We start from the raw sequence: 114560 nt of genomic DNA, 5'->3' as shown, positions 1-114560 counted from the left end.
GCTTGTGAGCCGCGTTGGTGTCGAGCTTGCCCTTGCCCTCGTCACTCCACTTGGCTTGAACGAGCCAAACCTCTTGTGTGCCCTCCGTGACTGCCACACCGTCAATGCCTTGATCATCTTCGCCGTCGATGACAGAGGCGCCAGCAGTCTTGTGATCGCAGCCGGTCACTTCGCGTACGGCGGCCGCCGTTAACGCGCGGGAGAGGAAACGCTGTTCGTAGCCCTGCTGGTCGTACCCTTTGAGGTCTTCGTCGTAAATAAGTCCCGTGTACTGCTGCAGGAGCGCAGTGCGGATCTGGTGGATATGGATAGGAGCCGTTGCGGCTCTGCGTTCTGTCTCTTCCAACTTCGCCCCCAGTGCCATGCGCTGCGTCGCCTGACACAGCCTAGCGTTGATCTTTCGTGACTGTCTGTCGAGGGATCGGAAAGGCGATGAACTGGTCGATCAAGCGACGCGGCACAGCCCGACCGTCTATGTTCATCAGACTGGGGCAACTTCAGTCAGGCCCGGCCGCGGTCCGGCGCCGGGTGATGCCGGACCGCGGACACCCTCAGAACTCATCCAGCCCCTCCTCCCGGCGGATCATCCGCCAGGCCGCGCGGCGCGCACTGCGGTCGAGGTTGGACTTGAAGTCCCGGTCCGTCCCGAAGTACCGCTTGCCGAGCGTGTCGATCGTGGAGACATGGTCCATCATGTTCTCCTCGAACTTCTTGTCGAAGACGACGCCGAAGTTCTCCTCGTCGTTGACGAGGGCGGCGGCCCGGACCTTCGGGTCCTTCTTCGTGGCGTTGAAGGCCGGGAGGACGTCCTCCTCGGTGAACTCCGTGCCGAACTTCGCGTTGAACTTCTCGATCAGATCGGACAGCAGCGACTTCTCGGCGTCCTTGCCGCCGCCGACCCCGTCGCCGAACCCCTTGAGTTCGGCCGGGCCCTCGGACACGAGGGACTTGTCGTGCTCGCCGGTCTTCTCGACGCGCAGGTGGCTGAGGTCGACCTCGCCTATGTCGACGCCGCCGTCCGCGAGGCGGGGCAGCCGGTTGAGCAGGTAACGCCCGTACAGGTACAACCGCTCCAGGTCGGCGTCCTGGTAGGGGACGATCTGCGCCAGGAAGCCGTACTTGCGGACGTAGTCGTTGAGGTTCGCCCGGAACTCCTCGGCGGCCTCTACGTCGTCCTCCTCCTCGCTCTCCAGGAGGGCGCTGAAGCGGGTGCCGGCGGGGGAGAGGAGCCGGTACAGCTCGGCATGCAGCTTCTCCCACTTGGCCTGGGAGCCACCGGCCTTCTCCTGCGCCTCCAGGTACGCGGCGACGAACGCGTCCATGTCCTGCTCCGAGATGATCGGCGCGGACATGACGCGGCTCTGGGCCGTGTAGAGGAGGTTCGGGTCGGAGGGCAGGGTGTGCGCCTCCTCGAAGTACGGGCGGAAGGCGTCCTGGATGTCTTCGGCGTCGTTGACGAAGTCCAGGACGGCCAGGTCGGCCTGCGACTTGCGGTCGGCCGTGCGGTTAAGGCGCGAGAGTGTCTGCACGGCGGCGATGCCGGTCAGCGTCTTGTTGACGTACATCGTCGTGAGGAGCGGCTGGTCGAAGCCGGTCTGGTACTTCTCGGCGACGACGAGGATCCGGTATTCCTGCTGCCCCTTGCCGCCGGCCTTCGCGGCCTTGTCGTCGGCGCGGGTGTAGCCGAACGCCTTGGGCAGCGCGCTCTCCGACAGGCCGCCGTTCTCCTTGCTCTCGGTGGTCTCCTCGCCGTCGATGGTGAGGGAGCCGGAGAAGGCGACCAGGACGCCGAGGTCCGGGTACTTGGTGCCGTACTCGCGGTCGGCGATGTAGCTGCGGATGGCGCGGGCCATCTGCACGGCGGAGTGGCGGGACGCCGTGACCACCATGGCCTTGGCACGTCCGCCGAGCCGGCTGCGGGTGTGGGCGAGGAAGTGCTCGACGATCACCGTGGCGTGCTGGGACACGGTGTGCTCGTGCATGAGGGCGAACCGGGCGAGGTGGCTGTTCGCCTTGGAGGGGTCGACCTCCTTCTCGTCGCGGTTGAGGTTCGCAAGCTTCCAGTAGGTGTTGTAGGTGACGTAGTTGCGCAGGGGGTCGAGGATGAAGCCCTCTTCGATGGCCTGGCGCATGGAGTAGGTGTGGAAGGGGCGATAGACGGTCTTGCCGCTCTCCACGCCTTCCGTGCCGAAGAGTTCGAGGGTCTTGGACTTGGGGGTGGCCGTGAAGGCGAAGTAGGAGAGGTTGGCGGCCTGGGAGCGCTCGACCGCCTTCGCCTTCAGCTTGTCGTCGAGGGTGACCGTGGTCGCGCCCTCGTCGTCCGAGTCGGCGTCCAGGCCGAGGTCGCGCAGGGCCGACTTCACGGCGGTGGCCGCGTCGCCGGACTGGGAGGAGTGCGCCTCGTCGACGATGATCGCGAAGCGGGTGCCCTTGATCTCGGTCGGGTTGTCCTTGATGTAGTTCAGCAGCGCCGGGAACGAGTGCAGGGTGACCGTGACGATCTTGCCGGTGTCCCGGGAGAGGGCGCGGGCGAGCTGTTCGCTCTTCGCTCCGTGCTTCTCGTCGATCTTCACGACCAGGCCGTCGGTCTGCGAGAAGCTGCCCACCGTCGCTGAGAGTTGGGCGTCCAGGGCGCGGCGGTCGGTGATGACGATGACCTTGTCGAAGACGGGCTCACCCGGCTTGATACGGCCGTCGGCGAGGGCGTCGGGCCGCAGGACGGCGGGGTCGCGGCGGGCGTGCAGGTCGCTGAGGCGATGGGCCAGCCAGCCGATGGTGTTCGACTTGCCGGAACCGGCCGAGGCCATGATCAGGTAGTTCTGGCCGGCTCCGTGGACGGACGCGTGCGCGGTGAGCTTGCGGACCACGTCCCACTGGTGGAAGCGGGGGAAGATCGTCGACTTGGTGGTGCCGCCGCCGGGCGTCTTGTGCTTCTGCTGGTGCACGAAACGCTGGAGGAGGTCGAGCCAGTTGTCCCGCTGCCAGACCTCTTCCCAGAGGTAGGAGGTGGCGTACTTGCCGTGGGCGGCCGGCGCCGGGTTGCCGGCCCCGCCGGGCTGGCCGGGACCGTTCGAGCCGGTGTTGAACGGCAAAAACCGGGTGCTCTTGCCGCGCAGTTGCGTGGTGACGAAGACCAGGTCGGGGTCGACGGCGAAGTTGGCGATGACGCGGCGCGTGAAGATCAGCTCGGTCGGGTCGCGGTCGGTCCGGTACTGCTCCTTGGCCTGCTCGACGCCCTGGCCGGTGAGTGGGTTCTTCAGCTCGGCGGTGGCGACGGGGATGCCGTTGAGGAACAGGGTCAGGTCGAGGCGGTGGCCCCAGTCGGTCTGCTTGGTGGCGTAGGGGAGTTCGCGTACGACGGTGAGGCGGTTGGCCCGGTAGCCGTCGAGGACGGAGGGGGTGGAGATGAGGTTGGGCTTGAAGTAGGCGACGCGGAGCCGGACTCCGCGGTCCTTCACGCCGTTGCGGAGGACGTGGAGCAGCCCGTCGTCGGCGATGGCCCGGTCGAGGCGCTGCGCGAAACCGCGCTGCGCCTCGTTGGGGTTGCCACCGTAGACGGTGAGGAGTTCATCCCACTCGTCGGGCTGGGTGGCGCCGATGAAGGTGAACAACTCGTTGGTGTCGAGCCCGAGGTCGGCCTGGTAATCCTCCGGGTTCGCCTCCCGCCAGCCGCGCTGGCAGAGGGCGGCGACGATGGCAGAACCGAAGGACGACTCGTCGTGCACGGGGCTCATACGGAGACTCCTTCGGTTTCGTCACGTCCGCTGGCGGTGGTGACGTCGAACTGGCCGGTCACGGCGGCGGTGATGAGGGCTTGGCGCCGTTCGTTGAGCAGTGAAACCTGCCGTTCAATCAGAGCGCGCATCTCGTCCAGAGCCAAACGCTGGCGGTCGATGCGTCGGACCACATCCTTCTGCGCGTCGAGAGCCGCAGCCGGAACCGGCCACGCTTTGATTTCCTCAAAACGAATATTAGCCATGGACTGAGAAGCGCCGTTCGAGGAAGCAGAGCACAAGCCGCGAATTCTGCTTCCTCGTGCAACCATCGCCACGAACTCTGGTGTAATGCCTGCGTCGAGACGCACTCGAAAGATCTTGTCGGAGAGGAGGAGCTTCCCTCGGGTCTGGGGCACGACAGCTGTCGAACCGACTAGCTGAGGCGTGTTTGCTCGGGTGATAAGGAGGTCTCCTGTGCGGACCTCATGCCTGACGTCGGGCTCCACGTCTGAAGGGAGGCGTTTGTTGGCATCCGGGAAGAAGCGACCTGGACGGAGACAGCTGACTTTAAGTACGCCCCACTCGTCAGGCCCTGCGGGGAGCGCTTCAGCTTGTGGGCTCGTTCCCTGGTCAACGCCGCGAAGGAACCGTCGGAAAGGTACTGTCCCCCATTGGTCAACGAGTTCATCGACCGCTGAGTCGAGTTGGGCCCCTTCCCGTTCTTCGAGCTTCTCCAGTGTGCGGCCCTGCAAGTGGATCAGTCGGTCGATGCGGGGAGTCTCAACATCGAGAAAGTCAGCGATGCGTCGCTGCTCCTCCTCCGCAGGGAAGGCCCAACGGGATGCGAAGAATGCTTGCGTGTCGAGGTTCTGGATGCCGGTAGTCTGCTTGATCGCGGCCTGGGTTAGTCCTTGCCCATATGCCGCAGCGAACACGTAGGTCAGGAATCTGGAGTCGACGTCGGCAGACGGCTTGATGCGTGCACAGAAGTTGGAGCTGACTACTGCGTCAGTGTCAGTGACCAGGACAGCCATACCTACGGGCTGCTTTTCGCCGCCACCAGACTTCTCGAGAACAAGGTCACCAGGACGCAGAAGGTGCTGACGGAGCGACGAGGGCTCTACATAGCGCAATGGGGCGTTGGAGAGGTCCGCGCGACGTGCCACGCGATCAAAGTCTGTGGCACGGATGCAGCGAACGTTGTTGCCATCCTCAACTGGGTCACCGCCCCAGGTGCCGTTGGCTGAAGAGGAAATGAGATCTTTGAGACGCCCACGAGTCCAGTGAGCGGGTGCTGAGCTAAGCCACTGATCTGCGCGGGTCATTCCGTCACCTCCCCCAAAAGCCCCTGAATCTCCGCCTCCAGCGCCTTCAACTCCGCGTCGATCTCCGCCAACGGTCGAGGCGGCTCGTACACGTAGAAGTGCCGAGTGAACGGAATCTCGTACCCGATCTTCGTCTTGCTGTGGTCGATCCACGCGTCCGGCACGTGCGGGTGGACCTCCCGCTTCAGGTACTCCTCGACGTCCTCGCCCAGCGGCACGTTCTCGTAGTCCCGAAGCTCCGAGTCCGGCTCAGGCTGACCCTTGACGGTCTGCACCTCGCCCTCCGGATCCCGCACCCCGACGACCTCACGCAGCGCCTTGTTGAACGGCGCCCCCGTGGGCCACGTCCCGCCGGCCTGTACCACCGCGTCCTTCAACGCGAGCCAGGCTTCCTGCTTCGTACCCCACCGCGCGCCCATCAGGGACTTGAAGGCGTCCGCCAGCGCCGCAGCCTGCGGGAGCTTTTGGATGACCTTGGACGCCCCCAGCGCCGCCAGCGTCTCCTCCGTCACCTCGAACCACAGCTTCAGCGGGCGTTCCACCGTGATCCGCTGGTAGCCGAAGTCCTCGTTCCAGAAGACCTTCACCTTGCCGTGCAGCGGGTGCTCCGCGTCCCCAGCCACCGCCAGGGCCTCGCCGTACAGCTTGACCACCTCGGCGATGTGCTCCTTGCCCAGCGCCTTGCGCTTGTCGCCCAGCGACTTGCGCATCTTCTGCCACTGGCCCCGCGCGTCCAGCAGCACGACCTTGCCCTTGTGGTCCGGGCTCTTGCGGTTGGTCAGGATCCAGAAGTACGTCGAGATGCCGGTGTTGTAGAAGAGCTGGTCCGGGAGGGCGACGATGCCCTCCAGCCAGTCGTTCTCCAGAATCCAGCGACGGATCTCCGACTCGCCCGAGCCGGCCGCGCCGGTGAAGAGGGGCGAGCCGTTGAAGACGATCGCCAGGCGCGAGCCGCCCCCGCCGTCCACGTCGACCGGCTTCATCTTCGAGATCATGTGCTGGAGGAACAGCAGCGAACCGTCGTTGATGCGGGGCAGGCCCGCGCCGAAGCGGCCGGCGTCGCCGAGCTGCTTGTGCTCGGCCTCGACCTCGTCCTTGACCTTCTTCCACTCCACGCCGAACGGGGGGTTGGCCAGCATGTAGTCGAAGGTCTTGCGCGCGTGGCCGTCGTCGGAGAAGGAGTTGCCGAAGGCGATGTTCTCCGGGTCCTGGCCCTTGATCATGAGGTCGGACCGGCAGATCGCCCACGACTCGGGGTTCAGCTCCTGCCCGTACACCTCCACCGTGGCGTCGGGGTTGAGCTCCGTGATCAGGTCGTCCATCGCGGAGAGCATGCCGCCCGTGCCGCAGGCCGGGTCGAGGACCGTGCGGACCGCGCCCGGAAGCTGGAGCGCGTCGCCGTCCGGGGCGACCAGCAGCCGCACCATGAGCTGGATGACCTCACGCGGCGTGAAGTGCTCACCGGCCGTCTCGTTGGACTGCTCGGAGAAGCGGCGGATCAACTCCTCGAAGATGTAGCCCATGTTGTGGTTGGGCACGATCTCGGGACGCAGGTCCAGGTCGGTGAACTGGCCGATGACCTTGTAGAGCAGCCCCGCGCTGTCCAGCCGCTTGATCTGCTGGGCAAACTCGAAGCGGTCCAGCACACCTCGGGCGTTGTCGGAGAACGCCCCCACGTACACCGCGAGGTTCTTCGCCGCGTTCTGCGGGTCCGCGGCGATCTTCTTCAGAGTGAGCGTGGACGTGTTGTAGAAGGCGTGGCCGGAGGCCTTGCGGAGGAACTTGTCCGCGAGGATGTCCTGGCCCTCGAACTTCGTCACGGTCTCCGCGACCTTTTCGCGGGTCGGCTGCAGTACGCATTCCAGTCGCCGCAGGACCGTGAACGGCAGGATGACCTTGCCGTAGTCGGACTGCTTGTAGTCCCCCCGCAGGAGGTCGGCGACGGACCACGCGTGGTTCGCCAACTCCGTGTGCTTGCTGCTGTTCAAGACTTCTTCCCGTTTCCCTTCCGGGGCCGGTACGGATGACTGTGAGCGCGGCGGGAGGAGGTTCCTCATCCGTCCGCTTCAAGAGTGGGGGTAGCTCCGGAGCCTAGGTCGGCTCCGGCACCAGCTGCCCGCCCGTGAGCCCCCCGCTCACGAGCCGGGCCGTCTCCTCGGCCAAGTCCTGTGCGCGCCGCGCCTGTTCACGCAGCGCCTCGACACGGCGGAAGGCCTCGCCGTACCGTCGCTGCTCCGCCAGCGGCAGCAGCGGTACGCGCAGCCGCCCCGGGCTGAGGTGGAGTGACGAGCTGCCGGTCGAGGCACCTGCCAGGTTGGCCTCCGAGCTGAGGAAACCGAGGAGGAACCAGGGGTCCAGCCGTGCCGGATCCGGCCGGAACAGGTGGACGCCGACCCCCAGCAAGGCACCGGACTCCGCCTCGCCCGCAACCCGGGCCGCGGGGCCGGTGCCGCCGACCAGGTTGCGGACCAGGACGTCGCCCACGGCGATCTCGGGCATCTGCTCAGCCTGCACGTCCAGGGCCTGCCCCGTCGGCCCGGTCCCGCGGGCGATGTCGCCGCCCGTCAGCACAGGCGGGCGTTCCCCGCCGTCGGCGCCCGCTTCCGCGTCCTCCGTCTCGGCGGCCATCGCCCGCGGCGAGACCGGGACCGCACGCAGCACCTTCAGCGCCCCGCCCCGGGCCAGGTCCGACACCGTGGCAGTGCGCCACGCGCGGGCCGAAGCCCCTGCCGCTTCCCACGGCGCCGTGCCGGCCAGCTCGGCCACCGTCCGCACGGCCGCCGCCAGTCCTTCGCGCGTCGCCGCCGTCTCGCGGGCCAGTTCCTGCGGGTCGATGTCCGCCTGCGAGGAGCGCACCTGCCGGGCCGGGGTCACGTCGACCACCTCGTCGAGCAGGTCGACCACGCTCACCGCCCGCGCCACACCGGCCTGCGCCTCGAACCCGTCCGGGTCCTCGGCGTATGCCGTCCACGCGGAGAGGATCTGCTCGGTCACCCGCGCCCAGTCCACCGAACCCGAACGGGTTCCGCCGCGCCCCGGCACCGACGGCTCGCCCACCGTGTCGACGAAGAGCACCGTCTGGTACGCCGGCCGGGTCGGCTCCGGTCGCTGCAGCACCCACACTTGCAGGCCGATGTGGAGCGGGATCGCCGCCCCAGGCGGCAGGGCCGCCACCGCCCGCAGCGCGCCGCTGCGGATCAGCTCGGCGCGGATACGGCGGCCGGAGGAGCGGGACGCCGTGGCCGGGGGGAGGAGCAGCACGGCGTGGCCGCCCGGTTCGAGGTGGGCCAGCGCGTGCTGGACCCAGGCCAGTTCGGACTCGGCGCGGGGCGGGAAACCGTACGCCCAGCGCGAGTCGTAGGCCAGTTCGTCGTGACCCCAGTCCCGGTCGCCGTAGGGCGGGTTGCTCAGCACGGCGTCGACGGTGAGGTCCGGGAAGGCGTCGGCGCGCAGGCTGTCGCCTGTGCGCACGGTGACGTCCGCGCCGTCCCCGGCCGTCAGGGTCAGACCGACCGCGGTGCGCCGGGCCTGGACGGGGAGGCTGTCCTGCCCGTACAGCTCGCGGGCGCCGCGTGCGGCGGCTGCCGTCAGCAAGGTGCCGCTGCCGCAGGCGGGGTCGAGGACGCGGGTCGGGGACCCCGGGATCAGGCGGGCGAGGAGGCCGGCGAGCGGGGCCGGGGTGCGGTAGGCGCCGCTGGCGGCGCTATCCTCCAGCTCCCGCTCCGCCAGTACGGCCAGCGCCGTCTGTGCGCTCTCGTCGCGGACGCAGAGCAGCAGGGCGCGCAGCACTGTGGTGTCGGCGGCGGTGAACTCGACGGGTTCCGTGTCCGGCACCACGTCCGAGACCCCGGCCGCCGCGTCGTTGGCCTGCTTCACCAGGTCGGCGTCGGGCAGCGCGAGCAGACCGGTGAGGTCGTCGGCGGGGCGACGGGCCGCCGCCAGGACCAGCAGGAGCAGGTCGGGCGTGCCGGCGCCGGCCCGCTCGCGGAGGCGCAGGGTGGTGCGCAGCTCCCCGCTGGGCGTGGCCGCCGTGTGCTGTCCGCGGGAGGCGAGCCAGGCGCGGACTTCCTCCAGGTCGTACAGGGGGCTGCTGTCCGTGCCGCCCGAGGGCGCGGGAAAGTCCACGTGCCGGCGGCGCCAGTTGCTGACGGTGGCCCGCGTGACGCCCGCGATGCGGGAGATCTCGGCGGCTGTCACCTGGGCGGATGGTGCGGGTGGCTGCGGCATGGATGCGGTCCTGGCTCCGATGGTCGGCGTGGTCACACCCTACAGCACGCGTCAACTCCCGCAAGCTGATGGACAACGCTTTCACGTGCATGCTTACATGTAGTCGCTTCCGTCGCTGAGCGACACTCACGACGTGGAGCGTCACTTTCGTTGCCACAGCCATGTCCTTGAGCGTTCAGCCCCTCATCCGGCCCGCCTGTCGGCGGGATACAGGGGACGTGCGGCGCCTCGGGGCAGGCCGAGGTCGATCGACCACCACCCAGGGGGGGACCCATGCGCCCGACCGTGCCGCGCGGCATCCCGGCAGGACTCCCGCTCACCGTCATGCCGGTCCGGCCGGACGCGGTCATCGGCACCAGGTCCCTCGCGACGCCGGTACGTCTCGTGCCGTCACCGCGTCAGGCGGAGGAGTCGCGCACCCTCAAGACCATGTCCGGGCAGGACCGGCGTCAGGTCGAGCCGCGCGCACGACCGTACGGCGGACGCTGAAGTTCCAGAGCGGCCGGACGGCGTGAAGGACTGCGCCGGCCGCGTCGCGGGCGCACTCCTCGACCCGAACGGCGAGTTGAGCCGGACGTTCGGGGCGTGCGGAGCTGAACGGGCCTGCGGCACGGGCCTTTTGACGCCGCGACTTCCCCAGCCGACGCCCGTCTCCGGACGGGCCCCACCAGCAGGGCGCGACCCGCGGCTCGCCACCCGCGTACCCGTGCCGTCCAGGCTGTGACCCCGCGTCCGCCCCCGGTTGGCCCCCCCGGTCCGGACCCGGCGCGGCGGTTCCGCTTCCGTCCGCATGCGCGCCCTCTCCTTCCGCCACCCGTCAGTCCCTTCCGTTCACCTCCCTATAAGGAGCGACCTCATGAACTACCCGAACATCTCCGGCACGCCGTCCTCTGCCTCCCCTTCGTCTCCGCACGCCGGGAGGAAGCCGTCGTGGCACGGAGCGCGGCTCACCCCCGCTGTCTCGCGTCTCGCGCTGATCGCGGCGCCCCTGGCCCGCCCGCGCAGGACCGTCCTCGCCGTGGCCGCGGCAGTCGTGGGCTGCTCCCTGTCCGCCTGCTCCAGCACCGGCGGCAACCAGGCCGACATCGAACCGCCGGCGGCCACCGTGAGCGCCTCGCAGGACACCCGGAGCGCCGGGGACGCGCAGACCGCCCAGGACGACTCCGACAGTGACACCTTCACCGTCGCGCTGGACAAGACCGCCAAGTGGAACAACGGCGTCAAGGCGCGGCTCAGCGGCTTCAGCCGGGGCACCTCCGGCGAGTACGCCAGCCCGTCCGGCAAGGCCTACCTGGCCTTCTCCGTCACCATGCAGAACGGCTCCAAGTCCTCGATCGACCTGAGCATGGTCAGCCTGTCCTGCCCGGACGGCGCCGAGGAGGTCTTCGACACGGACGCCGGCTTCGCCGGCACACCGGACACGCACCTGCTGCCGGGCAAGTCGCAGAGCTGGAAGGCGGCCTGCGTGTTCCCCAAGACGGCCAGGAACGCCCAGATCGAAATCATGCCGACCGACACGTCCGGGTCCGGCTGGTACCGCACGGCCATCTTCACCGGCCAGGTGCAGTAGCCCCGACCGCGTACGGAGCCCCGCCAGTTGCGCTCGTCGTCGGCCACACGGCGGCGGCTCACGCCTCCGCCGTCATCGGGTGCAGACCGGAACCGTGTCCACGGGCCGGCCGTACCCGCGCCCGATCGCACACCCTGTGCGGCCCCCTTCACCACCACCCGCGACCTGGAAGGCCACCGTGACGATCACCGAGCACACCGAGCTGATCCGTCGCTTCGCCGACGACTTCACCGGCCTTCAGGAGGCCGTCCTCGCACGAATGAACGGGATCTGCGCTCCGGAGACCGCCGCGGCCCTGGAACACGTTTCGCTCGCCGGCCCCATCACCGTCGCTCTCGCCCACGCCGACGTCCTCGCCCGCGGAGAGGTCCGGCGCGCGGAACTCTTGGCTCAGCTCGCCGAGCGGCTGCGCCGGCTGCGAGCACACGCACGCAGGGTGCGACGGGCCCGGTCGCAGGCGGAGGCCGTGTACAAGGAGCAGCGTGCCCGCCGCCTCGCCGGCCGCTCCCAGCCGGTGGACATGCTGGAGCTGAGAGTGGCGCGCAGGGCGTCCCCCGCGGCCTTCGCCGAGGCCTTGCGGCAGGAACTCCGCGACAGGGGGGTGCCGGACGGCACACCGCAGGCGCCGGAGAGCGACCTCGCCCAGTGGGCCTGGGACCGGAGAACGGCAGGCGACGAACTGCCGGCAGCGGTACGTGAACTGCGGGACTGCGACGACGACGCCTTCGTCCGGGCGCTCCTGCGCGATGCTTGGGAAGAGGAGAACCCGTACCTCGCGCACGAGGCGATGGCCGAACGGTGGAGCCGCCACGCCCGTGCGGCGCTGGCCTGGGGCCGCTACGCGATCGGTCAGGCCGAACGGGAGGTACTCGCCTGCGTTCCCTCCGCGCGGCGCACCCGGCTTGACGCTCTGGACGCCGCCTACCAGGACGCCGCGGTTCTCGCCGCCCGTGCCCGCGAGGCCCTGCTCCGGACCACGGAGCTCCACGAGCGGATGCGAGCCTGCGTGACCACGGGGCCTTTCGCGGACCTCGTCGCGCAGTGCCGCGCCGCGGCCCTGGCGCGCTTCGCCGACACCGAGCCCGAGTTGTGGCACCGGGTGCGGGAGCTGGTTGCGCGACACCAGGCGGATTGCCGCGAACGGGCCGACGGCTGCCCGCACTGCCACCGCGCTCTCGCGGCCCTCCTGCCCGACGCCCACTCTGCCGACACGGCAGAGAACGGCGACGGTGAACATCAGACGGACTCAGTTCCGGCCGACGTGGACCGCTACGCCCTGCTCGCCGACCTCCCCGACACAGCCGTCGTGGCCGTCGCCGACGCTGCCGTCGGCGACGACTCCGCACTGTGCGGCTACGGCTGGGCCGCCGAGGACGGGACCACCGGATACGGCGACTCCCTGGCGTCGAGCAGCGGCGAAGCCGAAGTCCTCGGCATCTGCGCTGCCGCCCTCAGCCTCCTCGAGCACCACGAGGACGCGGCCGTGGTCCTGCTGTGCGACAGCGCGCAGGCAGTCGACGTGGTCGACTCGGCCCTGCGCTCCGCGGACCCGGCCCTCGCCCACCGAACCCTCCTCTTCCCGGAGAGCCGGCACCTGATGGGCCGTCTGCTGCGCCACCGCCACCGCGTGCAGGTCCGCTGGCTGAAGGGCCACATCGGACACGACCTCAACGAAACCGCCGACGCCTTTGCCCGCCTCGCCCTCCGCCGCGCCACCGGCCGCATCACCCCCTCCGCCGCCCGGAAGGAGGAGGCACGGATCCTCCGCTCGCTCGGCTCGGGTGCCGGCCCCCTCTTGGTCGCTGCCTGAGTCCATGGTCCGGGGCGGCAGCTGAAGGCGTCGCCTCCAGACGGGAGCGGAGAGACCGGACGGCAGTCGCCGGGGCCACCGAAAGGGGTGGGCTTCGAGCGGCACAGTGGTGCGCCCTGCCTCCCTCCGGTCGCACCGCCCCGACAGCAAGCACAGCCGGGCACACGAGGGCGTGCGTTGCGGTTTGCTGCGACTCCGTTGTGCAACCTCACCCCTCCTTGTTATCGTCACATCGACATTAATAGGGAGGGGTGAGGACGGCATGGCTGTCCCGGACATACTCAGCAGCTTGGTCGCGCCGCTGAACCATCAGTTGTTCCATCTGGGTCAGGACGCGGTCACCTGGTCCGAGCTGCTCGGCTTCGCCACCGGTGCGGTGTGCGTCTGGCTGTGCGTACGGGCGAGTGTGTGGAACTTCCCCGTGGGGATCGCCAACAACCTGTTCTTTCTGGTGCTGTTCTGGAGCGCCCGGCTGTACGCGGATGCCTCGCTCCAAGTGGTCTACCTGGTCCTCGCCGCGTACGGCTGGCTGATCTGGCTGCGCGGGGGCGAACGGCGCTCCCGCCGGCGGATGGGGCACGCCTCCCGGTCCAGCCTGTACGTCCTGCTGGCCCTGCTGGTGCCCGTCACCTGGGGGCTGACCGTGCTGCTGACCCGCGCGCACGACTCCGCCCCGTTCTGGGACGCCCTGACCACTGCACTCTCGCTGGCCGCGCAGTGGCTGCTCAACGCCAAGCAGATCCAGAACTGGTACTTCTGGATCGCCGCCGACCTCGTCTACATCCCGCTGTACTTCGCCAAGGGACTCGACCTCACCGGCATCGTCTACGTGCTCTTCCTGGCGATGTGCCTGGTCGGATGGCGTTCCTGGCGCCGTGAGTCGGCGGCCGCCCGGCCCCCGGCCGCGGCGCCGGACCGGACGGTGGCCGCGTGAGCGCCCGTTTCGTCCACGGGCTGGTGATCGGCAAGTTCTACCCGCCGCACTCCGGCCACCACTTCCTGATCCGCTCCGCCGCCGACGCGTGCGACGCCGTCACGGTCGTCGTGATGGCGGCCGGCCAGGAGTCGATCCCGCTGGCGGAGCGCGTCGCCTGGATACGTGAGCACTGGGCCGACGACCCGCACGTCGCGGTCGTGGGCGTCGTGGACGATCTGCCGGTCGACTACGACAGCGAGGTGGCCTGGGAGGGGCATGTTGCCCTGATGCGCGAGGCCCTCGCCCTGGGCCCGCACGCACCCGCCGTGGACGCGGTGTTCAGCTCCGAGCCCTACGGCACCGAACTCGCCCGCCGCTTCGACGCGGCCCCCGTGCTGCTGGACCTCGACCGGGGCACCTTCGCCGTCTCCGGTACGAAGGTCCGCGCGGACCCCGTCGCCCACTGGGCGGAGATCGAGCCACCGGTCCGGGCCTGGCTGGCCCGCCGGGTCGTCGTGGTCGGCGCCGAGTCGACCGGCACCACCACCCTCACCCGCGACCTCGCCACCGCTCTGCGTGCCCGAGGCGGCCCGCACGCGCTCACCCGCTGGGTGCCCGAGTACGGCCGCGAGCTGACCGTCGCCAAGCTTGCCCGCGCCCGCGCTCTGGCGGCCCCCGACGCACCGCCGCCGACCGTGGGCGACCTCGACTGGGACGACGCCGACTTCGAACTCGTCGCCCGCCGTCAGAACCGTACCGAGCAGCAGGCCGCCCGTACCGGTGGGCCGGTGCTCGTGTGCGACACCGATGCCCTGGCCACCACCATCTGGCAGGAGCGCTACCGCGGCCGCACCACCGCCGCGGTCCGGGACCTCGCGCAGTCGATGCCCCCGCGCGCCCTCTACCTGCTCACCTCCGACAAGGACGTCCCCTTCGACGACGACGGCCTGCGCGACGGCGAGCACCTGCGCGGCTGGATGACCGACCGCTTCCGCGAGACCCTCACCACCTCCGGCGTCCCCTGGCATGAACTCCACGGCGACCGCCATACCCGCCTCGCCGCCGCCCTCACAGCGGTGGACCGCCTGCTCGCCGACGGCTGGCACCTGGCGGACCCTCTCGGCTGACCGGTGCGCCCGCTCAGGCGGGCGGCCAGACCGTCACGTCCACCATCAGGAAACCCACTTCGGGCGACGCGGTCGACTTGACCTGGACCACCAGGAGGGCGATGTTGCCCGCGCGGTCCCTGGCGCAGATCTCGCTTCCCGTCGCCACGGCCGCCAGGGGCAGGTGGTGGCTGGTGGCATGCCGGAGTTCGAACTCGCACGAGTCGTAGGTGGCGCCCGGTTCGACGAAGCGCGGGAGGAGCACACTGCTGCGGCTCTCCAGCGAGCACTTCTGTGCGCGGCAGGTGAAGCGGATGTCCCCCTTGCGGTCTTTCCGGACGTCCTGGTCGCCGAGGTTCAGGGAGTTCGTCGCGTCCAGGTACTGAAGGGGCTCGGCGATGGGCAGCGGTGTCGCGGGGGCGGTGGGGGAGGGACGGGACGAGGCTTCGACCGCGTCACCGAGGGAGCCGGAGCCGCCGGCGCCCGCCCCCGTTCCGGCATCGGTAGTCGGCCGCTGTGAGCCCCGCGCCGTGGAACCGTGCGACCCCGCCGAGCCGAGCGCCGTCCACGCCAGGCCCCCCAGCAGCGCCAGGGACATGACGGCCGCGAGGGCGCCCGCGATCAGTGCCGCGCGCGTCCGGCGGGACATCGGCTCGGCCGGCGGGGGCGCGTAGGGCCAGTGCACGGAGGTGGGCGGGAGCATCCGGGTCGACGGGGCGGGGGGTGCCGGAACCGTCAGCTCCGACCCCCTGATCTCCCGCCAGACGGACGATCCTGCGCCACCCTCGGGGGCGGGGCCCATGCGTTCCCCGCACCACTGGACGATGTCCGCCAAAGTGGCCCGGTCCTTCGGGTCGGCGGCCAGGCAGCGGGCGAACAGCGGGCGCAACTCCTCCGGGAGCAAGGACAGATCGGGCGCGGAGTGAACGATCCGGTACAGCACGGCGGGCAACGAGCCGTCGCCGTAGAGCGGTTCGCCCAGGAGCGCGAAGGCCGCCGTCTGGCCGAGGGCGAAGACGTCCGTCGCCGGGGTGATCTCGCCACCGGACGCCTGTTCGGGGGCCATGAACACGGGCGTGCCCATGGCGGCGCCGGTGGCGGTGAACGACGTGGCGTCGGCGGCCAGGGAGATGCCGAAGTCGATGACGCGGGGGCCGTCGGTGGCCAGCAGCACGTTCGACGGCTTCAGATCCCGGTGCACGATGCCGGCATCGTGGATCGCCTGGAGCGCCTCGGCCACGCCCGCCATCAGCCACAGGACGGCCGGGACCGGCAGCGGCCCGCGTTCGGCGACGGCGTCCGCCAGGGAGGGGCCCGGCACGTACAGCGTGGCGAGCCAGGGCGGTTCGGCCTCCGGGTCGGCGTCGATCAACTCCGCGGTGTACGCGCCCCGGACGCGGCGGGCCGCCGCGATCTCCCGGCGGAACCGGCGCCGGAAGGCGGGGTCGTCGGCCAGCTCCGACCGTACGACCTTGATCGCCACCGGCCGGCCGCCCTGCGTGTGCGACAGATAGACCCGTCCCATCCCGCCCGCCCCGAGCCTGGCGGCCAGCCGGTAGCCCCCCACCGCGACCGGATCGTCCGCCTGAAGCGACCGGAACGCCTCACTGGACGTGTTCATCGACTCTCCCCCTGCTTCGGCCGGCCCGCTCAGCGGTAGTCCTCGGGATGCGACTGCATCCAGGTGTTGACCTTGTCGCGGGTGTCCAGCAGAAGCTTCTGGTGGCGCTTGAGGTCGGGGAACGACGGGTCGGCACCGACGGTCTCGCGGAGCTTGTCCGTCCAGGTCAGGGGGGCGGCGAAGTGGCCCTGGCCCTTGGGGCTCACCTTCATGGAGTCATGGAGGTCGGTCAGGTTGCTCAGGACGCGGTTCAGGAAGTACTCGCAGTTGCCTTCGGTGGTGCAGCCGTCGTTGTAGGTGGCCTGGAGGACGGCGAAGGCGTCGCGGACCTCGGGCGGAGCCACGGACGGAGATGCCGGAGCAGCCGGTGCCGATGAAGCTGGTGCCGAAGTCCGGGCCGGCGCGGCCGACTTGCCCGAGTCATTCGCCGGCGAACACCCCGTCAGCAGCGCGGCGATCAGCAGCAGTGGTCCCACACTGCGGGCGGTGAGCATCGTGACATCCCCCTGAAACGTGTTCCGGTGCAGAACAGTTGACGGGTGATCCTCTCAGAACGCGAGACCCGCTCACTTACCCGTGCCGAATCCCTTGACGCACCCCCCTCCGGAGGATTAACTCACGTCCTAAATTAAGCCCTGAGGAGCCGACGCGGTTTTCGGGGTTTCTCTCTCCCGGAAAGGGACCGCTGGAGCCATGCGCAGCATCCGAGCCGCGGCCACAGGCGCCGTCGTCATGTCTCTCGCCCTCGCGGCCACGGCGTGCGGAGGAGGTACGGACAGCGGGGACGGGGCCGGTGGCTCGTCCAAGACGCTGACCTACTGGGCCTCCAACCAGGGCGCCAGCGTCGCCGTGGACAAGCAGGTACTCCAGCCCGAGCTGGACAAGTTCGAGCAGCAGACCGGCATCAAGGTCAAGGTGGAGGTCGTGCCCTGGTCCGACCTGCTCAACCGCATCCTCACCGCCACCACCTCGGGCCAGGGCCCGGACGTGCTGAACATCGGCAACACCTGGAGCGCCTCCCTCCAGGCGACCGGCGCGCTGCTGCCCTGGGACGCCAAGAACTTCGCCAAGATCGGCGGACGGGACCGCTTCGTCGACCCCGCGCTCGGCTCCACCGGCGCGGAGGGCAAGGACCCGGCCGCCGTACCGCTGTACTCGATGTCGTACGCCCTCTACTACAACAAGCAGATCTTCGCCGACGCCGGCATAGACGGGCCCCCGGCCACCTGGGACGAACTCGTCGCGGACGGCGCCAAGATCAGGGCCAAGGGCAAGTCCGTGCTCGGCGCCGAGGGTTCGAACCTCTCCGAGAACATCCACCACGTCTTCGTCTTCGCCAAGCAGCACGACGCCGACTTCTTCTCCGCCGACGGCAAGCCCGACTTCACCAACCCCAAGGTGGTCGACGCCGTCAAGCAGTACGTCGACCTCATGGCCAAGGACAAGGCCATCCCGCCGGGCAACGCCGAGTACGCGCAGAACCAGTCCGTCAGCGACTTCGCCAAGGGCAAGCAGGCCATGCTGCTCTGGCAGTCCGCCGCCGCCAACCTCAAGTCCCAGGGCATGAAGGACGACGCCTACGGTGTCGCCCCCGTACCCGTCCAGAAGGGCACCCCCGGGCCCGGCGCCCAGGTCAACTCGATGGCCGCGGGCATCAACATCGCCGTCTTCAAGGACAGCCACAACCTCGACGGCGCCACCGAGTTCGTGAAGTTCATGACCAGCGACGCCGAGCAGAAGATCCTCAACAAGGCGTACAGCTCCATCCCGCCGGTCAAGGCCGCGCAAGGAGACCCCGCCTTCGACGGGCCGTCCACCGCCGTGCTGAAGGACACCCTCGCCAAGAGCGCCGCCGCGCTGCCGCAGGTCGCCACCGAGTCGCAGTTCGAGACCGCCGTCGGTACCGCCGTCAAGGACCTGTTCGCCGACGCCGCCGCCGGGCGCGCGGTCACCACCGCCTCCGTCAAGGCCAAGCTGGAGAAGGCCCAGCAGCAGATGCCGGCGGTCTGACGTCCATGACCTCCACCGTTCTCAAGGAACCGGTGCGCGAGGACACCCCCGGTGCGGCGCGCGGCCCGCGCCGCACCGGGCGGTCCCGCCGTACCGCGCTCCCGTACCTGCTCCTGCTGCCCGCCCTGGTCTTCGAACTCCTCGTCCATCTGGTCCCGATGGTCATCGGCACCTTGATGAGCTTTCGGGCGATCACCCGCTTCACCCTGCGCGACTGGAACAACGCCCCCTGGACCGGCCTGCGCAACTACCGCGTGGCCGTGGACTTCGACGCCCCGGCCGGCGAGGCGCTGCTGCGCTCGTTCGCCGTCACCGTCGGCTTCACCCTGCTCTCCGTCGCCCTGTGCTGGGCGCTCGGCACCGCCGCCGCCATCTTCATGCAGGACACCTTCCGGGGCCGGGGCATCCTGCGCGCCCTGTTCCTGGTGCCGTACGCGCTGCCCGTCTACGCGGCCGTCATCACCTGGGTGTTCATGTTCCAGCACGACAACGGCCTGGTGAACCACGTCCTGCACGACCAGCTCCACCTCACCGACAAGCCGTCCTTCTGGCTCATCGGCGACAACAGCTTCTACGCCCTGCTCACCGTCTCGGTCTGGAAGGGCTGGCCGTTCGCCTTCCTCATCGTGATGGCCGGCCTCCAGAACATCCCGCGCGAACTCTACGAAGCGGCCGCCCTGGACGGCGCCGGGATGTGGCAGCAGATCCGCCGCATCACCCTGCCGTCCCTGCGCCCGGTCAACCAGGTGCTGGTCCTGGTGCTGTTCCTGTGGACGTTCAACGACTTCAACACGCCCTACGTCCTGTTCGGCCGGGCGGCACCCGAGGCCGCCGACCTCATCTCCGTGCACATCTACCAAACGACCTTCCTCACCTGGGACTTCGGCACCGGCTCCGCCATGTCCGTCCTGCTGCTGCTCTTCCTGCTGGCCGTGACCGGCGGATACCTGCTGTTCACCTCGCGCGGAAGGAGGGCCGGAAATGGCTGACTCGCCCATGGCGCCGCCGCGTTCGTTCCTGTGGTCCCGCCGGATCTTCCTCACCCTGCTCACCGGCTTCGTGCTGCTGCCCGTCTACGTGATGGTCTCCAGCTCGCTCAAGCCGCTCGCCGACGTCACCGACAAGTTCCGCTGGCTGCCCAGTGAGTTGACGATCCGGCCGTACATCGACATCTGGTCCACCGTGCCGCTCGCCCGGTACTTCGTGAACTCGCTGATCGTCGCGGGCTCGGCCACCGTCTGCTCGGTCGTCATCGCCGTCTTCGCGGCCTACGCGGTCAGCCGGTACGACTTCCGGGGCAAGCGGGTCTTCACGGTCACCGTGCTGTCCACCCAGATGTTCCCGGGCATCCTCTTCCTGCTCCCGCTGTTCCTGATCTACATCAACATCGGCAACGCCACCGGGATCGCCCTGTTCGGCTCGCGCGGCGGGCTGATCCTGACGTACCTGACCTTCTCGCTGCCGTTCTCCATCTGGATGCTGATCGGGTACTTCGACTCGGTGCCGCGCGACCTCGACGAGGCGGCGCTGGTGGACGGCTGCGGCCCGCTCGGCGCACTGTTCCGGGTGGTCGTGCCCGCAGCGGTGCCCGGCATCGTGGCCGTCGCCGTCTACGCCTTCATGACCGCGTGGGGAGAAGTGCTCTTCGCGTCCGTGATGACCACCGACACCACCCGCACCCTCGCCGTCGGACTCCAGGGCTACTCAACCCTCTACGACGTCTACTGGAACCAGATCATGGCCGCCTCGCTCGTGGTGAGCGTCCCCGTGGTCGCCGGGTTCCTGCTGCTCCAGCGCTATCTCGTCACGGGACTGACGGCGGGCGCCGTCAAGTGACCGACTTCCCGCACCTCGAAGGGACTTCCATGTCCGAGCCCATCGACCTCGCCGCCCTTCCGACCGACTTCCGCTGGGGCACGGCCACTTCGGCGTACCAGATCGAGGGCGCCGTCGCCGAGGACGGCCGCTCACCGTCGATCTGGGACACCTTCTCGCACACCCCCGGCAAGATCGACGGCGACGACAACGGCGACACCGCCTGCGACCACTACCACCGCTGGCGCGACGACCTCGGTCTGATGCGCCAACTGGGCGTCGACACCTACCGGTTGTCCGTCGCCTGGCCGCGCGTGATGCCCGGCGGCGACGGCCCGGTCAACGCCAAGGGGCTGGCCTTCTACGACGAGCTGACCGACGCCCTGCTGGAGGCGGGCATCACCCCCTCCGTCACCCTCTACCACTGGGACCTGCCGCAGGTGCTCCAGGACCGGGGCGGCTGGCCGGAGCGGGACACCGCCGAGCACTTCGCCGCGTACGCCTCGGCCGTCGCCGAACGCCTCGGCGACCGCGTCACCCACTGGGCCACTCTCAACGAGCCCCTCTGCTCCGCCTGGATCGGCCACCTCGAAGGCAAGATGGCCCCCGGCTGGACCGACCTCACCGCTGCCGTCCGCGCCTCCTACCACCTGCTCCTCGGCCACGGCCTCGCCACCCAGGCGGTCCGCGCCGCCGCGCCCGACGCCGAGATCGGCGTCGTCAACAACCTCTCCACCGTGTACGCCGCCACCGACAGCCCCGACGACGTGGCCGCCGCGCGCCGCCAGGACGGGCACGTCAACCGCTGGTGGCTCGACCCGGTGCACGGCCGCGGCTTCCCCGCCGACATGGTCGAGGTCTACGGCGTGGAGCTCCCGGAGAAGCCGGGCGACTTGGAGACCATCGCCACCCCGCTGGACTGGCTGGGCCTGAACTACTACATGCCGGCCCACGTCGCCGACGACCCCAACGGGCCTGCTCCGTACACCCGTTCCGTGCGCCGGGAGGGCGTCCCGCGTACCGGTATGGACTGGGAGATCGACGCGAGCGGCATCGAGACCCTGCTACTGCGCCTCACCGAGGAGTACGGCGCCCGCAGGATCTACGTCACCGAGAACGGCTCGTCCTTCCCCGACCTGGTCGGCCCGGACGGCACCGTCGACGACCCCGAGCGCCGGGCCTACCTCGAGAGCCACCTCGCCGCCTGCGCCTCCGCCGCCGCCAAGGGCGCCCCGCTCGCCGGCTACTTCGCCTGGTCCCTGATGGACAACTTCGAGTGGGCGTACGGCTACGACAAGCGCTTCGGCCTCTTCCACGTGGACTACGCCACGCAGGCCCGCACGATCAAGGCCAGCGGGCGCCGGTACGCGGAGATCATCGACACCCACCGCAAGCTCGGGCGCCGCGCGGCCTGAGCCCCCCGGGGCGGGCGCGTCAGGCGTGCCCGCCCCCCACCTTCCATGTGACATGCACCAGGCACCGAACTGTCCAGGCCCCGCACCGCCGACAGATCCTCCCGAGGAGAGCCGCATGCCGTCACGCACCCCCCGCACCCTGCTCACCGCACTCGCCGCCGTCGCCCTGCTCACCGGGACCACGGCCCTGACCGCCCCCGCCACCGCCGCACCGGCCGCCGCGGCCGCCACCTGGGACACCGACCGCGCCGCCACCGCCTACGCCGGCAACCCCGCCGCCGTCACCGCCTCGGGCAGCGAGAACGCGGGCACCGCCGCCGCGCTCGCCTTCGACGGCAACGGCACCACCCGCTGGTCCAGCAACTTCGCCGACGACGCCTGGATTCGCGTCGACCTCGGCAGCACGATCCGCGTCGACCGCGTGGTCCTCGACTGGGAGGCCGCGTACGGCAAGAGATACGTGCTGGAGGTCTCCCGCAACGGCACCGACTGGACGCCGTTCTACACCGAGACCGCGGGCACCGGCGGCTCCGTCACCGCGCACACCTACCCGCAGGAGGTGACCGGCCGCTACGTCCGGATGCGCGGCCTAGAACGCGCCACGCCGTACGGGTACTCGCTGTACTCCTTCAAGGTCTACGGGGGTGAACCCGCGGCCGCCTCCACCACCCGCACCAACCTCGCCCTCAACCACCCGGCGTACTCCAACCTCTATCAGCACGCGGGGAATTCACCTGCCTTCGTCACCGACGGCGGATGGCCCGCGAACCTCAAGGGCGACAGCACCCGCTGGTCCAGCGACTGGAACGCCGACCGCTGGGTCTCCGTCGACCTCGGCGCCGGCTCCACCATCTCCTCCGTCGACCTCTACTGGGAGTCGGCCTACGCCGTCGACTACCTGCTCCAGGTCTCCGACGACAACCGCACCTGGCGCACCGTGTACCAGCCGTCCGCCGCCGAGGTCTCGGCCCGCCGCGCCAACGTCCAGGCGCCCGGCGACGCGGCCGGACTGCACGACACGGTCACCCTGCCGTCCCCGGCCACCGGCCGCTACGTCCGCATGCTCGGCAAGGAGCGCCGCTCCTTCTACAACCCGGCGCCCTACACCGCGCAATTCGGCTACTCCCTCTACGAGTTCCAGGTCTGGGGCACCGGCGGCAGCGCCTCGGCCGCGTACCCGGCACTGCCCGCCGAGCAACAAGGCACCTACCAGACCACGTTCTTCGACGACTTCACCAGCGCCGCCCTGGACCGCTCCAAGTGGCGCGTGGTGCGCACCGGCACCGAGATGGGGTCGGTCAACGGCGAGTCCCAGGCCTACGTCGACTCCGCCGACAACATCCGTACCGAAAACGGGGAGTTGATTCTCCGGGCGAAGTACTGCAAGGGCTGCGCCAAGGCGGGTGGCGGCACCTACGACTTCACCTCCGGCCGCATCGACACCAACACCAAGTTCGACTTCAGCTACGGCAAGGTCAGCGCCCGGATGAAGCTGCCGGTCGGCGACGGCTTCTGGCCCGCGTTCTGGCTGCTCGGCAGCAACGTGGACGACCCCTCCGTCTCCTGGCCCGCCTCCGGCGAGACCGACATCATGGAGAACATCGGCTACGGCGACTGGACCAGCTCCGCGCTGCACGGCCCCGGTTACTCGGCGGACGGCAACATCGGCGCCCGCCAGACCTACCCGAACGGCGGCCGCGCCGACCAGTGGCACACCTACGCCGTGGAGTGGACGCCGACCGCGATGCGGTTCTACGTCGACGACCGCCTCGTCCAGGAGACCACCCGCAACAAGCTCGAATCGACGCGCGGGCAATGGGTGTTCGACCACAACCAGTACGTCATCCTGAACCTGGCCCTGGGCGGCGCCTACCCGGCCGGCTGGAACCAGGTCACCTCGCCGTACTGGGGGCTGCCGCAGTCCAGCGTGGACCGGATCGCCGCCGGGGGAGTGCAGGCGGAGGTGGACTGGGTGCGCGTGGAACAGAAGCGGTAACCGCGCGGCGGATACCCTTGCGGCGCAGGCCAGTCACGTGTTCTCGCGCCGGAGGAGCGTCCCGTGCAGATCGACACCAGCAAGCCCCATCCCGCCCGCGTCTACGACTGGCTGCTGGGCGGGAAGGACAACTACCCGGTCGACCAGCAGGTGGGCGAGACGCTGCCCGAGCAGTCCCGGCGCAGCGCCGCCCGCAACCGGGAGTTCATGCACCGCGCCTCCGCATGGCTGGCGGCGCGGGGCATCGACCAGTTCCTCGACATCGGCACCGGCATCCCCACGGAGCCGAACCTGCACCAGATCGTCCAGGCGATCCGCCCGGAGTCCCGCGTCGTCTACGTCGACAACGACCCGATCGTGCTGCGGCACGCGGAGGCGCTGCTGGTCAGCACCCCGGAGGGCGCGACCGACTACATCCACGCCGACGTACGCCGTCCCGAGGCGATCCTCGCCCACGCCCGCGAACGCCTGGACTTCGACCGCCCCATAGCTCTCTCCCTCATCGCCCTCATGCACTTCCTCCCCGACACCGAAAACCCCTACGCCCTCACCCGCACCCTCCTCGACGCCCTCCCCTCCGGCAGCTACCTGGTCCTCTCCCACGGCACGGCCGACCAGCATCCGGACCTCAAGCAACAGGTGGAGGACGCCTACAAGAAGGGCACGATCCCCCTCCGTATGCGCACTCGGGCGGAGGTGGAACCCTTTTTCACGGGCCTCGAACTGGTCGATCCCGGCCTGGTGTTCGCGACGGAGTGGTACCAGGAGGAGCCTGCGCCGGTGCAGGAGCGGAGCGGGTTCTATGTGGGGGTCGCGCGGGTGCCTTGAGTCGACGGTCGCGCCGCGCGAACGGCCACGGCACGGTCTTCTAAGGCCCGGTCACCGGCGACACCCCGGGGCGGGCCTTGAGCAGCTTTTCTGGAACGGGCTCGGCTGCCCATTCCAAAAGAGCAGGGAGCGCGCGCGTTGCGTCTCCCGCCGGAAGCGCGCCGGGTCTGGCGTGCGCAGCCGCTGGACCTCGGCACGCGGGACCAGCCCATCACGCACTCCGTCGATGATCACTCGATGGTATTCGAACCCCTTGATGAATATCGTCCGCCACCGACAAACGCAGCAGCCTGGCGGCAGACGGGTTTCCCGGGGCCCTCCCCGCATGGATCCAGGTATGTGCGTTCCGCGTCCGACCGGCTTGCTGATGCTCACGGACGATGGAATACGACCAGTCGGCCGTAGTCCGTGTAACCCACGCCTGCGAGCTCGGGATGGGCGGGCAGTCTGGTGCGCAGGATGCCCAGGGTGTCGGGCCACACGGACACGGGTTCTCCGGGGCGGGACAGCACACGGTCCCAGTCGTGTTCGGCGGTCACCCCGGCGCGGTCGATGACGAATCCGAGGCAGTCGTCCGAATCCTGGTCGAGGGTGCGGACGAGGGCGGCGACAGCTTCCTCGCGGTCGTGGGCGGGAATGTCAGCGATGCGGAACGTGAGTTTCTGAGTGTCATCGTCGAGACGCCGTACGGCCACGGCGAGAGACTCGTCGTTGCCCATCCAGCACTGAAACTCGACGTTGCGATACTCGCCTTCGGCCAGTGCGGAGACCAACGAGCCAATGCCGCCCACCAACGGCTGCCTCCTGCCCTGCGCTGTTTCACGGAAACCGAAGAGGTTGTCCGTGAGCGGATGGATCACGGCGAGGCCGGAAGACGCGAGACGATCGATCAGGGTCTGCGCGGAGGCGTGGGTGAAAGCAGGGTGGTACCAGATGAAGACGCCCTGCTCAGCTGCTGTGTCCGCCGCAGCGGCGGCCTGGGCGTTCTCGCCGAAGTGCTCCTCGAAGATCGCCAGCGCTCGATCGTGGGGCACCTCAGGACTGACGTATCCATGCGCCCGGATGTGATTCAGGAACTCGGGCAGCAGTGCGACGTGGTGACGACGCACGTAGTACGCGAGCTCGATGGGCCACATCCAAGTGCCGTCGGTGATCAGTGAGCCCGCACCTGTGATCCACACGTCGTCCCCGATGACGTCGCGTTCGGCGCCCATGGCCGTGAAGATCTCGTGGCCTGCGTCGAGATAAGCGAGAACGCGGTCCTCGTCCCATTCACCAGCCGCCCTCGCCGAGTTCCGGAGAGAGGGAGCCGGGGCCGACTTGTCGCCGATGCCGCCGAGTTCGCGGTAGAACCCTGCCTGCTTGATCATCATCTCTCCAGTCGTACCCTGCACCTAGTGCCGGACCATCGGCAGATAGGTGCGCCAGTAACCATTGTTGCCGATCACCGGGGTCTGATTGAGTCCGCGCTCGGCCGACGTACCGACCTTGTTCGTCGGGGCGGTCACAGGGACGCCGAGCTCATTGGCCACAGTCTGAGCGAGGGGAACCTCAGGGGGCCGAGCATCAGCGCCGGAGTGGCAGGAGACAAGGCGTATCGGCTGGCCCGGGCGGTAGTGCGGGTTGTTGGTGATCGCGTCGACGATGTGGTTCGGATGGACCTCGAAGTCGGTGAGGTTCTTGCCGGAAGCGTTCAGGCGGCCGGTGATGAAGACTCCCTTGTCCGTGCCGTGCACGACCACGTCATGCACTCCCGGCAGGCGTCGGACTCGTTCCAGGTTGTTCAGGGTGGCCCTGTCGTAGCCGACCGTGGTGGTGCTCCGGCCGAAGTAGACCGGGTCACCCGAGACGAGTGTGTAGTCGCCGGGCTTGGCCGGGGGGATACCGACCGTCGAGTCCTCGCTCTGGAGGAGTCTCCAGGTGCGGCTTTTGCCCATCTGGTCCATGGCGGCGGTGTTCAGGCGCAGCGAGCCGCCGAAGACCTCCTCGAAACCACCGGCCTCGGCGGTGACCCGGGCCGCGCTGCCCGCCCCGCCGAACATGCCGCCGAACAGCATCCCGTCCCTGGCCGAGTGACTGGCCTCATCAAGGCTGAAGCCTTTGCTCTCGCCGGTGGCCGTCGCCACCGGCTGGGCGACGGCCAGGTCCACCGTCACGGATTCGACACCACCGATCGCGGCCGTGGCCAGAGTCGTGCCTGCGATCGCGGCGACCTCAGCGGAGAGCGTGACGCCGAGCGTCCCCGCCAGTTCGACGACGGCCGCGGTCGCCGCTGCCGCGGCGGCCTCGGAGATCCCGACCGTGAAGATCGCCAGGGCGGTACCCGCGATGATCGTCGCACCGACGATCTCCAGCTCGTGTTCCAGGTGCTTGACCGCCCCATGAACGGCATCCGCGTACTTGTCCAGCGCGCGGGCCATGTCACGGGCGGCGTCGCTCATGTCCTTGAGCCAGCCATTGCCATTGAAGTAGTAGCGGCGCCAGAACGGGTCGTCGAAAGCGGAGATTGCCACGCCCTTGTTGTTCTCGATGATGCCGCGTGCCGATCTGTTCGCGGCGACCATGACATCTTCGACGTCGTCAGCGAAATCGCGCCATGCCTTGGCCGCGGCACGCAGCCCGTCCTCGTCGGCATCAGGCCACCACATACCGGTGAGGTCCTGGACGATCTCCTTGGCCTTGTCGCCGGCACTCACTTGGACCGGCCCGTCCCGTCGCTCTCTGCGGGGGTTCTGAGCCTGCTGAACATCGAACGGATGAGTTCCTCGTTGTCGATGTGGCCGTCCGCCATGTCGACCATCGCCTCACGGATGCTTGCCAGTCCCTGGGACAGAATGGCCGCCGCGTGCTCGATCTGTTTGACGTGCGGACCGTACGCCTTGTGGAACGCACGGCCCTGTTCGTCGGTCCCCCACGGTGAACCGGCAGCAGACAGCGCGGTCTGGAGTTTGGTCAGCGCCTTGGCGAGGTCGGTGCTGTGCGTGTGGAAATGCGGAGCCGTCGCCTTCAGATCAGCGATCTTGATGTCGAGTATCTTGCCGCGGCCGCCACCGCTGTTGCCGTCCATGGTGTCCAGTCCCCTCCGCATGTTCACCAGTTCGAAGAGGCTATGCGTAGCGCGGAGTTGGCAACTGAAAACAGAATCGAACAGACGGCAAAGATCCATTCAAGGTGGTGCGTCCATCGTGTGGCGCACCGCTGGGTGCGCTGCCACTGCTGCAGCCGGATCGGGACTGGGTGGATGCGTTGACGCTTCGGGGGCTGGCGGTCATCGCGATGTCGCCGGCCGACCCGGCGCGACCCGGTCGGCGACGCCGGCCGCGGGCCGCTCTCCAGGAGACGTGGACGGCGCTTCCTGTCCCACCCCTGGTGGTAGGTCGGACCAAGCCGCGGGTCTGCGCTCGGGCCGCAACTCACCTGTCCGCTCCGCGCCTATGGCGCGTAGCGCATCTCGGTATCAGGCTCGATGGCAGCGATCCCGGAGTTCGGAGATGACGGCCTTCTCACGCGAGTGCACCCCAGAGTGTGGCTCGGCGCTGACGCTGACCTCCGCTGCGTGGGCGGAGTTCCTCGCCAGGCTGTGAGCCGCCTCCTCCGCAAGTGGAGCGATGTCCGGCGGCCGACTCGCACGAAGGTGGAGTCGGCGGCCGAGTTGTGGATCAGGCCGTGTCGTCTTCCGGCGGGGTCCAGCGACCGGCGGCGATCTCGTCGTCCAGACGCTTCTGGAAGTGGGCGTGTGCGGCACGCATTTCGGCGTCGCGGTCGGCCTTGTAGAAGGGGACGGCGTAGCCCGCCGGAGGCGGGATGGTCTCCGGGTTTCCAGGTGGGCGAGGAGGTCGACGTAGTCCTGTTTGTTCTGGCCGTGACCTTAGGTGTTGAAGTCACCCGCGATTTTACGGCCGTTCGCCCAGCGGATCAGCCGCATAGGGGTCGGCCCCCCGAACGCCGCGATGCGCGGACCCCAGATCCTCTTGAGTACCTCGATCTCCTGCGCGACTCGCAACCGCGACTCGCAGTCCACCACCGATGACTTGATCACCTTGACGGCAGTCGGCTCCTGCCCTGACCTGTGCGGGAACGCCGCGCGCGTGCCAGTGCGTGGATGCGAGTGGCCGTCGAGGCGGCCGCTCACGCAAAACGCTCGATCGGGAACTCCGACCGAGCGCTGCACAGTCTGCTCATGGCTTGATCTCTTCGTGCTTCTGTCGCGGTGAGGGCGTCTTCCGTCCCCGGCAAGCTCTCAGCGCACCGCCAGCTCGAGCTCCAGCAACGTCGGCTGGGCGGGCGCCGTCTCCTGCGGTCGTGCCTCCGGCGGGACCGCCGTAGCCCGCCCGTGCCCCCACAGCCACATCACGTCCCGCCCGAACGACCACACCAGGGACCCCAGCGCCAGGAGGACAACGGAGAGTTCCGCCGGGTGCGGCAGTAGGGAGGAGCCGGCTATCAGGAGGGCTATGCCCTGGAGGGCGGCGACGGTCTTGCGGGCGAAGGACGGGGGGAGGGGGGCGTTCAGCCAGGGGGCGAAGCGGGCCGCCGCCACGAAGGCGTAGCGCATGCCGCCGATCAGGAGGACCCAGGGGCCGAGCCGGGTGGACACGTACACGCTCAGGACCAGGATGAGGAACGCGTCCACCTCCATGTCGAAGCGGGCGCCCAGCGCGCTGGAGGTGCCGGTGCGGCGGGCGACCTTGCCGTCGACGCCGTCCAGGAGGAGGGCGACGGCCGTCAGGCCGACCAGGAGGGTGACCGGCGGGGCGCTCTGGAAGGAGTCCGCGACCAGCGCGGTGACCCCGCCCACCAGGGTGGCCCGGCCGAGGGTGACCCGGTTCGCCGGGCCGAAGGAGCGCAGCGCGGAGCGGTGCAGGGCGCGCGAGAGCACCGCCCAGGTGGCGAACGCGAAGGCGAGCCCCGACAGCCAGCCGGCCACCCCCAAGCCGATGGCCGTGCCGAGCAGGGCGAGCAGCAGGATCTGTACGCCCGCTCCCACGGCCGTCTCCTGCTGAAGCCTCGCGTCATACGTATTGTTCAGGGCCACCGCGCATCCTCCGGCCGAGTGACAGAGTCGATCAAGGCCGCGTACTGTGCGCGGCCTGTGCCCTTCTCGGTACGTGAGCAAGTTCCCGATCGTTCAGGAGGATGCCGATGAACCCCGCCGCCCGCGCGTTCTGGCTCAGCTCGCCCGGCCACGGTGAGCTGCGCGACGTCACCCTCCCGGAGCCCGGCGAGGACGAGGTCCTGGTGCGCGCCCTGTACTCCGGGGTCAGCCGCGGCACCGAGACCCTGGTGTTCCGCGGCGGTGTTCCCAGGAGCCAACACGACGTGATGCGGGCGCCGTTCCAGGAGGGCGACTTCCCGGCCCCGGTGAAGTACGGCTATCTGAGCGTCGGCGTGGTCGAGCGGGGCCCCGATGCGCTGATCGGCCGAACGGTCTTCTGCCTCTACCCCCACCAGAGCCGTTACGTCGTTCCGGTGAGCGCCGTGACCGTCGTACCCGACCGGGTGCCCGCCGCGCGGGCCGTGCTCGCCGGGACCGTGGAGACCGCCGTGAACGCCCTGTGGGACGCGGCCCCGCAGATCGGGGACCGGATCAGCGTGGTCGGCGGCGGCATGGTCGGCTGCTCGGTCGCCGCACTGCTCGCCCGCTACCCCGGCATCCGGCTCCAGCTCGTCGACGCCGACCCGGCCCGCGCCGAGACCGCCAAGGCCCTCGGCGTCGACTTCGCCACCCCTGCCGAGGCCACCGGCGAGCGCGACCTCGTCATCCACGCCAGCGCCACCGAACAGGGCCTCACCCGCGCCCTGGAGCTCCTCGCCCCCGAGGGCACCGTCGTGGAGCTGAGCTGGTACGGCGACCGGCGCGTCACCCTGCCGCTGGGCGAAGCCTTCCACTCCCGCCGGCTCACCCTCCGCGCCAGCCAGGTCGGCACCGTCTCCCCGGCCGCCCGCCCCGGCCGGGGCTACGCCGAGCGGATGGCCCTCGCCCTGGACCTGCTCGCCGACCCGGCGCTGGACGCGCTCATCACCGGAGAGAGTGCCTTCGGTGAACTCCCGGAGCTGATGCCCCGCCTGACGAGCGGCGAGATCCCCGCGCTGTGCCACCGCATCCGGTATCCCGACCCGGCCTGACCTGAGAAAAGAGTGAGAGAGGGCTGAACACGGGGAACTGAAGAGCCGTACTACTCGGCAACCCCCGGACGGGAACCTCCGGGGCACCAGACGCGCCGCACCTGGAGGGTCGTCCGTTGTTCAGCATCACCGTCCGCGATCACATCATGATCGCCCACAGCTTCCGCGGCGACGTGTTCGGACCCGCGCAGCGCCTGCACGGCGCCACGTTCCTGGTGGACGCCACCTTCCGCCGTGAGCAGTTGGACGAGGACAACATCGTGGTCGACATCGGCCTCGCCACCCGCGAACTCGGTGCCATCACCGCCGAGTTGAACTACCGCAACCTGGACGACGACCCCGAGTTCGCCGGGGTCAACACCTCCACCGAGTTCCTGGCCAAGGTCGTCGCCGACCGGCTCGCCGAGCGCATCGCCAAGGGCGCGCTCGGTGAGGGCGCGAAGGGCCTGTCCGCGCTCTCGGTGACCCTGCACGAGTCCCACATCGCCTGGGCGAGTTACGAGCGTGGCCTGTGAGCGACCTGACCGTGGACCGGGCCCGTCTCGCCTACGTGCCCGCACAGCCCCTCGCCACCGAGAACTTCGGGATCATCCCCATGTCGCTGCGCACCGTGCACTTCGTGATGCCGGGCGGCGTCGACGACCCGGCCGCGCCCAGCGGCGGCAACGCCTACGACCGCCGGGTCTGCCTCGACCTGCCCGGCTTCGGCTGGCAGGTCGTCCGGCACGCCGCCCCCGGCGCCTGGCCGGACCCCGACGCCGACGCCCGCGAGTCGCTGGCCCGCACCCTCGCCCAGATGCCCGACGACACGGTGGTCCTGCTGGACGGCCTGGTCGCCTGCGGAGTGCCCGAGATCGTCGTCCCCGAGGCCGAGCGGCTCCGGATCGCCGTCCTCGTCCACCTGCCGCTCGGTGACGAGACCGGGCTGGACCCGGCCGTCGCCGCCGACCTGGACGCCCGTGAACGCGCCGTGCTGCGCGCGGTGCCCGCCACCATCGCCACCAGCGACTGGGCCGTACGCCGACTGGTCTCGCACCACGGCCTCGCCCCCGACCGGGTCCATCTCGCCGCCCCCGGCGCCGACATCGCGCCGCTGGCGCCCGGCACCGACGGCATCTCCCACCTGGTGTGCGTCGCCGCCGTCACCCCGCGCAAGGGCCAGCACCGCCTGGTCGAGGCCCTCGCGGCCGTACGGGACCTGCCCTGGACCTGCTCGCTGGTCGGCGGCCTCGGCACCGACCCCGAGTACGTGGCCACGCTGCGGGCCCAGATCGAACGGTACGGCCTGGCCGACCGGCTGCACCTGACCGGCCCCCGCACCGGCGCCGACCTCGACGCCAGCTACGCCGCCGCCGACCTCATGGTGCTCACCTCCTACGCCGAGACCTACGGCATGGCGGTCACCGAGGCCCTCGCCCGCGGCATCCCGGTCATCGCCACCGACGTGGGCGGCCTGCCCGAGGCGGTCGGCCGCGCCCCCGACGGCGGGGTGCCCGGCATCCTCGTCCCGCCGGAGGACCCCGCCGCCATCGCCGCCGAACTGCGCGGCTGGTTCGGCGAACCCGACGTGCGCCGCCGTCTGAAGGCCGCCGCGCGCGGCCGGCGCAGCGCGCTCGGCGGCTGGGCCGCCACCGCCCGCAGCCTCGCCGGGGTCCTCGGCAGGCTCCCCGGCGCCCCCAGGAGGGCCGCATGACCGACGCCACCACCGACGAGGAGCACCGGGTGAACGACGGCACCGAGCCCACCGACACCTCCGACGTCATCGCCGGGGCCGGCCCCGTCGGCCGCCCCGGCGAGCGGGCCACCGTACGGCTGCGCGAGGGGGAGGCCGAGGACGCGCCCCGGTACGCGCCCGAGTGGCTCCAGCTCCGGGAACCGGCCGACGCGGACGCGCGGGCGCTGGGCCTGCTGGAGCCGCTGGGCAAGCGGTTGGCCGAACTCCCGCCGAAGGAGGGCGGGTTGGTCATCCACGACCTGGGCTGCGGCACCGGGTCGATGGGCCGCTGGCTGGCGGCCCGGCTGGACGGCGCCCAGCACTGGGTGCTGCACGACCGGGACCCGTACCTGCTGCACTTCGCGGCCGTCGCCTCCCCGCGCGTCGCCGCCGACGGCAGCCGGGTCACCGTCGAGACCCGGCGCGGCGACGTCGCCCGGCTCACCCCGGAAGCGCTGTCCGGCGCCTCGCTGGTGACGGCGTCCGCGCTGCTGGACGTGCTCACCCGGCCCGAGGTCGAGACGCTGGCCGCCGCCTGCGCGGGCGTCGGCAGCCCCGCCCTACTCACCCTGTCCGTCGCCGGACGCGTCGAGTTCGCGTCCCCCGACCCGCTGGACACCGACCTGGCCGAGGCGTTCAACGCCCACCAGCGCCGGGGCGGCCTGCTCGGCCCGGACGCGGCCACGGTGGCCGGTGAGGCGTTCGCCGAACACGGCGCGTCGGTGCGGGTGCACCCGAGCCCCTGGCGGCTCGGCCCGGAGCACGCGGCGCTCACCGCGCAGTGGCTGCGGGGCTGGGTCGGCGCGGCCGTCGAGGAGCGGCCGGCCCTGCGGACGCGCGCCGAGGACTACCTGCGCGACCGGCTGGCCGCGTGCGAGGCGGGCGAGCTGGAGGTCGTGGTGCACCACAGCGACCTGCTGGCCCTGCCCCGGCCGGTGGAGGCGTGATGAACGGGCGGACGGGCGAGGCCGGACCGGTGACCGTGGAGGCCCGCGACACCGGCCCACGGGAGCCGTCGGAGCCCGCCCGGCCGCCCGGCACACCTGAGGAAAACGTCACTGCTCGGCGCGCGCTGCGCACCCACGTCGGCACGGTCGTCGGCGTCGCCATCCTCGGTGTGCTGCTGTGGCGGCTCGGCACCGGGCCGCTGGTCGACGGGCTGCGCCGGATCGACACGGCCACCGTGCTCGCGGCGCTCGGGATCGGCGCGATCACCACCGTGTTCAGCGCCTGGCGCTGGCAGTTGACGGCACGCGGCCTCGGCATCCGGCTGCCGCTTGGGCCCGCCGTCGCCGACTACTACCGGGCGCTGTTCCTCAACGCGGCGCTCCCCGGCGGCGTCCTCGGTGACGTGCACCGGGCGGTACGGCACGGGCAGAGCGCGGGGGACATCCGGCGCGCCGTCAAGGCGGTCGTGCTGGAGCGGGTCGCCGGGCAACTGGCGCTCGCCGTCTGCGGTGCCGCGCTGCTGCTGACCCTGCCGTCCCCGGTCCGCGACGACCTGCGGACCGTCGCGGTGCCGGTGGCGCTCGCCGGGGCGGGCGCGCTCGCGGTCGTCCTCGCCGTCCGCATGAACCGGGCACCCGGCCGGCGTACCGGCTCGATGCGGGGGAGCGGGCTGCTGCGTGAGGCACGGCAGGGACTGCTGTCGCGGGAGAGCGGGCCGGGGGTCGCGCTGTCCTCGACGGTCGTCCTCGCCGGGCACCTCGGCATGTTCGTCGTCGCCGCCCGGATCGCCGGCAGCGGGGCGTCCGTCGCGGTGCTGCTGCCGCTCGCGGTGCTCGCCCTGGCCGCCATGGGCCTGCCGCTCAACGTGGGCGGCTTCGGCCCCCGCGAGGGCGTCACCGCCTGGGCGTTCGCCGCCGCCGGACTCGGCGCGAGCAGCGGCGTCGCCGTCGCCGTGGTGTACGGCGTGCTCAGCTTCGTCGCCGCCCTGCCCGGCGCCGTCGTCCTCCTCGCCCGCTGGGCCGGCGCCCTGCGTGGCTACCCGCGCGGCGTGGTGGGCGCCTCGGGCGAGGTCAGCAGCCGGAAGTACGGCTCGAAGTTCTCCACCAGCCCGGTTAGCAGGCCCTTCCCCTTTTCCACCGAGGCCAGGGACGGGCGCCCGATGACGCCCGACTCGGTATAGGCGGACATCCCCGTGGTGAGCAGAAGACGACGGTCGTCGGCGGTGAAATCGGCCGACTCATGGCCAGGGCGGAGGAATTCGGGATGAGCGTGCAGCAGGATGGACGCCTCGATCTCCCCGGCGTGCATGTCGGTGAGCAGCGAGGTCTCCACACCCGCCCGCTGCCGCGCCTCCTCCCAGTCCTCGGCCGCCGGGTACAGAGCCATCCGCTCGCCCCGCGCCGACGCCTCCTGCACGACGTTCCCCAACACGTAGTTACCGCCATGCCCGTTGACCACCACGAGCGACTCCACGCCCGAGCGGCGCAGCGAGTCCGCGATGTCACGTACGACCGCATGCAGGGTAACGGAGGAGATACTGACCGTCCCCGGCCAGGCCGCGTGTTCGTGCGAGCACGCGAGGGTCACCGGGGGGAGGAGGTGCACCGGGTACGCGGCGGCGATCTCCCGCGCCACGGCGCAGGCCACCAGCGTGTCCGTCGCCAACGGGAGGTAGGGACCGTGCTGTTCGAAGCTCCCCACGGGAAGGACGGCGACCTGACGTGACACACCCGCCCCCCGCGCCCGTACGTCCTCGGTGGTGTCCGCGGGCATCACCCCGTAGGCCGCCGGTCGCGCGCCCGAACCACTCATGTTCCCCACGGCCTTTCGTCTCTGCTTAGGAATCAGATCATGACAGAAAACATCGGCGCCTTCGGCGGGAAGACCCCGCGTCGTTCGGGCACGGAACGCGTCGTGAACACCCCCCTGCCCACCGCGTACGGGCAGTTCCAGGCGATCGGCTACCTGGACCACGACCGGGGCGACGAGCAGGTCGCCCTGGTGCACGGTGACATCGGGACCGAGAACGTGCTGGTGCGGCTGCACTCGGAGTGCCTGACCGGTGACGCCTTCGGTTCCCAGCACTGCGAGTGCGGCGAGCAGTTGGCGGCCGCCATGCGCGCGGTGGTCGCCGAGGGCAGCGGTGTCGTCCTGTACTTGAGGGGCCACGAGGGCCGCGGCATCGGTCTGCTGGCCAAGCTGCGGGCGATGGCGCTCCAGGCGGAGGGCCTGGACACGGTCGAGGCCAACCTCGCCCTCGGCCTGCCGGTGGACGCCCGTGACTACCGGGTGGCGGCGGAGATGCTGCACGACCTGAAGGTGCGCTCGGTCCGGCTGATGTCCAACAACCCGCGCAAGCGGGAGGCGTTGACCAAGCACGGCATCGAGGTCGCCGAGCAGGTGCCGCTGCTGATCGAGCCGAGCGAGAACAACATCACGTATCTGCGCACCAAGCGCGAACGCCTGGATCACCACCTGCCCCACCTGGACGTGGTGGCCCACGGCTCCTGAAGCCCCGCCTTCCCCATGCGAGAAGTCCGGCCGGACGCCCCGGCCGGACTTCTCGTTTCAGCGGAACTCCCGCAGCGGGCAAAGTGGTTCAGCGGTGCTCGACCGCCGGTGGCACCGGCCAGCCCAGCGGCTCCAGCACCGCCCGCGTCCGCTCGTCGCGCAGCTCGGCCAGCCGGTCGTAGGCGGCCACGCCGGTGCCGTACGCCTCCTCCACCTCGTCCAGCACCTCGCCCATCCGGGCCGGGTCCGGTGCGCCCGTCTCGAAGGACATCTGCGAGCCGACGTGCGTCACCAGGTGCCGCATCCCCTCCGGGCCGCCCCCGAGCAGCCCGCTCTCGAACGGGCCGACGGTGGCCCAGCGCAGGCCCAGGGAGGCCCGGACCAGGTCGTCCAGGTCCGTCACGTCGATCACGCCCTCCTGGACCAGGTGGATCGCCTGGTCGTCGAAGACCTTCTGGAGCCGGTTGCCGACGTAGCCGGGGATCTCCTTCTTCAGCCGGATCGGCAGCTTGCCCAGGCCCCGGTAGACCTCCATCGCCCGCTCGACCGTCCGGGCCGAGGTCTCCGGGCCGGGGACCACCTCCACCAGGGGCATCAGCTCGGGCGGGTTGAAGGGGTGGCCGATCACGATCCGGCTAGCCGCCGGGTTGCCCGCGGCGATCAGGGAGGGCAGCAGGGAGGACGAGGAGGAGGCGAGCACCACGTCGTCGCGGGTGTGCTCGGCCAGCGTGGCGAACACCGTTTCCTTGACCGGCATCCGCTCCGGCCCGGCCTCCTGCACGAAGTCCGCGCCGGAGGCGGCCCCCGCCAGGTCGTCGGTCGCGGTCACCGGCAGCCCGGCGAGATCCCGCCGCACGATCTCCGGCAGGTCGGGGCGCGGGTCGCTCAGGCGCACCTCCCAGCCGGCCGCCCCGAACAGCCGCGCCCAGGACAGGCCGATCACTCCGGCACCGACGATCGTCACGACAGCCACACGGCATCACTCCAGTCAGGCGGGGGCGGGCACTACCCCAGTCATGCCCGGTTCTCCCACGAGACCGGCGCCCGCTCACCCCTCCGGCGCAACGACCGCCTCGTGCACCAGGCGGCGCAGGTCGGGGAAGATCTTCAGGGTGCGGGGGCGTACCTGGGTCATGAACTGCACGGTCAGGTCCAGCGCCGGGGCCACCCAGAAGGCGGTGGTCGCCACGCCGGTCCAGCCGAAAGTGCCGGGCGCGGAGGGGGCCAGGGTGCGGGCGGGGTCGGTGACGACGGAGACGTTGAAGCCGAAGCCCAGGCCGTCGTTGGCGCGCTCCTGGTGGGCGGGGGCGCCGAACTCGCGCAGGACGGCGTCGCCGGGGAGCTGGTTGCGGGTCATCAGGGCGAGCGTGGCGGGGGAGAGCAGCCGGACGCCGTCGAGTTCGCCGCCCCGGCGCAGCAGCTCCATGAAGCGGTGGTAGTCGCCCGCGCTGGAGACCAGTCCGCCGCTTCCCGACAGGAACCGGGGCCGCCCGCGCACCGGCAGCCCCGGTACGGGGGTGATGCCGCCGTCCTCGGTCTCGCCGTACAACTCGGCCAGCCGTGGCTCCTGTTCGGGGGTGAGATGGAAGCCGGTGTCGGTCATGCCGAGGGGGCCGAGGATGCGCTCGGCGAAGAACGCGTCCAGCGGGCGGCCCGAGACGACCTCGATGAGGCGGCCCAGCACATTGGTGGCGACCGAGTAGTTCCACTGGGTGCCCGGTTCGAACTGGAGGGGCAGGGACGCGTACAACGCGATGGTCTCGGCGAGGTCCGCGCCCGAGGGCACGGAGGACTCCAGCCCGGCCGCGCGGTAGAGGGCGTCCACCGGGTGGTCGTAGTAGAAGGCGAAGGTCAGGCCCGCGGTGTGGGTGAGCAGATGCCGGACGCGGATCGGTCCGGCTGCCGGGCGGGTGCGTACGTCGTCCGCCGAACCACTCACGTAGACACGGGGGTCGGCGAACTCGGGGAGGTGCCGGTCGATCGGGTCGTCGAGGGAGAGCAGGCCCTCCTCGACCAGCATCAGCACCGCGACCGCCGTCACCGGCTTGGTCATGGAGTAGATCCGCCACAGGGTGTCGGCCTCCACCGGTAGCCCGGCCGCGAGGTCACGGTGGCCGTAGGTGGTCAGATGGGCGACCCGGCCGCCACGGGCCACCGACACCAGGAAGCCGGGCAGCCGGCCCTCGTCCACCAGCCCGGCGACGTGCTGGTCGAGGCGGTCCAGCGCATTCGCGTCCAGACCCACGTCCTGCGGGGCGACTTCCTGTCGAAGCTGTGCCATGGCTCTCCTCCGGTCCTGCCGGACCCCTGTGCTGCCGGGCCGGCCTCAACGCTCATCGTGGCGCATGATCACCGTCAGGTACCCCGTCCGCGGCCGATCTTGTGAGCGACACGACTCGGCGTCCGGGCACCAACGCGGCGAGCGGCAGGGCCATGACCGCGACGGTGGCCGGCACGAGCAGCGCGGCACGCGCCCCCGCATGGGTGGCCGCTACCACCGTGCCACATGACCAGCACCACGGCCGGCCGCATCGAGCGCCAGCGTGAACCGACGGCTCACGTACGGTTCTCCGGACCCAGGTGCGCGGTGAGACACGCCTCCAGCAGCGGGCCGAACTCCTGCTCGCCGGTGGCCAGTTGCAGATTTCCCCAGCGCCAGAGCTGGGCCAGACCGTGGAGGTTGGCCCACAGGGCGCCCGTCACCCGGCGGGCGTCGAGGGCCGGGCGGGCCCGGCCGACCCGCTCCACCAGCAGCCCGAAGAGGGGCAGGCTGGTGTCCCGCAGCCCCAGATGGCCGCTCTCCAGCACATCGTGACGGAACATCAGCTCATACATGCCGGGGTTCTGCAGTGCGAACCGCAGATAGGTGCGCGCCAGGGCCGCAACTTGCTCGCGTGGGTCCTCGTCCGCCGCGTCCAGGCTCGCCCGCGCCCGGGCGCCGAGGTCGGTGAAGCCGCGCCGGGCGATGGCGGAGAGCAGTTCCAGGTGGGTGGGGAAGTAGCGGCGCGGTGCCCCGTGGGAGACCCCGGTGCGGCGGGCGATCTCGCGCAGCGTGAGCGCCTGGGCGCCCTCGGCGGCCACCAGCGCCACTCCGGCGTCCACCAGGCGGTCCCGGAGACCGGTGTCGGATGCAGTCATGGACAGTGTCTACCAACGGCGAGTAGACACTGTCTACCGGTCGTCCGGGAATGCCGGCCGAACCCTCGCCCGTTGACGTGGATATGACTCAGGACACGACGCAGGACGCACTGCTGGCGCTGCTCTCCGAGGGGCACGGCGGGGTGCTCGTCACGCTCAAGCGCGACGGCCGCCCCCAGATGTCCAACGTCGCCCACGCCTATGACCCGGACGAGCGGATCGTCCGGATCTCGGTCACCGACGACCGCGCCAAGACCCGCAACCTGCGCCGGGACTCCCGCGCCTCGTACTACGTCACCAGCGACGACCGCTGGGCGTACACCGTCGCCGAGGGCACGGCCGAGCTGAGCCCGGTGGCCGCCGACCCGCACGACGAGACGGTGGAGGAGCTGGTGCGGCTCTACCGCGAGGTGCTGGGCGAGCACGACGACTGGGACGACTACCGCGCGTCCATGGTCCGTGACAAGCGCCTGGTGGTCCGGCTGCACGTGGACCGGGCGTACGGCGTCCCGAAGCGCTAGGGAGCATCTCGTCGATCACGCCGGGCTCGCGACGCGCTGATCCGGCCTGACCGACGAGGCACCCCCTAGCGCGTGAGGTAGGCCAGCACCATGTCGGCGAGCATCGCGCGGTAGTGCTCGCGGCGGGCGGGGGCGGCCAGGTCGCGGTCGAAGAGGGCGCCGAAGGTGTGGCGGCCGGCGACCCGGTAGAAGCAGAACGCGCTGATCATCGCGTGCAGGTCGACCGCGTCCACGTCGGCCTTGAACACCCCCTGCTCCCGCCCGGCGTCCAGCACGCGGCGGAGCGCGCCCAGGCCGGGGGAGTCGATGCGGCCGAACCGGCGGGCGGCGGCGAGGTGTTCGCCGCCGTGGATGTTCTCGATGCCGACCAGACGGACCAGGTCCGGGTGGCGCTCGTGGTGGTCGAAGGTGACCTCGGCCAGGCGGCGGACGGCGGCGGCCGGGTCCAGATGCTCCAGGTCCAGCAGCTCCTCGACCTCGTGCAGTGAGCCGTAGGCCCGCTCCAGCACGGCCGCGAAGAGCTGCTTCTTGCCGCCGAAGTAGTAGTAGATCATCCGCTTGGTGGTGCGGGTGCGGGCCGCTATCTCCTCCACGCGGGCGCCGTCGTACCCGGCGCGGGCGAATTCGCGGGTCGCCGCGTCGAGGATGTCGGACCGGGTGCGGGCGGCGTCCGGTAACCGCCTGTCGGGGTGTACCGGTTCGTCGACGCTGGTCATCGCGTTCCTTACGGCCGTCGGGCGGGGCTTGTACCGGTCTGTCGGCGATTGTAGAAGCCCGGCTCGCCGGACATGCGAACGGCCCGGAGCAACCTTCAGGTCTCTCCGGGCCGTCAGGCGCCTCAGGGCAGCCGGTTCCACTCCGCGATCACGGGGCGGCCGTGCTCGGTGGAGAGGCGGCTCACCGTGCCGGTGGCCAACTGGAACAGCCGTCCCTCGCCGGGCGGCAGGCCCAGCCTGCGGGCCGTCAGCACCCGCAGCACATGACCGTGCGCGACGAGCAGCACATCACTGCTGTCCGCCTCCAGCGCCTTCTCCACGCGGGCCAGCACCCGGTCGACGCGCGCCCCGATCTGCTCGGGCGACTCGCCGGGATGCCCCTCGGGGCCGGGCACCGCCCCGTCGGTCCACAGGTCCCATTCGGGCCGGGTGCGGTGGATGTCGACGGTGGTGATGCCCTCGTAGCCGCCGTAGTCCCACTCGCGCAGGTCCGGCTCCGGCTCGGCGCCGGTCACGCCCGCCAGTTCGGCGGTGCGCCGGGCCCGGCCGAGGGGGCTGGTCAGGGTGAGTGCGAAGGTCCGGCCGGCGAGGAGCGGGGTCAGCGAACGCGCCTGCTCCTCGCCGTGCTCGGTGAGGGGCAGGTCGGTCCAGCTCGTGTGCTGACCCGACCTGCTCCACTCCGTCTCGCCGTGGCGGACCAGCATGAGGTCCCCCACGGCGGGTCAGCCCTTCTTCTCGACGGCGTGGCCACCGAACTGGTTGCGCAGCGCGGCGATCATCTTCATCTGCGGCGAGTCGTCCTGACGGGAGGCGAAGCGCGCGAACAGCGAGGCGGTGATCGCGGGCAGCGGCACCGCGTTGTCGATGGCGGCCTCGACGGTCCAGCGGCCCTCGCCGGAGTCCTCGGCGTAACCGCGCAGCTCGTCCAGGTGCTCGTCCTCGTCGAGGGCGTTGACCGCGAGGTCGAGCAGCCAGGAGCGGATGACCGTGCCCTCCTGCCAGGAGCGGAAGATCTCGCGGACGTTGTCCACGGAGTTCGCCTTCTCCAGCAGCTCCCAGCCCTCGGCGTACGCCTGCATCATGGCGTACTCGATGCCGTTGTGGACCATCTTGGAGAAGTGCCCGGCGCCGACGCGGCCCGCGTGGACGTAGCCGTACGGGCCGTCGGGCTTGAGGGCGTTGAAGATGGGCTGGAGGCGGTCGACGTTGTCCTTGTCGCCGCCGACCATCAGGGCGTAGCCGTTCTCCAGGCCCCAGACACCGCCGGAGACGCCCGCGTCCACGAAGCCGATGCCCTTGACGCCCAGCTCGGCGGCGTGCTTCTCGTCGTCCGTCCAGCGGGAGTTGCCGCCGTCGACCACGATGTCGCCGGGGGAGAGCAGGTCCTTCAGCTCGTCCACGACCACCTGGGTGGCGGTGCCGGCCGGGACCATGACCCAGATGGTGCGCGGCGCGTCGAGCTTCTCGACCAGTTCGGCGAGGTCCTTGGCGTCGGTCAGTTCCGGGTTGCGGTCGTAGCCGATGACCTGGTGGCCCGCGCGGCGGATGCGCTCGCGCATGTTGCCGCCCATCTTGCCGAGGCCGATGAGTCCGAGCTGCATGTCAGTTCACTTCCTTGAGGGAGCGGTAGGCGGCGACGAGGGCCGTGGTGGAGGGGTCGAGACCGGGCACGTTGGCGCCTTCGGTGAGGGCGGGTTCGATGCGCTTGGCGAGGACCTTGCCCAGCTCGACGCCCCACTGGTCGAAGGAGTCGATGTTCCAGACCGCGCCCTGCACGAACACCTTGTGCTCGTACAGGGCGATGAGCTGGCCGAGCACGGAGGGGGTGAGCTCCGGGGCCAGGATCGTGGTGGTGGGGTGGTTGCCGCGGAAGGTGCGGTGAGCCACCTGCGCCTCGGCGACGCCCTCCTCGCGGACCTCTTCCTCGGTCTTGCCGAAGGCGAGGGCCTGGGTCTGGGCGAAGAAGTTGGCCATCAACAGGTCGTGCTGGGCCTTGAGCTCATCGCTCAGCTCGTCCACGGGACGCGCGAACCCGATGAAGTCCGCCGGGATCAGCTTCGTGCCCTGGTGGATCAACTGGTAGTACGCATGCTGCCCGTTGGTACCAGGCGTGCCCCACACCACCGGCCCGGTCTGCCACTCCACCGGAGTGCCGTCGCGCTGTACGGACTTGCCGTTGGACTCCATGTCCAACTGCTGGAGGTAGGCGGTGAACTTCGACAGGTAGTGGCTGTACGGCAGCACCGCGTGCGACTGCGCGTCGAAGAAGTTCCCGTACCAGATCCCCAGCAGACCCAGCAGCAGCGGCGCGTTCTCCTCCGCCGGGGCGGTACGGAAGTGCTCGTCGACGGTGTGGAAACCGTCCAGCAGCTCCCGGAACCGGTCCGGACCGATCGCGATCATCAGCGACAGGCCGATCGCGGAGTCGAAGGAGTAGCGGCCCCCGACCCAGTCCCAGAACTCGAACATGTTGTCGGCGTCGATGCCGAACCCGGTGACCTTCTCCGCGTTCGTCGACAGGGCCACGAAGTGCTTGGCCACGGCCTTGTCGTCACCGAGCGCGTCCAGCAGCCAGGTGCGGGCCGAGGTGGCGTTGGTGATCGTCTCGATCGTCGTGAACGTCTTCGACGCCACGATGAACAGCGTCTCCGCCGGGTCCAGATCGCGGATCGCCTCGTGGAGGTCGGCGCCGTCCACGTTCGACACGAACCGGACGGTGAGGTCGCGGTCGGTGAAGGGGCGAAGGGCCTCGAACGCCATCGCCGGACCCAGGTCGGAGCCGCCGATGCCGATGTTGACGATGTTCTTGATCCGCTTGCCGGTGTGACCCGTCCACTCACCCGAGCGGACCCGGTCGGCGAACCCGGCCATCTTGTCCAGCACCGCGTGCACGGCCGGGACGACATTCTCGCCGTCGACCTCGATCACCGCGTCCCGGGGAGCGCGCAGCGCGGTGTGCAGCACCGCACGGTCCTCGGTCGTGTTGATCCGGTCGCCACGGAACATCGCGTCCCGCTGCCCGAACACGTCGGTGGCGACGGCGAGTTCCTGGAGCAGGGCCAGGGTCTCGTCGGAGACCTGGTGCTTGCTGTAGTCGATGTGCAGGTCGCCCACCCGGACGACGTAGCGCTCGGCCCGGCCGGGGTCGGCGGCGAACAGCTCGCGCAGGTGCGGCTGACCGCCGGCGCGGTGGTCGGCCAGGGCCGTCCACTCGGGGCGCCGGGTGAGCTTGGGGGTGTCTGACGATGCGTCGGACATCAGGCGTTCTCCTTGGGTGCCTCGCCGGTCAGGGCGATGGCGTACATCTCGTCCGCGTCGAGGCGGCGCAGCTCCTCGGCGATCAGCTCCGAGGTCGGGCGGACCTTCAGGGCCAGGGTGCGCGAGGGCTGGCCCGGCAGGGTCAGCGTGGCGAGGGGGCCCTCCGGGCGGTCGATGACGATGTCGCCCTCGTCGGTGCCGAGCCGCACGGCGGTGACCACCGGGCCCTCGGAGACCACACGGTCCACCTTGACGTGCAGACGGGCCTCCAGCCAGCGTGCGAGCAGCTCGGCGCTGGGGTTGTCCGCCTCCGCCTCCACGGCGGCCGAGGTCACCTTCACCCGCGCCTGGTCCAGCGCGGCCGCGAGCATCGAGCGCCACGGGGTGAGCCGGGTCCAGGCCAGGTCGGTGTCGCCGGGGGCGTAGGTGCGGGCACGGGTCTCCAGGACCTCCTGCGGCCGGTCGACCGCGTAGAGGTCGGTGATCCGGCGCTGGGCGAGCGCGCCCAGGGAGTCCTTCGAGGGGGCCTCCGGCGCGTCCACCGGCCACCAGACGACCACGGGGGCGTCGGGCAGCAGCAGCGGCAGCACCACGGAACCCGCGTGGTCGGACACCTCGCCGTAGGTGCGCAGGACGACCGTCTCACCGGCGCCGGCCTCGGAGCCGACCCGGACCTCGGCGTCGAGCCGAGAGCTGGTCCGGTCGCGCAGGTTGCGCCGGTGGCGCTTGATGACGACCAGGGTGCGCGAGGGGTGCTCGTGCGAGGCTTCCTCGGCCGCCTTGATGGCGTCGTAGGCGTTCTCCTCGTCCGTGACGATGACCATCGTCAGGACCATGCCCACGGCCGGGGTGCCGATGGCGCGGCGGCCCTCCACCAACGCCTTGTTGATCTTGCTTGCCGTGGTGTCGGTCAGGTCGATCTTCATGGCCTGCGCCAGCTCCGTCCGTCTCGTGCGAGCATCTCGTCCGCTTCCTCGGGTCCCCAGCTTCCGGACGCGTACTGCGCCGGCGTGCCGTGCTCGTTCCAGTAGCGCTCGATCGGGTCGAGGATCTTCCAGGACTCTTCCACTTCCTGGGTGCGCGGGAACAGGTTGGCGTCGCCGAGCAGCACATCGAGGATGAGCCGCTCGTACGCTTCGGGGCTGGACTCGGTGAAGGACTCGCCGTAGGCGAAGTCCATCGACACGTCCCGGATCTCCATCGAGGTGCCGGGCACCTTGGAGCCGAAGCGGACGGTCATGCCCTCGTCCGGCTGGACGCGGATGACGATCGCGTTCTGGCCCAGCTCCTCCGTGGCGGTGGAGTCGAACGGAGAGTGCGGAGCGCGCTTGAACACGACCGCGATCTCGGTGACGCGACGGCCCAGCCGCTTGCCGGTGCGCAGGTAGAACGGGACGCCCGCCCAGCGGCGGTTGTCGATCTCCAGCTTCAGGGCCGCGTAGGTGTCGGTCTTCGACTTCGGGTCGATGCCCTCCTCTTCGAGGTAGCCGACGACCTTCTCGCCGCCCTGCCAGCCGGCGGCGTACTGGCCGCGCACCGTGTGCTCGCCCAGGTCGTCCGGGAGGCGGACCGACTTCAGGACCTTCAGCTTCTCGGTGAGCAGCGAGTCCGCGTCGAACGCGATCGGCTCCTCCATGGCGGTGAGCGCCATGAGCTGGAGCAGGTGGTTCTGGATCACGTCACGGGCGGCGCCGATGCCGTCGTAGTAGCCCGCGCGGCCGCCGATGCCGATGTCCTCGGCCATCGTGATCTGCACGTGGTCCACGTAGGAGCGGTTCCAGATGGGCTCGTACATCTGGTTGGCGAAGCGGAGCGCCATGATGTTCTGGACGGTCTCCTTGCCCAGGTAGTGGTCGATCCGGAACACCTGGTCCGGCTCGAACACCTCGTGCACGACCTTGTTCAGCTCGTGCGCGCTCTCCAGGTCGTGGCCGAACGGCTTCTCGATGACCGCACGGCGCCAGGAGCCCTCGGGGGCGTCCGCCAGCCCGTGCTTCTTGAGCTGCCGGACGACCTTCGGGAAGAACTTCGGCGGCACCGAGAGGTAGTACGCGAAGTTGCCGCCGGTGCCCCGGGAGGCGTCCAGCTCGTCGACCGCCTGCTTGAGCTGGTCGAAGGCGGTGTCGTCGTCGAAGTCGCCGGGGATGAAGCGCATGCCCTCGGCGAGCTGCTGCCAGACCTCCTCGCGGAACGGCGTACGCGCGTGCTCCTTGACCGCGTCGTGCACGACCTGCGCGAAGTCCTGGTCCTCCCAGTCGCGGCGGGCGAAGCCCACCAGGGAGAAGCCCGGCGGCAGCAGACCGCGGTTGGCCAGGTCGTAGACGGCCGGCATCAGCTTCTTGCGCGACAGGTCACCTGTGACGCCGAAGATGACCAGGCCGGACGGGCCCGCGATACGGGGCAGCCGACGGTCCTGGGGGTCGCGCAGCGGGTTCTCCCACTCGGCGGCCGGCGTGACCGGGACCTGGACCTGGATGTCCTCGGCCTCGCGGACCGCGGCGGGCTTCGCCTTGGTCCGCGTCCTGCGCGCCTTGGGCTCGGCCTCGGCGGCCGGCTTCGGGTCCGCCTTCGGCTCGGCCTCGGCGGCGGCCGCCGCCTTGGGCTCGCCTGACTTGCTCGTCATTACGCGTCCACTCCCTTGCTCTTCAGGGACTCGGTCACGGCGCCCAGCAGCTCCAGCCAGGCCGCCTCGAACTTGGCGACGGCCTCGTCCTCGAGCTGCTGGACGACCTCGTCGTAGGAGATGCCCAGCTTCTCCACGGCGGCGAGGTCGGTGCGGGCCTGCTCGTAGCGGCCGGTCACCGTGTCACCGGTGATGTCACCGTGGTCGGCGGTGGCCTTGAGCGTGCCCTCGGGCATGGTGTTGACGGTGCCGGGGGCGACCAGCTCGTCCACGTACAGGGTGTCCTTGTACGCCGGGTCCTTCACACCGGTGGAGGCCCACAGCGGGCGCTGCTTGTTGGCGCCGCTGCCGGTGAGCGCCTGCCAGCGGGCGGAGGCGAAGACATCCTCGTACGCCTCGTAGGCCAGACGGGCGTTGGCGAGGGCGGCGCGGCCCTTCAGGCCGAGGGCCTCGTCGGTGCCGAGGGCGGTCAGGCGCTTGTCGATCTCGGAGTCCACGCGGGACACGAAGAAGGACGCCACCGAGTGGATCCGGGAGAGGTCCAGGCCGCGCTCCTTGGCCTTCTCCAGGCCCGCCAGGTAGGCGTCCATGACGGCGCGGTAGCGCTCCAGGGAGAAGATCAGGGTCACGTTGACGCTGATGCCCAGGCCGATGACCTCGGTGATCGCCGGGAGGCCCGCCTCGGTGGCCGGGATCTTGATCATCACGTTGGGGCGGTCGACCAGCCAGAAGAGCTGCTTGGCCTCGGCGACCGTGGCGACGGTGTTGTGGGCCAGACGGGGGTCGACCTCGATGGAGACCCGGCCGTCCCGGCCCTGGGTGGCGTCGTACACCCCGCGCAGCACGTCGGCCGCGTCGCGCACGTCGGCGGTCGTCATCATGCGCACGGCCTCGTCGACCGTGACACCGCGTACCGCGAGGTCGGTGAGCTGCTCCTCGTAGCCCTCGCCGGAGCCGATGGCGGCCTGGAAGATCGAGGGGTTGGTGGTGACGCCGACGACGCCGCCGTCCGTGACGAGGGCGGCCAGGTCCCCCGAGGTGATCCGCTTGCGCGACAGGTCGTCCAGCCACACCGACACGCCCTCGTCGGCGAGACGCTTGAGGGCTCCGGGGGTGCTGATTGCTTCAGTCACAGTGCTCATCTTTCTTCGTCGCGTAATTCTGTGTCGCGGGGGATCAGGCGCGCGCGGCGGCCAGCGAGGCGCGGGCGGCGGCGGCGACGTTCTCGGGGGTGAAGCCGTACTCGGCGAACAGGGCGTTCGCGTCGGCGGAGGCGCCGAAGTGCTCCAGGGAGACGATGCGGCCCGCGTCACCCACATAGCGGTACCAGGTCAGGCCGATGCCCGCCTCGACGGCGACGCGCGCCTTCACGGCGGCCGGCAGGACGCTCTCCCGGTAGGCGGCCGGCTGCTGGTCGAACCACTCCACGCACGGCATGGACACCACGCGCGTACCGGTGCCCTCGGCCTCAAGGGCGTCACGGGCGGCCATGGCGAGCTGGACCTCGGAGCCGGTCGCCATGATGATCACCTCCGGGACCTCGGTCGAGGAGTCGGCGAGGACGTAGCCGCCCTTGGCCGCGTCCTCGTTCGGAGCGTACGTCGGTACGCCCTGGCGGGTGAGGGCGAGGCCGTGCGGGGCCGGGTCGGTGGCGTGCCTCTTCAGGATCTCGGCCCAGGCGATGGCGGTCTCGTTGGCGTCCGCCGGGCGGACCACGTTCAGGCCCGGGATCGCGCGCAGCGAGGCCAGGTGCTCGACCGGCTGGTGGGTCGGGCCGTCCTCGCCGAGGCCGATGGAGTCGTGGGTCCACACATAGGTGACCGGGAGCTGCATCAGGGCCGACATACGGACGGCGTTGCGCATGTAGTCGGAGAACACCAGGAAGGTGCCGCCGTAGATGCGGGTGTTGCCGTGCAGCGCGATGCCGTTCATCTCCGCGGCCATGGAGAACTCACGGATACCGAAGTGGACGGTACGGCCGTACGGGTTCGCCTCGGGCAGCGGGTTGCCCTTCGGCAGGAAGGAGCTGGTCTTGTCGATCGTGGTGTTGTTGGAGCCGGCGAGGTCGGCCGAGCCGCCCCACAGCTCCGGCAGCACCGGGCCGAGCGCCTGGAGGATCTTGCCGGAGGCCGCGCGGGTGGCGACGGACTTGCCCTCCTCGAACGCCGGGAGCGCGTCCTGCCAGCCCTCGGGCAGCTCGCCCTTGGAGACGCGGTCGAACAGCTCGGCGCGCTCGGGCTGGGCGGTGCGCCACTCGGCGATCTTCTTGTCCCAGGCGGCGTGCGCCTCGGCACCCCGGTCCAGGGCGCGGCGGGCGTGGCGCAGGACCTCGTCGGAGACCTCGAAGGTCTGCTCCGGGTCGAAGCCGAGGACGCGCTTGGTGGCCGCGATCTCCTCGTCGCCCAGGGCGGAGCCGTGGGACGCCTCGGTGTTCTGCGCGGTCGGCGCGGGCCAGGCGATGATCGTGCGCATGGCGATGATGGAGGGGCGGCCGGTCTCGGCCTTGGCGGCCTCCAGCGCGGCGTGCAGCGCGGGGACGTCCACGTCGCCGTCGGCGGTGGGCTCGATGCGCTGGGTGTGCCAGCCGTACGCCTCGTACCGCCCCAGGACGTCCTCGGAGAAGGCGGTCTCGGTGTCGCCCTCGATGGAGATGTGGTTGTCGTCGTAGAGGAAGACGAGGTTGCCGAGCTTCTGGTGGCCGGCGAGCGAGGACGCCTCGGCGGAGACGCCCTCCTCCAGGTCGCCGTCGGAGACGATCGCCCAGATGGTGTGGTCGAAGGGGGAGGTGCCCTCGGGGGCCTCCGGGTCGAAGAGACCGCGCTCGAAGCGGGCGGCCATCGCCATGCCCACCGCGTTGGCGGCACCCTGGCCGAGCGGTCCGGTGGTGGTCTCCACACCGGCGGTGTGCCCGTACTCGGGGTGGCCGGGGGTCTTGGAGCCCTGGGTGCGGAACGCCTTGAGGTCGTCCAGCTCCAGCTCGTACCCGGCGAGGAAGAGCTGGGTGTAGAGGGTCAGCGAGGTGTGACCGGGAGAGAGCACGAAGCGGTCACGGCCGGTCCACTCCGGGTCGGCCGGGTCGTGCCTCATCACCTTCTGAAAGATCGTGTACGCGGCAGGCGCGAGGCTCATCGCGGTGCCGGGGTGGCCGTTGCCGACCTTCTGCACCGCGTCGGCCGCGAGAAGCCGGGCCGTGTCGACGGCGCGGCGGTCGAGATCGGTCCACTCGAAGCTCTCGGGTGTCTGCGTGCTCATCTTCAAGAAGTCCTCTTCAGAAGCAGGGATGCTGACCAAACGCGTTCAAACTTAAAAGTCTGACTTTTTCGCGGAAAGGTCGGGGTGTGTCAGCCTGTGGTGAATCTGGGACACCGATCGCTTGATAGGAACGGCAAATCGAACATGGCGGACAGATCGCCTCAAGGTGTGGGTCGCGGCACGGACGGTGACGGGATCAGGACCTTCCCCTTCCCGACCGAGCTGGCCGTCGGCGGTGTCGGCATGCAGGTCGGCCCCATGGGTGAGGACCGCACCTGGCATGCGGATGCCCCGCTGGACCGGGTCCACCGCATCGACTTCCACGTCGTGATGCTGTTCACCGAGGGACCGGTCCGGCACATGATCGACTTCGCCGAGTACGAGGCCGGCGCGGGTGACGTGCTCTGGATCCGCCCCGGCCAGGTGCACCGCTTCTCCCGCACCAGCCGGTACCGGGGCACCGTCCTGACCATGCAGCCCGGCTTCCTGCCCCGCTCCACCGTCGAGGCGACCGGCCTGTACCGCTACGACCTGCCGCCGCTGCTGCACCCCGGCCCGGCGCAGCTCACCGCGCTGCGGAACTCCCTCGCCCAGCTCGGCCGCGAGTACGAGGACACCGCGACCCTGCCGATCAGCCTGCACACGGCCGTCCTGCGGCACAGCCTCACCGCGTTCCTGCTCCGCCTCGCCCACCTCGCGGCCAGCTCAGCCGAGGCCGACCGGAGCCAGGCGGACACCACCTTCACCCTGTTCCGGGACGCGGTGGAGCGCGGTTTCCACTCCAACCACAGCGTCAACGCCTATGCGGACGCGCTCGGTTACTCCCGCCGCACCCTCGTCCGCGCGGTCCGCGCCGCCACCGGCCAGACTCCCAAGGGCTTCATCGACAAGCGCGTCATCCTGGAGGCCAAGCGTCTCCTCGCCCACACCGACATGCCCATCGGCCGGGTCGGCGCGGCGATCGGCTTCCCGGACGCGGCCAACTTCTCCAAGTTCTTCCATCTGCACACGGGAGTCACGCCGGTGGGGTTCCGGGCGGAGCTGAGCTGACATCTCGTCTGCCGGGGTGACGAGGGGTGAGATCCCCGTCAAGACGTCCTACGAGGACGAGCGGGTCGCCGGGGACCGCGATGTCACGCCGTGGCTGACGAAGAGTGGGTGCGCGTCGGCGACGGGGACACAAGGACAAGGCCGTCGGGTGCCGCAGCCCGGACGTCGGCGGCTCCGCCCACGCGGGGAACGGGCGGCTGATCCACTGCCGGAGCGACGGCAGCCGGAACCGCTGGAACTACTGACGGTCGGCGGCGCCGGACCGGATGACCCCGGCGCCGCCCGCTTCGGTCAGTGCGCGAAGCTGAACCAGTTCACGTTCACGAAGTCGGCCGGCTGGCCGCTGCTGAAGGTGAGATAGACGTCGTGGGTGCCGGTGACCCCGCTGATGTTGGCCGGGATGGTCTGCCAGTTCTGCCAGCCGCCGGTGCCGGACAGGGCGAAGCTGCCGATGGGGGCGTTGGACCGGCTGTCGAGCCGTACCTCGACCAGCCCGCCCACCCCGGACGCCGCCCCGCTGGCCACCCGGGCCTTGAGCTGAGTGGCGGGCGAGGAGCCGAAGTTGACGCCCTTGTACTGCGCCCAGTCACCGTTGGAGACGTAGCTGAGGTTCTGGCCGCCGCCGGAGTCCGTGGTGGTCTCGGTGTTCACCCCGGACTGGCTGTCGAAGGACTCGGCCTGGATGGTGCCGTAGGCGTCCCGGTTGCCGGTGGGCGGGAGAGTGGTGCCGCCGCCGCTGCCGGACTGGAGCACCTGGACGTAGTCCACGCTCATCGGGTGGCCCGGGTCGGTGTCGGCGTAGGGGCCGCCGCCGAAGGCGCCCGGGAAGCCGCCGCCCATCGCCACGTTGAGGATGAGGAAGTAGCCGTGCTTCGTGGCGTTGTTCCAGGTCGTCGCGTCGAACTGGTTCGCCCGCACGGTGTGCAGGTTGACCCCGTCGACGTAGAAGCGGATCTCCTCGACGGAGGTCGAGCGGTCCCACTCCATCGCGTAGGTGTGGAACGCGGACTGGCAGGTGCTGCCGGGGCAGGCCGTGGAGTTGCCGACCCCCGTGGTCTCGTTGCACGGGCCGCCCGGGTTGGTGCCGCAGTGGAACGTCGACCAGACGGTGTTCAGGCCCTGGACGTTCTCCATGATGTCCAGCTCGCCGACGCCCGGCCAGTTCTGGTAGTTGCCCCGGTACGGTGCCCCCAGCGCCCAGAACGCCGGCCAGTAGCCCTTGGCCGCCGCGCCCGTGACGTTCGGCATCTGGATGCGGGCCTGCACCCGCAGTTTGCCGCCCGCCGGGGGCTGGAAGTCGGTCCGGTTGGTCTCGATACGGCCCGAGGTCCAGCGGCCCGAGGAGTCGCGGCGCGGGGTGATCTGCAGGTTGCCGTTGCCGTCGAGCGCGACGTTGCTGGTGCTGTTGGTCATCGTCTCGACTTCGCCGGTGCCCCAGTTGGCGGCGCCGCCCGGATACGAAGTGCCGATGTCGTACTGCCAGTTGGCGGTGTTGACGCCGGAGCCCGCCGAGCCGTTGAAGTCGTCCAGGAACACCTGGGTCCAGCCGGACGGCGGCGCCGGGGCCGACGCGTCGGCGGGCGCGACACCGGCCACCGCGGCCGCGGCCGCGAGCCCGAGTGTGCCGAGGGCGGCGACCAGCGCCCGCCGGACGGAACGCCGGCGTCTGCCGCCGGCCGGGGAGGTACCGGAGGTTTCACTCATGGGGGTGCCTTCCGGGGTACGGGGTGGAGTGCGGGGGCCCTGAGGGGCTCTTGAGAGCGCTCTCAGGGTGCGCACAATGTGCTCCCCACTCCTGCGGCCGTCAAGGGTTGAAGCAGGCAAAGTCCGTACCAGGGGCGGGAGTTCACTGCCTGAAGGCGGGCTTACCGGTGCAGATCGCTTGCTCGGCAGGCCGCGCGGTCCCGACTTCCCCTCGGCCCCGCGTGCCATGATCGGACCAGGCGTGCCGAAAGGGTGAGACATGAGGCTGACGATTCTGGGCGGCGGCGGGTTCCGGGTGCCGCTCGTGTACGGCGCGCTGCTGGCTGACCGGGGCGAGGGGCGGGTGACCGAGGTCGTCCTGCACGATGTGGACGCCGGGCGGCTGGACGCGGTGACGCGGGTGCTGGCCGAGCAGGCGGACGGGGTGCCGGACGCGCCCGTCGTGCGGGCGACCACCGAGCTGGACGACGCGCTGCGCGGGGCCGACTTCGTGTTCTCCGCGATCCGGGTCGGGGGGCTGCGGGGGCGGGCCGAGGACGAGCGGGTGGCGCTGGCCGAGGGGGTGCTCGGGCAGGAGACGGTGGGCGCGGGGGGTATCGCGTACGGGCTGCGGACCGTGCCCGTCGCCGTCGACATCGCCCGGCGGGTGGCCCGGCTCGCGCCCGACGCCTGGGTCATCAACTTCACCAACCCGGCCGGCCTGGTCACCGAGGCCATGTCCCGGTACCTCGGCGACCGGGTCATCGGCATCTGCGACTCCCCCGTCGGCCTCGGCCGCCGCGTCGCCCGCGCCCTCGGCGCCGACCCGCGCGAGGCGTTCGTCGACTACGTCGGCCTCAACCACCTCGGCTGGGTACGCGGCCTGCGCATCGCCGGACGCGACGAACTGCCGCGTCTGCTGTCCGACGTGGACCGGCTCGGCTCCTTCGAGGAGGGACGGCTGTTCGGCCCCGAGTGGCTGCGCTCCCTCGGCGCGATCCCCAACGAGTACCTGCACTACTACTACTTCAACCGCGAGACCGTACGCGCCTACCAGGAGGCCGAGCAGACCCGCGGCGCCTTCCTGCGCGACCAGCAGTCCCGGTTCTACACCGACGCGCTGCGCCCCGGCGGGTCCGCGCTGCGGGCCTGGGAGGACACCCGGGCCGAGCGTGAGGCGACGTACATGGCGGAGAACCGGGAGAGCGCCGGGGCCGGGGAGCGTGAGGAGGAGGACCTGTCGGGCGGCTACGAGCAAGTGGCGCTCGCGCTGATGCGGGCCATCGCCCGAGACGAGCGCACCACCCTGATCCTCAACGTCCGCAACCGCTCCACGCTCGCCGCGCTGGACGCGGACGCGGTGATCGAGGTGCCCTGCCTGGTCGGCGCGGACGGCGCGCACCCGCTGGCCACGGACCCCCTGCCCGCCCACGCGACCGGCCTGGTCTGTGCGGTCAAGGCGGTCGAGCGGGAGGTGCTGGCCGCCGCCGGGTCGGGATCGCGGGAGACGGCTGTGAAGGCGTTCGCGCTGCATCCGCTGGTCGACTCGGTCAACGTGGCCCGGCGGCTGGTCGACGGTTACACCGCCGCCCACCCGGAGCTGGCGTATCTGAAGTGAACACGGGTGGGGGGCCGCTCCGCCGAGCGGCCCCCCACGCGGGTCGTGCGAGGCTCAGCCGGTGAAGCCGGCCGTGATCGAGGTGAACTGCCAGTTGCTCTGGCTGATACCGGAGCAGTTGCTCACCACGCCCCCGCCGGGGCAGGGCCGGTCCCGGTTGACCGCCCAGTAGGCGAGCCGGGCGATGTGGTGCGAGTTGGACCAGTCACGGATCTTCGTCCAGATCTCCGGCGTGGTGTTCTCCTGCTGGTCGGAGAGGCCGTTCATCCCGGAGATGCCGATGTGGGAGTACGCGGTGGCGTCGTCCCAGCCGAAGGTCGACTTCAGCTTGGCCTTCAGACCCTCGGCCGCGTTCACCGTGTTGCCGTACATGTCCGAGCCGCCGCCGAAGTCGAACGGCATGATCGTGAACACGTCGATGTCGGCGCCGATCGACTTGGCCTGCTCGATGAGCCGGTTGCCGTAGTAGGTCGGGCCGGTGGTCGTGGTGCCGAAGGTGACGATGGTCTTCAGACCCGGGTTGTTCGCCTTGACCGTCTTCAGCGCGGTGAGGATCTTCGCCTGCACGGCCTCGTTCTCGAACTCGTCCGTGTTCTCGATGTCCATGTCGATCGATTTCAGCGAGTAGGCGTCGATCACCTTCTGGATCGCGCCCGCCAGCGCGCTCGCCGAGGAGCAGTTGGCGCCGAGCTTGCTGCCCTGCCAGCCGCCGAACGACGGCACGATGTCACCGCCCGCCGAGCGGATCTGGTTGATCGCGGTCTGGTCCACTCCGCCGGTCAGCGGCCGGCTGCCGTCCCAGGAGGGGTTGCAGCCGCCGGAGTCCAGCACGAACGCCATGGTGAACCACTTCACCCCGGTCGCGTTCATCACCGTCGCCGGATTCGGCGGGTCGCCCCAGCCCTCGTACAGGTACGGCGCGGCCTGCTTGAAGGTGGTGCCGCCGCCCGAGCCCGCGTTCGTCGTCACCGAGACCGAGTTGGAGGCGCCGGAGGTGTTCCCGGCCGCGTCCCGCGCCTTCACCGTGAAGGTGTACGCGGTGCTCGGCGAGAGCCCGCTGACCGTGGCCGTCGTCCCGGAGACGCTGAGCACCTGGTTGGAGCCGCTGTAGATGTCGTACGCGGTGACGCCCACGTTGTCGGTGGCCGCGTTCCACTTCAGCGAGACGCTCGAGGAGGTCTTGCCGGTCGAGGTGAGGCCGCTCGGCGTACTGGGTGCCTGGGTGTCACCACCGCCCCCGCCACCCGGCCCGTCCAGGCTGATGTCGTCGGCCTGGTAGGAGCCCTGCGCGTACCAGCCGTGCACGTACACGGTCGCGCTGGTCTGCGAGGCGCCGGTGGTGAAGGAGACGCTGAGCTGGCTGTACGCGGAGGGGGAGGAGGTCCAGGTGGAGGCGCCGCCGTCCACCCCGAGGTAGACGTACGAGCCGCGGACCCAGCCGGTGAGGGTGTACGCGGTGTTCGGCTTCACGGCGACGGTCTGCGCGCACTGCGCGGTGTCGCTCGAACTCACCGCGCCCTGGAGCGCCTTGGAGCCGCCGTGCACGGGGGAGGAGACGACCGAGCCGAGGTTGCCGGAACAGGTCCACGGGGACAGGCCGCCGGACTCGAAGCCGGGGTTGGTGAGCACGTTGGCCGCCTCGGCGGTGCCCGGCAGGGCGACGGCCCCGCCGAGTGCCAGGGCGGCGGTGCCGAGCAGGGCGAGAAGCCGGCGTCTGGGACGCCCGAGAAGGTGTCGCACGCGATCTCCCTGATGGTATGGGGGCGTTCGGGAGTGCACCGGGGTGCGGGAAGTGCGGAACGAGCCTGCGGAGAGTGCGCCCCCCAAAGTGGTATGGACCAATCCAGCTGTCAAGGGACAGCACGGGATTGGTCCATACCGGGATGGTGACGGGGTGCTACAGCGGCAGCGCGGCTCCTGCCGCGGCCGAAGCGGCGAGCGGTGCCGCGGGCGCGGGCAGGCACACCTCTGCCTCCTCGGGCTCCTGCTCGGTGAGGGTCGACGGGCCCAGCGGGCGCGGCCCGGAGACCACCGCGTAGTCCTGGCCCAGGAACGGCGGCTCGACCGTGCCGGGGTCCTCACCCAACGCCAACTGCACGGCGGCCCACGGGGCGTTGACCCCGCACAGCGAGAGCTGGTGCAGGCCGCCGGCGGCACGGGTGTTGACGTCGAGCAGCACCGGCCGGTCGCCCAGCATGCGGAACTGGATGTTGGACAGGTAGTGCAGCCCGAAGCCCTCCGCGATCAGCCGGGCCGGGGCGAGCCAGCGCTCGTCCAGGGTGAAGCCGCGACGCCGGCCGTTCTTGGTGCGGCCCACCATCAGCCGGACCCGGTTGTCCGGGCCGGTCAGGCAGTCCACCGACACCTCCGGCTGCTCCAGCCTCGGCATCACCAGCAGGTCCACCGGCTCCTCGGCCTCCCGCAGCGCCGACACGGCCAGGTCGAGCTGCACGTACGGGCTGGGGAAGCCGCTCAGGTGCGCCAGCGAGAAGGGCGAGCGGGTGATCATCCGGAAGCCGACCCCGCCCGCCCCGGAGGCGGGCTTGAAGCACGCCCGGTGCCCGGCCGCCTCCAACTCCTCTACGGCCGAGACGAGTTCGTCCGCCGTGCGGACCCGGAACCACGGCGGCACCGGCACGCCCACCGAACGGACCACCTCGTACGCGGTCACCTTGTCCTCGAACACCGCCACCGCCTCCGGCGTCGGCGCCAGCAGGGCCGTACCCGCCGCGGCGAAGTCGGCGCGGTGCGCCACGATCGCCGCCTGGTGCAGCCGGGGCACGAAGACATCGATGCCACGCCGGGCGCACTGGTCGAGCGCGTACTCGACGTACCCGGCGGGGGACAGTCCCTCCGGCTCCAGCGCGGCGGTGTCGGCGGCGGCCAGTACCGGGGAGTCCGGGTCAGCGTGCGTCGCGTGGATCTCCACGGCGCGGTCGCTCGGGTTTCTCCGGAGCTGATCCATGAAGAACACGTTCTCCGCGTACGTGCGGTTGAGCCATACGCGTACGCGAGAGACCATGCGGGCCGCCTTTCGGGGGTTTTCGGGCAGGACTCAGCGGTCCGCGCCCGGACAGGAGGAAGGAAGGGTCACCAAACCGCCCTAAGAAAAGGGGTGTTGGGCAGCGAGTGATGGGGCGATCATACGGCCTGCGCGGAGTGGTTCGTGCAACGCGCGTGTTACGGATTCACCGGGCGCGTCGGCCCCGGAAGAGGGCCGCTCTTGCCCGTGCCCCGGCGATGTGCTGTCGTGGTGCCGCGCCGCACTGTCGTGGGAGGTCGGGTACCCGGTGATCGAGGAGCTGCTGCCGGACACGGTGGTCGCCGTGGAGTCGTACGGCGTCCCCGACGACGACCCGGACACCGCGCTCTTCCCCGAGGAACGGGCACTCGTGGACCGCGCGGTCGCCAAGCGGCGCCTGGAATTCACCTCGGCCCGGGTCTGTGCCCGGCGTGCGATGGAGAAGCTCGGCCGGGCGCCGGCCCCCGTGCCGACCGGCGAGCGCGGCGCACCCGTCTGGCCGGACGGGCTGCTCGGCAGCATGACGCACTGCGACGGCTACCGGTGTGCGGCCCTGGCCCGCGCGGGTGACCTCGCCTCGCTCGGCATCGACGCCGAGACGCACGAACCGCTGCCCGAGGGCGTCCTCGACTCCGTCTCCCTGCCCGCCGAACGGGACCGGCAGCGGACGCTGGCCGCCGCCCGCCCCGGTGTGCACTTCGACCGGCTGCTGTTCAGCGCCAAGGAGTCCGTGTACAAGGCGTGGTTCCCGCTGACCCGCGCCTGGCTGGACTTCTCCGAGGCCGACATCGAACTGGTCCCCACGCACGACGACCGGGGCACCTTCCGCGCCCGGCTCCTCGTGCCGGGCCCCCTGGTGGACGGTGCCCGTCTGACCCGCTTCGACGGCCACTGGATCACCGGCGACGGACTGGTCCTGACGGCGGTGACCGTACCTGCCCCCTGATCCGGGGCTATGGGCACCAGGCGCGCAGCAGCTCGAAGAACTCGTCCTCGTTCCCCGCCAGCCCGGCACCCGCCAGCGCCCGTTCGGCCTCCGCCAGCACGGCCGGCGGCACCATGGCCGGAGCCGCGTCCGGCGGCCCGTCCAGCGTGGCCCGCACGGTGTGCAGCAGCCGGAGGTACGCCTGGACGGCGGTGCGCTCACGGTCGGTCAGTACGGCGGTCGGCATCGGTCGGCTCCCCGGTCGGCGGCACGGTTCACGCACGCTGGCGCCGCGCACCGCCCCTCGCGGCACGCAGGGTTCCAGCTTGCCGCCCACCACTGACAACGCGTCGGCTGCGGCCCGCCCGGGGTCGCCCGTACGGCTCAGGGGTGCCGTCGGGATCGGCCGGCCGAGCCTCAGCCCTGCGGCCCCGGATACCCCAGCGACGTACCGATCCGCCCGGCCACGTCGTCCCGGCGGACCGGGCCGCTCAGCGACGAACCCCGCATCCGGGTACGGCACTTGCTGGCCAGCAGCAGGCCGAAGGTCTCCGCTTCCCGCTCCTCGTCCTGGTCGAACCGGGTGCGCGCGGCGACCCGCTGCACGGCCGCCCGCAGCGCGTCCCGGTCGGTGTCGTCCGTCAGCAGCCGGGTGGCCACGCCGATCCCGAGACCGTCGATCCGGTGGGCGGCGTGGTCGGTCTGCATGTGCCACAGCTCGTGGCCGAGGATCACCAACTGGTGGTCGGGCGCGGTGCGTTCCTCCACCACGACCAGATCGCGGTCGCTCATGTCCAGCCACAGCCCGCTGGCCGTGCCGGGCGGGAAGACCGACGTACGGAAGTGCACCGGGCGACCGCGCCTGCGGCTCATCGCCGAGCACAGTGAGCGGTACAGCTCCTCGGGCGGCACCGGCGCGGGCCGCCGGTCCAACTGCCCGACCAGTTCGGCGCACAGCCGCCGCATGCCCTTGGCGATGCTCGGGGACCCCATGCCGTTCACGACTCCGGCTGCCGGACGCTCTCCAGCAGCATGTCCAGCCACTCCGCGACCTTGTCGCGGTGCTGATCGGTGGGGAGCTGGGCGGCCCGCCAGGCGATCCCGCGCACCCCGTGGTCCTGGAGCAGCCGCTCCAGCGGGTCCTGCGCCGTCCCGGAGGCGGCCCGCTCCCGGTCCGCCAGCTTCTGGAGCAGCTCCTGCTCGATGTGCTGGAGGACGCCCGCGAGCGCCTCGGGGTCCTCCGCCGTGAGGAACCCGGCGTGCACGTGGAAGAACCGCTGGAGCGCGTCGCAGTGCTCCATCGTGGGGCGCCGGTCGCCGTTGATCAGGGCGCCGGCCTGCTGCCGGGACATGCCCGCGCCGTCCGCGATCTCCTGCTGGGTGTATCTGCGCCCGCCGGGCTTGAGCCGGGTGCGGCGCAGCAGGTCAAGGCGTTGCAGGAAGCGGGCCTGCACGTCCGGTTCACCGGCCGGGCGGCCGGTGAGCAGCGCCTTGACCACCGGTTCCGGGACCCCGCTGCCGACCGAGAGCCGGGCGGTGTCGAAGACCTCGGGGTGCGGGACGCCGAGCCGGTCGGCGAGCGCGGTGACGCGGGCGACGACGGCCGGAAGCTGAGCGGTCGCCGTGGCGCCCGGATTCTCGTAGCCATCCGTCACCGACAGAACTCCTACGTCTCTCAAGGGCCGCGCGAGATCGGGCGCGCTTGTCACCCCCGGCCGCCGTGAACATCCCGGAGAGTAGCCCGTGGTTCGAACTCGCATCCAGGTCTCGCCACAACTGTGGCGAATTTCAGCCGTCAACAGGCATGAAATGCCACGATAGTTGACACGGCTCTCGTCGGAGCAGCAGGATCGCAGCGCCGCGAGCAGGCGGCCGAGGCAAGAGGGGTGACCACCCGATGGCACATCAGGCGGGCGGGCGGCGGCCGGTATCCCGGTCCGTCCCCGAGAGCTGTGAGGCGCGGGAGTATCTGGACGACTACGCCGCCGTGGTGGAGGCCGCCCCGTTCCCCTCGCTCGTCGTGGACCACCGCTGGAACGTCATTCTGGCCAACGACGCCTTCGCCGCCCTCTTCGGGGAGGTCCGGCACCACCCCACCGCTATGCCCGGCGACAACTTCCTGCGCTTCGTCCTCTTCCACCCCGACGCGGGCCGGGTGCTCGGCGAGCACGAGCCGGGCTGGTGCCTGCCGATGCTGGCCCAGCTCAAGGCCGCGATGGAGGGGTACGGCCACGACCACGAACTCCAGGCGATACGCCGGGACGTGGCCCACGACCCGATCATGGAGGCCGCCTACCGGCAGGGGTTGCCTTACTGGATACACGCGGTCGGCGAGAGCGCGGCCCGGTTCGACGGCGCCGTGCGTCTGCTGCACCACCCGGACCCGCGCCGGGGCACCGCCGAGTGCCGGGTCGTGGACGAGACCCCGCCCTTCCTGCGCGACCTGGGCCACCGGCGCCTGACGATGATCCCCCGGCAGCCGTCCGCCTCCGGCCGGCGCGCCCACCTGATGGTCGTCCCCACCCCATAGACCCGACCCGGCCCCGTCGGTGTTCAGGTCATCGACGGCGCCGGGTCATCCGCACCCGCGACCTTGTTACGCAAGCTGTTTGCGTAACTTGCGCTACCCTTGCGCGCATGACGCGACGACTTGCGGAAGTGGCGAAGAAGGTCGGGGTCAGCGAGGCCACGGTCAGCCGGGTGCTCAACGGCAAGCCCGGAGTCTCCGACGCCACCCGGCAGTCGGTCCTCACCGCCCTGGACGTACTGGGCTACGAGCGCCCCACCCAGTTGCGCGGGGAGCGGGCCCGGCTGGTCGGCCTCGTCCTGCCGGAACTCCAGAACCCGATCTTCCCGGCGTTCGCCGAGGTCATCGGCGGTGCGCTCGCCCAGCTCGGGCTGACCCCGGTGCTGTGCACCCAGACCAAGGGCGGCGTCTCGGAGGCCGACTACGTCGAACTCCTCCTCCAGCAGCAGGTCTCCGGCGTCGTCTTCGCCGGCGGCCTGTACGCGCAGGCCGACGCCCCGCACGACCACTACCGCCGCCTCGCGGACCGCAGCATCCCGGTCGTGCTGGTCAACGCGGCCATAGAGCACCTCGGCTTCCCCGCCGTCTCCTGCGACGACACGGTCGCCGTCGAGCAGGCGTGGCGCCACCTCGCCTCCCTCGGCCACGAGCGCATCGGCCTGGTCCTCGGCCCCGGCGACCACGTGCCCTCCGCCCGCAAGCTCGCCGCCGCCCGGGCCCTCGCGGACGGCCTGCCGGACGCCCATGTGGCCCGTGCCATCTTCTCCATCGAGGGCGGCCACGCCGCCGCCTCCCGGCTCATCGACCGGGGCGTCACCGGCATCATCTGCGCCAGCGACCCCCTCGCCCTCGGCGCGGTAAGGGCCGCCCGGCGCAAGGGACTCGACGTGCCGGGCCAGATCTCCGTGGTCGGCTACGACGACTCGGCGTTCATGAACTGCACCGAGCCCCCGCTCACCACCGTCCGCCAGCCCATCGAGGCCATGGGCCGGGCCGCCGTGGAACTGCTGAACGCGCAGATCGGCGGCACCGCCGTCCCCGCCGAGGAGCTGCTGTTCGAGCCCGAGCTGGTGGTCCGGGGCTCCACCGCGCAAGCGCCGCGCGACTGAGCGCGCCGGGGAACCGGTCGGCTGTCAAATAATTACAGATTCTGCGCGACATCTTGCGGCCCGGTGTCGTCGGTGCTTGAGTGTGCGGCGCCCACCGCTCCTGCCTTGAGGGGTCCACCGATGAGAAGCACCGGGTTCCGCCGCACCGTCGCCGCGATCGGCGTCTGTTCCTCCCTCGCCCTCACCGCAGCAGCCTGCGGCTCGGACGACGACAGCTCGGCGGGCGGCAAGACCCGCATCACCGTCAACTGCGAGCCGCCCAAGAGCGCCAAGGTCGACCGCCGGTTCTTCGCAGAGGACATCGCCTCCTTCGAGAAGACCCACCCGGACATCGATGTGGTCGCCCACGACGCCTTCCCCTGCCAGGACCCCAAGACCTTCGACGCCAAGCTCGCCGGCGGCCAGATGGAGGACGTGTTCTACACCTACTTCACCGATGCCCGGCATGTGGTCGACATCCACCAGGCCGCCGACCTCACCCCGTACGTCAAGGAACTCAGGAGCTACGACAGCATCCAGAAGCAGCTCCGGGACATCTACACCGTCGACGGCAAGGTCTACGGCATCCCGCGCACCGGCTACTCCATGGGGCTGATCTACAACCGCGCCCTCTTCAAGAAGGCCGGCCTCGACCCCGACAAGCCCCCGGCCACCTGGGACGAGGTCCGTGCCGCCGCCAAGAAGATCGCCGGACTCGGCAACGGCACCGTCGGATACGCCGACTACAGCGCCCAGAACCAGGGCGGCTGGCACTTCACCGCCGAGCTGTACTCCCAGGGCGGTGACGTCGTCAGCGCCGACGGCAAGAAGGCCACCGTGGACACCCCCGAGGGCCACGCCGTGCTGGAGAACCTGCACGACATGCGCTGGGCGGACGACTCCATGGGCAGCAAGCAGCTCCTCGTCATCAACGACGCCCAGCAGATGATGGGTTCGGGCAAGCTCGGCATGTACCTCTCGGCGCCGGACAACATCCCGATCCTGGTGAAGGAGAAGGGCGGCTCGTACAAGGACCTCGCGCTCGCCCCCATGCCCGGTGGCAAGGGCACGCTCATCGGCGGCGACGGCTACATGTTCAACAAGAAGGCCAGCCCCGCCCAGATCCGCGCCGGCCTCAAGTGGCTCGACCACATGTTCCTCACCCCCGGAGGCGGCTTCCTCGGCGACTACGCCCGCGCCAAGAAGAACGACGCCCCGGTCGGCCTGCCCGAGCCGCGCCTGTTCACCGGCGCCGCCGACGCCAAGGACCAGCAGGTCAAGAAGGCCAACGCCAATGTCCCGGTGGAGAACTACCAGTCGTTCCTGGACGGCAACCAGAGTCTGGACATGAAGATCGAGCCGCCGCACGCCCAGCAGATCTACTCGGTGCTCGACGGGGTCGTCTCCGCCGTCCTCACCAAGAAGGACGCGGACGCCGACCAGCTCCTCAAGGAGGCCAACGGCAAGATCGACAGCATCCTGGCGCGGGGCTGACCGCCATGACCAAGACGGCCGAGCGGCTCCCCGCGGCCGCCGCCCCCCTGGCCCCGCCCCCGTCCCCGGCGGGCGGCGGCCGGGGCCGCCGGGCCTTCACCGACCAGGTCCGCGCCTACGGCTTCCTCCTCGGCGGCCTGATCTGCTTCGCCCTGTTCTCCTGGTACCCGGCCATCCGCGCCGTCGTCATCGCCTTCCAGCGCTACACCCCCGGCTCCGCGCCCGAGTGGGTCGGCACCGCCAACTTCCGCCGGGTCCTGCACGATCCGGAGTTCGGCGCGGCCTGGCGCAACACCCTCACCTTCACGGTGCTCGCCCTCCTCGTCGGCTTCGCCGTCCCCTTCGTGCTCGCCCTGGTGCTCAACGAACTCCGGCACGCGAAGGCGTTCTTCCGGGTCGTGGTCTACCTCCCGGTGATGATCCCGCCGGTGGTCAGCGCCCTGCTGTGGAAGTGGTTCTACGACCCCGGTGCCGGCCTCGCCAACGAGACGCTGCGCGCCCTGCACCTGCCCACCTCGAACTGGTCCAACGGCACCGACACCGCGCTGATCTCCCTGGTGATCGTGGCGACCTGGGCCAACCTCGGCGGCACCGTCCTCATCTACCTCGCCGCCCTCCAGTCCATCCCCGGCGAGCTGTACGAGGCCGCCGAACTCGACGGAGCCAACCTGCTCCAGCGCATCCGGCACGTCACGATCCCGCAGACCCGGTTCGTGATCCTGATGCTGATGCTCCTCCAGATCATCGCCACCATGCAGGTGTTCACCGAGCCTTTCGTGATCACCGGGGGCGGCCCGGAGAGCGCGACCGTGACCGTGCTCTACCTGATCTACAAGTACGCCTTCCTCTACAACGACTTCGGCGGGGCATGCGCCCTCAGCGTCATGCTGCTGGTGCTGCTCGGCGCCTTCTCCGCCCTCTACCTCCGGCTCACCGGCAGCGAGGGGGACGCATGAGCACCCGTACCGAGGGGGACGCATGAGCACCCGTACCCTCATCTCCCCGGCCACCCTCGCCCGTCCGCGCGGAAAGGCCCTGTACTGGACGGTGTTCGGGGCCGTCGTCGTCCTCTTCGCGCTCGCCTTCCTGTTCCCGGTGTACTGGATGGCGTCCGGCGCGATGAAGTCCCCCGACGAGATCGCCCGCACCCCACCCACCCTCGTCCCCGAGCACTGGCACCTGGACGGCTACACCGACGCCTGGGACCTGATGCAGCTCCCGCAGCACCTGTGGAACACGGTGGTGCAGGCGGCCGGTGCCTGGGTGTTCCAGCTCGTGTTCTGCACGGCCGCCGCCTACGCCCTGTCCAAGCTGAAGCCCGCCTTCGGCAACGTGGTCCTCGGCGGCATCCTCGCCACCCTGATGGTCCCGGCGCAGGCCCTCGTCGTACCGAAGTACCTGACCGCGGCCGACCTGCCGCTGATCCACACCAGCCTGCTCAACGACCCGCTCGGCATCTGGCTGCCGGCCGTCGCCAACGCCTTCAACCTGTACCTGCTCAAGCGGTTCTTCGACCAGTTGCCCCGCGATGTGCTGGAGGCCGCCGAGATCGACGGCGCGGGGAAGCTGCGCACCCTGTGGTCGGTGGTGCTGCCCATGTCCCGGCCGGTGCTCGGCGTGGTCTCCATCTTCGCGCTGGTCGCCGTCTGGCAGGACTTCCTCTGGCCGCTGATGGTCTTCTCCGACACCGACAAGCAGCCGATCAGTGTGGCCCTCGTCCAGTTGTCGCAGAACATCCAGCTCACCGTGCTCGTTGCGGCCATGGTGATCGCCAGCATCCCCATGGTGGCGCTCTTCCTCGTGTTCCAGCGGCACATCATCGCCGGGATCAGCGCGGGCAGCACCAAGGGCTGACCCGGCCCCCTCGACAGACTCGACAGAAAGGGCACGCACCGTGGCACAGCCCACCCATGCCCGCAGGCAGGCCGACTGGTGGCGCTCGGCCGTCATCTACCAGGTGTACGTGCGCAGCTTCGCCGACGGCGACGGCGACGGCACCGGAGACCTCGCCGGCGTCCGCGCCCGGCTGCCCTACCTCGCCGAACTCGGCGTGGACGCCCTGTGGTTCAACCCCTGGTACCTGTCCCCGATGAAGGACGGCGGCTACGACGTCGCCGACTACCGCACCGTCGACCCCGCCTTCGGCACCCTCGCGGAGGCCGAGAAGCTCATCGCCGAGGCACGTGAGCTGGGCATCCGCACCATCGTCGACATCGTGCCCAACCACGTCTCCGACCAGCACCCCTGGTTCCGGGCCGCGCTCGCCGCCGGGCCCGGCAGCCCCGAGCGCGAACTGTTCCACTTCCGCCCCGGACGCGGGGCGCACGGTGAACTCCCGCCCAACGACTGGCCGTCGCAGTTCGTCGGCTCCACCGAACCGGTGTGGACCCGGCTGCCGGACGGCGACTGGTACCTGCACCTGTTCACTCCCGAGCAGCCCGACCTCAACTGGGCCCACCCGGCCGTCCGGCGCGAGCACGAGGACATCCTGCGCTTCTGGTTCGAGCGCGGTGTCGCGGGCGTCCGAATCGACTCCGCCGCCCTGCTCGCCAAGGACCCCGATCTGCCCGACCTCGCCGGGGCCCCCGACCCGCACCCCTTCGTCGACCGCGACGAACTCCACGTGATCTACCGCGCCTGGCGCGCGGTCGCCGACGAGTACGACGGGGTGTTCGTCGGCGAGGTCTGGCTCCCCGACGCCGAGCGCTTCGCCCGCTACCTGCGCCCCGACGAACTGCACACCGCCTTCAACTTCGCTTTTCTGTCCTGCCCTTGGGACGCGGACCGGTTGCGCGCCGCCATCGACTCCACGCTCGCCGAGCACGCACCCGTGGGCGCCCCCGCCACCTGGGTGCTGTGCAACCACGACATCACCCGCACCGTCACCCGCTACGGCCGCGCCGACACCGGCTTCGACTTCGCCGCCAAGGCGTTCGGCACCCCCACCGACCTCGCGCTCGGCACCCGCCGCGCCCGTGCCGCCGCCCTGCTCTCCCTCGCCCTGCCCGGCTCGGTCTACCTGTACCAGGGGGAGGAGCTTGGCCTGCCCGAGGCGGACATCCCGGTGGACCGGATCGAGGACCCGATGCACCACCGCTCGGGCGGCGCCGACCCCGGCCGCGACGGCTGCCGGGTCCCGCTGCCCTGGACCGCCGACGCCCCCTGGGCCGGGTTCGGCTCGCGCGAGGAGCCCTGGCTGCCGCAGCCGGCGGGCTGGGCGGCGTACGCGGTCGACCGGCAGGAGCGCGATCCGCACTCCATGCTCACCCTGTACCGCGAGGCCCTCGCCGCCCGTCCCGCGTTCGGCGACGGCCCGCTGAGCTGGCTCCCCGCCCCCGAAGGCGCCCTCGCCTTCGCGCGCGCCGACGGCGCCGTGTGCGTGGTGAACCTCGCCGCCGCACCCGCCGACCTGCCTGCGCACTCCGAACTCCTGCTCAGCAGCGGCCCCTTGGACGAGGCGGGCCGACTGCCGCAGGACACGGCGGTCTGGCTGCGCGCCTGAGCCGCCCCACCCCCGCACCACCTGCTATCCCCGGCACCCCCACCCTGAAGGGATCAGCACATGAACAGCAGCACAGCCAGACACGTGAGGTGCCTGCCCGCCGTAGGGGCCGTCGTCGCCCTCGCCGCGGGCATGACGGTCGCCCTCGCACCGGCCGCCCAGGCCGCCGCGGGCGCCACCCTCCCCTTCACCTCCGTCGAGGCCGAGTCCGCCACCACCACCGGCACCAAGATCGGCCCCGACCACACCCAGGGCAGCCTCGCCTCCGAGGCGTCCGGACGGCAGGCCGTACGCCTCAACTCCGGGCAGCGCGTGGAGTTCACCGTGCCGCGCGCGGCCAACGCCGTGAACGTCGCCTACAGCGTCCCGGACGGCCAGTCCGGCTCGCTCGCCGTCTACGTCAACGGGACCCGGATCGCCAAGACGCTCCCGGTGACCTCCAAATACAGCTATGTCGACACCAGTTGGATCGCCGGCGCGAAGACCCACCACTTCTTCGACAACGTCCGCCTCCTGCTCGGCCAGAACGTCCAGGCGGGCGACAAGGTCGCCTTCGAGTCCACCGGCACCCAAGTCACGGTCGACGTGGCCGACTTCGAGCAGGCCGCGGCCGCCGCAACCCAGCCCGCCGGTTCGGTGTCCGTGGTCTCCAAGGGCGCCGACCCCAGCGGCGGTGGCGACTCCACCCAGGCGTTCCGCGACGCCATCGCGGCCGCGCAGGGCGGCACGGTGTGGATTCCGCCGGGCGACTACCGGATCACGTCCTCGCTCGGTGGCGTGCAGAACGTGACGCTGCGCGGCGCCGGGCACTGGTACTCGGTCGTGCACACCTCCCGCTTCATCGACCAGTCCAGCTCCTCCGGCAACGTCCACCTGCGGGACTTCGCGGTCGTCGGCGAGGTCACCGAGCGCGTCGACTCCAGCCCGGACAACTTCGTCAACGGCTCGCTCGGCCCGGGCTCCTCGGTCTCCGGCATGTGGGTCCAGCACATGAAGGTCGGCCTGTGGCTGACCGGCAACAACGACAACCTGGTCGTGGAGAACAACCGCATCCTCGACACCACCGCCGACGGCCTCAACCTCAACGGCAACGCCCGCGGGGTCCGCGTCAGCAACAACTTCCTGCGCAACCAGGGCGACGACTCCCTCGCCATGTGGTCCCTGAACGCGCCCGACTCCAACTCGAGCTTCGAGAGCAACACCATCTCGCAGCCCAACCTGGCCAACGGCATCGCCATCTACGGCGGCACCGACATCTCGGTGAAGAACAACCTGGTCTCCGACACCAACGCCCTCGGCAGCGGCATCGCCATCTCCAACCAGAAGTTCCTCGACCCCTTCTCCCCGCTGGCCGGCACCATCACGGTCGCCGGGAACACTCTGGTCCGGGCGGGCGCCCTCAACCCCAACTGGAACCACCCGATGGGCGCGCTGCGTGTCGACTCCTACGACAGCGCCATCAACGCCACGGTCGACATCACCGACACCACGATCACCGACAGCCCGTACAGCGCCTTCGAGTTCGTGTCCGGCGGCGGCCAGGGCTACCCGGTGCGCAACGTCAACGTGACCGGCGCGACGGTGAAGAACACCGGGACCGTGGTCGTCCAGGCCGAGGCGCAGGGCGCGGCCACCTTCAGGAACGTCACCGCCACCCAGGTGGGCGTCGCCGGGATCTACAACTGCCCCTACCCGGCGAACTCCGGCGCCTTCGCGCTCACCGACGGCGGCGGCAACTCCGGCTGGAACAGCACCTGGTCGGACTGTTCGACCTGGCCCCAGCCCGGCCAGGGCAACCCCGAACCGGACCCGGGCCGCAACCTGGTCAAGGGCCGCCCGGCCACCGCGACCGGCTCCCAGGACGTCTACACCCCCGGCAAGGCGGCCGACGGCGACGCCAACACCTACTGGGAGTCGGCCAACAACGCCTTCCCGCAGTCCTGGACGTCCGACCTGGGTTCCGCCTACCCGGTCCGCCGCCTCGTCCTCAAGCTGCCCCCGTCCTCGGCGTGGGGTGCCCGCACCCAGACCATCGCCGTACAGGGCAGCACCGACGGCTTGAACTGGACCACCGTGTCCGCCGCCAAGGACTACCGCTTCGACCCGGCGACCGGCAACACCGTCACCGTCTCCCTCCCGAGCGGCACCAGCCTCCGCCACCTCCGCCTGACCGTCACCGGCAACACCGGCTGGCCGGCGGCCCAGTTCAGCGAGGTGGAGGCGTACCAGACCCCCTGACGAAAACTCCCGCACCGGCCCGCTCCTCGACCGGGGGAGCGGGTTCCGGTGTGCCGGGTCCGCGCCCTCCTCGCCGAAGAGCCCGAGCGGAATATCCGGTTCCCGGAACAGAATGGTCAGGTACGGTTCAAGCCACGGTAGGGTGCCCCGGTGACCACGCAATCGAACATTTCTTCAGGCTCGTACCCCGGCGCGGACGGTACGGACCCGACGCCCGGCGGGACCCTGTTCACCGAGCCCGTGCTCGTGGTGAACCAGAAGGCCAAGCTCATCGAGCTGACCAACGAGTACAAGGTCATGGACCAGAACGGCCGTGACCTCGGTGCCGTGGTCGAGGTCGGCCAGGGCGTGCTCCGCAAGATCCTGCGCTTCGTCTCGAGCTGGGACCAGTTCCTCACGCACCGGCTGGAGATCCGGGACCCCCAGGGGCAGCCGCAGTTGCTGCTCACCCGCCCGGCGAAGATCTTCAAGTCGCGGGTCCTGGTGGCCCGTCCGGACGGTTCGCAGGTCGGTGAGATCGTCCAGCAGAACATGATCGGCAAGATCAACTTCGCCATGAACGTGGACGGCCGGCAGGTCGGCGCGATCAAGGCGGAGAACTGGCGGGCCTGGAACTTCGCCATCGTGGACCACGAGGGCACCGAGATCGCCCGTATCACCAAGACCTGGGAAGGTCTGGCCAAGACGCTGTTCACCACGGCGGACAACTACGTCCTCCAGATCCACCGCCCGCTGCCCGAGCCGCTGCGGAGCCTCGTCGTGGCGACGGCGCTCACCGTGGACACCGCGCTGAAGCAGGACTCGCGCGGCCTGGGCTGACGGGAACCCGGGTAGACATGTGAAGGGGCGGCCGGCGCGTCAAGCGCCGGCCGCCCCTTCACATCTACAGCCGCGTCAGCCGCCGTGGCCTCGACCGCCGCCGGGTCAGCCTCGGCTCCCGCGTCGCCGTGCCCGGCTCCAGTGCCAGCACCGCCGCCACCGGGTGCTCCTCGTCGTCCGGTCCCGGCGCGGGCGGAGGTACGGGGGCGGTGGCCGGGGTCGCGCGGGTCAGCAGGACCACGCCCCAGGCCGCCAGGCCCGCCCCGGCCAGGGCCAGCAGGATGCCGACGGCACCGCCGTTGAGGCCCTGGCCGAGCAGGGTCAGGCCGATGACCGAGGCGGCCAGCGGGTTGGCCAGGGTGACCACCGCGAGCGGGGCGCCGAGCCCGCCCCGGTAGGCCGTCTGCGACAGCAGCAACCCGCCCGTGGCGAACGCGGCCACCAGCACCGCGACCACGATCACCAGCGGGCTCAGCGTCGGACCGGAACCCTCGGTGGCCGCCACCGTCGCGGTCTGGGTGAGCGCGGAGGCGACACCCGAGGCGAACCCGGACGCGGTCGCGTGCCTGAGGCCCGGCCGGGCGCCGGGGCGGCTCAGGGTGCCGATCACGGCGGTGGTCGTGGCGGCGACCGCCAGCGCCGAGGGCAGGCTCAGCGCCCGCTGGGGCGCCGGACCGGAGGCCGCCATCAGCAGCCCGCCCAGCCCGAGCAGCGTCAGCGCCGTACCCCGCCACTCCAGGGCGGTCACCCGGCGTCCGGCCGCCCGCGCCCCGAGCGGCACCGCCGCGACCAGGGTGAGGGCGCCGAGCGGCTGGACCACGGTGAGCGGGCCGTACCGCAGGGCGACGACGTGCAGCAGGGCGGCGCCCGCGTTCAGGCCGACCGCCGACCACCAGGCGCCGGTGCTCAGCATCCGCAGCAGGCCCGCGCCCATGTTCCGGGAGGCGAGTCGCTCCTGCGCGACGGCCGCCGAGGCGTAGGCGACGGCCGATATCAGGGAGAGGCCGATGGCGACCAGCAGCGCGCCGCTCATCGGGCCGGTCCCGCGAGCGCGGTGTCCTGCGGGAGGAGCCGGAGCCGGGCGGTGCCCGCGTTCCCCGGTCCCGCCGTGCGGTGCGGGGAGGGGATCAGGGCCAGCGCGGTGACCAGCAGAGCCGTCGCCACGATCGAGTCCAGCCAGTAGTGGTTCGCCGTGCCCACGATCACCGCCAGGGTGACCAGCGGGTGCAGCAGCCACAGCCAGCGCCAGCGGGACCGGGTCGCGGCGATCAGGCCGACGGCCACCATCAGCGCCCAGCCGAAGTGCAGCGAGGGCATCGCGGCGAACTGGTTGGAGAGGTGGTCGCGGGCGGGCGGCCCGTACACCGAGGGCCCGTATATCCGGGCCGTGTCCAGCAGGCCGGTGCCGTTCAGCATCCTCGGCGGGGCGAGCGGGAAGGTGAACGTCAGCACCAGCGCCGCGCTCGTCACCAGCGCAAGGACCCGGCGGGCCCAGACGTAGTGGGCGGGGCGGCGCAGATACAGCCAGATCAGGAAGGCGACGGTGGCCGGGAAGTGCACGGTGGCGTAGTAGGTGTTCGCCAGGTGGACCAGGGCGTCGCCGTGCAGCAGCGCCGACTGGACGTCCGTCTCGGCGGGCAGATGGACGGCGCGCTCCAGGTGCCAGACCCGGTGGGCGTCGCGGAAGGCGTCCGAGGTGTGGCCGTCGGCGAGCTGCCGTCCGAGCTTGTAGACCAAGAAGAGTCCCGCGACGAGCAGGAACTCCCGCAGAAGTGGTGGCCGGACCGTTGAGTCCGGTTCCGCTCCGGCGGGCTCGGATCGGGCGTTCATCCCCCGGCCCCCTTCACTGACGGTGGTGCGTGCTGGGTCCGGACGGCTTCCGAACTCAGCGATACGTTTCCGTACCGATACGCCAGTGTACCGATACGGTCGAGTACCGGTACACTGGCGTATCGGTACAGTGCGACACACTGGGATCAGGCAGCACACGCCGGGGACGAGTGAGGGGAAGCCAGGTATGACGTCGCAGGCCGCGGACGAACCGGAGACGGTCGTCGCCTCGCGCCGCTCCAAGCTCACGCCCGAGCGTGAGCAGGAGTTCTTCGACGCCGTCCTCGACCAGATCCGCCACTGCGGCTACGAGGCCGTCACCATGGAGGGCATCGCCGCCAGCACCCGGTGCAGCAAGTCCACGCTCTACCGGCAGTGGAAGACCAAGCCCCAGTTCGTCGCCGCCGCCCTGCGCGCCAGCCGCAAGGTGCGGTTCGCCGGGATCGACACCGGCTCGCTCACCGAGGACCTGCGGCAGGCGGCGCGGGCCGTGGGGGACTGGTCGGGCAAGGACACCCGGCTGCTCCAGTCGCTGGGGCACGCCGTCACCGACGACCGGGAACTGGCCGAGGCGCTGCGCGAGGCGCTGGTCCACCCGGAGATCGCCGCGCTCCAGGAGATGCTGGAGCGGGGCGTGGCGCGGGGCGAGGTCCCGGCGGGCCACCCCGCGCTGGAGTACGTACCGGCGATGATGTTCGGCGTCCTGCGCGTGCGCCCCGTGCTGTGCGGGCAGTATGCCGACGCCGACTACCTGGCCGGGTTCGTGGAGGCCGTCGTGCTTCCCGCGCTCGGCCTGACGAGGAATCCGGCCGAGTAGGCCGGTACAGACCCCAGGCCGCCGTTCACGGGATGACTGAACGGTGACCTGGACGCGCCGCACCGTGGGGACGGGGGCGGCGCACGCCCAGGCCGGGCGGGGTTCCCCTTGAGCGGAGGGGGATTCCGCCCGGCCCGGACTTTTTCCGCGGCCGGGCTCAGACGTCCTGGCCGGAGCCTCCGCCGGACGACACCTTGATCCCCTTGAGGATCTCGTCCATCACACCCGTGGACTGCCCCACGTCCAGTCCGAAGCGCACCACCAGCATGCGGCTCGGATCGGCGGGTGAGGGGAAGGCGGCCGACTCCACATAGCCGTCCGCGCCCTTGCGGGTGACCGCCTTCCAGCGCACCAGATAGCCCTTCTGTCCGGCCACCGTCATCGCCCGCGACGCCAGTACCTGGTGCGAGGTGATGCCGCCGTAGGACTTCCCGCCGTACGACTCCTCGGCGTTGGCCGCGACATCGGCCTTGGCGACCGCCTCGGCCGTCTCGCCGCGCGTGCCCAGCGCGCGGGCCGGCGCCGAGTACGCGCCGCCCGCCGTGCAGTTCTTGGAGGTGTCGCCGGGACACTTGTAGGACTTGTCCGAGGTCACCTGCGCGCCGATGGCGAACGCCTGGCCGGTCCAGCCCTCGGGCACCGGCATGCTGATCCCGTTGACCGGGTCCGGCAGGGTGCCGCCGCCGCGCACCTCGGGCGCGGCCGTCCGGCCGGGGGACGGTGACTTCCGCGGGTCGCCCGGCCCTTCCTGGCGACGTTCCTGCCCCTGCCGGGGGCTCGAGTCGGCGCGGTCGCCCCCGCCGGGGTCCTTGGCCAGCGCGTACACGCCGACCCCGATGCACGCCAGCACCGCGGCCGCCGCCGCGACGGCTATGCCGGTGCGCAGTCCGCGCCGGTTCCCGGCCGGGGGCTGCGCGGGGTACCCGGTGTAGGCGTACGGGGGATGGGCGGGCGGGGGAGCGGCCTGGGCCGTCCCGGCCGGACGGACCTCGGCCGTCCAGGCGTTGCCGTCCCACCAGCGCTCGGTGGGCGGGGCGTCGTGTGTCTGTCCGGGGTCGGGATACCAGCCGGGAGGAGTCACCTGCGTCATGGGCATACCGTATGAGGAGTCGGTGAAAGCCGGATGAGAGCATCCGCCGACGGGCCGCCCCGAAGTCCCGTGCCGATTCACAGGTTTATCCGATTTCTGGTCAATAAGTGCTCTGCCGAACCGAGTTGACGTACGCAAGGGCACAAACCGGCCGGTCGGGAGGGGTGTGCGTCAGCCAGGCCGGAACCCGGCTCACCCAGCGGGGCAACACCTGCCCGGAGCAGACGCCAATGGCCCGTCCGGGCGGCTACGCTCGTTCTTCGTACGCCGTTCGGACTACCTGTGGAGGTAACGGGATGACGGAGGAGCGGCCACAGGCGGTCGCCTCGGGCTACCTGTGGGAGCGGGAAGCGGAGATCGCCACCGTCACCGAGGCGATCGAGCTGCTGTGTGCCGACCGGTCGTCCGCCGGCAGCCTCCTCCTCTTCCGCGGCGAGGCCGGACTCGGCAAGACCGCCCTGCTCGCCGAGATACGCCGCATCGCCGAACGCCGGGGCTGCGTGGTCTGGTCGGCCCGCGCGGGCGAGACCCTGCGGTCCGTCCCGTTCCACGTCCTGCGCCAGCTCCTCCAGCCCGCGCTCGCCGCCCTCACCCCGGACGAGGCCCGCGACTATCTCGCCTCCTGGTACGACATCTCCGGCCCCGCCCTCGGCATCGTGGAGCCCGGCGAGGGCAGCCCCGACCCGAGTTACGTGTGCGACGGACTCGTGTACGCGGTCGGTCGCCTCGCCTCCCGCGCCTATCCGCTGGTCCTCCTGGTCGACGACGCCCACTGGGCCGACCTGGAGACGCTGCGCTGGCTCGCCGCCTTCGCCCAACGCCTGGCCAAGCTGCCCGTGCTCGTGGTGGTCGCCCGCAGGCCCGGCGAGGCTTACGGCGAGAGCGCCCGCCTGCTGGACGAGATCGCCGCAGCCGGCCGCCCGGTCAGCAACCTCAGCGCGCTCACCCCGCAGGCCACCGCCGGACTCACCCGCGCCACCGTCGGCCCGCAGGCCGACGACCCGTTCTGCCGCGAGGTCTGGGCCGTCACCGGCGGCAACGCCTATGACACCGTGGAACTCCTCGCCAAGGTCCGCGACCGCGAACTCCAGCCCAGCGAGGACCGCGCCGCGGAACTGCGCGACCTCAACCGCTCCGCGCGCGGCGGCGGACTCGTCAGCCGGCTGCGGGAACTCGGCGTCGGGCCCACCAAGTTCGCCTGGGCGGCCGCCATCCTCGGCACCGGCAGCCCGGTCGGCCTCGTCGCCCGGCTCGCCATGATGGACGCCGACACCGCCGCCCGCTGCGCCGAACTGCTCTGCGGCGCCCGTATCCTCGCCGAGGTTGCCCCGGACCCCACGGCGCCCCAACCGCAGGACGTAGCGGTGGAGTTCGTGCACCCGCTGATCGCCTCCGCGGTCTACGACTCCATCACGGACGCGATGCGCACCGCCATGCACGGCATCGCCGCGAACATCGTCACCGAGACCGGCCGCAGCGCCGCCGAGGCCGCCCGGCACCTGCTCAAGGTGCACCCCGAGGGCGACGCGAGCCTCGTCGAGCAACTGCGCGAGGCCGCCCGCGAACACCTTGCCGTCGGTGCCCCGGACGCCGCCTGCGCCTGCCTCGAACGCGCCCTGGCGGAACCCCCGTTGCCGGAGGTGCGGGCCCAGGTGCTCTACGAACTCGGGCGCGCCCGGCTGCTGTCGGCACCCGCGCTCACCATCGAGCACCTGCGGGACGCCCTCGCCGCGCCCGGACTCGACAGCGCCCAGCGGGTGGACGCCTCCATCCGGCTGTCCCAAGCGCTACTCCACAACGACCAGTTGGAGGAGGCCGTCCGTACCGTGGAGGCCGAGGCCGACCGGCACGAGCCGGGCCCGGTACGGATGCGGCTCCAGGCCGTGCAGTTCACCTGGGAGGCCGTGCACGGTGAGACCGTCTCCCCGGAACGCTCCCGGCGCCTGGCCGATCTCGCCGCCACCTGTGCCGGGCGCGACAACTCCGAGCGCGCCCTGCTGATCCTGCGCGGCTTCGACGCCATGACCCACGGCGAGAACGCCGAGCAGGTGGTCGAACTGTGCGACCGCGCCCTGGTCAACGGCCGCCTCGCACCCGGCCTCGGCTGGACCGACGACGAGTGGGGCGTCGAGCTGCTGATGATGCTCGGCAGCGCCTACGCCCACACCGACCGGCTCGACCGCGCCGAGAGCCTCTTCTCCGAGGCCCTGCGCGCCTACACCCGCGCCGGCTGGCACGGCGGCCACCTCTCCCTGGCCAACGCCTACCTCGGCCTCGCCTATCGCAGGCAGGGCAAGCTCCAGGACGCCGAGGGCGCGCTGCGCGAGGCGCTCCGGCTGGCCGAGCGGGTCGGCCGGGGCCTGCCGCTGTACTGGTCGGCGACCTGCGGCCTGGTCGACACCCTGCTCGCCCGCGGCCATGTCGCCCAGGCGTGGACCGTCGCCGAGCAGTACGGCTTCGCCCCGCCCTACCCGTCCACCATCGTGCTGCCCGACATCCGCTCCGTGCGCGGACGGCTGCTGCTCGCCGTGGGCCGCACCGAGGAGGGCATCAACGAACTGGAGGCCGCCGAGAAGGCCGCCGCCTCCCGGGGCGGCCACAACCCGGTGCTCGCGCCCTGGGCCGTCGACCTGGCCCGCGCCCTCGCCCCGCAGGACCCGGAACGGGCCCGCGCGCTCCTCACCGACGCCCGCCGCCAGGCCGAGCGGTTCGGCACCGACACCGCCATAGGAGAGGCCCTGCGCTGCGCCGCGGCGCTGGAGACCGGCCCGCGCGCGGAACGCCTCGCCGCCAAGGCCGTCGCCTATCTGGAGGCGTCGCCCTGCCAGTACGAGCACGCCGCCGCCCGCGTCGAACACGGCATCCTCGCCCGCTCCCGGGCCGAACTCACCCGCGGTCTCGACCTGGCCCAGGCGTGCGGCGCCGACGGACTCGTGGCCCGCGCGAGCGGAGCGCTGGAGCACCTGGGCGGCTGAAACCCCGCTCACCCCCCGGGCGCGCCGCCCAGGATCTCCGCCAGGTCGTAGCGCACCGGCTCCTCCAACTGGGCGAACGTACAGCTCTCGGGGGTGCGGTCCGGGCGCCAGCGGCGGAAGCGGGCGGTGTGCCGGAAGCGGCGGCCGTTCTCCATGTGGTCGTACGCCACCTCAGCGACCCGCTCCGGTCGCAGCGGCACCCAGGACAGGTCCTTCTTGCCCGACCAGCGGCTCGGCGCCCCCGGCAGCCGGGCCGTCTCGTGCGCCGCCTCCTCCGCCCAGCGCGCCCACGGATGCCCGCTCACGTCGTCCATCCGCAGCGGCTCAAGCTCCTCCACCAGCTCCGCGCGCCGCTTCATCGTGAACGCGGCGGCCACCCCCACGTGCTGGAGCGCGCCCTCGTCGTCGTACAGCCCGAGCAGCAGCGAGCCCACCACCGGGCCGCTCTTGTGCAGGCGGTACCCGGCGACCACCACGTCCGCCGTCCGCTCGTGCTTGACCTTGAACATGGCCCGCTCGTCCTGGAGGTACGGCACCGTCAGCGGCTTGGCGACCACCCCGTCCAGACCGGCGCCCTCGTACTGCTCGAACCAGCGGCGCGCCTCGTCGACGTCCGTCGTCGCGGGCGCCAGATGGACCGGCGGGGTCACCCCGGCCAGCGCCCGGTCCAGCAGTGCCCGCCGGTCGGTCAGCGGCACGTCCAGCAGGGCGTGGTCGTCCAGCGCCAGCAGGTCGAAGGCGACGAAGGACGCCGGGGTCCGCTCGGCCAGCGTCCGTACCCGCGAGTCCGCCGGATGGATGCGCTCGGTCAGGGCGTCGAAGTCCAGATGCCCGTCCCGCGCGATCACGATCTCGCCGTCCACCACGCACCGCGTCGGCAGCCGCTCCTTCAGCGCCGCCACCAGCTCGGGGAAGTACCGGGTCAGCGGCTTGCCCGTGCGGCTGCCCAGCTCGACCTCGTCGCCGTCGCGGAACACGATCGCCCGGAAGCCGTCCCACTTCGCCTCGTAGTGCATGCCCGGCGGGATCTTCGCCACCGCCTTGGCGAGCATCGGCTTCACGGGTGGCATCACCGGCAGGTCCATACGCCGATTCTGCGCGCCCCCACCCGCCGCCGCCCGGTGTGCGGGCCGCGCGGGGTACGCCTACGGTGGCCGCATGGGCGATGCGGTGGAACTTCAGGTGGGCGGCCGGACCGTACGGCTGACCCACCCGGAGCGGGTGTTCTTCCCCGCGCACGGTTACACCAAGCTGGACATCGCCCAGTACTACGCGGCGGTCGGCCCCGGAGTGCTGCGCGCCCTGCGCGACCGCCCCACCACCCTCCAGCGCTACCCGGAGGGCCTGGAGGGGGAGTGGTTCTACCAGAAGCGCGCCCCGAAGAGCATGCCGTCCTGGATTCCCACCGCCCACATCACCTTCCCCAGCGGCCGCAGCGCCGACGAGATGTGCCCCACCGAGGAGGCGGCCGCGGTGTGGGCCGCCCAGTACGGCACGCTCACCTTCCACCCCTGGCCGGTCCGCCGCGACGACGTCGACCACCCGGACGAACTCCGCCTCGACCTCGACCCGCAGCCCGGCACCGGCTACGAGGACGCGGTCCGCGCAGCCTTCGAACTCCGGGCCGTCCTGGAGGAGTTCGGCGGCCTGCGTGGCTGGCCCAAGACCTCCGGCGGCCGCGGCCTGCACGTCTTCGTGCCCATCGAGCCGCGCTGGACCTTCACCCAGGTGCGGCGCGCGGCCATCGCCGTGGGCCGGGAGCTGGCCCGCCGGATGCCGGAGCACGTGACGGTGAAGTGGTGGAAGGAGGAACGCGGCGAGCGCATCTTCCTTGATTACAATCAGACCGCCCGCGACCGCACCATCGCGTCCGCCTACTCCGTCCGCCCGCTGCCCGACGCCACCGTCTCCGCGCCGCTGCGCTGGGACGAGGTCGCCGACGCCCGGCCGCGCGACTTCGACATCGTCACCATGCCCCGCCGGTTCGCCGAACTCGGCGATGTGCACGCCGACATGGACGACCACCGGTACTCCCTCGACGGCCTGCTGGACCTGGCCCGCCGCGACGAGGCCGAGTACGGCCTGGGCGACCTGCCGTATCCGCCGGAGTACCCGAAGATGCCCGGCGAACCCAAGCGGGTGCAGCCGAGCCGGGCCCGCAAGGACCAGGCACCGTCCTGAGCCCCTGGGGGCGCCGGGCCCCGCGGCTATCCTGATCACAGCCGCCGATGAGGAGCCCCAAGTGACCGAGGCAGTGTCGCGTCCCACGCTGGAGGCAGTGGCCGCGCGGGCCGGGGTGTCCCGCGCCACCGTCTCCCGGGTCGTCAACGGCGGCGACGGTGTACGCGACTCGCTCGTCACCCGCGTCCGCCAGGCGGTCGAGGAACTCGGCTACGTCCCCAACCAGGCCGCCCGCAGTCTGGTCACCAAGCGGCACGACGCCGTGGCGGTCGTCATCGCCGAACCCGGCACCCGCGTCTTCGCGGACCCCTTCTTCGCCGCCCAGTTGCGCGGCATCAGCAAGGAACTCACCGCCCACGACAACCAGTTGGTCCTGCTGCTCACCGAGGGCCGCGACGACCACGCCCGCGTCGCCCGCTACCTCGCCGGCGGCCATGTCGACGGCGCACTCGTCTTCTCCCTCCACCTCGACGACCCGCTGCCCGGCCTGATCCGCGACGCGGGCGTGCGCACGGTCTTCGGCGGCCGCCCCGACTGGGACGACGGGGACACCGGCGGGGCGGTCTACGTCGACAGCGACAACCGGGGCGGCGCCCGCGACGCGGTACGGCACCTCGTCGGCCTCGGCCGGACCCGGATCGCGCACATCACCGGCGCCCTGGACCAGACCTCCGCCGTCGACCGGCTGGACGGCTACCGGGACGTGATGGGCGACGCCGATCCCGAGCTGGTCGTGGAGAGCGACTTCACCCCGGCCGGCGGTGAACACGCGATGCGCGAGCTCCTCGCCCGCCGCCCCGACGTCGACGCCGTCTTCGCCGCCAACGACCTCACCGCCCTCGGCGCGCTGCGCGTCCTGCGCGCGCACGGCCGCCGCGTCCCCGAGGACGTCGCGGTGATCGGCTTCGACGACATGGCCCCGGTGGCCGAACAGACCGACCCCCCGCTCACGACGGTCCGCCAGGACATAGAGGAGATGGGCCGGCTGATGGCCCGCCTCCTCCTGGGTGGCGGCCCGGCCGGCGGCGTCATCCTCCCGACCACGATCGTCCGCCGGGCGTCCGCCTAGGCGGTCTGCGCGGGATCGCCCTTGATCACCGCGAACTCGTACCCGTGCGGGTCGGCGAGGCGGGCCAGGCGGCCCACGCCGGGGACGCTGGTCGCGGGCAGGCGGACCGAGCCGCCGAGTTCCTCCGCCCGGGCCACCACGGCGTCGGTGTCGTCCGTACCGAAGTACGGGAGCCAGGACGGGGCGGTGTCGGCGGGGTCCTCGAAGGTGGGGACGATGCCGCCGAACATGGCGTCCTCGTCGGCGCCACCGGGGTAGAGCGAGGTGTAGACACCGCCGGGGAACTCGACACCGGAGGTCTCCACGCCGAGGACCCGATGGTAGAAGGCGGCGGCCGCCGCCACGTCCGGGGTGTGCAGCTCGACCCAGCAGAGGGCGCCCGGCTCGGTCGCCGCGCCCAGGCCCTCGACCGGGTCGGGCTGCCAGACGCGGAACGCGGCACCGGCCCGGTCCTTCAGGCCCGCCACCCGGCCGAGGCCCAGCAGCTCCGTCGGCCAGAACACCACCGTGCCGTGCGCCACCCCGGCAGCCTCGGCGGTGCCCAGCGCGTCCGCACAGCGGAAGTACACCGTCCAGCCCGCCCGGCCGCGCTCCGGGTCGAGCGCCATCGCCCCGGCCGCCGTCCTGCCGTCGAGCCGGAGGAGGACGTAGCCGCCCGTCTCCGGGCCGGCGGGTGCGGGCTGCCAGCCGAAGAGGCCGCCGTAGAACGCGAGGCTCGCCTCCAGATCGGGGGAGCCGAGGTCGATCCAGTTAGGAGCGCCGTCGGGGAAACGGGTGGTGAGCATGCGCGCCCTCCTCGGGGACCGTCGGCCGTGCCGTCCTTGGCACCGACGAGTCTGGCACCGGCCGGGGAGGATCGCCCCCGCGCGCCGCCGTGCGCGGGCGTGTCCGCCCGGAGGATCATCGGGACGGCCCACGCGACGCTTGTTGACACGGCGTTGATCAAACGTTTTTCGGCGCCCGGCACGATCCTGGCCATGCACATCGAGACGATCACACCGGCCGATTCCGCCTGGCAGGGCCAGGCCCTGTGCGCGCAGACCGGGGCGGACTTCTTCTTCCCCGAGCCCGGCAGTTCGGTGCGCGAGGCCAAACGGATCTGCGCCCTGTGCGAGATCCGCCCCGCCTGCCTCGACTACGCCCTCGCCCACGACGAACGCTTCGGCGTCTGGGGCGGCCTCTCCGAACGCGAACGGCTCGCCCTGCGGCGTACGGCCCGCTGAAGAACGGGCCGTACCGCTCGGGTCAGCCGGCCGCCCGCGCCGCCATGCGTGCCTTGCGGGCCGCGAGGCGCTCGTCGAACTTGGCGGCCTCCGCGTCCAGTCCGCCCATGAACACGCCCAGCTCCTCCTGGGCGCGCAGGCCCTCCGGGCCGAGGCCGTCGATCTCCATGACCCTCAGGAAGCGCAGCACCGGCTGGAGCACGTCGTCGTGGTGGATGCGGAGGTTGTAGACCTCCCCTATGGCCATCTGCGCGGCCGCCCGCTCGAAGCCGGGGATGCCGTGGCCCGGCATGCGGAAGTCGACCACGACGTCGCGGACCGCCTGCATGGTCAGGTCGGGCGCCAGCTCGAACGCGGACCGCAGCAGGTTCCGGTAGAAGACCATGTGCAGGTTCTCGTCGGTGGCGATGCGGGCCAGCATGCGGTCGCAGACCGGGTCACCCGACTGGTGACCGGTGTTGCGGTGCGAGATCCGGGTGGCCAGCTCCTGGAAGGCGACGTAGGCGACCGAGTGCAGCATCGAGTGCCGGTTGTCGGACTCGAAGCCCTCGCTCATGTGCGACATCCGGAACCGCTCCAGCGCGTCCGGGTCGACCGCGCGCGACGCGAGCAGGTAGTCACGCATCACGATGCCGTGCCGGCCCTCCTCGGCGGTCCAGCGGTGCACCCAGGTGCCCCAGGCGCCGTCCCGGCCGAAGAGCGAGGCGATCTCGTGGTGGTAGCTCGGCAGGTTGTCCTCGGTCAGCAGGTTGACGACCAGCGCGACCCGGCCGACCTCGGTGACCTTCGACTGCTCCTTGCCCCACGCCTCGCCGTCCTCGAAGAGGCCGGGGAAGTTGCGCCCGTCGCTCCAGGGCACGTACTCGTGCGGCATCCAGTCCTTGGCGACCTTCAGGTGCCGGTTCAGCTCGTTCTCGACCACTTCTTCCAGTGCGAACAGCAGCCGCGCGTCGGTCCAGGCGGACGGGCTGCCGAGGTGAGGGGAGGTGATCGTCACGGGGGTACTCCAAAAAACGGCCGAGCAGAAAAGGACGATTCATCGACATAACCACCCAAGGTGGCGGTGTCATGAACCTACGGCTTCGTAGCCTACGTGTCCGTAGGTTACGAAGCCGTAGGTTAAGGCGGGCGTAAGGACCGCTCACCCGGCCGTACGCCGCTGGTTCAGCCGATCTCCTCCCGCGTGGCGTCCCGCAACTCCCCGTCGGCCACCAGCAGCCAGCGGGTGATGCCGATGGAGTCCAGGAACGGCAGGTCGTGCCCGGCGACGATCAGCGCGCCCTCGTACGACTCCAGCGCCGAGGTCAACTGGCGCACGCTCGCCATGTCCAGGTTGTTGGTCGGCTCGTCCAACAGCAGCAGTTGGGGAGCGGGTTCGGCCAGCAGCAGCGCGGCGAGCGCCGCCCGGAAGCGTTCGCCGCCGGAGAGGGTGCCGGCCACCTGGTCGGCCCGCTTGCCCCGGAACAGGAAGCGGGCCAGGCGGGCGCGGACCCGGTTGGGGGTGGCGCCCGGTGCGAACCGGGCCACGTTCTCCGCGACCGTCGCCCCGTCGTCCAGCACGTCCAGCCGCTGGGGCAGGAAGCGCAGCGGCACATGGACCTCGGCCAGCCCGGCCACCGGGGGCAGCTCCCCGGCGATGGTCCGCAACAGGGTCGTCTTCCCGGCCCCGTTGCGCCCGACGAGCGCGATCCGCTCCGGGCCCCGCAGGTCGAGCAGGCCCTCCACGCGTGGCCCGTGGACCGTCCGAAGCTTCTCCAGCGTGAGCACCTGCCGCCCCGGCGGCACGGCGGTGTACGGCAGGTCGACGCGGATCTCGTCGTCGTCCCGGACCGCCTCCACCGCCTCGTCCAGCCGCTCCCGGGCCTCCGCGAGCCGTTCCTCGTGCATGATGCGGTGCTTGCCCGCGGACTCCTGGGCGGCGCGTTTGCGGGCACCCATCACGATCTTCGGCTCGCGCTTGGAGTCGTACATCTTCTGGCCGTACCGCTTGCGGCGGGCCAGCTTCATATGGGCGTCGGTGAGTTCCCGGCGCTGCTTGCGGACGTCGGCCTCCGCCGCCCGCACCGTCCGCTCGGCCGCCTCCTGTTCGACGGCGAGGGCCTCCTCGTAGGCGGAGTAGTTGCCGCCGTACCAGGCGACCTCGCCGGCGCGGAGGTCCGCGATCTGGTCCACCATGTCCAGGAGTTCACGGTCGTGGCTGACCACGACGAGGACGCCGGGCCAGCCCGCCACGGCCGCGTACAGCCGGCGGCGGGCGTACAGGTCGAGGTTGTTGGTGGGCTCGTCCAGCAGCAGTACGTCGGGGCGGCGCAGCAGCAGCGCGGCCAGCCGGAGCAGCACCGACTCGCCGCCGGAGACCTCGCCGACCGTACGGTCCAGGCCGATGTGGCCGAGGCCGAGTTCGCCCAGGGTGACCAGGGCGCGTTCCTCCACGTCCCAGTCCTCGTCGAGGGTCTCGAAGTGCTCCTCCGAGGCGTCGCCCGCCTCGATGGCGTGCAGCGCGGCCCGCTTGGCGGCGATGCCGAGGGCCTGGTCGACGCGGAGGGCGGTGTCCAGGGTGACGTTCTGCGGGAGCAGGCCGATCTCGCCGGACACCCTGATCGTGCCGTCGGTCGGGACGAGTGCGCCGGAGAGCAGTTTCAGCAGGGTGGACTTGCCCGAGCCGTTGGCGCCGACCAGCCCGGTGCGGCCGGGGCCGAAGGAGATGTCGAGGCCGTCCAGGACGGGGGTGCCGTCCGGCCAGGCGAAGGTCAGGGAGGTGGCGGAGAGAGAAGTCGCGGGTGATGACATATGGGCCTCACGGGTGCCGGGGTGCGGTCTGGTCGGGGGACTGACGAGACACCGCGGGGCGGAAACCGGAAGCCTGGAGGCGCTGGGCCCGAGGGGAACTGGCCCGGCAGTGCCGGAGCCGAGAAAAAGGGCCTGTGCCTGAGGGACGGCTCGTACGCCGAGGTCGAACGCCACGCACACCTCACCGGTGTGAACGCGATGTCTCATGACCTCAGACGAGCAACGTCCTTCTCCTATCGACGGCAACAGAACCGCTGTACACGCTACGAACGGCTGTGAAGCCTGTCAACGCGATTAACGCGGCACCGGTCAGCCGGAGTCCCGCATCAGCTCGGCCAGCCCCTGGTCGAGGTCGAGCTGCAGGTGCTCCAGGCCCACCGGGACCAGCTCGCCGGCCGCCCGCAGAAAGCGCCGGATCTCCCCGGAGCGCACATGCACCACGGCGGTGCCCTCCGGCGCGTGGAACTCCAGCACCGTCCGGTCGTAGCCGTACGGCCGCACCCGTACGTCCCCGTCGCCCTGCGGCTCGTGCAGCCCGGCGGACAGCAGCTCGCGGGAGAAGGTCCAGCACACCTCCACGCCCGCCAGGGTGGCCGGGGCGGGGAAGGTCATCCGGACGGCGTAGGGGTCGCGCCGGTCGTAGTGCAGTGCGGCGGGAATGCTCGGCATGCGGGGCGCGGCGGCGACCAGACGCGCCTCCACGATTGCCTCGATCACGGTGGACAAAGCCTGTGCTCCCTCGGACGGCTGGACACTGCTCCTGCGCGGGTCGCGGCCCGACACCGGGAGAGACGACGGAAGCCTCCGTTCCGTGCACACCCGGCCGGAGTGACCTCGGTCACGATTCCGGGGTGCGAAACGGGGCCGAATCCGGGTACTCGCCTCCCTACCGGACAGCCTGCGAAGGCCCGCAGGGCGACGAAGGGAGCGACCATGCCAGCCGGTTCCAGCCCCAAGCGTGAGCGGCAGTACGAGCACATCAAGGAGAGCGAGCTGGACCAGGGGGCGAGCGAGGACCGCGCCGAGGAGATCGCCGCGCGCACGGTCAACAAGGAGCGCGCCCGCACCGGTGAGTCCAAGACCGCCAGCCGTACCTCGACGCAGGACATGTCCTCCGGGGAGCGCGGCGGCCGGCGCTCCGGCACGGGCTCGCAGGGCCCGACGTACGACCAGCTCTACAACGAGGCCAAGCAGCGCAACATCCACGGCCGCTCCGACATGAACAAGGAGCAGCTCCAGCGCGCGCTGGACAAGAAGAAGTGAGCCGAGGCGGGCTCAGCCCGCGCTCTGCCGGTACCGCGTCAGTTCGGGCGCCGTCTTCGTGGCGGTGAACTCGGTGACGCGGTACTCGCACACCCCGGCCGTGACGAACGGGTCCTCCGCGACGACCGCCTCGATCTCCGTCCGGCTGTCCGCGACGGCCAGGATCACCCCGCCGTCGCGGGGGTTCTTGCGGCCGGAGGCGAGGAACAGCCCCTTGTCGTACTGCTCGTCCAGCCAGGCCACATGAGCGGTCAGGGCGGCGTCGACGGCGTCGAGCGGGGCGGTGTACGTCAGCTCCAGTACGAACATGATCGCGAGCCTACCCCCGGCGCCCCGTATCGTCGTGGCCACCATGATCACCGCACCGATTCCCGCCGACTGGCCCGCCGACGAGCAGGAGGCCCGCGCCGTACAGGACGCGCTGCGCGGCCGTGTCGTACGCGAGGAGCCCGGTCCGCCGCCCCGCACCGGCCATGTCACCGGCGTGGACGTGGCCTACGACGACGAACGCGACCTGGTCGCGGCGGCGGCCGTGGTCCTGGACGCGGCCACCCTCGCCGTAGTCGCCGAGGCGACAGCCGTGGGCCGGGTCGCCTTCCCGTACGTCCCCGGGCTGCTCGCCTTCCGCGAACTGCCGGCCGTGCGCGCGGCCCTGGAGGCGCTGCCCTGCCCGCCCGGTCTCGTCGTGTGCGACGGCTACGGCCTCGCCCACCCCCGCCGCTTCGGCCTCGCCAGCCACCTCGGCGTCCTGACCGGCCTCCCCACGATGGGCGTCGCCAAGAACCCCTTCACCTTCACCCACCCCACCCTCGCCCCGGAACGCGGCAGCACCGCCCCTCTCCTCGCGGAGGACGGCGAGGAGGTGGGTACCGCCCTGCGCACCCGGAGCGAGGTCAAGCCGGTGTACGTCTCGGTGGGACACCGGGTGTCTCTGGGGAACGCTGTCGCACACACACTCGCGCTGACCCCGCGGTACCGCCTCCCGGAGACGACGCGCAGGGCGGACGCGCTGTGCCGGTGGGCGCTGCGGGAGGCGGCGGCGGAGTAGGGGCCCTCAGCCCGCCGGCGCCGCGGGTCCTGGCACAGCGGCGCCCCCTGAAACGCCCCGCTCGGCCACCACCCGGAACCCGATCCCCGCCGCCCTGAGCCGCTCCAGCAGCGCGTCGCCCATCGCGGTCGCCGGGGTGAGCTGGCCCGAGCGGTCCGGGAGGGTGTCCGTCGCCAGGGACAGGGCCGCCTCCGCGAACATCTTCGCGGTCTCCCCGTAGCCCGGGTCGCCGCCCGTGACCTCGGTGAAGACGCGCCGGCCGCCGCCCTCGCCGACGAAACGGACCCGGAACCAGCTCCGGGCGCGCTTCTCGGCGTCGGGGCCCTCGCCGGGCTGGAGCCGGCCGGAGAGCCAGGCGCGTACGGGGGAGAGCTGGGCCGCCACCGCGAGGACGCCCACGCCCGCGAGCCCCGCCGCCGCGACCGGGAGGTGCTCGACCGCCGCGTAGTGGCGGTAGCGGAAGTCGGGGCCGTAGCGGTCCAGGGACTTGGCGGAGCGGCGCACGATCTGCGGGTCGATGGTGGGCAGCGGCAGCGCCCAGGCGCCGACCTCCCCGGCGAACCGGGGCGCGCCCGTGGGGGCGGAGACCCGGCGGCCCATCAGGCGCGGCTCGTGCCGGGCCCGGTCACGGGCCGCCGCCCACATGCTCCCGGCCCGCGCGAACTGGTTCAGCGCCGAGGCGAGGGTGCCCCCGGAGAAGCTCGCGTCCGCCGTGACGAACCCGTCCACCCGCAGCGGCACCCCCTCGGGAAGCTGCCGCACCGTGAAGTAGGCGCCCAGGTCGTGCGGTACGGAGTCGAAACCGCAGGCGTGCACCAGCCGGGCGCCGGTCTCGCGGGCGCGGGCGTCGTGGCGTACGAACATCAGGTCCACGAACTCGGGCTCGCCGGTGAGGTCGAGGTAGTCCGTGCCGCTGTCGGCGCAGGCGGCGACCAGTTCCTCGCCATAGGTGATGTACGGGCCGACGGTCGAGGCCACCACACGGGCCTGTCCCGCGAGCGCCCGCAGGGAGGCGGGCTCGCTCACGTCGGCCCGGAGCACTCCGATGGCCGAGCCGCCGGGCAGCCTCTCGCGCAGCGCCTCCAGCTTGCCGGGGTCCCGGCCCGCGACGGCCCAGCGCAGGTCCTGGGGAGCGTGCGCGGCCAGATACTCCGCCGTCAGCGTGCCGACGAAGCCGGTGGCGCCGAACAGCACGATGTCGTAGGGACGGTCGGTCGATTTCAGCCTGCTCATGACACTCCTTGCCGTGCAGCCCGCGCGACTGTCGGGGGCCGAGGCTAGCGTGAGCGGTACGGGGCCCGGCGGGCGCCCCGTGCGGTGTGCCCGGGGAATCGGGGCGCACCGGGGCACTTCGCTAAGCGCCCGCTCGTTCAGGTCTTGTGCCGGGTGGACGGTGTTCCTAGCATCACCGGTGTTACATCGTTTGTGTCATACGCGCTTGGGGGCATGACGGCATGACGACGGCAACGACGCCGGGGCAGGGCCCGCTCAGCGGGGTGCGGGTGGTCGAGCTGGCCGGGATCGGCCCCGGCCCCTTCGCCGCGATGCTCCTGGCCGACCTGGGTGCCGACGTGGTCCGGGTGGACCGCCCCGACGGCCCCGGCCTCGGCATCGACCCCGCGCGCGACGTCACCAACCGCAACAAGCGCTCCGTCGTCGTCGACCTCAAGGGCCCGGACGGCGCCGCGCGCGTGCTCGACCTCGCCGAGCGCGCCGACGTCCTGATCGAGGGCTACCGCCCCGGCGTCGCCGAGCGCCTCGGCGTCGGGCCCGCCGAGTGTCACGCCCGCAACCCCCGCCTGGTCTACGGCCGGATGACCGGCTGGGGCCAGGACGGCCCGCTCGCCGACCGCGCGGGGCACGACGCCTCCTACATCGCCGTCACCGGCACCCTCGGCATGATCGGCCGCCCCGGCGAACCCCCGGCGCTGCCCGCCAACCTCCTCGGGGACTACGCGGGCGGCTCCCTCTACCTCGTCGTCGGCGTCCTCGCCGCCCTGCACCACGCCCGCGCCACCGGCACCGGCCAGGTGGTGGACGCCGCCATCGTGGACGGCACCGCCCACCTCTCCGCCATGATCCACGGCATGCTCGCCGCGGGCGCCTGGCAGGACCGCCGTGCCGCCAACCTCCTGGACGGCGGCTGTCCGTACTACGGCACCTACGAGACCGCCGACGGCCGGTACATGGCGGTCGGCGCCCTGGAACCCCGGTTCTACGCCGAGTTCCTTCGCCTCCTCGACCTCGACAACCTGGCCGACGCCCACCATGACCCGGCCCGCTGGCCCGAGCTGCGCGAGCGAGTGGCCGCCCGCTTCAAGTCCGGTACCCGCGCCGAGTGGACGGACCTCTTCGAGGGCACCGACGCCTGCGTGGCCCCCGTACTGAGCCTGCGCGAGGCCCCCAACCATCCCCACCTGGCCGCCCGCGCCACCTTCACCGAGCACGACGGGCTGGTCCAGCCCGCCCCCGCCCCGCGCTTCTCCGCCACCCCCACCCGCGTCCGCACCGGCCCCGCCCTGCCCGGCACCGGCGCCGAGGACGTGGCCCGCGACTGGGACCTCCCGCAAGCCACCGGCTGACACCCTCCCGAAAGGCACACCAGTGACCACCGAAGCGTTTGTGTACGACGCGATCCGCACCCCGCGCGGCCGAGGCAAGGCCAACGGCGCGCTGCACGGCACCAAGCCGGTCGACCTGGTCGTCGGCCTGATCCACGAGATCCGCGCCCGCTTCCCCGGTCTGGACCCGGCCGCCATCGACGACATCGTGCTCGGCGTCGTCGGCCCCGTGGGCGACCAGGGCTCTGACATCGCCCGGATCGCCGCCGTCGCCGCCGGGCTGCCGGACACCGTGGCGGGCGTCCAGGAGAACCGCTTCTGCGCCTCGGGCCTGGAGGCCGTCAACACGGCCGCCGCCAAGGTCCGCTCCGGCTGGGAGGACCTGGTGCTGGCGGGCGGGGTCGAGTCGATGTCCCGCGTGCCGATGGCCTCGGACGGCGGCGCCTGGTTCAACGACCCGATGACCAACCTCGCCACCAACTTCGTCCCGCAGGGCATCGGCGCCGACCTCATCGCCACCATCGAGGGCTTCAGCCGCCGCGACGTCGACGAGTACGCGGCGCTGTCCCAGGAGCGCGCCGCCAACGCCTGGAAGGAGGGCCGCTTCGAGCGCTCGGTGGTCCCGGTCAAGGACCGCGCGGGCCTGACCGTCCTCGACCACGACGAGCACCCCCGCCCCGGCACCACCGCCGACTCCCTCGCCGGTCTCAAGCCGTCCTTCGCCGACATCGGCGAGCTGGGCGGGTTCGACGCGGTCGCGCTGCAGAAGTACCACTGGGTGGAGAAGATCGACCACGTCCACCACGCGGGCAACTCCTCCGGCATCGTCGACGGCGCCTCCCTGGTCGCCATCGGCTCCCGCGAGGTGGGGGAGCGGTACGGGCTCACCCCCCGCGCCCGGATCGTCTCCGCCGCCGTCTCCGGCTCCGAGCCCACCATCATGCTCACCGGCCCCGCCCCCGCCACCCGCAAGGCGCTCGCCAAGGCCGGGCTGACCATCGACGACATCGACCTGGTCGAGATCAACGAGGCGTTCGCCGCCGTCGTCCTGCGCTTCGTCAAGGACATGGGCCTGTCCCTGGACAAGGTCAACGTCAACGGCGGCGCGATCGCGCTGGGCCACCCCCTCGGCGCCACCGGCGCGATGATCCTCGGCACCCTCGTGGACGAACTGGAACGCCAGGACAAGCGCTACGGCCTGGCCACCCTGTGCGTCGGCGGCGGCATGGGCATCGCCACGATCATCGAACGCGTCTGAACTCCCAGCGGAACCAAGCGACTTCTACGGAGACGACTGTCATGACCGAGAGCACCACCATCCGCTGGGAACAGGACGACACCGGTGTCGTCACCCTCGTCCTCGACGACCCCGGCCAGTCCGCGAACACCATGAACCAGGCGTTCCGCGACTCCCTCGCCGCGATCACCGACCGGCTGGAGGCCGAGAAGGAGTCGATCCGGGGCATCATCTTCACCTCCGCCAAGAAGACCTTCTTCGCGGGCGGCGACCTGCGCGACCTGATCCGGGTCACCCCCGAGACCGCCCAGGACCTCTTCGACGGCGGCCTCGCCATCAAGCGGAACCTGCGCCGGATCGAGACCCTCGGCGTGCCCGTGGTCGCCGCCATCAACGGCGCGGCCCTCGGCGGCGGCTTCGAGATCGCCCTCGCCTGCCACCACCGGGTCGCCCTCGACGCCCCCGGCTCCCGCATCGGCTGCCCCGAGGTGACCCTCGGCCTGCTCCCCGGCGGTGGCGGCGTCGCCCGTACCGTCCGGCTGCTCGGCATCACCGACGCGCTGCTGAAGGTGCTGCTCCAGGGCACCCAGTACAACCCGCGCCGCGCCCTCGACAACGGGCTCGTCCACGAGGTGGTGGAGACGCCGGAGGAGCTGACCGCCCGGGCCCGCGCCTTCATCGACGCCAACCCCCAGTCGCAGCAGCCCTGGGACAAGCCCGGCTACAAGATCCCCGGCGGCACCCCGGCCAACCCGAAGTTCGCCGCCAACCTGCCGGCCTTCCCGGCCTCCCTGCGCAAGCAGACCAACGGCGCGCCCTACCCGGCGCCGCGCAACATCCTCGCCGCCGCCGTCGAGGGCGCCCAGGTCGACTTCGAGACCGCGCAGGTCATCGAGGCCCGCTACTTCGTGGAACTGGCCGCCGGGCAGACCGCGAAGAACATGATCCAGGCGTTCTTCTTCGATCTCCAGGCCGTCAACTCCGGCGTCAGCCGCCCGAAGGGCATCGAGCCCCGCAAGGTCCGCAAGGTGGCCGTGCTCGGCGCGGGCATGATGGGCGCGGGCATCGCCTACTCCTGTGCCCGCGCGGGTATCGAGGTCGTCCTCAAGGACGTCTCGCTGGAGGCGGCCGCCAAGGGCAAGGGCTACTCCGAGAAGCTGTGCGCCAAGGCCGTCGCCAAGGGCCGCACCAGCCAGGAGAAGGCCGACGCCCTGCTGGCCCGGATCACCCCGGCCGCCGACGCGGCCGACCTCGCGGGCTGCGACACGGTGATCGAGGCGGTCTTCGAGGACACCGCGCTCAAGCACAAGGTGTTCCAGGAGATCCAGTCCGTCGTCGAGCCCGACGCGCTGCTCTGCTCCAACACCTCCACGCTGCCCATCACCGCGCTGGCCGAGGGCGTCGAGCGGCAGGGCGACTTCATCGGGCTGCACTTCTTCTCGCCGGTCGACAAGATGCCGCTGGTCGAGATCATCAAGGGCGAGCGCACCGGGGACGAGGCGCTGGCCCGCGCCTTCGACCTGGTCCGGCAGATCAACAAGACGCCGATCGTGGTCAACGACTCGCGCGGCTTCTTCACCTCGCGGGTGATCGGCCACTTCATCAACGAGGGCGTCGCCATGGTCGGCGAGGGCATCGAGCCGGCGTCGGTCGAGCAGGCGGCGGCCCAGGCGGGCTACCCGGCCAAGGTCCTCTCCCTGATGGACGAGCTGACCCTGACCCTCCCGCGCAAGATCCGCGCGGAGACCCGGCGGGCCGTGGAGGAGGCGGGCGGCACCTGGACCCCGCACCCCGCCGACGAGGTCGTGGACCGCCTGGTCGACGAGTTCGACCGCCCCGGCCGCAGCGGCGGCGGCGGCTTCTACGACTACGAGGACGGCAAGCGCACCACCCTCTGGCCGGGCCTGCGCGAGCACTTCACCAAGCCGGGCCACGAGATCCCGTTCGAGGACATGCAGGAACGCATGCTCTTCGCCGAGGCCCTCGACACCGTCCGCCTCCTGGAGGAGGGCGTCCTCACCTCCGTCGCCGACGCCAACATCGGCTCCATCCTCGGCATCGGCTTCCCCGGCTGGACCGGCGGCGTCCTCCAGTACATCAACGGCTACGAGGGCGGCCTGCCGGGCTTCGTGGCACGGGCCCGCGAGCTGGCGGACCGTTACGGCGACCGCTTCGCCCCGCCGGCGCTGCTGGTGGAGAAGGCGGAGCGGGGGGAGACCTTCACGGACGCCGGCTGACGATGCGTACGCGGGGTGCGCTCCGGGGGGCTTGGCCCTCCTCCGGGACGCGCCCCGCGTCTGATCCGGACCTCACGACGGGCGGTCGGCGCTTCGCCGAACCGTGGGCTTCCGGAGTGCGAAGGGCTCATCGAGTGAGCATCCAGTGGCTGAAGGCCACGTAGTTCGTGGCGAACTCTTCCGGAGTCGCGGAGTCCTCCACCCTTTTGGACAACTCGTTGACCTTGGCGTATCGCGGCAGCCGGTCCCGCTCATAGGCGGCGAGCGCGGAGGGCACCCCCTTGGCCGAGACGAGCAGCCGGGCGAGCGTCAGCGCGTCTTCCACCCCCAGGGACGCGCCTGCGGTGATGTGCGGAGACAGCGCGTGCGCGGCGTCGCCGACGAGGGCCACGCGGTCCGAGACCCAGCGCGACAGCGGCGGGACGAGCATGATCTGGTTGTACAAGATCTTGTCGTCCGGGGTGGACTCGATGAGCGCGGGCAGTGCCGGGTTCCAGCCCGTCCTGTCCAGGAACTCGGCTCGCCCGAGCGCCTGTTCCTTGGGTGAGCCCGTGAGCGTGGGGGAGCCGAACTGGTTGATCAGCCAGTACACCGTGCCGTCGACGGTGCGTACGAACCCGCCGCGAGTACGTCGCTCGCCCAGCACGATGACGCTCCCGTCGACAGTGACGCCCTCGGGTGGCGTGACGACCGAGCGCCAAGCGTGGTGTCCCTCGTGCGCGATCGCGTCGCTGCCCGGCACGAGTTGCGACCGGACGACCGAGTACGCGCCATCGGCGCCCACGAGGAGGTCGGCGTCGGCGGCGCGCCCGTCCTCGAAGCGCACCGTCACTCCTGCGTCGCTCTCGGCATAGCCGACGAGGCGGGAACCCGGACGAATGTTGTCCTTGCCCACCGCCCTCGCGAGCAGTGCGCTCAGTTCGGGGCGCTGAACCAACAGGTAGCGGTGATCGTCCTTCGAGTAGCCGGGCGGATCGATGAACTTCCCGGCCGGGTCCCGGAAGTACATCTCGGTCGGCTTGGCGATGGACCTGAGCTGCTCACCGATGCCGAGTTCATCGAAGACAGCCATGGCGTTGGCCCATATCCCGAGCCCCGCACCCGCCGCGCGGATCTCGGGAGCCTGCTCGTACACCACCGCGTCGATGCCTGCCTTGTGCAGAGCGATCGCCGTGGTGAGTCCGACGATTCCGCCTCCAGCCACTATCACGCGCACGGGTCGTCCTCCTGCTGCCGGCGTGGGATTTCTCGCGGCCCCTGTCTCGGCCGACGCGGGATGGTCGGCGGGACGCTCGCGAACGACGCTAGGACGGCGCGATGGATATCGACAAGTGCATGATTTATCCGCGATCATTGTCGCCTGTGATAATCGGCGGATGGACAACGTCGATCTGAACCTGATCCGGGCCTTCGACGCCCTGCTCGCCGAGGGCAGCGTCACCGGCGCGGCCGAACGGCTGCACATCTCCGCGCCGGCGATGAGCAGAACTCTCGGACGGTTGCGACGTGTCTTCGGGGACCCGCTCTTCGTCCGTGCCGGACGGCACCTCGTCCCCACCACGCGGGCGCTGGAACTGAGCAGCGAGGTCCGGACGGTCGCCGCACGCGCCAGGGCCCTCTTCGAGCCTCCGCAACACGCCGACCCCGCGACCGCGGTCCGGGCCTTCGACCTCCAGATCAGCGACGCGCTGTCCATGACCTTCACACCCGCGCTGCTCCAAGACCTGCGGGACTCGGCGCCGGGCCTCACCATCCGGCTGCACCCGGAGAGCATGGAGGCGGTGCCCGCCCTTCGGGAGGGGCTGGTCGACCTCGAAATCGGCGACGTCAGCCGGCACGAGCGCGAGATCGAGGTCGAAGCACTGGCGACGGACGTCTTCGTCGCCGCGGTGCATCGCAGCCACCCGCTGAGCACTTCACCGAAAGTGACGCCGGAGCAGTTCGCGGCGGCCGACCACGTCGCCATCTCCCGAAGTGGCCGGGCGTACGGCCCCATCGACGCACACCTCGCCGAGCTGGGTCTCCGCAGGCGGGTGGTCGCGGTCGTGCCCACCTTCGCCGAGTCGCTCCATCTGGCGCAGCGAGCGGGACTGGTGTGCATGTGCCCGGCCGTGCTCGGCCGTCAGGCCGTCGAGGCACTGGAGCTCACCACATTCCCGATCCCGGTCCCCCTCCCCGCCGCCGACATCGGTATGGCGTGGCATCCGCGCAACGCGAACGACGGGATACACCGCTGGCTGCGCACGCGAGTGCACGCCGTGATGGCGCGCGAGTCGGCGTCGGCGACCTGAGGTCCCGCAGATCATCAACGCGTCGTCCTGGTCTTGCCGGTGGGGGCCGCGGGCGGCCTCGACGGCGGCTGATCACCTCGGTCCTGGTGCCGAGACGGCCGGTTCCGCCCTCGTCACCGGCGCTCGTCGGCGGGGCTGGGAGGCGTTTCGTCCTCCCCCAGCCACTCCCGCACCTCCTGCCGGAGCGACCGCTGGAACGTGGTCAGGAGGGCCTGGATGACCAAGGGCTGCATGTGGGCGGAGAGGGTGCGGACGTCCTGGGGGGTGTGTTCGGGGACCGCGTCGCGGAGGAGGGAAGAGAGTTCGCGGGCGGCGGCGCGGGAGTGGTCGAGGAGGGTGGTGCGGGCGGCGAGGATGACCTCCTGGGAGAAGGGGAGGTCCAGGAGCTGTACGGCGAGGCGCAGCAGGCCGGAGTCGACGCGGTAGGCGTCTTCCGTCTCAGCGGGTGCCAGGACGTCCATCGCCGTCAGGCGCCGTACGTCGTCGTCGGTCAGGCGGCGCCCCGCGCGGCGGTCCAGTTCGGCGCGGCCGACCGTCTCCACCGCCTCCGGGGCCCAGGAGGAGACGACCGCCCGGTGTACCGCGAGGTCCTGCGCGGTGAGGTCGGCCGGGAGCCGGCTGATGTACCGCTCGATCGCCGCCAGCGTCATCCCCTGGAGGCGCAGCTCCTCGATCAGCCCGAGGCGGGCCAGGTGCTCACGGCCGTACCGGCCGACCCGGCGGGGGCCTATCTCGGGGGGCGGGAGCAGACCGCGGGTGCCGTAGAAACGCACCGTACGCACGGTGACGCCGGACCGCGCGGCCAGCTCGTCGATGGTGAGGGTGGGGTCCTCGGCCTCGGTCGTCATCGCAGCAGTATCGCTGTCGCAGCAGGAGTGTGAAACCCGCGAAGGTCATGTGAGAAGTGCCGCTCTGTGACGTGGACCACCGCATATCGGGTGATCCCTCTGGGAAGCTGCTGCCTTGGTCTGTACCGCGACACGATCGTGCGGGCGGGCCGCCCTGTAAGGAACCGGCCCCTCGTGGTCCGGGAGTACCAGAGAGTGGAACGACCCGTGAGCAAGGACGCCGTCGACTCGGCCCCGGCCGCTGCCACCACGCAAGCGGCCCAGACGCCCGCGGACGCGGGCGACGCCGGTTACAGCAAGGACCTCAAGGCCCGCCACGTCAACATGATCGCCATCGGCGGCGCCATCGGCACCGGCCTGTTCCTCGGAGCGGGCGGCCGCCTGCACAACGCGGGCCCCGCGCTCGCCCTGGCCTACCTGGTCTGCGGAGTCTTCGCCTTCTTCGTGGTCCGGGCGCTGGGCGAGCTGGTCCTGTACCGCCCGTCCTCCGGGTCCTTCGTGTCGTACGCGCGCGAGTTCCTCGGCGAGAAGGGCGCCTATGTCGCCGGCTGGATGTACTTCCTGAACTGGTCGACCACCGGCATCGCCGACATCACCGCGATCGCGCTCTACACGCACTACTGGAGCATGTTCACGTCCATACCGCAGTGGGTGCTGGCACTCGTCGCGCTGGCCGTGGTGCTCGCCGTGAACCTGATCTCGGTGAAGATCTTCGGTGAGATGGAGTTCTGGTTCGCGATCATCAAGGTCGCCACCCTGGTGGGCTTCATGCTCATCGGCATCTTCCTGCTGGCCACCCAGCACGATGTGGGCGGCCACCAGCCCGGCCTGAACCTCATCACCGACCACGGCGGGCTCTTCCCGCACGGCATGATGCCCGTCGTCCTCGTGATGCAGGGCGTGATCTTCGCCTACGCCGCGCTCGAGCTGGTCGGTGTGGCCGCCGGTGAGACCGCCGAGCCCGAGAAGGTCGTCCCGCGTGCGGTGAACTCGATCATGTGGCGCGTCGGCATCTTCTACGTCGGCTCCGTCGTGCTGCTCGCCCTGCTGCTGCCCGGCTCGGTGTACTCCGCCGACCAGAGCCCGTTCGTGACCGTCCTGTCCAAGGTCGGCATCCCGGCGGCCGGCGACGTGATGAACCTGGTGGTGCTCACCGCCGCCATGTCCTCCCTGAACTCCGGCCTGTACTCCACCGGCCGCATCCTGCGCTCCATGGCCACGGCCGGTTCCGCGCCGAAGTTCACCGCCCGGATGAACCGCAGCCAGGTCCCCTACGGCGGCATCCTGCTGACCTGCGCGGTCTGCGTGCTCGGCGTCGGCCTGAACTATCTCGTGCCCAGCCAGGCGTTCGAGATCGTGCTGAACGTGGCCTCCCTCGGCATCATCAGCACCTGGGTGATCATCATGGTCTGCCACATGATCTTCGTCCGCCGCGCCCGCGAGGGCCAGGTCACCCGGCCGCGCTTCCAGCTCAAGTTCAGCCCGGTCACCGAGATCGTCACCATCGCCTTCCTGCTGGTCTGTCTCGGCATGATGTGGAACGACCCCGAGGTGGGCCGCCGCACCCTGTACCTCATCCCGCTGATCGCGGTCCTGCTGGTCGCCGGCTGGTTCGGCGTCCGCCGCCGGGTCACCGCGAACGCCGAGCGGGAGCTGACCGACCTCACGAAGTAGCAGGTCACGGCCACTGTCAGTGGCAGCGCTTACGGTGGCGTCATGTCGGAGGAGATCGTTTACATCCGGGGTGACGCCACCGTTCCGTGTGCGGAGGGGCCCAAGGTGATCGCCCACGTCCGCAACGACATCGGCGGCTGGGGGAGAGGCTTCGTCTCCGCGTTGTCCGAGCGCTGGCCGGAGCCGGAGGCGGCCTACCGGGCCTGGTACCGGGGCCGGGCGGCGAACGACTTCGGCCTGGGCGCCGTCCAGCTCGTCGAGGTCGCGCCGCGCCTGTGGGTGGCCAACATGATCGGCCAGCACGCCGTCCGGGGGCGCGGCAAGGGCGTCCCGGTGCGGTACGAGGCGATCGACACCGCGCTCGGTCGGCTTGCCGACCAAGTGATCGAACTCGGTGCCTCCGTGCACATGCCCCGCATAGGCTGCGGCCTGGCGGGCGGCGAGTGGCCGTTCGTGGAGCCGCTCGTCAGCGGGCGGCTGACGGGACGGGGCATTCCCGTGACCGTCTACGACCCCGGGGAGGGCGCATGACGGACGTGCTCGTGCTGGGCGGTGCCGGGGTGGACACCGTCGTCCGCGTGCCCGAGCTGCCGCTGCCCTTCGCCGATAGCTATCCGATCGACACCGGGGTGCACACCCGCGCCGGGCAGACCGGCGACTTCGTCGCGCTGGGCCTGGCCGCGCTGGGCCTCGACGTTCACCACCTCGACCTGATCGGCGACGACCCCGAGGGCGACCTCGTCCGGGCGCTGCACCGGGACCACGGCATCGCCCTGACCGCGCTGCCCCAGCCCGCCGGCACCAAGCGCGCCGTCAACCTGGTCGGCCCCGACGGCCGCCGCCTCTCCCTGTACGACACCAGCCGCGCCCGGTCCGGCGACCGCTTCCCCGAGGACGTGCTGCGCCCCCTCGCGGCGGCCGCCCGGCACGTCCACGTGACCATCACCCAGCCCTGCGCCGAGGCCCTGCCCCTGCTCCGGGAGACCGGTGTGCCGCTCTCCACCGATTTGCACGACTGGGACGGCGAGAACCCGTACCACGAGCCCTACGCACTCGCCGCCGACGTGGTCTTCCTGTCCGCCGCCGCCCTCACCGATCCCGAGCGCACCATGCGCCGGACAGCCGAGCGCGGCCGGGCTCGGATCGTCGTCGCCACGGCGGGCGCCGAGGGCGCCCATCTGCTGGCCGACGGCGAGCTGACCCACGTCCCGCCCGCGACCCCGCCCGCCCCGGTGGTCGACTCCAACGGCGCGGGCGACGCCTTCGCCGCCGCCTTCCTCTACGGTCGCCTCACCGGGGCGGACCCCGAGCGCTGCGCTCGCTACGGCGCCCTCGCGGGCGCGTACGCCTGCACCGTCCCGGCCACCCGCACGGACGCGATAGGCCGTGACGGCCTCCTCGGGGAGGGAGCCGTCACGGCCTAGGGCAGACGGGGCTCAGTGCGCGTGCACGTCGTTCGTCGCCTCGATCTTCTTCCACGACTTCGGCTGAGCCGCCTTCGCCGTGAGGGACCTCGCCGATGGGGCCGAACCCCGCGCGTCCGGCTTCGACGGCTGGAACAGCCAGGTGTCGAAGAGCGCGGCCAGCGGCTTGCCGGACACCTGCTCGGCGTACTTCTGGAAGTCGGCCACCGAGGCGTTGCCGTAGGCGTGCTTCTTCGGCCAGCCCTTCAGCACGGCGAAGAACGCGTCGTCGCCGATCTCCTCGCGCAGCGCCTGCACGGCCAGCGCGCCCCGGTCGTAGACCGCGAGGTCGAACTGGGCGTCCGGGCCGGGGTCGCCGGGCTTGACGGTCCAGAACGGGTCGTCGGCCGGGTGCGAGGCGTACACGTAGTCCGCCAGCTCGCGCGTGGTGCCCTCGCCCTCGTGCTCGGACCAGAGCCACTGCGCGTACCGGGCGAAGCCCTCGTTGATCCAGATGTCCTTCCAGCCCTTGAGCGACACGTCGTCGCCGTACCACTGGTGGGCCAGCTCGTGCACGACCACCGAGGTGTTGGAGCCGGCCGCGAACTGCTTGGGGCTGTAGTAGACGCGGGTCTGCGTCTCCAGCGCGTACCCGGTGGTGGTGTTGGGGACGTAACCGCCCGCCGAGGAGAACGGATACGGCCCGAAATAGCCGCTCAGCCAGTCCACCAGCTCACCGGTGCGCTCCACGCTCGCCCGCGCCGCCCCGTCGTTCGCGCCAAGGTCCTTGCTGTACGCGTTGACGACCGGCACCCCGCCCTCGGAGGTGGAGGTGGTGATGTCGAACCGGCCGAGCGCGAGGGTGGCCAGATAGGTCGCCTGCGGCTTGTCCTGGCGCCAGTTGTAGCGGGTCCAGCCGAGCTTCGAACTGGTCGACGCCAGCGTGCCGTTGGAGATCGCCTGGGTGCCGTCCGGCACCGCCACCGACACGTCGTAGGTGGCCTTGTCGCTGGGGTGGTCGTTGCTCGGGAACCACCACCAGGCCGCCTCGGGCTCGTCCGCCGCGACGGCGCCGTCCGGGGTGCGGTGCCAGGTGGAGAAGCCGTACGCGCTCTTCGTGGAGGGCACCCCGCTGTAGCGGACGACCAAGGTGATCTGCGTCCCCTTGGCCAGCGGGGTCTTCGGGGTGACGACCAACTCGTGTTCGCCGGACGTGGTGAACGCGGCCTTGGTGCCGTTGACCCGCACCTCGCTCACGTCCAGCAGGAAGTCCAGGTCGAAGCTGGACAGGTCCTGCGTGGTCTTCGCCAGGATGGTCGCCGTGCCCTGGAGCTCGTCCGTCTTCGGCTGGTACTGGAGTCTCAGATCGTAGTGCGAGACGTCGTAACCGCCGTTGCCGTACTGCGGGTAGTAGGGATCGCCGATGCCCGGCGCGCCGGGGGCGGACGTCGCGGCCGATGCCGGGATCGCCAGCAGGAGGGAGGCCGCCGCCAGTGCGCTCGGCGCGATGATTCTGCGGTGCACGTCAGCTCCAAGTCTTCTGGACAGGAAGTCTGTTCGGAGCCTATTCAGTCCCGGCCGCTTCTGGCGTGTCCACGACCCCTGCTGTCACACGATCGCCATTCAGCCGTCACGCGTCCCGGTGACCGCCGAAAGGCCCTCTTCTGTACGGGTGTTGACGGGGGTAGCGTCCGCCCATGCCGATTCGCTCGCTCTGGAGAACGCTCGCGGTCCTGGCCGTCGGTGCGCTGACGGCCGTCCTCCTCGCCCCGACCGCCGCCCAGGCGGCACCGCGCGAGAGCAGGCCCGTCTACTCGTACGCCGACGCCGTCCGCGAGTCCGTCTGGGTGGACACCGGCCTGGACGAGGACGGCGACGGCCGCACCGACCGCGTCGCCGCCGACATCGTCCGCCCCTCCGAACCCGCCCGGCAGGGCCGCAAGGTGCCCGTCATCATGGACGCCAGCCCCTACTACTCCTGCTGCGGACGCGGCAACGAGAGCCAGCTCAAGACGTACGACGCGCAAGGTCACGTCGTGCAGATGCCCCTTTTCTACGACAACTTCTTCGTTCCGCGTGGCTACGCGTTCGTCGGCGTCGACCTCGCCGGCACCAACCGCAGCGACGGTTGCGTGGACGTCGGCGGCCGCTCCGACATCGGCTCCGCCAAGGCCGTCGTGGACTGGCTCGGCGGCCGTGCCCGCGCCTACACCAGCCGTACGGGCGGTACGCGGGTGAAGGCGAGCTGGACCAACGGCGCCACCGGCATGATCGGCAAGAGCTGGGACGCCACCATCGCCAACGGTGTCGCCGCCACCGGCGTCAGGAACCTCAAGACCATCGTCCCGATCAGCGGCATCTCCTCCTGGTACGACTACTACTTCGCCCAGGGCGCCCAGCTCTACGACGGCGGCCCCGACGAACTCGCCGGGTACGTGGAGAGCGAACAGGCCCACTGCGCCGCCGTTCAGAAGAAGCTCGCCGACGGCAGCCCCGACTCCGGCGACTGGACCCGGCTGTGGACCGAGCGGGACTACGTGAAGGACGCGGGGAAGGTCCGCGCCAGCGTGTTCCTGGTGCACGGCATGCAGGACCTCAACGTCCGCACCAAGCACTTCGGCCAGTGGTGGGACGCGCTGGCGAAGCACGGCGTCGAGCGCAAGATCTGGCTCTCCCAGACCGGCCACGTCGACCCCTTCGACTACCGGCGCGGCGCCTGGGTCGACACCCTGCACCGCTGGTTCGACCACGAACTCCTCGGCTACGACAACGGCATCGACCGCGAGCCCATGGCCGACATCGAGCGCCACCCCGACCAGTGGACCACCTCCGCGCTCTGGCCCCCGCGCGACACCCGGACCACCACGTTCCACCCGGCCCGTGGCACCACGCCAGGCGTCGGCACCCTGGGCCTCGGCCGGGCCACCGGCACCGAGACCTTCACCGACGACCCGAGCCGGAGCGAGACGGACTGGGCGGCCGACCTCACCAGGTCCACGCCCGACAAGGCCGCCTTCATCACCCCGGCCCTCACCGGCCCGCTGCGGATCGCCGGCTCCTCCCGGGTGACCGTCACCGCCACCCCGAGCACCAGCAGCGCCCACCTGTCCGCCGTCCTGGTCGACCTCGGCCCGGACACCATCCGCGACTACGCCGACGGCGGCGAAGGCATCACCACCCTCACCGGGCGCACCTGCTTCGGTGAGAGCACGGCCGGGGACAGTGCCTGCTTCAAGGCCACCGCGGCGAAGACGGCCGACGTGGGCGCCACCGTCGTCAGCCGGGGCTGGGCCGACCTCGGCCACCACGCCTCGCTCGCCAAGGGGGTCCCGCTCACCCCCGGCCGCGCCTACACGATGACCCTGGACCTCGCCGCCACCGACCACGTCGTGCCCAAGGGCCACCGGCTGGCCCTCGTCGTCGCGGGCACCGACAAGGACCTCATCGAACCGCCCGCCACCCGCCCCACCCTCACCCTCGACCTCGCCCGCACCACCGCCCGGCTCCCGCTCACCGGTGGTCCGGCCGCGCTGGACCGCGCGACCACCGCACCGCCCGCCAAGCGCACCTTCACCGTCGTCGGCACCCCGCGCTGCCTGACGGGCCACGGCGACGGCTGCAGCTAAGACGCGGACAGGTGGACACCGGCCCGGGCGAGGGTGCGACGATTGCACCCTCGCCCAGTTCATCGGTCGGTCGGAGTGCTCATGCCTGTCGTCACCGCGCTGACGTACTACCCCGTCAAGGGCTGCGCCGGCGTACCCGTCGACCAGGCGCGGCTGACGCCTGCCGGACTCGCGCACGACCGCAGCTTCATGGTCGTGAGCGAGGAGGGCGTGTTCCGTACCCAGCGGCACGACCCCCGGCTGACTTTGATCCGGCCGGGCGTCACCCACGACGGCACTCGACTCACCCTCCACACGGACGGCTTCGAGCCGCTGACCATCGACGTCGACGCGTCCGGTCCCGCGCGGCCCGTCGAACTGTTCGGCGTCGCCTACCGGGGGATCGACCAGGGCGACACGGTGGCCGACTGGCTGTCCTCGATGCTCGGCGCGCCCAGCCGGCTGGTCCGCGTACCGCCCGACCACGAGCGGGTGACCGACGGCAGGACACCGGGCACCTCCGGGTACGCCGACAGTTCCGCCGTGCACATCCTTTCCCGCGCCACGCTCGACCTGCTGAACGAGAAGCTCGGGGAACGCGGCGCGGACCCGCTGCCGATGAACCGCTTCCGCCCCAACATCGTCGTCGACGGCTGGCCCGAGCCGCACACCGAGGACCGCGCCCACCACCTCACCCTCGGCTCGGCCGAACTCGGTTACACCAAGCTCGCCGTCCGCTGCGCAGTCACCACGGTCGACCAGGAGACCGCCGCCCGCTCGGGCCCCGAGCCCCTGCGCACCCTCGCCGGCTACCGTCGCGCGGCTCAGGGGGGAGTCGTCTTCGGGGCGAAGTTCGCCGTGCTGCGGCCCGGCAAGGTGTCGGTGGGGGACGAGGTGGTCGTCGGGGAGTGGGGGGAGTCGGAGAGGTAAGCCGCTGCAGCTCGCGGCCGCCCTGCGCGGTATCGGCATCGGTGCCGACATCCCCCCGGACGCCACTGCCGTCCCCGCCGAGGAACTCGCCTGTTACGGCGCCGCGTTGACCAGCCCCAACGTGCCGGAGGCCGAACGGGCCGCCCAGCGCGAGGCGTTCGCGCGCGCCGGTACCGTCCTCGTGGACGCGCCCGCTCCGGTCGTCCCGATCCTCGTCGCCCAGCTCCAGCAGGCCCTCGACCGGGCCACGGCAGAGCGCCGCCGCCTCACCGCGCTGACCGCCACCCCGTACGCCGCCGAGATCGACGTGACCGCGCCGGGCCGCGTCCACCTCACCGCGTACCGCGTCGACCGGCTCCGCCGCACCCATGTCCGTACCGTCCTGGACGCCGTGCTCGGCCCCGGGCACCACCGGCTGCCGCTCGACCCGAGGGCGGGCAGGGGCGAGGCGTACCTCGTGGCCCGCACCTCCGGCGGGGTGCTGGTGGCACCGGTCCGGGGCGCGTCGGCCCGCGACTAAAATCGGCGTCCTGATGACTGCCACCCTCGTCGCCAAGAACCTCGCCGCCGGCCACGGCGACCGCTCCCTCTTCACCGGGCTCGACCTCGTCGTCGCGCCCGGTGACGTGATCGGGCTGGTCGGTGCCAACGGCGCGGGCAAGTCCACGCTGCTCAAGATCCTCGCCGGGCTCACCGCGCCCGAGGAGGGCGAGCTGCGGCTCTCCCCGCCGACCGCCACCGTCGGCCACCTCCCGCAGGAGCCGGAGCGCAGGCCGGGCGAGACCGTAGGAGAGTTCCTGGCCCGCCGCACCGGCGTCGCCGAGGCCCAGCGCACCATGGACGAGGCCACCCAGGCCCTGGTCGAGGGCGCGCCCGGCGCCGACGACGCGTACGCCACCGCGCTGGACCGGTGGCTGGGCCTCGGCGGCGCCGACCTGGACGAACGCGCCGAGGACGTGACCGGCACCCTCGGTCTGGCCGTCGGCCTCGACCGGCCCATGACCTCCCTGTCCGGCGGCCAGGCCGCCCGCGCCGGACTCGCCTCCCTGCTGCTCTCCCGCTACGACGTCTTCCTGCTGGACGAGCCCACCAATGACCTCGACCTCGACGGCCTGGAGCGGCTGGAGCGCTTCGTCACCGGCCTCCGCGCGGGCACCGTCGTCGTCAGCCACGACCGCGAGTTCCTCACCCGCACCGTCACCAAGGTCCTCGAACTCGACCTGGCCCAGCAGCAGATCAACCTCTACGGCGGCGGCTACGCGGCCTACCTGGAGGAGCGGGACGTGGCCCGCAGGCACGCCCGCGACGACTTCGAGGAGTACGCCGACAAGCGCGCCGCCCTCCAGGACCGGGCGCAGACGCAGCGCTCCTGGATGGACAAGGGCGTGAAGAACGCCCGGCGCAAGGCGGGCGCCGACAACGACAAGATCGGCCGCAAGTTCCGCAGCGAGGCGAGCGAGAAGCAGGCCGCCAAGGCCCGGCAGACCCAGCGGATGATTGAGCGCCTGGACGTGGTGGAGGAGCCGCGCAAGGAGTGGGAACTGCGCATGGAGATCGCCGCCGCCCCGCGCTCCGGCGCCGTGGTGGCGACGCTCCGGGACGCCGAGGTCCGGCGGGGTGACTTCACCTTCGGCCCGGTCTCGCTCCAGATCGACTGGGCCGACCGGATCGCGGTCACCGGAGCCAACGGCGCGGGCAAGTCCACCCTGCTCGGCGCGCTGCTCGGCCGGGTCCCGCTGGACTCCGGCGACGCCACGCTGGGCTCCGGGGTGCTGGTCGGCGAGGTCGACCAGGCCCGCAAGCTGTTCCACGGCTCCGAGTCACTGCTCGACGCCTTCCAGGCGGCCGTCCCGGACACCGAGCCGGCGGAAGTGCGCACCCTGCTCGCCAAGTTCGGCCTCAAGTCCGACCACGTACTGCGCCCGGCCGCGTCCCTCTCGCCCGGCGAGCGCACCCGCGCCGCCCTCGCCCTGCTCCAGGGCCGGGGCGTCAACCTGCTGGTCCTGGACGAGCCCACCAACCACCTCGACCTGCCCGCCATCGAGCAACTGGAGTCGGCGCTCGACGCCTACGAGGGCACGCTCCTGCTGGTGACCCACGACCGCCGCATGCTGGACGCCGTCAAGGTGACCCGCCGCCTGGAGGTCGCGGACGGCAAGGTGACCGAACGCTGAACCCCGCCCCCGGCCCGGCGTCGAGGCCGGGCCGGGGGCGGGGCAGGGGTCAGCGGCGGCCCTTGTTCGGGTCGACCAGACCGGCGCGGCGCAGGGCGTCCGCCATGGCACTGTTGGCCGGCGCGGGAGCGGGACGGCCGCCCCGGTCCCTGCCGCCACCGTTCCCACGGGCCTGGCCGCCTTGGCCACCCTGACGCCGGCCCTGACCGTCCTGGCCCTGCCGCTGCTGGGGCGGGCGGGCGCCGCCGCCCCGCTGCTGCCGGGGACCGCCCCGCTCCTGCGGGGCCGCCTCGTCGTCCAGCCGCAGCGTCAGCGCGATCCGCTTGCGCGGGATGTCCACGTCCAGGACCTTCACCTTGACGATGTCACCCGGCTTGGCGACGTCCCGCGGGTCCTTGACGAACGTCTTCGACATCGCGGACACATGCACGAGGCCGTCCTGGTGGACGCCGATGTCCACGAACGCGCCGAAGGCGGCCACGTTCGTCACCACGCCCTCCAGCACCATCCCGGCGGACAGGTCGGAGATCTTCTCCACGCCCTCCTTGAAGGTGGCCGTCTTGAACGCCGGACGCGGGTCGCGCCCCGGCTTCTCCAGCTCCTTCAGGATGTCGGACACGGTCGGCAGGCCGAAGGTGTCGTCCACGAAGTCGGCGGCCCGAAGGGAGCGCAGCACACCGGTGTTGCCGACCAGCGAGGCCACCTCCTGACCCGTCGTCTTCACCATCCGCCGCACCACCGGGTACGCCTCCGGGTGCACGCTGGAGGAGTCCAGCGGGTCGGTGCCGCCCCGGATGCGCAGGAAGCCCGCGCACTGCTCGTACGCCTTCGGGCCCAGCCGGGACACCTTCTTCAGCTCCGCGCGCGAGGTGAACGGGCCGTTCTCGTCGCGGTGCGTCACGATGTTCTCGGCCAGCGTGGCGGAGATGCCGGACACCCGCGAAAGCAGCGGTACGGACGCGGTGTTGACGTCCACGCCGACGCCGTTCACACAGTCCTCGACCACCGCGTCCAGGGAGCGGGACAGCTTCACCTCGGAGAGGTCGTGCTGGTACTGGCCGACGCCGATCGACTTCGGGTCGATCTTCACCAGCTCGGCCAGCGGGTCCTGCAGACGCCGGGCGATGGAGACCGCGCCACGCAACGACACGTCCATGCCGGGCAGTTCACGGGAGGCGTACTCCGACGCCGAGTACACCGACGCGCCCGCCTCGGAGACCATCACCTTGGTGAGGTTCAACTCCGGGTGCTTGGCGATGAGTTCGGTCGCCAGCTTGTCCGTCTCGCGGGAGGCGGTGCCGTTGCCGATGGCGACCAGGTCGACCGTGTGCTCCTTGGCCAGCCGGGCCAGCTTGGCGATCGCCTCGTCCCACTTGTTGGCGGGCACGTGCGGGTAGATCACATCGGTGGCGACGGCCTTACCGGTCGCGTCGACCACGGCCACCTTCACCCCGGTACGGAAGCCGGGGTCCAGGCCCAGCGTGGCGCGGGTGCCGGCCGGGGCGGCCAGCAGCAGGTCGCGCAGGTTGGCGGCGAACACGTCGACCGCCTCGTCCTCGGCGGCCGTACGCAGCCGCAGTCTGAGGTCGATGCCGAGGTGCACCAGCACCCGGGTGCGCCAGGCCCAACGGACCGTGTCGGCGAGCCACTTGTCACCGGGACGGCCCCGGTCCGCGATGCCGAACCGGCCCGCGATGATGCCCTCGTACGACGAACGGACCCCCGGCTCCGCCGGCTCCTCCGGCTCCAGGACGAGGTCGAGGACCTCCTCCTTCTCGCCGCGCAGCATCGCCAGAATCCGGTGCGAGGGGAGCGCGGTGAACGGCTCGGTGAAGTCGAAGTAGTCGGCGAACTTGGCGCCCGCCTCCTCCTTGCCGTCCCGCACCTTGGCGGCCAGCCGGCCGCGCGTCCACATCCGCTCGCGCAGCTCGCCGATCAGGTCGGCGTCCTCGGAGAACCGCTCCGTCAGGATCGCCCGCGCGCCCTCCAGCGCCGCCTGCGCGTCCGCGACCCCCTTGTCCGCGTCCACGAACGCGGCCGCGGCGGCCGCCGGTTCCACCGACGGGTCGCTCAAGAGCCCCTCGGCCAGCGGCTCCAGCCCGGCCTCCCGCGCGATCTGCGCCTTGGTGCGCCGCTTCGGCTTGTACGGGAGGTAGATGTCCTCCAGCCGCGCCTTGGTCTCGGCGCCCCGGATGCGCTCCTCCAGCTCGTCAGTGAGCTTGCCCTGCTCGCGCACCGACTCCAGGATCGCGCTCCGGCGCTCCTCCAGCTCCCGCAGATACCGCAGCCGCTCCTCGATGGTGCGAAGCTGCGCGTCGTCCAGGAGTTCGGTCGCCTCCTTGCGGTAGCGGGCGATGAAGGGCACCGTCGAACCGCCGTCCAGCAGCTCGACCGCGGCCTTCACCTGCCGCTCCCGTACGCCGAGTTCCCCGGCGATCCTGCCTTCGATGGACCCTGTGAGGGGTGTCGTCACGATCCCGTACCGCCTTCTGACGCTGAACGTTGCGCGGCAATTGTGGCAGGTGGCACGGGGATACGGACGACAGGGCGCACCGGGCGCCCCGCTCAGGCCCGGCCGCTCGAGGCCCCACCGAACAGCCGGGCGAGCGCCCGGAACGGCAGGGTGACGACGGTGGCGATGGCGCCGCCTATCTGACGAAGCACATCGGCGATGGCACGGAACATGAGAGAACTCCAATCCACCCGGCGGTTGCCTGGTCCGCACCGGGTACCCCAGGACCGGCCGAGCACGCCCCCGCCGATTCATCCTGTCGGGGGCACGCTCCAGGTGAACCGGGGTTCCCGGCGTTCCAGGAAGGCGGTCACGCCCTCCTCGGTGTCGGTGGAGGCGAGGGCCTGGGCGGTCCAGTGGGGCTCGCGGTCGGTGCGGCCGTCGGCGTACTCCTTGGCGGCGGCCTGGGTGAGCTGGGAGCGGGCGGCCAGGGTGGCGGTGAGGGCGGCGACGCGCTTGTCCAGCTCGCCCTCCGGGAGCACCTCGTCCACCAGGCCCGTGCGCAGGGCGCGGTCGGTGCCGATCAGCTCGGCGGAGAAGAGGAGGTACTTGGCGGTGGCCGGGCCGACCAGGGAGACCAGGCGACGGGTGGAGGAGGCGGGGTAGACGATGCCGAGCCGCGCCGGGGTCACGCCGAACAGCGCGCCCTCCTCCGCCAGCCGGAGATCGCAGGCGGCCGCGAGCTGGGACCCGCCGCCCACGCAGTGGCCCTTGATCGCGGCCAGCGTCGGCTTGGGGAACGCGGCCAGCGCCTCCTCGGCGGCCACCGCGAGACCCTGTGCCTCGGCGGGCGAGCCCCGCAGCGTGGAGATGTCCGCGCCCGCGCAGAAGGTCGCGCCCTCCCCGGTGAGCACCAGCGCGCGCACCCCGGGTTCGGCGGCCAGCTCCGCCAGCAGCGGGGGCAGCGCCCGCCACATCGCGGCCGTCATGGCGTTGCGCTTGGCCGGGTTGCGGATGACGACGGTGGCGACGCGGTCGGCGACGCCGTGCGACAGCTCGGGCTCCATGCGGCGGATGCTATCCGCGGGTGCCGGTCAGGGCCGGGTGAGTTAGCTCGCACCACCCGAGGGACAAAAGGAGGGAAGAACAGCAAACAGGGGCGATCAAGGAGGCGGCGATGGCCAGATCCGGCAAAAGCGGGACCGGGGGCGCGAAGGGCCTGAGCCGGAGCTTCAGTTGGCTCGCGGTGCTCGGGGTGATCCTGGTCATCGCCGGGATCGTCGGTCTGGTCTACACGGCGGCGGCCACCCTGACCTCGATGATCCTCTTCGGCTGGCTGCTGTTGATCGGCGGCATCGTGGGCCTGCTGCACGCGGTGCAGGCACGCGGGACCAACTTCTTCTGGCTCGGCGTCATCGTGGCCGCGCTGAACATCGCCGCCGGGATCGTCGTCATCCGTATGCCGCACGCGGCCGCCGACGCCCTGACCATGTTCGCCGCCCTGCTGTTCCTCGCCGCCGGCCTGTTCCGGCTGGTCGGGAGCGTGGTGGTGCGCGGCCCCCAGTTCGGCTGGACCCTGCTGCTCGGCGCCTTCGACCTGCTGCTCGGCATCCTGGTCCTGGTGAGCTGGCCGGGCAGCAGCCAGTACGTCATCGGCTGCTTCTTCTCGCTCGCCCTGCTCTTCGACGGCCTCGGCCTGATCGCCGCCGGGTACGGAGGCCGCAGGGTCGTCGGCATGATGGACGACGCGGCTCCCGTCTGAGGGGCTCGTACAGATCTGACCAACCCGTACAACCTGAATAGTTCTCGAACCGGACACGCGGACGACAAGAGCGGTCGTCCCGGTGACCGCACCGTACGGATGCGGTCGGAACCGTTCGATACCCGCTGACTTGTGTTCAGTCCTCCGGGGCGGACCTCGTCGTTACCAACACTCGACGTGTGGTGACAATCGAGCGCGAGGGTGGCGACCGGACGATGGACAACCACGGGCGCGGAGGTGTGCCGCGCCCCGCGGAGGGCGCCGAGCGCCCGCCCGGACCCCTGCCGTACGAAGGAGTGTGGCGGTTCACCGCCCCCGCCGTGGACGCCTCGGTCCCGCAGGCGCGGCACGCCGTACGGGATCTGCTGCTGCGCCAGGGCGTACCGGTCGCGGACGAAGTGGTGGACGGGCTGCTGCTGATCGTCTCCGAGCTGGTCACGAACGCGGTCAAGCACGCGGCGCTGCTCTCCCCGATGCTCGGGGTCGAGGTGGCCGTCGGCGCCGAGTGGGTCCGGGTCTCGGTGGAGGACAACCACCCCTACCGCCCGACCGCGCTGGAGGCCGACCACGGCCAGACCGGCGGCCGGGGCCTGCTGCTGGTGCGCGAGGTGGCGCGCGAGGCGGGCGGCGCGGTCGACGTGGAGCACACGGCGAGCGGCGGCAAGGTGATCTGGGCCGCCCTGCCGCTCAAACCCGCGCTGTCCGGATGAGGGTCCGCGAGGCCGCGAGAGGGCCCCGCGCGGGGCCTACCAGCCCGCGGACGACCCCGTCAGCTCCTTGATCGCCGGACGCGCCGCGTCCAGCACCGTCATGAACCACGCGGAGAACGGCTCCCGCGCGTGCCGCTCCGCCAGCTCGGCCGCCGTCACGAAGGCGGTCCCGCCGACCTCCTCCGGGTCCGGCGCCGGCGTCTGCTGCACCAGGCCGACGTAGAGGTGGTTGTACTCCTGCTCCACCAGGCCCGACGCCGGGTCCGGGTGGTTGTAGCGCACGGTGCCCGCCTGGGCCAGCAGCGAGGGCGAGACCCCCAGCTCCTCGTGGGTACGCCGGGCCGCCGCCGCGAACGGCGCCTCACCGGGGTAGGGGTGACCGCAGCAGGTGTTGGACCAGACACCGGGGGAGTGGTACTTGCCGAGCGCCCGCTGCTGGAGCAGCAGCCGGCCCCGCTCGTCGAAGAGGAACACCGAGAACGCCCGGTGGAGCTGCCCCGGCGGCTGGTGGGCGGCCAGCTTCTCCGCGGTGCCGGTCGTCACGCCGTTCTCGTCCACGAGTTCCAGCAAGATCGGCTCCGCGGTGCCGTTCGACGAGCTGTGCGTCTCGGTGGCTGGTGTGATCGGCATACCCATCCTTCGCGTCGGTCTTCGCAACCCCAAGTCTGCCGTACGAAACCGGCACTCCCGGCACTTCCCCGCACGTCCGCATGTCCTGAACCCGTACGAGTCCCTCAGTGACAGAGCCGCGCCTCGTGCTCCGCGTGCCCGCCCGGCTCCAGCTGGAAGGTGCAGTGCTCCACGTCGAAGTGGTCGCCCAGACAGCCCTGCAACTCGTGCAGCATCTTCTCGTGGCCGATGGCGTTCAGCACATCCGTGCTCACCACCACATGTGCCGAGAGCACAGGCATGCCCGAGGTGATCGTCCACGCGTGGAGATCATGTACGTCCTCCACACCGTCCAGCGCGAGGATGTGTGCCCGTACCTCAGTCATGTCGACGTCCTTGGGCGCCGCCTCCAGCAGCACGTCCAGCGTCTCCCGCAGCAGGCGCAGCGTCCTCGGGACGATCATCAGCCCGATGAGCAGCGAGGCGATCGGGTCGGCGGCCTGCCAGCCGGTGGCCAGGATCACGGCGGCCGAGACGATCACCGCCACCGAGCCCAGCGCGTCCGCGGCGACCTCCAGGAAGGCGCCGCGCACGTTCAGGCTCTCCTTCTGCCCGCGCATCAGCAGCAGCAGCGAGACGGAGTTCGCCACCAGGCCGATCGCGCCGAACACCACCATCAGCCCGCCGTGGGTCTCGGCCGGCCGCAGGAACCGCTCCACCGCCTCGACCAGCACATAGCCGCCCACGCCGAGCAGCAGTACACAGTTGGCGAGGGCGGCCAGGATCTCGGCGCGGGCGAAGCCGAAGGTGCGGTGGGTGCTCGGCGGCCGGGCCGCGAAGTGGATCGCCAGCAGCGCCATGACCAGGCCCACCGCGTCGGTCGCCATGTGGGCGGCGTCCGCGATCAGCGCAAGGGAGTCCGCGACCAGACCGCCGACGATCTCGACCACCATGATGGTGAGCGTGATGCCCAGCGCCGCGCGCAGTCTGCCCCGGTACGCGGCCGCGGCCGTGCCGGTGGAGGGCACATGGCTGTGCGCATGCCCGTGGTCGTGCCCTGCCCCCATGAGAGAACCGCCCTTCAGCGCCGCGCGCCGGCTCGCAAACGAACGCACCGGCTCACAGTGAACTACGGTCGGCGGCCACCGGGCAACGCGGCACTGAACACCGTTGTCATATGCTCTGACCTGCGGAAACGATCCGCAGGTCAGAGCCGTACGGCGTCACTGGGGGCCGTGGTGGTGCTGCCAGCCCGCCCATGCCGAGGCGACCATCTCCGGCACCCCGAGCCGGGCCCGCCAGCCCAGTTCGGCCGCCGCCCGCTCGGCGGAGGCGACCGCGCGAGGCGCGTCCCCCGGCCGCCGGTCCTCGATCACCGGTTCCCGCCGGTCCCCGGTGACCTCGCCGATCAGCGTGATCAGCTCGCGCACCGACACCCCCTCGCCCCGGCCGACGTTCAGTGTCAGATCACCGGCCGGCGAGTCCTCGGAGAGCCGCCGGGCCGCCGCGAGGTGGGCCTCGGCGAGGTCGGCCACATGGATGTAGTCGCGGATGCAGGTGCCGTCCGGCGTCGGATAGTCGGCGCCGAAGATCCGGGGCGCCTCGTCACGGGTCAGCCGGTCGAAGACCATCGGGACGATGTTGAACACCCCGGTGTCGGCCAGCTCCGGTGCGGCCGCGCCCGCCACGTTGAAGTAGCGCAGGCACACCGTGGAGATGCCGTGCGCCTGGCCGGCCGCGCGGACCAGCCACTCACCGGCCAGCTTGGTCTCGCCGTAGGGGTTCACCGGGGCGCACGGGGTGTCCTCGGTGATCAGGTCCACGTCCGGGTTGCCGTACACGGCCGCCGAGGAGGAGAAGACCAGCCGCCGTACGCCCGCGTCCGCGACGGCGTCCAGCAGGGTCGCCAGGCCGCCGATGTTCTCCCGGTAGTAGCGGACGGGCTCCGCCACCGACTCCCCGACCTGCTTGCGCGCCGCGAGATGCACCACACCGGTCACCCCGTGCTCGGCGAACACCCGCTTCAGCAGGTCCCCGTCCAGCGTCGAGCCCTCGACCAGCGGCACACCCTCGGGCAGCCGCTCGGGCACCGCCGCCGACAGGTCGTCCAGGACGACCACGTGCTCCCCGGCGCCGTGCATGGCCCGCGCCACGTGGGCCCCGATGTATCCGGCTCCGCCGGTGATCAACCACGTCATGTCCGCAGACCCTACGCCGCGCCCCGCCGGGCGCCCCCGATGCCCGGATTGCGTGCCGCCCGCCGGGACGCGGTTTGTGGGCCGGCCCCCCGATCCCCGATGATGATCGCGGCACAGGCGGGCGCGGCCCCGGTGGACCGGGCCTGAACGCCCGGTGAACGGGTGCACCGGCCCATCCGATAGCCTCTGCCGACATGCCGCCCCGGCGAGCCGCAGGCGAGGGGCGCCCCCATCACGCAGCAGACCGGCGTCGACGCGCCGGACCCAGGGAGTGAATTCGGTTGCCGACCGCCATCGTCACCGGTCAGCCGGTCCCCGGATCGTCCCTCGAAGGCGATCTGCGGTCCCTCGGCTTCGACGTGCGCATGGCCGCCGACACCGCCGAGGCCCGGAACCTGATCGCGGCCGCCCCCGCCGACGGGCGCGTGGCCCTGGTCGACGCCCGCTTCGTCGGCCACCCGCACGCCCTGCGCCTGGGCCTGACCGACCCCCGCTTCCCGCTCGCCGCCGTCCCCGGCGCCGTCACCGCCCAGGGCACCGCCCGGCAGACGCTGAACCGGGCCCTTGAGGGGCAGAGCGAGACCCAGGACGAGGCCGGCGGCGGCACCGCGGTCGCCGTCGACAGCCTGCCCGACCGCCTGGTCACCGCTCTCGACGCCGACGGCACCCCGGTGCACCGCCCCGAGCTGGGCAGCCTCGTCGCCGCCGTCCCCGCCGACCCCCAGGCCCGCAACGAGGCCCGGCAGGCCGTCCTCGCCGTCGACGAGGAGGACGTACGCCTGAAGTCGGCGGTGAAGTCCCGCGACGGCTTCTTCACCACCTTCTGCATCAGCCCCTACTCGCGCTACCTCGCGCGCTGGTGCGCCCGCCGGGGCCTCACCCCGAACCAGGTCACCACCGCCTCCCTGCTCACCGCGCTGATAGCGGCGGGCTGCGCGGCCACCGGCACCCGCCCCGGCTTCGTCGCGGCCGGCGTGCTGCTGATCGCCTCCTTCGTGCTGGACTGCACCGACGGTCAGCTCGCCCGCTACTCGCTGCAGTACTCCACGCTCGGCGCCTGGCTCGACGCCACCTTCGACCGGGCCAAGGAGTACGCCTACTACGCCGGACTCGCGCTCGGCGCGGCCCGGGGCGGCGACGACGTGTGGACTCTCGCGCTCGGCGCGATGATCCTCCAGACCTGCCGGCACGTCGTGGACTTCTCCTTCAACGAGGCCAACCACGACGCCACCGCCAACACCAGCCCCACCGCCGCCCTCTCCGACAAGCTGGACAGCGTCGGCTGGACGGTCTGGGTCCGCCGGATGATCGTCCTGCCGATCGGCGAGCGCTGGGCCATGATCGCCGTCCTCACCGCGGTCACCACCCCCCGCATCACCTTCTACGTGCTGCTGGTCGGCTGCGCCCTCGCCGCCGCCTACACCACGGCCGGCCGTGTACTGCGCTCCCTGACCCGCAAGGCCCGCCGGACCGACCGTGCCGCCGTCGCGCTCGCCGACCTCGCGGACACCGGCCCGCTCGCCGGCGCCCTGGGCCGCGTGTTCAAGCGCGGCCTGCCCGGCCTCGCCGTCCCGGCCGTCGCCTTCCTCGGCGGGGCCGCCGTCGTCGCCTGCTCGGCGCTGACCGGCTTCGGCGGCTGGCTGCCCGTCGCGGGCGCCGTCCTCTACGTCCTCACCTCGGCGCTCGCCACGGCCCGCCCGCTCAAGGGCTCGCTGGACTGGCTCGTCCCGCCGTTCTTCCGCGCCGCCGAGTACGGCACGGTGCTCGCGCTGGCCGCCCGCGCCGACGTCCACGGGGCCCTCCCGGCGGCGTTCGGGCTGGTCGCGGCGGTCGCCTACCATCACTACGACACGGTGTACCGCATCCGCGGCGACGCCGGAGCGCCGCCGGCCTGGCTGGTGCGCGCCATCGGGGGGCAGGAGGGGCGCACGCTGCTCGTCACCGTGCTTGCCGCGCTGCTGACCGCCTCCCAGTTCACCGTCGCGCTCACGGTCATCGCCGTGTGCGTCGCTCTGCTGGTGCTCGTCGAGAGCATCCGCTTCTGGGTGTCCGCTGGGGCGCCCGCCGTCCACGACGAAGGAGAAACCGCATGATCGGCCTCGTGCTGGCGGCCGGCGCCGGACGGCGTCTGCGCCCCTACACCGACACCCTGCCCAAGGCCCTGGTGCCGGTGGGCCCGGAGGGCGACGAGGAGTCGCTCACCGTTCTCGACCTCACCCTCGGCAACTTCGCCGAGGTCGGTCTCACCGAGGTCGGTGTCATCGTCGGTTACCGCAAGGAAGCCGTGTACGAGCGCCAGGCGGCCCTCGAGGCGAAGTACGGCCTGAAGATCACGCTGATCGACAACGACAAGGCCGAGGAGTGGAACAACGCCTACTCCCTGTGGTGCGGCCGGGACGCCCTCAAGGACGGCGTGATCCTCGCCAACGGCGACACCGTGCACCCGGTCTCCGTC

98 protein-coding genes and 1 pseudogene (2 of these 99 only partly in view) are annotated in these 114560 nt (G+C 71.3%); 51 read left to right on the top strand and 48 right to left on the bottom strand.

Going from position 1 to position 114560, the window contains the following annotated elements; genetic code table 11:
- From OG448_RS05295 to OG448_RS05275, 5 genes are all read right to left on the bottom strand, one after another.
- Window positions 1-364 carry the beginning of an AIPR family protein gene (locus tag OG448_RS05295; protein ID WP_405551758.1) on the bottom strand. Its footprint begins 1790 nt before the window's first position, so the window shows 364 of its 2154 coding nt (coding positions 1-364); it begins with the start codon at window positions 362-364; its stop codon lies off the left edge, out of view.
- Window positions 365-551: 187 nt separating this feature from the next.
- Window positions 552-3734, bottom strand: coding sequence for a type I restriction endonuclease subunit R (locus OG448_RS05290; protein ID WP_405551757.1), 3183 nt, complete (start codon window positions 3732-3734; stop codon window positions 552-554).
- Complete coding sequence (locus OG448_RS05285) at window positions 3731-5041, bottom strand: hypothetical protein (protein WP_405551756.1); 1311 nt, start codon at window positions 5039-5041, stop codon at window positions 3731-3733. The genes OG448_RS05290 and OG448_RS05285 overlap by 4 nt, the downstream gene beginning before the upstream one ends.
- A complete protein-coding gene (locus tag OG448_RS05280) occupies window positions 5038-7029 on the bottom strand; it encodes an N-6 DNA methylase (protein ID WP_405551755.1) in 1992 nt (663 codons plus the stop codon). The genes OG448_RS05285 and OG448_RS05280 overlap by 4 nt, the downstream gene beginning before the upstream one ends.
- A gap of 103 nt (window positions 7030-7132) precedes the next feature.
- Window positions 7133-9238, bottom strand: a complete 2106-nt coding sequence (locus OG448_RS05275; protein WP_405551754.1) for an N-6 DNA methylase — start codon at window positions 9236-9238, stop codon at window positions 7133-7135.
- A gap of 303 nt (window positions 9239-9541) precedes the next feature.
- Between OG448_RS05275 and OG448_RS05270 the strand changes: the two genes are divergently transcribed.
- From OG448_RS05270 to OG448_RS05250, 5 genes are all read left to right on the top strand, one after another.
- Window positions 9542-9757 (top strand): hypothetical protein, encoded by a 216-nt coding sequence (locus OG448_RS05270; protein ID WP_405551753.1) that lies wholly within the window; start codon window positions 9542-9544, stop codon window positions 9755-9757.
- Between the two features lie 367 nt (window positions 9758-10124).
- Window positions 10125-10838: a hypothetical protein gene (locus OG448_RS05265; protein ID WP_405551752.1), complete on the top strand. Its 714-nt coding sequence runs from the start codon at window positions 10125-10127 to the stop codon at window positions 10836-10838.
- A gap of 178 nt (window positions 10839-11016) precedes the next feature.
- Window positions 11017-12648, top strand: a complete 1632-nt coding sequence (locus tag OG448_RS05260; RefSeq protein ID WP_405551751.1) for an RNase H family protein — start codon at window positions 11017-11019, stop codon at window positions 12646-12648.
- A 262-nt stretch (window positions 12649-12910) separates the two neighbouring features.
- The gene (gene pnuC / locus OG448_RS05255) at window positions 12911-13582 is read left to right on the top strand and encodes a nicotinamide riboside transporter PnuC (protein WP_405551750.1); all 672 of its coding nucleotides are present in this window, start codon (window positions 12911-12913) and stop codon (window positions 13580-13582) included.
- The gene (locus OG448_RS05250) at window positions 13579-14691 is read left to right on the top strand and encodes an AAA family ATPase (RefSeq protein ID WP_405551749.1); all 1113 of its coding nucleotides are present in this window, start codon (window positions 13579-13581) and stop codon (window positions 14689-14691) included. The genes pnuC and OG448_RS05250 overlap by 4 nt, the downstream gene beginning before the upstream one ends.
- A gap of 13 nt (window positions 14692-14704) precedes the next feature.
- Here the strand turns inward: OG448_RS05250 and OG448_RS05245 are convergent, their stop codons facing one another.
- Entirely contained in the window at window positions 14705-16291 is a 1587-nt protein-coding gene (locus tag OG448_RS05245; RefSeq protein ID WP_405551748.1) for a serine/threonine-protein kinase, read from the bottom strand.
- Between the two features lie 29 nt (window positions 16292-16320).
- Window positions 16321-16635, bottom strand: coding sequence for a hypothetical protein (locus OG448_RS05240; RefSeq protein ID WP_405551747.1), 315 nt, complete (start codon window positions 16633-16635; stop codon window positions 16321-16323).
- Window positions 16636-16984: 349 nt separating this feature from the next.
- Here OG448_RS05240 and OG448_RS05235 point away from each other — a divergent pair, with 349 nt between their 5' ends.
- The 6 genes from OG448_RS05235 to OG448_RS05210 all read left to right on the top strand — a co-directional run bounded on the left by OG448_RS05235 (window position 16985) and on the right by OG448_RS05210 (window position 24355).
- Window positions 16985-18301 (top strand): ABC transporter substrate-binding protein, encoded by a 1317-nt coding sequence (locus OG448_RS05235; protein ID WP_405551746.1) that lies wholly within the window; start codon window positions 16985-16987, stop codon window positions 18299-18301.
- 5 nt (window positions 18302-18306) lie between these two features.
- Window positions 18307-19290, top strand: a complete 984-nt coding sequence (locus OG448_RS05230; RefSeq protein WP_405551745.1) for a carbohydrate ABC transporter permease — start codon at window positions 18307-18309, stop codon at window positions 19288-19290.
- A 7-nt stretch (window positions 19291-19297) separates the two neighbouring features.
- Window positions 19298-20137, top strand: a complete 840-nt coding sequence (locus OG448_RS05225) for a carbohydrate ABC transporter permease (RefSeq protein WP_405558696.1) — start codon at window positions 19298-19300, stop codon at window positions 20135-20137.
- 29 nt (window positions 20138-20166) lie between these two features.
- On the top strand, window positions 20167-21531 hold the full coding sequence (locus OG448_RS05220; RefSeq protein WP_405551744.1) for a GH1 family beta-glucosidase: 1365 nt from the start codon (window positions 20167-20169) through the stop codon (window positions 21529-21531).
- Window positions 21532-21646: 115 nt separating this feature from the next.
- On the top strand, window positions 21647-23527 hold the full coding sequence (locus OG448_RS05215) for a discoidin domain-containing protein (RefSeq protein ID WP_405551743.1): 1881 nt from the start codon (window positions 21647-21649) through the stop codon (window positions 23525-23527).
- Window positions 23528-23590: 63 nt separating this feature from the next.
- On the top strand, window positions 23591-24355 hold the full coding sequence (locus OG448_RS05210; protein WP_405551742.1) for an SAM-dependent methyltransferase: 765 nt from the start codon (window positions 23591-23593) through the stop codon (window positions 24353-24355).
- A 371-nt stretch (window positions 24356-24726) separates the two neighbouring features.
- Here OG448_RS05210 and OG448_RS05205 read toward each other — a convergent pair whose 3' ends face one another.
- The 4 genes from OG448_RS05205 to OG448_RS05190 form a co-directional block, all read right to left on the bottom strand.
- A complete protein-coding gene (locus OG448_RS05205; protein ID WP_405551741.1) occupies window positions 24727-25728 on the bottom strand; it encodes a hypothetical protein in 1002 nt (333 codons plus the stop codon).
- A 21-nt stretch (window positions 25729-25749) separates the two neighbouring features.
- The gene (locus tag OG448_RS05200; RefSeq protein ID WP_405551740.1) at window positions 25750-27051 is read right to left on the bottom strand and encodes a hypothetical protein; all 1302 of its coding nucleotides are present in this window, start codon (window positions 27049-27051) and stop codon (window positions 25750-25752) included.
- Window positions 27048-27422: a WXG100 family type VII secretion target gene (locus tag OG448_RS05195; RefSeq protein WP_405551739.1), complete on the bottom strand. Its 375-nt coding sequence runs from the start codon at window positions 27420-27422 to the stop codon at window positions 27048-27050. Before OG448_RS05195 ends, OG448_RS05200 begins: the two co-directional genes overlap by 4 nt.
- Before the next feature lie 1173 nt (window positions 27423-28595).
- The gene (locus OG448_RS05190; RefSeq protein ID WP_405551738.1) at window positions 28596-29390 is read right to left on the bottom strand and encodes a CDP-alcohol phosphatidyltransferase family protein; all 795 of its coding nucleotides are present in this window, start codon (window positions 29388-29390) and stop codon (window positions 28596-28598) included.
- Between the two features lie 107 nt (window positions 29391-29497).
- On the opposite strand from OG448_RS05190, the gene OG448_RS05185 reads away from it, so the two are divergent.
- From OG448_RS05185 to OG448_RS05165, 5 genes and pseudogenes are all read left to right on the top strand, one after another.
- Window positions 29498-30481, top strand: coding sequence for a dehydrogenase (locus OG448_RS05185; RefSeq protein WP_405551737.1), 984 nt, complete (start codon window positions 29498-29500; stop codon window positions 30479-30481).
- Between the two features lie 116 nt (window positions 30482-30597).
- The gene (locus OG448_RS05180) at window positions 30598-30996 is read left to right on the top strand and encodes a 6-carboxytetrahydropterin synthase (RefSeq protein WP_030809323.1); all 399 of its coding nucleotides are present in this window, start codon (window positions 30598-30600) and stop codon (window positions 30994-30996) included.
- The gene (locus OG448_RS05175) at window positions 30993-32174 is read left to right on the top strand and encodes a glycosyltransferase family 4 protein (RefSeq protein ID WP_405551736.1); all 1182 of its coding nucleotides are present in this window, start codon (window positions 30993-30995) and stop codon (window positions 32172-32174) included. The genes OG448_RS05180 and OG448_RS05175 overlap by 4 nt, the downstream gene beginning before the upstream one ends.
- Window positions 32171-33142: a class I SAM-dependent methyltransferase gene (locus OG448_RS05170; protein ID WP_405551735.1), complete on the top strand. Its 972-nt coding sequence runs from the start codon at window positions 32171-32173 to the stop codon at window positions 33140-33142. Before OG448_RS05175 ends, OG448_RS05170 begins: the two co-directional genes overlap by 4 nt.
- Window positions 33142-34077, top strand: a pseudogene (locus OG448_RS05165) (lysylphosphatidylglycerol synthase transmembrane domain-containing protein); the annotation flags it as partial. The gene OG448_RS05170 and the pseudogene OG448_RS05165, both read left to right, overlap by 1 nt.
- A gap of 101 nt (window positions 34078-34178) precedes the next feature.
- Here OG448_RS05165 and OG448_RS05160 read toward each other — a convergent pair.
- Complete coding sequence (locus OG448_RS05160) at window positions 34179-34955, bottom strand: creatininase family protein (RefSeq protein ID WP_405551734.1); 777 nt, start codon at window positions 34953-34955, stop codon at window positions 34179-34181.
- A 39-nt stretch (window positions 34956-34994) separates the two neighbouring features.
- Here OG448_RS05160 and ribA point away from each other — a divergent pair, with 39 nt between their 5' ends.
- A complete protein-coding gene (gene ribA, locus OG448_RS05155; protein WP_391293189.1) occupies window positions 34995-35654 on the top strand; it encodes a GTP cyclohydrolase II in 660 nt (219 codons plus the stop codon).
- A gap of 88 nt (window positions 35655-35742) precedes the next feature.
- Here the strand turns inward: ribA and OG448_RS05150 are convergent, their stop codons facing one another.
- The 3 genes from OG448_RS05150 to OG448_RS05140 form a co-directional block, all read right to left on the bottom strand.
- Entirely contained in the window at window positions 35743-36627 is an 885-nt protein-coding gene (locus OG448_RS05150) for a 3-hydroxyacyl-CoA dehydrogenase NAD-binding domain-containing protein (protein ID WP_405551733.1), read from the bottom strand.
- A gap of 75 nt (window positions 36628-36702) precedes the next feature.
- Window positions 36703-37935 (bottom strand): serine hydrolase domain-containing protein, encoded by a 1233-nt coding sequence (locus tag OG448_RS05145; RefSeq protein WP_405551732.1) that lies wholly within the window; start codon window positions 37933-37935, stop codon window positions 36703-36705.
- Between the two features lie 275 nt (window positions 37936-38210).
- Complete coding sequence (locus tag OG448_RS05140) at window positions 38211-38792, bottom strand: TetR/AcrR family transcriptional regulator (protein WP_405551731.1); 582 nt, start codon at window positions 38790-38792, stop codon at window positions 38211-38213.
- Window positions 38793-38875: 83 nt separating this feature from the next.
- Between OG448_RS05140 and OG448_RS05135 the strand changes: the two genes are divergently transcribed.
- Window positions 38876-39313, top strand: a complete 438-nt coding sequence (locus tag OG448_RS05135; RefSeq protein WP_405551730.1) for a PPOX class F420-dependent oxidoreductase — start codon at window positions 38876-38878, stop codon at window positions 39311-39313.
- 65 nt (window positions 39314-39378) lie between these two features.
- Here OG448_RS05135 and OG448_RS05130 read toward each other — a convergent pair whose 3' ends face one another.
- The 8 genes from OG448_RS05130 to tkt form a co-directional block, all read right to left on the bottom strand.
- The gene (locus tag OG448_RS05130; RefSeq protein ID WP_405551729.1) at window positions 39379-40029 is read right to left on the bottom strand and encodes a TetR/AcrR family transcriptional regulator; all 651 of its coding nucleotides are present in this window, start codon (window positions 40027-40029) and stop codon (window positions 39379-39381) included.
- Between the two features lie 122 nt (window positions 40030-40151).
- On the bottom strand, window positions 40152-40745 hold the full coding sequence (locus OG448_RS05125) for a histidine phosphatase family protein (RefSeq protein WP_405551728.1): 594 nt from the start codon (window positions 40743-40745) through the stop codon (window positions 40152-40154).
- 6 nt (window positions 40746-40751) lie between these two features.
- Window positions 40752-41630, bottom strand: a complete 879-nt coding sequence (gene gnd / locus OG448_RS05120; RefSeq protein WP_405551727.1) for a phosphogluconate dehydrogenase (NAD(+)-dependent, decarboxylating) — start codon at window positions 41628-41630, stop codon at window positions 40752-40754.
- 1 nt (window position 41631) lies between these two features.
- Window positions 41632-43287 (bottom strand): glucose-6-phosphate isomerase, encoded by a 1656-nt coding sequence (gene pgi / locus OG448_RS05115; RefSeq protein WP_405551726.1) that lies wholly within the window; start codon window positions 43285-43287, stop codon window positions 41632-41634.
- Window positions 43287-44213, bottom strand: a complete 927-nt coding sequence (gene opcA, locus OG448_RS05110; protein WP_391293206.1) for a glucose-6-phosphate dehydrogenase assembly protein OpcA — start codon at window positions 44211-44213, stop codon at window positions 43287-43289. Before opcA ends, pgi begins: the two co-directional genes overlap by 1 nt.
- Window positions 44210-45910 (bottom strand): glucose-6-phosphate dehydrogenase, encoded by a 1701-nt coding sequence (zwf, locus tag OG448_RS05105; protein WP_405551725.1) that lies wholly within the window; start codon window positions 45908-45910, stop codon window positions 44210-44212. The genes opcA and zwf overlap by 4 nt, the downstream gene beginning before the upstream one ends.
- Window positions 45910-47052, bottom strand: coding sequence for a transaldolase (tal, locus tag OG448_RS05100; RefSeq protein WP_405551724.1), 1143 nt, complete (start codon window positions 47050-47052; stop codon window positions 45910-45912). The genes zwf and tal overlap by 1 nt, the downstream gene beginning before the upstream one ends.
- Window positions 47053-47086: 34 nt before the next feature.
- Entirely contained in the window at window positions 47087-49162 is a 2076-nt protein-coding gene (gene tkt / locus OG448_RS05095; RefSeq protein ID WP_405551723.1) for a transketolase, read from the bottom strand.
- A 144-nt stretch (window positions 49163-49306) separates the two neighbouring features.
- On the opposite strand from tkt, the gene OG448_RS05090 reads away from it, so the two are divergent.
- A complete protein-coding gene (locus OG448_RS05090; RefSeq protein ID WP_405551722.1) occupies window positions 49307-50212 on the top strand; it encodes a helix-turn-helix domain-containing protein in 906 nt (301 codons plus the stop codon).
- Window positions 50213-50503: 291 nt separating this feature from the next.
- On the opposite strand, the gene OG448_RS05085 is transcribed toward OG448_RS05090, so the two are convergent.
- Window positions 50504-51916: a glycoside hydrolase family 16 protein gene (locus OG448_RS05085; RefSeq protein WP_405551721.1), complete on the bottom strand. Its 1413-nt coding sequence runs from the start codon at window positions 51914-51916 to the stop codon at window positions 50504-50506.
- Between the two features lie 259 nt (window positions 51917-52175).
- On the opposite strand from OG448_RS05085, the gene OG448_RS05080 reads away from it, so the two are divergent.
- The gene (locus tag OG448_RS05080; protein ID WP_405551720.1) at window positions 52176-53513 is read left to right on the top strand and encodes a 6-phospho-beta-glucosidase; all 1338 of its coding nucleotides are present in this window, start codon (window positions 52176-52178) and stop codon (window positions 53511-53513) included.
- Between the two features lie 54 nt (window positions 53514-53567).
- On the opposite strand, the gene OG448_RS05075 is transcribed toward OG448_RS05080, so the two are convergent.
- A complete protein-coding gene (locus OG448_RS05075) occupies window positions 53568-55253 on the bottom strand; it encodes a carbohydrate binding domain-containing protein (protein WP_405551719.1) in 1686 nt (561 codons plus the stop codon).
- Between the two features lie 157 nt (window positions 55254-55410).
- Window positions 55411-56535 carry an ATP-grasp domain-containing protein gene (locus tag OG448_RS05070; protein WP_405551718.1) on the bottom strand — a complete coding sequence of 375 codons (1125 nt, stop codon included), beginning with the start codon at window positions 56533-56535 and terminating at the stop codon, window positions 55411-55413.
- Between the two features lie 268 nt (window positions 56536-56803).
- Between OG448_RS05070 and OG448_RS05065 the strand changes: the two genes are divergently transcribed.
- Window positions 56804-57481, top strand: coding sequence for a 4'-phosphopantetheinyl transferase (locus tag OG448_RS05065; protein WP_405551717.1), 678 nt, complete (start codon window positions 56804-56806; stop codon window positions 57479-57481).
- Window positions 57482-57488: 7 nt separating this feature from the next.
- Here the strand turns inward: OG448_RS05065 and OG448_RS05060 are convergent, their stop codons facing one another.
- The 3 genes from OG448_RS05060 to OG448_RS05050 form a co-directional block, all read right to left on the bottom strand.
- Window positions 57489-57707: a hypothetical protein gene (locus tag OG448_RS05060; protein ID WP_131589704.1), complete on the bottom strand. Its 219-nt coding sequence runs from the start codon at window positions 57705-57707 to the stop codon at window positions 57489-57491.
- A 170-nt stretch (window positions 57708-57877) separates the two neighbouring features.
- On the bottom strand, window positions 57878-58426 hold the full coding sequence (locus tag OG448_RS05055) for a toxin-antitoxin system, toxin component (protein WP_405558694.1): 549 nt from the start codon (window positions 58424-58426) through the stop codon (window positions 57878-57880).
- A gap of 32 nt (window positions 58427-58458) precedes the next feature.
- Window positions 58459-59115 carry a helix-turn-helix domain-containing protein gene (locus OG448_RS05050; protein WP_405551716.1) on the bottom strand — a complete coding sequence of 219 codons (657 nt, stop codon included), beginning with the start codon at window positions 59113-59115 and terminating at the stop codon, window positions 58459-58461.
- Between the two features lie 242 nt (window positions 59116-59357).
- On the opposite strand from OG448_RS05050, the gene OG448_RS05045 reads away from it, so the two are divergent.
- From OG448_RS05045 to OG448_RS05010, 8 genes are all read left to right on the top strand, one after another.
- Window positions 59358-59990 (top strand): PAS domain-containing protein, encoded by a 633-nt coding sequence (locus OG448_RS05045; RefSeq protein WP_405551715.1) that lies wholly within the window; start codon window positions 59358-59360, stop codon window positions 59988-59990.
- Window positions 59991-60097: 107 nt separating this feature from the next.
- A complete protein-coding gene (locus OG448_RS05040; protein ID WP_391293235.1) occupies window positions 60098-61096 on the top strand; it encodes a substrate-binding domain-containing protein in 999 nt (332 codons plus the stop codon).
- A 120-nt stretch (window positions 61097-61216) separates the two neighbouring features.
- A complete protein-coding gene (locus tag OG448_RS05035) occupies window positions 61217-62569 on the top strand; it encodes an ABC transporter substrate-binding protein (protein WP_405551714.1) in 1353 nt (450 codons plus the stop codon).
- 5 nt (window positions 62570-62574) lie between these two features.
- On the top strand, window positions 62575-63525 hold the full coding sequence (locus OG448_RS05030; RefSeq protein ID WP_405551713.1) for a carbohydrate ABC transporter permease: 951 nt from the start codon (window positions 62575-62577) through the stop codon (window positions 63523-63525).
- Window positions 63526-63547: 22 nt separating this feature from the next.
- The gene (locus tag OG448_RS05025) at window positions 63548-64423 is read left to right on the top strand and encodes a carbohydrate ABC transporter permease (RefSeq protein ID WP_405551712.1); all 876 of its coding nucleotides are present in this window, start codon (window positions 63548-63550) and stop codon (window positions 64421-64423) included.
- A gap of 40 nt (window positions 64424-64463) precedes the next feature.
- Complete coding sequence (locus OG448_RS05020; RefSeq protein WP_405551711.1) at window positions 64464-66071, top strand: glycoside hydrolase family 13 protein; 1608 nt, start codon at window positions 64464-64466, stop codon at window positions 66069-66071.
- A gap of 60 nt (window positions 66072-66131) precedes the next feature.
- The gene (locus OG448_RS05015) at window positions 66132-68309 is read left to right on the top strand and encodes a discoidin domain-containing protein (RefSeq protein WP_405551710.1); all 2178 of its coding nucleotides are present in this window, start codon (window positions 66132-66134) and stop codon (window positions 68307-68309) included.
- A 168-nt stretch (window positions 68310-68477) separates the two neighbouring features.
- Window positions 68478-69128 carry an LURP-one-related/scramblase family protein gene (locus tag OG448_RS05010; RefSeq protein ID WP_405558692.1) on the top strand — a complete coding sequence of 217 codons (651 nt, stop codon included), beginning with the start codon at window positions 68478-68480 and terminating at the stop codon, window positions 69126-69128.
- A 64-nt stretch (window positions 69129-69192) separates the two neighbouring features.
- Here the strand turns inward: OG448_RS05010 and OG448_RS05005 are convergent, their stop codons facing one another.
- Both OG448_RS05005 and OG448_RS05000 read right to left on the bottom strand, forming a co-directional pair.
- A complete protein-coding gene (locus OG448_RS05005) occupies window positions 69193-70161 on the bottom strand; it encodes a hypothetical protein (protein WP_405551709.1) in 969 nt (322 codons plus the stop codon).
- A complete protein-coding gene (locus tag OG448_RS05000; protein ID WP_405551708.1) occupies window positions 70158-70958 on the bottom strand; it encodes a phosphatase PAP2 family protein in 801 nt (266 codons plus the stop codon). Before OG448_RS05000 ends, OG448_RS05005 begins: the two co-directional genes overlap by 4 nt.
- Window positions 70959-71145: 187 nt before the next feature.
- Between OG448_RS05000 and OG448_RS04995 the strand changes: the two genes are divergently transcribed.
- Window positions 71146-71775 (top strand): TetR/AcrR family transcriptional regulator C-terminal ligand-binding domain-containing protein, encoded by a 630-nt coding sequence (locus OG448_RS04995; protein ID WP_405551707.1) that lies wholly within the window; start codon window positions 71146-71148, stop codon window positions 71773-71775.
- 157 nt (window positions 71776-71932) lie between these two features.
- Here the strand turns inward: OG448_RS04995 and OG448_RS04990 are convergent, their stop codons facing one another.
- Window positions 71933-72865 (bottom strand): DUF2510 domain-containing protein, encoded by a 933-nt coding sequence (locus OG448_RS04990; protein WP_405551706.1) that lies wholly within the window; start codon window positions 72863-72865, stop codon window positions 71933-71935.
- Between the two features lie 296 nt (window positions 72866-73161).
- On the opposite strand from OG448_RS04990, the gene OG448_RS04985 reads away from it, so the two are divergent.
- Window positions 73162-75840, top strand: coding sequence for an ATP-binding protein (locus tag OG448_RS04985; RefSeq protein WP_405551705.1), 2679 nt, complete (start codon window positions 73162-73164; stop codon window positions 75838-75840).
- An 8-nt stretch (window positions 75841-75848) separates the two neighbouring features.
- Here OG448_RS04985 and OG448_RS04980 read toward each other — a convergent pair whose 3' ends face one another.
- Complete coding sequence (locus OG448_RS04980) at window positions 75849-76925, bottom strand: ATP-dependent DNA ligase (protein ID WP_405551704.1); 1077 nt, start codon at window positions 76923-76925, stop codon at window positions 75849-75851.
- Window positions 76926-76998: 73 nt separating this feature from the next.
- Here OG448_RS04980 and ligD point away from each other — a divergent pair, with 73 nt between their 5' ends.
- The gene (gene ligD, locus OG448_RS04975) at window positions 76999-78021 is read left to right on the top strand and encodes a non-homologous end-joining DNA ligase (RefSeq protein ID WP_405551703.1); all 1023 of its coding nucleotides are present in this window, start codon (window positions 76999-77001) and stop codon (window positions 78019-78021) included.
- 61 nt (window positions 78022-78082) lie between these two features.
- Window positions 78083-79090: a LacI family DNA-binding transcriptional regulator gene (locus OG448_RS04970; protein ID WP_405551702.1), complete on the top strand. Its 1008-nt coding sequence runs from the start codon at window positions 78083-78085 to the stop codon at window positions 79088-79090.
- Here the strand turns inward: OG448_RS04970 and OG448_RS04965 are convergent.
- Window positions 79087-79875 carry a VOC family protein gene (locus OG448_RS04965; protein ID WP_405551701.1) on the bottom strand — a complete coding sequence of 263 codons (789 nt, stop codon included), beginning with the start codon at window positions 79873-79875 and terminating at the stop codon, window positions 79087-79089. The two genes, OG448_RS04970 and OG448_RS04965, sit on opposite strands and share 4 nt — an antisense overlap.
- A 192-nt stretch (window positions 79876-80067) precedes the next feature.
- Here OG448_RS04965 and OG448_RS04960 point away from each other — a divergent pair, with 192 nt between their 5' ends.
- Window positions 80068-80313, top strand: coding sequence for a WhiB family transcriptional regulator (locus OG448_RS04960; RefSeq protein ID WP_135793865.1), 246 nt, complete (start codon window positions 80068-80070; stop codon window positions 80311-80313).
- Window positions 80314-80335: 22 nt separating this feature from the next.
- Here OG448_RS04960 and OG448_RS04955 read toward each other — a convergent pair whose 3' ends face one another.
- The 3 genes from OG448_RS04955 to OG448_RS04945 form a co-directional block, all read right to left on the bottom strand.
- Complete coding sequence (locus OG448_RS04955) at window positions 80336-81310, bottom strand: acyl-ACP desaturase (protein ID WP_405551700.1); 975 nt, start codon at window positions 81308-81310, stop codon at window positions 80336-80338.
- Window positions 81311-81477: 167 nt separating this feature from the next.
- Window positions 81478-83103, bottom strand: a complete 1626-nt coding sequence (locus tag OG448_RS04950) for an ABC-F family ATP-binding cassette domain-containing protein (RefSeq protein ID WP_405551699.1) — start codon at window positions 83101-83103, stop codon at window positions 81478-81480.
- 309 nt (window positions 83104-83412) lie between these two features.
- Entirely contained in the window at window positions 83413-83829 is a 417-nt protein-coding gene (locus OG448_RS04945; RefSeq protein ID WP_391293282.1) for an SsgA family sporulation/cell division regulator, read from the bottom strand.
- A gap of 207 nt (window positions 83830-84036) precedes the next feature.
- Between OG448_RS04945 and OG448_RS04940 the strand changes: the two genes are divergently transcribed.
- Window positions 84037-84366, top strand: coding sequence for a plasmid stabilization protein (locus OG448_RS04940; RefSeq protein WP_405551698.1), 330 nt, complete (start codon window positions 84037-84039; stop codon window positions 84364-84366).
- Window positions 84367-84378: 12 nt separating this feature from the next.
- Here OG448_RS04940 and OG448_RS04935 read toward each other — a convergent pair whose 3' ends face one another.
- The gene (locus tag OG448_RS04935) at window positions 84379-84675 is read right to left on the bottom strand and encodes a YciI family protein (protein ID WP_405551697.1); all 297 of its coding nucleotides are present in this window, start codon (window positions 84673-84675) and stop codon (window positions 84379-84381) included.
- A 43-nt stretch (window positions 84676-84718) separates the two neighbouring features.
- Here OG448_RS04935 and OG448_RS04930 point away from each other — a divergent pair, with 43 nt between their 5' ends.
- Window positions 84719-85414 (top strand): endonuclease V, encoded by a 696-nt coding sequence (locus OG448_RS04930; protein ID WP_405558690.1) that lies wholly within the window; start codon window positions 84719-84721, stop codon window positions 85412-85414.
- A 6-nt stretch (window positions 85415-85420) separates the two neighbouring features.
- Here the strand turns inward: OG448_RS04930 and OG448_RS04925 are convergent, their stop codons facing one another.
- The gene (locus tag OG448_RS04925; RefSeq protein ID WP_405551696.1) at window positions 85421-86647 is read right to left on the bottom strand and encodes a saccharopine dehydrogenase family protein; all 1227 of its coding nucleotides are present in this window, start codon (window positions 86645-86647) and stop codon (window positions 85421-85423) included.
- Window positions 86648-86868: 221 nt separating this feature from the next.
- Here OG448_RS04925 and OG448_RS04920 point away from each other — a divergent pair, with 221 nt between their 5' ends.
- From OG448_RS04920 to OG448_RS04910, 3 genes are read left to right on the top strand one after another with little or no spacing between them, the layout of a single operon-like run.
- Window positions 86869-87996, top strand: coding sequence for a CaiB/BaiF CoA transferase family protein (locus OG448_RS04920; protein WP_405551695.1), 1128 nt, complete (start codon window positions 86869-86871; stop codon window positions 87994-87996).
- A gap of 22 nt (window positions 87997-88018) precedes the next feature.
- Entirely contained in the window at window positions 88019-89233 is a 1215-nt protein-coding gene (locus OG448_RS04915) for an acetyl-CoA C-acetyltransferase (RefSeq protein WP_405551694.1), read from the top strand.
- Between the two features lie 41 nt (window positions 89234-89274).
- The gene (locus OG448_RS04910) at window positions 89275-91449 is read left to right on the top strand and encodes a 3-hydroxyacyl-CoA dehydrogenase NAD-binding domain-containing protein (RefSeq protein WP_405551693.1); all 2175 of its coding nucleotides are present in this window, start codon (window positions 89275-89277) and stop codon (window positions 91447-91449) included.
- A gap of 127 nt (window positions 91450-91576) precedes the next feature.
- Here OG448_RS04910 and OG448_RS04905 read toward each other — a convergent pair whose 3' ends face one another.
- Window positions 91577-92665 carry an FAD-dependent oxidoreductase gene (locus OG448_RS04905; RefSeq protein ID WP_405551692.1) on the bottom strand — a complete coding sequence of 363 codons (1089 nt, stop codon included), beginning with the start codon at window positions 92663-92665 and terminating at the stop codon, window positions 91577-91579.
- 160 nt (window positions 92666-92825) lie between these two features.
- Here OG448_RS04905 and OG448_RS04900 point away from each other — a divergent pair, with 160 nt between their 5' ends.
- On the top strand, window positions 92826-93740 hold the full coding sequence (locus OG448_RS04900) for a LysR family transcriptional regulator (protein WP_405551691.1): 915 nt from the start codon (window positions 92826-92828) through the stop codon (window positions 93738-93740).
- Between the two features lie 113 nt (window positions 93741-93853).
- On the opposite strand, the gene OG448_RS04895 is transcribed toward OG448_RS04900, so the two are convergent.
- Window positions 93854-94588: a MerR family transcriptional regulator gene (locus OG448_RS04895; RefSeq protein WP_405551690.1), complete on the bottom strand. Its 735-nt coding sequence runs from the start codon at window positions 94586-94588 to the stop codon at window positions 93854-93856.
- Window positions 94589-94795: 207 nt separating this feature from the next.
- Here OG448_RS04895 and OG448_RS04890 point away from each other — a divergent pair, with 207 nt between their 5' ends.
- From OG448_RS04890 to OG448_RS04880, 3 genes are read left to right on the top strand one after another with little or no spacing between them, the layout of a single operon-like run.
- Complete coding sequence (locus OG448_RS04890; protein ID WP_405551689.1) at window positions 94796-96262, top strand: amino acid permease; 1467 nt, start codon at window positions 94796-94798, stop codon at window positions 96260-96262.
- A gap of 42 nt (window positions 96263-96304) precedes the next feature.
- Complete coding sequence (locus OG448_RS04885) at window positions 96305-96793, top strand: macro domain-containing protein (protein ID WP_405551688.1); 489 nt, start codon at window positions 96305-96307, stop codon at window positions 96791-96793.
- Window positions 96790-97686: a PfkB family carbohydrate kinase gene (locus OG448_RS04880; protein ID WP_405551687.1), complete on the top strand. Its 897-nt coding sequence runs from the start codon at window positions 96790-96792 to the stop codon at window positions 97684-97686. Before OG448_RS04885 ends, OG448_RS04880 begins: the two co-directional genes overlap by 4 nt.
- Window positions 97687-97698: 12 nt before the next feature.
- Here the strand turns inward: OG448_RS04880 and OG448_RS04875 are convergent, their stop codons facing one another.
- On the bottom strand, window positions 97699-99189 hold the full coding sequence (locus OG448_RS04875) for a M1 family metallopeptidase (RefSeq protein ID WP_405551686.1): 1491 nt from the start codon (window positions 99187-99189) through the stop codon (window positions 97699-97701).
- Between the two features lie 173 nt (window positions 99190-99362).
- Here OG448_RS04875 and OG448_RS04870 point away from each other — a divergent pair, with 173 nt between their 5' ends.
- The 4 genes from OG448_RS04870 to OG448_RS04855 all read left to right on the top strand — a co-directional run bounded on the left by OG448_RS04870 (window position 99363) and on the right by OG448_RS04855 (window position 104374).
- On the top strand, window positions 99363-101291 hold the full coding sequence (locus OG448_RS04870) for a Xaa-Pro dipeptidyl-peptidase (protein WP_405551685.1): 1929 nt from the start codon (window positions 99363-99365) through the stop codon (window positions 101289-101291).
- Between the two features lie 81 nt (window positions 101292-101372).
- The gene (locus tag OG448_RS04865) at window positions 101373-102200 is read left to right on the top strand and encodes an MOSC domain-containing protein (protein ID WP_405551684.1); all 828 of its coding nucleotides are present in this window, start codon (window positions 101373-101375) and stop codon (window positions 102198-102200) included.
- Window positions 102201-102306: 106 nt separating this feature from the next.
- On the top strand, window positions 102307-102720 hold the full coding sequence (locus OG448_RS04860) for a hypothetical protein (protein ID WP_405551683.1): 414 nt from the start codon (window positions 102307-102309) through the stop codon (window positions 102718-102720).
- A gap of 13 nt (window positions 102721-102733) precedes the next feature.
- A complete protein-coding gene (locus OG448_RS04855; protein WP_405551682.1) occupies window positions 102734-104374 on the top strand; it encodes an ABC-F family ATP-binding cassette domain-containing protein in 1641 nt (546 codons plus the stop codon).
- Between the two features lie 49 nt (window positions 104375-104423).
- On the opposite strand, the gene OG448_RS04850 is transcribed toward OG448_RS04855, so the two are convergent.
- The 3 genes from OG448_RS04850 to OG448_RS04840 form a co-directional block, all read right to left on the bottom strand.
- Window positions 104424-106847, bottom strand: coding sequence for a Tex family protein (locus OG448_RS04850; RefSeq protein ID WP_405551681.1), 2424 nt, complete (start codon window positions 106845-106847; stop codon window positions 104424-104426).
- A 92-nt stretch (window positions 106848-106939) separates the two neighbouring features.
- Entirely contained in the window at window positions 106940-107059 is a 120-nt protein-coding gene (locus OG448_RS04845) for an LPFR motif small protein (protein ID WP_254641675.1), read from the bottom strand.
- Window positions 107060-107137: 78 nt separating this feature from the next.
- Complete coding sequence (locus OG448_RS04840; RefSeq protein WP_405551680.1) at window positions 107138-107893, bottom strand: enoyl-CoA hydratase/isomerase family protein; 756 nt, start codon at window positions 107891-107893, stop codon at window positions 107138-107140.
- A 110-nt stretch (window positions 107894-108003) separates the two neighbouring features.
- Between OG448_RS04840 and OG448_RS04835 the strand changes: the two genes are divergently transcribed.
- Together OG448_RS04835 and OG448_RS04830 are read left to right on the top strand one after the other, a co-directional pair.
- Window positions 108004-108588, top strand: a complete 585-nt coding sequence (locus OG448_RS04835; protein ID WP_405551679.1) for an HdeD family acid-resistance protein — start codon at window positions 108004-108006, stop codon at window positions 108586-108588.
- Between the two features lie 215 nt (window positions 108589-108803).
- Entirely contained in the window at window positions 108804-109298 is a 495-nt protein-coding gene (locus OG448_RS04830) for an ATP-binding protein (RefSeq protein WP_030816334.1), read from the top strand.
- Window positions 109299-109334: 36 nt separating this feature from the next.
- Here the strand turns inward: OG448_RS04830 and idi are convergent, their stop codons facing one another.
- The 3 genes from idi to galE form a co-directional block, all read right to left on the bottom strand.
- Window positions 109335-109928, bottom strand: coding sequence for an isopentenyl-diphosphate Delta-isomerase (gene idi / locus OG448_RS04825; RefSeq protein WP_405551678.1), 594 nt, complete (start codon window positions 109926-109928; stop codon window positions 109335-109337).
- 104 nt (window positions 109929-110032) lie between these two features.
- The gene (locus tag OG448_RS04820) at window positions 110033-110974 is read right to left on the bottom strand and encodes a cation diffusion facilitator family transporter (RefSeq protein ID WP_030816337.1); all 942 of its coding nucleotides are present in this window, start codon (window positions 110972-110974) and stop codon (window positions 110033-110035) included.
- 156 nt (window positions 110975-111130) lie between these two features.
- Complete coding sequence (gene galE / locus OG448_RS04815) at window positions 111131-112105, bottom strand: UDP-glucose 4-epimerase GalE (RefSeq protein ID WP_405551677.1); 975 nt, start codon at window positions 112103-112105, stop codon at window positions 111131-111133.
- 281 nt (window positions 112106-112386) lie between these two features.
- Here galE and OG448_RS04810 point away from each other — a divergent pair, with 281 nt between their 5' ends.
- Window positions 112387-114198, top strand: a complete 1812-nt coding sequence (locus OG448_RS04810; protein WP_405551676.1) for a DUF5941 domain-containing protein — start codon at window positions 112387-112389, stop codon at window positions 114196-114198.
- Window positions 114195-114560 carry the beginning of a sugar phosphate nucleotidyltransferase gene (locus tag OG448_RS04805; protein WP_391293330.1) on the top strand. 387 nt of this gene lie beyond the right edge of the window, so only the first 366 of its 753 coding nucleotides appear in the window; its start codon is at window positions 114195-114197; its stop codon lies beyond the right edge, outside the window. Before OG448_RS04810 ends, OG448_RS04805 begins: the two co-directional genes overlap by 4 nt.

The organism is Streptomyces sp. NBC_01171 (genome assembly GCF_045039805.1).
GTDB lineage: Bacteria > Actinomycetota > Actinomycetes > Streptomycetales > Streptomycetaceae > Streptomyces.
Note: the sequence above shows the minus strand (reverse complement) of the source record. Positions and strands in the feature narration are given on the sequence as shown.

Bases quoted from the DNA above. Each gene is read 5' to 3' on its own strand.
- OG448_RS05290 (WP_405551757.1), bottom strand. From the start codon at position 3,734: ATGAGCCCCGTGCACGACGAGTCGTCCTTCGGTTCTGCCATCGTCGCC.
- OG448_RS05285 (WP_405551756.1), bottom strand. From the start codon at position 5,041: ATGACCCGCGCAGATCAGTGGCTTAGCTCAGCACCCGCTCACTGGACT.
- OG448_RS05270 (WP_405551753.1), top strand. From the start codon at position 9,542: ATGCGCCCGACCGTGCCGCGCGGCATCCCGGCAGGACTCCCGCTCACC.
- OG448_RS05265 (WP_405551752.1), top strand. From the start codon at position 10,125: ATGAACTACCCGAACATCTCCGGCACGCCGTCCTCTGCCTCCCCTTCG.
- pnuC (WP_405551750.1), top strand. From the start codon at position 12,911: ATGGCTGTCCCGGACATACTCAGCAGCTTGGTCGCGCCGCTGAACCAT.
- OG448_RS05245 (WP_405551748.1), bottom strand. From the start codon at position 16,291: ATGAACACGTCCAGTGAGGCGTTCCGGTCGCTTCAGGCGGACGATCCG.
- OG448_RS05235 (WP_405551746.1), top strand. From the start codon at position 16,985: ATGCGCAGCATCCGAGCCGCGGCCACAGGCGCCGTCGTCATGTCTCTC.
- OG448_RS05230 (WP_405551745.1), top strand. From the start codon at position 18,307: ATGACCTCCACCGTTCTCAAGGAACCGGTGCGCGAGGACACCCCCGGT.
- OG448_RS05225 (WP_405558696.1), top strand. From the start codon at position 19,298: ATGGCGCCGCCGCGTTCGTTCCTGTGGTCCCGCCGGATCTTCCTCACC.
- OG448_RS05220 (WP_405551744.1), top strand. From the start codon at position 20,167: ATGTCCGAGCCCATCGACCTCGCCGCCCTTCCGACCGACTTCCGCTGG.
- OG448_RS05215 (WP_405551743.1), top strand. From the start codon at position 21,647: ATGCCGTCACGCACCCCCCGCACCCTGCTCACCGCACTCGCCGCCGTC.
- OG448_RS05205 (WP_405551741.1), bottom strand. From the start codon at position 25,728: ATGATGATCAAGCAGGCAGGGTTCTACCGCGAACTCGGCGGCATCGGC.
- OG448_RS05195 (WP_405551739.1), bottom strand. From the start codon at position 27,422: ATGGACGGCAACAGCGGTGGCGGCCGCGGCAAGATACTCGACATCAAG.
- OG448_RS05185 (WP_405551737.1), top strand. From the start codon at position 29,498: ATGAACCCCGCCGCCCGCGCGTTCTGGCTCAGCTCGCCCGGCCACGGT.
- OG448_RS05170 (WP_405551735.1), top strand. From the start codon at position 32,171: ATGACCGACGCCACCACCGACGAGGAGCACCGGGTGAACGACGGCACC.
- OG448_RS05160 (WP_405551734.1), bottom strand. From the start codon at position 34,955: ATGAGTGGTTCGGGCGCGCGACCGGCGGCCTACGGGGTGATGCCCGCG.
- ribA (WP_391293189.1), top strand. From the start codon at position 34,995: ATGACAGAAAACATCGGCGCCTTCGGCGGGAAGACCCCGCGTCGTTCG.
- OG448_RS05145 (WP_405551732.1), bottom strand. From the start codon at position 37,935: ATGGCACAGCTTCGACAGGAAGTCGCCCCGCAGGACGTGGGTCTGGAC.
- OG448_RS05140 (WP_405551731.1), bottom strand. From the start codon at position 38,792: ATGACTGCATCCGACACCGGTCTCCGGGACCGCCTGGTGGACGCCGGA.
- OG448_RS05135 (WP_405551730.1), top strand. From the start codon at position 38,876: ATGACTCAGGACACGACGCAGGACGCACTGCTGGCGCTGCTCTCCGAG.
- OG448_RS05130 (WP_405551729.1), bottom strand. From the start codon at position 40,029: ATGACCAGCGTCGACGAACCGGTACACCCCGACAGGCGGTTACCGGAC.
- gnd (WP_405551727.1), bottom strand. From the start codon at position 41,630: ATGCAGCTCGGACTCATCGGCCTCGGCAAGATGGGCGGCAACATGCGC.
- pgi (WP_405551726.1), bottom strand. From the start codon at position 43,287: ATGTCCGACGCATCGTCAGACACCCCCAAGCTCACCCGGCGCCCCGAG.
- opcA (WP_391293206.1), bottom strand. From the start codon at position 44,213: ATGAAGATCGACCTGACCGACACCACGGCAAGCAAGATCAACAAGGCG.
- zwf (WP_405551725.1), bottom strand. From the start codon at position 45,910: ATGACGAGCAAGTCAGGCGAGCCCAAGGCGGCGGCCGCCGCCGAGGCC.
- tal (WP_405551724.1), bottom strand. From the start codon at position 47,052: ATGAGCACTGTGACTGAAGCAATCAGCACCCCCGGAGCCCTCAAGCGT.
- tkt (WP_405551723.1), bottom strand. From the start codon at position 49,162: ATGAGCACGCAGACACCCGAGAGCTTCGAGTGGACCGATCTCGACCGC.
- OG448_RS05090 (WP_405551722.1), top strand. From the start codon at position 49,307: ATGGCGGACAGATCGCCTCAAGGTGTGGGTCGCGGCACGGACGGTGAC.
- OG448_RS05085 (WP_405551721.1), bottom strand. From the start codon at position 51,916: ATGAGTGAAACCTCCGGTACCTCCCCGGCCGGCGGCAGACGCCGGCGT.
- OG448_RS05080 (WP_405551720.1), top strand. From the start codon at position 52,176: ATGAGGCTGACGATTCTGGGCGGCGGCGGGTTCCGGGTGCCGCTCGTG.
- OG448_RS05070 (WP_405551718.1), bottom strand. From the start codon at position 56,535: ATGGTCTCTCGCGTACGCGTATGGCTCAACCGCACGTACGCGGAGAAC.
- OG448_RS05060 (WP_131589704.1), bottom strand. From the start codon at position 57,707: ATGCCGACCGCCGTACTGACCGACCGTGAGCGCACCGCCGTCCAGGCG.
- OG448_RS05055 (WP_405558694.1), bottom strand. From the start codon at position 58,426: ATGCGGCGGCTGTGCGCCGAACTGGTCGGGCAGTTGGACCGGCGGCCC.
- OG448_RS05045 (WP_405551715.1), top strand. From the start codon at position 59,358: ATGGCACATCAGGCGGGCGGGCGGCGGCCGGTATCCCGGTCCGTCCCC.
- OG448_RS05040 (WP_391293235.1), top strand. From the start codon at position 60,098: ATGACGCGACGACTTGCGGAAGTGGCGAAGAAGGTCGGGGTCAGCGAG.
- OG448_RS05035 (WP_405551714.1), top strand. From the start codon at position 61,217: ATGAGAAGCACCGGGTTCCGCCGCACCGTCGCCGCGATCGGCGTCTGT.
- OG448_RS05030 (WP_405551713.1), top strand. From the start codon at position 62,575: ATGACCAAGACGGCCGAGCGGCTCCCCGCGGCCGCCGCCCCCCTGGCC.
- OG448_RS05025 (WP_405551712.1), top strand. From the start codon at position 63,548: ATGAGCACCCGTACCCTCATCTCCCCGGCCACCCTCGCCCGTCCGCGC.
- OG448_RS05015 (WP_405551710.1), top strand. From the start codon at position 66,132: ATGAACAGCAGCACAGCCAGACACGTGAGGTGCCTGCCCGCCGTAGGG.
- OG448_RS05005 (WP_405551709.1), bottom strand. From the start codon at position 70,161: ATGAGCGGCGCGCTGCTGGTCGCCATCGGCCTCTCCCTGATATCGGCC.
- OG448_RS05000 (WP_405551708.1), bottom strand. From the start codon at position 70,958: ATGAACGCCCGATCCGAGCCCGCCGGAGCGGAACCGGACTCAACGGTC.
- OG448_RS04995 (WP_405551707.1), top strand. From the start codon at position 71,146: ATGACGTCGCAGGCCGCGGACGAACCGGAGACGGTCGTCGCCTCGCGC.
- OG448_RS04990 (WP_405551706.1), bottom strand. From the start codon at position 72,865: ATGACGCAGGTGACTCCTCCCGGCTGGTATCCCGACCCCGGACAGACA.
- OG448_RS04985 (WP_405551705.1), top strand. From the start codon at position 73,162: ATGACGGAGGAGCGGCCACAGGCGGTCGCCTCGGGCTACCTGTGGGAG.
- OG448_RS04980 (WP_405551704.1), bottom strand. From the start codon at position 76,925: ATGGACCTGCCGGTGATGCCACCCGTGAAGCCGATGCTCGCCAAGGCG.
- ligD (WP_405551703.1), top strand. From the start codon at position 76,999: ATGGGCGATGCGGTGGAACTTCAGGTGGGCGGCCGGACCGTACGGCTG.
- OG448_RS04965 (WP_405551701.1), bottom strand. From the start codon at position 79,875: ATGCTCACCACCCGTTTCCCCGACGGCGCTCCTAACTGGATCGACCTC.
- OG448_RS04960 (WP_135793865.1), top strand. From the start codon at position 80,068: ATGCACATCGAGACGATCACACCGGCCGATTCCGCCTGGCAGGGCCAG.
- OG448_RS04950 (WP_405551699.1), bottom strand. From the start codon at position 83,103: ATGTCATCACCCGCGACTTCTCTCTCCGCCACCTCCCTGACCTTCGCC.
- OG448_RS04940 (WP_405551698.1), top strand. From the start codon at position 84,037: ATGCCAGCCGGTTCCAGCCCCAAGCGTGAGCGGCAGTACGAGCACATC.
- OG448_RS04935 (WP_405551697.1), bottom strand. From the start codon at position 84,675: ATGTTCGTACTGGAGCTGACGTACACCGCCCCGCTCGACGCCGTCGAC.
- OG448_RS04930 (WP_405558690.1), top strand. From the start codon at position 84,719: ATGATCACCGCACCGATTCCCGCCGACTGGCCCGCCGACGAGCAGGAG.
- OG448_RS04925 (WP_405551696.1), bottom strand. From the start codon at position 86,647: ATGAGCAGGCTGAAATCGACCGACCGTCCCTACGACATCGTGCTGTTC.
- OG448_RS04920 (WP_405551695.1), top strand. From the start codon at position 86,869: ATGACGACGGCAACGACGCCGGGGCAGGGCCCGCTCAGCGGGGTGCGG.
- OG448_RS04910 (WP_405551693.1), top strand. From the start codon at position 89,275: ATGACCGAGAGCACCACCATCCGCTGGGAACAGGACGACACCGGTGTC.
- OG448_RS04900 (WP_405551691.1), top strand. From the start codon at position 92,826: ATGGACAACGTCGATCTGAACCTGATCCGGGCCTTCGACGCCCTGCTC.
- OG448_RS04895 (WP_405551690.1), bottom strand. From the start codon at position 94,588: ATGACGACCGAGGCCGAGGACCCCACCCTCACCATCGACGAGCTGGCC.
- OG448_RS04885 (WP_405551688.1), top strand. From the start codon at position 96,305: ATGTCGGAGGAGATCGTTTACATCCGGGGTGACGCCACCGTTCCGTGT.
- OG448_RS04880 (WP_405551687.1), top strand. From the start codon at position 96,790: ATGACGGACGTGCTCGTGCTGGGCGGTGCCGGGGTGGACACCGTCGTC.
- OG448_RS04870 (WP_405551685.1), top strand. From the start codon at position 99,363: ATGCCGATTCGCTCGCTCTGGAGAACGCTCGCGGTCCTGGCCGTCGGT.
- OG448_RS04865 (WP_405551684.1), top strand. From the start codon at position 101,373: ATGCCTGTCGTCACCGCGCTGACGTACTACCCCGTCAAGGGCTGCGCC.
- OG448_RS04855 (WP_405551682.1), top strand. From the start codon at position 102,734: ATGACTGCCACCCTCGTCGCCAAGAACCTCGCCGCCGGCCACGGCGAC.
- OG448_RS04845 (WP_254641675.1), bottom strand. From the start codon at position 107,059: ATGTTCCGTGCCATCGCCGATGTGCTTCGTCAGATAGGCGGCGCCATC.
- OG448_RS04840 (WP_405551680.1), bottom strand. From the start codon at position 107,893: ATGGAGCCCGAGCTGTCGCACGGCGTCGCCGACCGCGTCGCCACCGTC.
- OG448_RS04835 (WP_405551679.1), top strand. From the start codon at position 108,004: ATGGCCAGATCCGGCAAAAGCGGGACCGGGGGCGCGAAGGGCCTGAGC.
- OG448_RS04830 (WP_030816334.1), top strand. From the start codon at position 108,804: ATGGACAACCACGGGCGCGGAGGTGTGCCGCGCCCCGCGGAGGGCGCC.
- idi (WP_405551678.1), bottom strand. From the start codon at position 109,928: ATGCCGATCACACCAGCCACCGAGACGCACAGCTCGTCGAACGGCACC.
- OG448_RS04820 (WP_030816337.1), bottom strand. From the start codon at position 110,974: ATGGGGGCAGGGCACGACCACGGGCATGCGCACAGCCATGTGCCCTCC.
- galE (WP_405551677.1), bottom strand. From the start codon at position 112,105: ATGACGTGGTTGATCACCGGCGGAGCCGGATACATCGGGGCCCACGTG.